General features: G+C 61.7%; 89 protein-coding genes (2 of these 89 cut by a window edge). 44 read left to right on the forward strand and 45 right to left on the reverse strand.

Annotated elements, in window-relative coordinates; genetic code table 11:
* From pruA to OXH56_10390, 3 genes are all read left to right on the forward strand, one after another.
* Positions 1-290: the 3' portion of an L-glutamate gamma-semialdehyde dehydrogenase gene (pruA, locus tag OXH56_10380; protein MCY3555715.1), read on the forward strand. Its footprint begins 1,342 nt before the window's first position; 290 of the gene's 1,632 nt are visible here — the last part of the coding sequence; the start codon falls outside the window, past its left edge; its stop codon occupies positions 288-290.
* A gap of 62 nt (positions 291-352) precedes the next feature.
* Positions 353-1,150: an NAD-dependent epimerase/dehydratase family protein gene (locus tag OXH56_10385; GenBank protein ID MCY3555716.1), complete on the forward strand. Its 798-nt coding sequence runs from the start codon at positions 353-355 to the stop codon at positions 1,148-1,150.
* A 111-nt stretch (positions 1,151-1,261) separates the two neighbouring features.
* Entirely contained in the window at positions 1,262-1,621 is a 360-nt protein-coding gene (locus OXH56_10390) for a 2Fe-2S iron-sulfur cluster-binding protein (protein ID MCY3555717.1), read from the forward strand.
* 61 nt (positions 1,622-1,682) lie between these two features.
* Here the strand turns inward: OXH56_10390 and OXH56_10395 are convergent, their stop codons facing one another.
* Positions 1,683-2,567 carry a carbohydrate ABC transporter permease gene (locus OXH56_10395; protein ID MCY3555718.1) on the reverse strand — a complete coding sequence of 295 codons (885 nt, stop codon included), beginning with the start codon at positions 2,565-2,567 and terminating at the stop codon, positions 1,683-1,685.
* On the reverse strand, positions 2,567-4,927 hold the full coding sequence (locus OXH56_10400; protein ID MCY3555719.1) for an extracellular solute-binding protein: 2,361 nt from the start codon (positions 4,925-4,927) through the stop codon (positions 2,567-2,569). Before OXH56_10400 ends, OXH56_10395 begins: the two co-directional genes overlap by 1 nt.
* Positions 4,928-5,255: 328 nt before the next feature.
* On the opposite strand from OXH56_10400, the gene OXH56_10405 reads away from it, so the two are divergent.
* Positions 5,256-6,395, forward strand: coding sequence for a PLP-dependent aminotransferase family protein (locus OXH56_10405; protein ID MCY3555720.1), 1,140 nt, complete (start codon positions 5,256-5,258; stop codon positions 6,393-6,395).
* A 3-nt stretch (positions 6,396-6,398) separates the two neighbouring features.
* On the opposite strand, the gene OXH56_10410 is transcribed toward OXH56_10405, so the two are convergent.
* From OXH56_10410 to leuC, 9 genes are all read right to left on the reverse strand, one after another.
* Positions 6,399-6,665, reverse strand: a complete 267-nt coding sequence (locus tag OXH56_10410; GenBank protein MCY3555721.1) for a hypothetical protein — start codon at positions 6,663-6,665, stop codon at positions 6,399-6,401.
* A 177-nt stretch (positions 6,666-6,842) separates the two neighbouring features.
* Positions 6,843-7,553 carry a hypothetical protein gene (locus OXH56_10415; GenBank protein ID MCY3555722.1) on the reverse strand — a complete coding sequence of 237 codons (711 nt, stop codon included), beginning with the start codon at positions 7,551-7,553 and terminating at the stop codon, positions 6,843-6,845.
* Positions 7,554-7,615: 62 nt separating this feature from the next.
* A complete protein-coding gene (locus OXH56_10420) occupies positions 7,616-8,374 on the reverse strand; it encodes a creatininase family protein (protein ID MCY3555723.1) in 759 nt (252 codons plus the stop codon).
* Between the two features lie 87 nt (positions 8,375-8,461).
* Positions 8,462-9,310 (reverse strand): phytanoyl-CoA dioxygenase family protein, encoded by an 849-nt coding sequence (locus tag OXH56_10425; protein ID MCY3555724.1) that lies wholly within the window; start codon positions 9,308-9,310, stop codon positions 8,462-8,464.
* Positions 9,311-9,542: 232 nt separating this feature from the next.
* Entirely contained in the window at positions 9,543-10,124 is a 582-nt protein-coding gene (locus tag OXH56_10430) for a GNAT family N-acetyltransferase (GenBank protein MCY3555725.1), read from the reverse strand.
* Positions 10,125-10,183: 59 nt separating this feature from the next.
* Positions 10,184-11,344: a SpoIIE family protein phosphatase gene (locus OXH56_10435; GenBank protein ID MCY3555726.1), complete on the reverse strand. Its 1,161-nt coding sequence runs from the start codon at positions 11,342-11,344 to the stop codon at positions 10,184-10,186.
* A gap of 95 nt (positions 11,345-11,439) precedes the next feature.
* The gene (locus OXH56_10440) at positions 11,440-14,217 is read right to left on the reverse strand and encodes a GAF domain-containing protein (GenBank protein ID MCY3555727.1); all 2,778 of its coding nucleotides are present in this window, start codon (positions 14,215-14,217) and stop codon (positions 11,440-11,442) included.
* Entirely contained in the window at positions 14,192-14,788 is a 597-nt protein-coding gene (leuD, locus tag OXH56_10445) for a 3-isopropylmalate dehydratase small subunit (protein MCY3555728.1), read from the reverse strand. The genes OXH56_10440 and leuD overlap by 26 nt, the downstream gene beginning before the upstream one ends.
* A 55-nt stretch (positions 14,789-14,843) precedes the next feature.
* Positions 14,844-16,244 carry a 3-isopropylmalate dehydratase large subunit gene (leuC, locus tag OXH56_10450; protein MCY3555729.1) on the reverse strand — a complete coding sequence of 467 codons (1,401 nt, stop codon included), beginning with the start codon at positions 16,242-16,244 and terminating at the stop codon, positions 14,844-14,846.
* A gap of 482 nt (positions 16,245-16,726) precedes the next feature.
* Between leuC and OXH56_10455 the strand changes: the two genes are divergently transcribed.
* From OXH56_10455 to OXH56_10470, 4 genes are read left to right on the forward strand one after another with little or no spacing between them, the layout of a single operon-like run.
* Positions 16,727-18,022, forward strand: a complete 1,296-nt coding sequence (locus tag OXH56_10455) for a DUF512 domain-containing protein (protein ID MCY3555730.1) — start codon at positions 16,727-16,729, stop codon at positions 18,020-18,022.
* Positions 18,023-18,028: 6 nt separating this feature from the next.
* The gene (der, locus tag OXH56_10460) at positions 18,029-19,354 is read left to right on the forward strand and encodes a ribosome biogenesis GTPase Der (GenBank protein MCY3555731.1); all 1,326 of its coding nucleotides are present in this window, start codon (positions 18,029-18,031) and stop codon (positions 19,352-19,354) included.
* Positions 19,351-19,908, forward strand: a complete 558-nt coding sequence (locus tag OXH56_10465) for a MerR family transcriptional regulator (protein MCY3555732.1) — start codon at positions 19,351-19,353, stop codon at positions 19,906-19,908. The genes der and OXH56_10465 overlap by 4 nt, the downstream gene beginning before the upstream one ends.
* Positions 19,909-19,938: 30 nt before the next feature.
* Complete coding sequence (locus OXH56_10470) at positions 19,939-22,665, forward strand: M1 family aminopeptidase (GenBank protein ID MCY3555733.1); 2,727 nt, start codon at positions 19,939-19,941, stop codon at positions 22,663-22,665.
* Between the two features lie 50 nt (positions 22,666-22,715).
* On the opposite strand, the gene OXH56_10475 is transcribed toward OXH56_10470, so the two are convergent.
* From OXH56_10475 to OXH56_10505, 7 genes are all read right to left on the reverse strand, one after another.
* Positions 22,716-22,919 carry a tetratricopeptide repeat protein gene (locus OXH56_10475; GenBank protein ID MCY3555734.1) on the reverse strand — a complete coding sequence of 68 codons (204 nt, stop codon included), beginning with the start codon at positions 22,917-22,919 and terminating at the stop codon, positions 22,716-22,718.
* A gap of 113 nt (positions 22,920-23,032) precedes the next feature.
* Complete coding sequence (locus OXH56_10480; GenBank protein MCY3555735.1) at positions 23,033-23,329, reverse strand: integration host factor subunit beta; 297 nt, start codon at positions 23,327-23,329, stop codon at positions 23,033-23,035.
* Between the two features lie 131 nt (positions 23,330-23,460).
* On the reverse strand, positions 23,461-24,210 hold the full coding sequence (locus tag OXH56_10485) for a phytanoyl-CoA dioxygenase family protein (GenBank protein MCY3555736.1): 750 nt from the start codon (positions 24,208-24,210) through the stop codon (positions 23,461-23,463).
* A gap of 293 nt (positions 24,211-24,503) precedes the next feature.
* Entirely contained in the window at positions 24,504-25,973 is a 1,470-nt protein-coding gene (locus OXH56_10490; GenBank protein MCY3555737.1) for a M81 family metallopeptidase, read from the reverse strand.
* Positions 25,974-26,025: 52 nt separating this feature from the next.
* Complete coding sequence (msrA, locus tag OXH56_10495; GenBank protein ID MCY3555738.1) at positions 26,026-26,565, reverse strand: peptide-methionine (S)-S-oxide reductase MsrA; 540 nt, start codon at positions 26,563-26,565, stop codon at positions 26,026-26,028.
* Positions 26,566-26,685: 120 nt separating this feature from the next.
* Entirely contained in the window at positions 26,686-26,889 is a 204-nt protein-coding gene (locus OXH56_10500; GenBank protein MCY3555739.1) for a hypothetical protein, read from the reverse strand.
* The gene (locus OXH56_10505; protein ID MCY3555740.1) at positions 26,886-28,193 is read right to left on the reverse strand and encodes an amidohydrolase family protein; all 1,308 of its coding nucleotides are present in this window, start codon (positions 28,191-28,193) and stop codon (positions 26,886-26,888) included. Before OXH56_10505 ends, OXH56_10500 begins: the two co-directional genes overlap by 4 nt.
* 157 nt (positions 28,194-28,350) lie before the next feature.
* Between OXH56_10505 and OXH56_10510 the strand changes: the two genes are divergently transcribed.
* From OXH56_10510 to OXH56_10530, 5 genes are all read left to right on the forward strand, one after another.
* The gene (locus OXH56_10510) at positions 28,351-28,614 is read left to right on the forward strand and encodes an OadG family protein (protein MCY3555741.1); all 264 of its coding nucleotides are present in this window, start codon (positions 28,351-28,353) and stop codon (positions 28,612-28,614) included.
* Positions 28,615-28,636: 22 nt separating this feature from the next.
* On the forward strand, positions 28,637-29,767 hold the full coding sequence (locus OXH56_10515) for a sodium ion-translocating decarboxylase subunit beta (protein ID MCY3555742.1): 1,131 nt from the start codon (positions 28,637-28,639) through the stop codon (positions 29,765-29,767).
* A 62-nt stretch (positions 29,768-29,829) separates the two neighbouring features.
* Entirely contained in the window at positions 29,830-31,620 is a 1,791-nt protein-coding gene (locus OXH56_10520; protein ID MCY3555743.1) for a biotin/lipoyl-binding protein, read from the forward strand.
* Between the two features lie 68 nt (positions 31,621-31,688).
* Positions 31,689-32,795 carry a DUF3187 family protein gene (locus tag OXH56_10525; GenBank protein ID MCY3555744.1) on the forward strand — a complete coding sequence of 369 codons (1,107 nt, stop codon included), beginning with the start codon at positions 31,689-31,691 and terminating at the stop codon, positions 32,793-32,795.
* A gap of 121 nt (positions 32,796-32,916) precedes the next feature.
* Positions 32,917-34,128 carry a serine/threonine protein kinase gene (locus tag OXH56_10530; protein ID MCY3555745.1) on the forward strand — a complete coding sequence of 404 codons (1,212 nt, stop codon included), beginning with the start codon at positions 32,917-32,919 and terminating at the stop codon, positions 34,126-34,128.
* Positions 34,129-34,171: 43 nt separating this feature from the next.
* Here OXH56_10530 and OXH56_10535 read toward each other — a convergent pair whose 3' ends face one another.
* Positions 34,172-35,095, reverse strand: coding sequence for a branched-chain amino acid transaminase (locus OXH56_10535; GenBank protein MCY3555746.1), 924 nt, complete (start codon positions 35,093-35,095; stop codon positions 34,172-34,174).
* 120 nt (positions 35,096-35,215) lie between these two features.
* On the opposite strand from OXH56_10535, the gene ribD reads away from it, so the two are divergent.
* The 10 genes from ribD to OXH56_10585 all read left to right on the forward strand — a co-directional run bounded on the left by ribD (position 35,216) and on the right by OXH56_10585 (position 46,673).
* Positions 35,216-36,310, forward strand: coding sequence for a bifunctional diaminohydroxyphosphoribosylaminopyrimidine deaminase/5-amino-6-(5-phosphoribosylamino)uracil reductase RibD (ribD, locus tag OXH56_10540; GenBank protein MCY3555747.1), 1,095 nt, complete (start codon positions 35,216-35,218; stop codon positions 36,308-36,310).
* 162 nt (positions 36,311-36,472) lie between these two features.
* Positions 36,473-37,261 (forward strand): riboflavin synthase, encoded by a 789-nt coding sequence (locus tag OXH56_10545; GenBank protein MCY3555748.1) that lies wholly within the window; start codon positions 36,473-36,475, stop codon positions 37,259-37,261.
* A gap of 80 nt (positions 37,262-37,341) precedes the next feature.
* Positions 37,342-38,592, forward strand: a complete 1,251-nt coding sequence (locus OXH56_10550; GenBank protein ID MCY3555749.1) for a bifunctional 3,4-dihydroxy-2-butanone-4-phosphate synthase/GTP cyclohydrolase II — start codon at positions 37,342-37,344, stop codon at positions 38,590-38,592.
* A gap of 43 nt (positions 38,593-38,635) precedes the next feature.
* Positions 38,636-39,151: a 6,7-dimethyl-8-ribityllumazine synthase gene (ribE, locus tag OXH56_10555; protein MCY3555750.1), complete on the forward strand. Its 516-nt coding sequence runs from the start codon at positions 38,636-38,638 to the stop codon at positions 39,149-39,151.
* A complete protein-coding gene (gene nusB / locus OXH56_10560) occupies positions 39,148-39,582 on the forward strand; it encodes a transcription antitermination factor NusB (GenBank protein MCY3555751.1) in 435 nt (144 codons plus the stop codon). The genes ribE and nusB overlap by 4 nt, the downstream gene beginning before the upstream one ends.
* A gap of 49 nt (positions 39,583-39,631) precedes the next feature.
* Complete coding sequence (locus tag OXH56_10565; GenBank protein MCY3555752.1) at positions 39,632-40,381, forward strand: metallophosphoesterase family protein; 750 nt, start codon at positions 39,632-39,634, stop codon at positions 40,379-40,381.
* A gap of 68 nt (positions 40,382-40,449) precedes the next feature.
* Complete coding sequence (locus tag OXH56_10570) at positions 40,450-43,167, forward strand: DUF2723 domain-containing protein (protein ID MCY3555753.1); 2,718 nt, start codon at positions 40,450-40,452, stop codon at positions 43,165-43,167.
* Between the two features lie 120 nt (positions 43,168-43,287).
* Entirely contained in the window at positions 43,288-44,457 is a 1,170-nt protein-coding gene (locus OXH56_10575) for a glycosyltransferase family 4 protein (GenBank protein ID MCY3555754.1), read from the forward strand.
* A 34-nt stretch (positions 44,458-44,491) separates the two neighbouring features.
* Complete coding sequence (locus OXH56_10580) at positions 44,492-45,415, forward strand: glycosyltransferase family 2 protein (protein ID MCY3555755.1); 924 nt, start codon at positions 44,492-44,494, stop codon at positions 45,413-45,415.
* Positions 45,416-45,419: 4 nt separating this feature from the next.
* Positions 45,420-46,673: a glycosyltransferase gene (locus tag OXH56_10585; GenBank protein ID MCY3555756.1), complete on the forward strand. Its 1,254-nt coding sequence runs from the start codon at positions 45,420-45,422 to the stop codon at positions 46,671-46,673.
* 15 nt (positions 46,674-46,688) lie between these two features.
* Here OXH56_10585 and rimI read toward each other — a convergent pair whose 3' ends face one another.
* Genes rimI through OXH56_10600 form a run of 3 tightly spaced genes read right to left on the reverse strand, consistent with a single transcriptional unit; the run spans position 46,689 to position 48,212 of the window.
* Positions 46,689-47,147 (reverse strand): ribosomal protein S18-alanine N-acetyltransferase, encoded by a 459-nt coding sequence (rimI, locus tag OXH56_10590; protein ID MCY3555757.1) that lies wholly within the window; start codon positions 47,145-47,147, stop codon positions 46,689-46,691.
* A 3-nt stretch (positions 47,148-47,150) separates the two neighbouring features.
* Positions 47,151-47,921, reverse strand: coding sequence for a tRNA (adenosine(37)-N6)-threonylcarbamoyltransferase complex dimerization subunit type 1 TsaB (gene tsaB / locus OXH56_10595; GenBank protein MCY3555758.1), 771 nt, complete (start codon positions 47,919-47,921; stop codon positions 47,151-47,153).
* 42 nt (positions 47,922-47,963) lie between these two features.
* Complete coding sequence (locus tag OXH56_10600; GenBank protein ID MCY3555759.1) at positions 47,964-48,212, reverse strand: YggT family protein; 249 nt, start codon at positions 48,210-48,212, stop codon at positions 47,964-47,966.
* 337 nt (positions 48,213-48,549) lie between these two features.
* Here OXH56_10600 and OXH56_10605 point away from each other — a divergent pair, with 337 nt between their 5' ends.
* Positions 48,550-49,593 carry an Ldh family oxidoreductase gene (locus OXH56_10605; protein ID MCY3555760.1) on the forward strand — a complete coding sequence of 348 codons (1,044 nt, stop codon included), beginning with the start codon at positions 48,550-48,552 and terminating at the stop codon, positions 49,591-49,593.
* Positions 49,594-49,650: 57 nt separating this feature from the next.
* Positions 49,651-51,384 (forward strand): carbohydrate-binding family 9-like protein, encoded by a 1,734-nt coding sequence (locus tag OXH56_10610; GenBank protein MCY3555761.1) that lies wholly within the window; start codon positions 49,651-49,653, stop codon positions 51,382-51,384.
* A gap of 98 nt (positions 51,385-51,482) precedes the next feature.
* Here OXH56_10610 and OXH56_10615 read toward each other — a convergent pair whose 3' ends face one another.
* From OXH56_10615 to OXH56_10635, 5 genes are read right to left on the reverse strand one after another with little or no spacing between them, the layout of a single operon-like run.
* Positions 51,483-53,105: a fumarate hydratase gene (locus tag OXH56_10615; protein MCY3555762.1), complete on the reverse strand. Its 1,623-nt coding sequence runs from the start codon at positions 53,103-53,105 to the stop codon at positions 51,483-51,485.
* Positions 53,106-53,118: 13 nt separating this feature from the next.
* On the reverse strand, positions 53,119-53,328 hold the full coding sequence (locus OXH56_10620) for a hypothetical protein (GenBank protein ID MCY3555763.1): 210 nt from the start codon (positions 53,326-53,328) through the stop codon (positions 53,119-53,121).
* A gap of 32 nt (positions 53,329-53,360) precedes the next feature.
* Positions 53,361-54,338 (reverse strand): xanthine dehydrogenase family protein subunit M, encoded by a 978-nt coding sequence (locus tag OXH56_10625; GenBank protein MCY3555764.1) that lies wholly within the window; start codon positions 54,336-54,338, stop codon positions 53,361-53,363.
* Positions 54,339-54,341: 3 nt separating this feature from the next.
* Positions 54,342-56,561 (reverse strand): xanthine dehydrogenase family protein molybdopterin-binding subunit, encoded by a 2,220-nt coding sequence (locus OXH56_10630; protein ID MCY3555765.1) that lies wholly within the window; start codon positions 56,559-56,561, stop codon positions 54,342-54,344.
* Positions 56,562-56,565: 4 nt separating this feature from the next.
* On the reverse strand, positions 56,566-57,228 hold the full coding sequence (locus OXH56_10635; protein MCY3555766.1) for a (2Fe-2S)-binding protein: 663 nt from the start codon (positions 57,226-57,228) through the stop codon (positions 56,566-56,568).
* Positions 57,229-57,605: 377 nt separating this feature from the next.
* Between OXH56_10635 and OXH56_10640 the strand changes: the two genes are divergently transcribed.
* From OXH56_10640 to OXH56_10655, 4 genes are read left to right on the forward strand one after another with little or no spacing between them, the layout of a single operon-like run.
* Positions 57,606-58,655 carry a GDSL-type esterase/lipase family protein gene (locus OXH56_10640; protein ID MCY3555767.1) on the forward strand — a complete coding sequence of 350 codons (1,050 nt, stop codon included), beginning with the start codon at positions 57,606-57,608 and terminating at the stop codon, positions 58,653-58,655.
* 10 nt (positions 58,656-58,665) lie between these two features.
* Entirely contained in the window at positions 58,666-59,184 is a 519-nt protein-coding gene (locus tag OXH56_10645) for a methylated-DNA--[protein]-cysteine S-methyltransferase (GenBank protein MCY3555768.1), read from the forward strand.
* A gap of 25 nt (positions 59,185-59,209) precedes the next feature.
* Positions 59,210-59,863 (forward strand): hypothetical protein, encoded by a 654-nt coding sequence (locus OXH56_10650; GenBank protein MCY3555769.1) that lies wholly within the window; start codon positions 59,210-59,212, stop codon positions 59,861-59,863.
* Positions 59,864-59,912: 49 nt separating this feature from the next.
* Positions 59,913-60,275: a VOC family protein gene (locus OXH56_10655; protein MCY3555770.1), complete on the forward strand. Its 363-nt coding sequence runs from the start codon at positions 59,913-59,915 to the stop codon at positions 60,273-60,275.
* A 120-nt stretch (positions 60,276-60,395) separates the two neighbouring features.
* Here OXH56_10655 and metH read toward each other — a convergent pair whose 3' ends face one another.
* Positions 60,396-64,151: a methionine synthase gene (gene metH, locus OXH56_10660; GenBank protein MCY3555771.1), complete on the reverse strand. Its 3,756-nt coding sequence runs from the start codon at positions 64,149-64,151 to the stop codon at positions 60,396-60,398.
* 235 nt (positions 64,152-64,386) lie between these two features.
* Between metH and OXH56_10665 the strand changes: the two genes are divergently transcribed.
* On the forward strand, positions 64,387-65,616 hold the full coding sequence (locus tag OXH56_10665; protein MCY3555772.1) for a histidinol-phosphate transaminase: 1,230 nt from the start codon (positions 64,387-64,389) through the stop codon (positions 65,614-65,616).
* 41 nt (positions 65,617-65,657) lie between these two features.
* On the opposite strand, the gene OXH56_10670 is transcribed toward OXH56_10665, so the two are convergent.
* Both OXH56_10670 and OXH56_10675 read right to left on the reverse strand, forming a co-directional pair.
* Complete coding sequence (locus tag OXH56_10670) at positions 65,658-68,981, reverse strand: hypothetical protein (GenBank protein MCY3555773.1); 3,324 nt, start codon at positions 68,979-68,981, stop codon at positions 65,658-65,660.
* On the reverse strand, positions 68,966-69,643 hold the full coding sequence (locus OXH56_10675; protein ID MCY3555774.1) for a hypothetical protein: 678 nt from the start codon (positions 69,641-69,643) through the stop codon (positions 68,966-68,968). The genes OXH56_10670 and OXH56_10675 overlap by 16 nt, the downstream gene beginning before the upstream one ends.
* Positions 69,644-70,558: 915 nt before the next feature.
* Between OXH56_10675 and OXH56_10680 the strand changes: the two genes are divergently transcribed.
* Positions 70,559-72,058, forward strand: a complete 1,500-nt coding sequence (locus tag OXH56_10680) for a DNA methyltransferase (GenBank protein ID MCY3555775.1) — start codon at positions 70,559-70,561, stop codon at positions 72,056-72,058.
* A gap of 236 nt (positions 72,059-72,294) precedes the next feature.
* Positions 72,295-73,155 carry an ATP-dependent Clp protease proteolytic subunit gene (locus OXH56_10685; protein ID MCY3555776.1) on the forward strand — a complete coding sequence of 287 codons (861 nt, stop codon included), beginning with the start codon at positions 72,295-72,297 and terminating at the stop codon, positions 73,153-73,155.
* Between the two features lie 311 nt (positions 73,156-73,466).
* Here the strand turns inward: OXH56_10685 and OXH56_10690 are convergent, their stop codons facing one another.
* From OXH56_10690 to OXH56_10705, 4 genes are all read right to left on the reverse strand, one after another.
* Positions 73,467-75,878, reverse strand: coding sequence for an ABC transporter permease (locus OXH56_10690; GenBank protein ID MCY3555777.1), 2,412 nt, complete (start codon positions 75,876-75,878; stop codon positions 73,467-73,469).
* A gap of 9 nt (positions 75,879-75,887) precedes the next feature.
* Positions 75,888-78,296, reverse strand: a complete 2,409-nt coding sequence (locus OXH56_10695; protein MCY3555778.1) for an ABC transporter permease — start codon at positions 78,294-78,296, stop codon at positions 75,888-75,890.
* 374 nt (positions 78,297-78,670) lie between these two features.
* Positions 78,671-80,377 carry a hypothetical protein gene (locus OXH56_10700; protein ID MCY3555779.1) on the reverse strand — a complete coding sequence of 569 codons (1,707 nt, stop codon included), beginning with the start codon at positions 80,375-80,377 and terminating at the stop codon, positions 78,671-78,673.
* Positions 80,378-80,500: 123 nt separating this feature from the next.
* Positions 80,501-81,556 carry an SMP-30/gluconolactonase/LRE family protein gene (locus OXH56_10705; GenBank protein ID MCY3555780.1) on the reverse strand — a complete coding sequence of 352 codons (1,056 nt, stop codon included), beginning with the start codon at positions 81,554-81,556 and terminating at the stop codon, positions 80,501-80,503.
* Between the two features lie 276 nt (positions 81,557-81,832).
* Here OXH56_10705 and OXH56_10710 point away from each other — a divergent pair, with 276 nt between their 5' ends.
* Positions 81,833-83,095: an aminotransferase class V-fold PLP-dependent enzyme gene (locus tag OXH56_10710; protein MCY3555781.1), complete on the forward strand. Its 1,263-nt coding sequence runs from the start codon at positions 81,833-81,835 to the stop codon at positions 83,093-83,095.
* Here the strand turns inward: OXH56_10710 and OXH56_10715 are convergent.
* Complete coding sequence (locus tag OXH56_10715; protein ID MCY3555782.1) at positions 83,092-84,456, reverse strand: hypothetical protein; 1,365 nt, start codon at positions 84,454-84,456, stop codon at positions 83,092-83,094. The two genes, OXH56_10710 and OXH56_10715, sit on opposite strands and share 4 nt — an antisense overlap.
* A 72-nt stretch (positions 84,457-84,528) precedes the next feature.
* Entirely contained in the window at positions 84,529-85,614 is a 1,086-nt protein-coding gene (locus OXH56_10720; protein MCY3555783.1) for a D-cysteine desulfhydrase family protein, read from the reverse strand.
* A 249-nt stretch (positions 85,615-85,863) separates the two neighbouring features.
* On the opposite strand from OXH56_10720, the gene OXH56_10725 reads away from it, so the two are divergent.
* Both OXH56_10725 and OXH56_10730 read left to right on the forward strand, forming a co-directional pair.
* Positions 85,864-86,760: a hypothetical protein gene (locus OXH56_10725; protein ID MCY3555784.1), complete on the forward strand. Its 897-nt coding sequence runs from the start codon at positions 85,864-85,866 to the stop codon at positions 86,758-86,760.
* A gap of 10 nt (positions 86,761-86,770) precedes the next feature.
* Positions 86,771-88,570, forward strand: a complete 1,800-nt coding sequence (locus OXH56_10730; protein ID MCY3555785.1) for a hypothetical protein — start codon at positions 86,771-86,773, stop codon at positions 88,568-88,570.
* Between the two features lie 52 nt (positions 88,571-88,622).
* Here the strand turns inward: OXH56_10730 and OXH56_10735 are convergent, their stop codons facing one another.
* Positions 88,623-89,924: a UDP-N-acetylglucosamine 1-carboxyvinyltransferase gene (locus tag OXH56_10735; GenBank protein ID MCY3555786.1), complete on the reverse strand. Its 1,302-nt coding sequence runs from the start codon at positions 89,922-89,924 to the stop codon at positions 88,623-88,625.
* A gap of 82 nt (positions 89,925-90,006) precedes the next feature.
* Complete coding sequence (locus OXH56_10740; GenBank protein MCY3555787.1) at positions 90,007-90,540, reverse strand: 2'-5' RNA ligase family protein; 534 nt, start codon at positions 90,538-90,540, stop codon at positions 90,007-90,009.
* Positions 90,541-90,775: 235 nt separating this feature from the next.
* Between OXH56_10740 and OXH56_10745 the strand changes: the two genes are divergently transcribed.
* Positions 90,776-91,915, forward strand: coding sequence for a mandelate racemase/muconate lactonizing enzyme family protein (locus OXH56_10745; GenBank protein MCY3555788.1), 1,140 nt, complete (start codon positions 90,776-90,778; stop codon positions 91,913-91,915).
* A 156-nt stretch (positions 91,916-92,071) separates the two neighbouring features.
* Entirely contained in the window at positions 92,072-94,075 is a 2,004-nt protein-coding gene (locus tag OXH56_10750; GenBank protein MCY3555789.1) for a pyrroloquinoline quinone-dependent dehydrogenase, read from the forward strand.
* 94 nt (positions 94,076-94,169) lie between these two features.
* Here the strand turns inward: OXH56_10750 and OXH56_10755 are convergent, their stop codons facing one another.
* The 5 genes from OXH56_10755 to serA form a co-directional block, all read right to left on the reverse strand.
* Entirely contained in the window at positions 94,170-95,102 is a 933-nt protein-coding gene (locus OXH56_10755) for an ornithine carbamoyltransferase (GenBank protein MCY3555790.1), read from the reverse strand.
* A gap of 51 nt (positions 95,103-95,153) precedes the next feature.
* Positions 95,154-97,292: a pitrilysin family protein gene (locus OXH56_10760; protein ID MCY3555791.1), complete on the reverse strand. Its 2,139-nt coding sequence runs from the start codon at positions 97,290-97,292 to the stop codon at positions 95,154-95,156.
* Positions 97,293-97,388: 96 nt separating this feature from the next.
* Positions 97,389-98,909, reverse strand: a complete 1,521-nt coding sequence (locus tag OXH56_10765; GenBank protein MCY3555792.1) for a pitrilysin family protein — start codon at positions 98,907-98,909, stop codon at positions 97,389-97,391.
* A 69-nt stretch (positions 98,910-98,978) separates the two neighbouring features.
* Positions 98,979-99,740, reverse strand: coding sequence for a pyridoxine 5'-phosphate synthase (locus OXH56_10770; GenBank protein ID MCY3555793.1), 762 nt, complete (start codon positions 99,738-99,740; stop codon positions 98,979-98,981).
* A gap of 197 nt (positions 99,741-99,937) precedes the next feature.
* Positions 99,938-101,566: a phosphoglycerate dehydrogenase gene (serA, locus tag OXH56_10775; GenBank protein ID MCY3555794.1), complete on the reverse strand. Its 1,629-nt coding sequence runs from the start codon at positions 101,564-101,566 to the stop codon at positions 99,938-99,940.
* A 265-nt stretch (positions 101,567-101,831) separates the two neighbouring features.
* Between serA and OXH56_10780 the strand changes: the two genes are divergently transcribed.
* The 7 genes from OXH56_10780 to OXH56_10810 all read left to right on the forward strand — a co-directional run bounded on the left by OXH56_10780 (position 101,832) and on the right by OXH56_10810 (position 112,680).
* The gene (locus tag OXH56_10780) at positions 101,832-105,398 is read left to right on the forward strand and encodes a DNA polymerase III subunit alpha (GenBank protein MCY3555795.1); all 3,567 of its coding nucleotides are present in this window, start codon (positions 101,832-101,834) and stop codon (positions 105,396-105,398) included.
* Positions 105,399-105,528: 130 nt separating this feature from the next.
* The gene (locus tag OXH56_10785; protein MCY3555796.1) at positions 105,529-107,373 is read left to right on the forward strand and encodes an Ig-like domain-containing protein; all 1,845 of its coding nucleotides are present in this window, start codon (positions 105,529-105,531) and stop codon (positions 107,371-107,373) included.
* 19 nt (positions 107,374-107,392) lie between these two features.
* Positions 107,393-108,220, forward strand: a complete 828-nt coding sequence (locus OXH56_10790; protein ID MCY3555797.1) for a hypothetical protein — start codon at positions 107,393-107,395, stop codon at positions 108,218-108,220.
* Positions 108,221-108,230: 10 nt separating this feature from the next.
* Positions 108,231-109,040, forward strand: coding sequence for a hypothetical protein (locus tag OXH56_10795; GenBank protein ID MCY3555798.1), 810 nt, complete (start codon positions 108,231-108,233; stop codon positions 109,038-109,040).
* Positions 109,041-109,090: 50 nt separating this feature from the next.
* Positions 109,091-109,540 (forward strand): DUF3830 family protein, encoded by a 450-nt coding sequence (locus OXH56_10800; protein ID MCY3555799.1) that lies wholly within the window; start codon positions 109,091-109,093, stop codon positions 109,538-109,540.
* 244 nt (positions 109,541-109,784) lie between these two features.
* Entirely contained in the window at positions 109,785-110,894 is a 1,110-nt protein-coding gene (locus OXH56_10805) for a c-type cytochrome (protein MCY3555800.1), read from the forward strand.
* Positions 110,895-110,958: 64 nt separating this feature from the next.
* Positions 110,959-112,680 (forward strand): hypothetical protein, encoded by a 1,722-nt coding sequence (locus OXH56_10810; protein MCY3555801.1) that lies wholly within the window; start codon positions 110,959-110,961, stop codon positions 112,678-112,680.
* Between the two features lie 41 nt (positions 112,681-112,721).
* On the opposite strand, the gene OXH56_10815 is transcribed toward OXH56_10810, so the two are convergent.
* Both OXH56_10815 and OXH56_10820 read right to left on the reverse strand, forming a co-directional pair.
* The gene (locus tag OXH56_10815; GenBank protein ID MCY3555802.1) at positions 112,722-113,675 is read right to left on the reverse strand and encodes a CehA/McbA family metallohydrolase; all 954 of its coding nucleotides are present in this window, start codon (positions 113,673-113,675) and stop codon (positions 112,722-112,724) included.
* A 92-nt stretch (positions 113,676-113,767) separates the two neighbouring features.
* A protein-coding gene (locus OXH56_10820) for a calcineurin-like phosphoesterase family protein (protein ID MCY3555803.1) crosses the window boundary here: on the reverse strand, positions 113,768-115,343 show its 3' portion. 23 nt of this gene lie beyond the right edge of the window; 1,576 of the gene's 1,599 nt are visible here — the last part of the coding sequence; its start codon lies off the right edge, out of view; its stop codon occupies positions 113,768-113,770.

Here is a 115,343-nt window from a genome sequence, read left to right on the forward strand (position 1 = left end):
GCGACACAACGTCGCCTTACGCCCTGACCGGATCCGTCTTCGCGCGGAACCGCGCTGCGATCGTGCGCATATCGGACGCGCTGCGCAACGCGGCCGGCAACTTCTACGTCAACGACAAGCCCACCGGGGCCGTCGTCGGCCAGCAGCCCTTCGGGGGCGCGCGGGCATCGGGCACGAACGACAAGGCGGGCAGCCCGATGAACCTGCTCCGCTGGATGAGCGCCCGGACGATCAAGGAAACCATGGTCCCGCCGACGGACTGGCGCTATCCATTCATGGACGAAGCCTGAAGCGGCCACCGATGGGATGTCCTGACCCAATCGATTCACGGAAAGTTCAACCGGAGGAACCAATGAGCGAGGGAAGACCATTGAAGGTGCACGTAACAGGTGCGTACGGACTGATCGGCAACCTGACCTACCGGCATCTGAGCGGAAAGGATGATTACGAAGTCTACGGCAGCGGCCGGCGGACGGCTTCTTCGGACCGGATCGACGACGAGGACCTCCTTCGCATACCGGACGACCGCTTCTCACTGGCCGACCTGACCGACCGGGATTCCGTGTCCCGGGCGCTGTCGGGCATGGACGCGGTGGTCCATCTCGGCGCGGTTCCCGACCCCGGCGCCTCCTTCGAGACCATCCTTGAAAGCAATATCCGGGGTACCTACAACGTACTGGAAGTCTGCCGGGAGGAGGGCATCCGGCGGCTGATCTACGCGAGTTCGGTCATGGCGAGCTGGGGGTACGGGCAGTTCTCCGAACCCTACAAGTCGCTCAACGAAGGCCGCCTCGAAGGGCTGCCCGACCCCATGCCCATCGTCAAGGTCACCGATCCGCCCCGTCCCACGGAACCCTATTCGGCCAGCAAGGTCTGGGGCGAAGGCATCTGCCGCACCTACCACGACGCCCATGGCTTCTCCGTCGTCTGCCTGCGCATCGGCTGGGTCAACAAGGACAACGAGGCCACCGAGCCCTTCCTGCGTTCGGTCTGGTGCAGCCAGGAAGACATTACGCAGATCATCGAACTGGCCCTCAAGGCCACGGAAAACCCGGTGTACGAGGTCTGCTACGCCGTGACCGACGGGCCGCACCGCTGGGTGGACCTGGAGCATACCCGGGACCGGCTCGGGCACGATATCACGGGCTGATCGGACCGGTTGCGCGCCGGCTACAGGCTGATCGCGCCGGCTGCCGGTGGAGGTTTTAACGACGTTTAATACATTGTCAACATTGACAACCCTTGAAAGGAGCGTGTCACCATGCCGAAACTCACGGTAAACGGCGTAGAGCACGAGGTGGAATCGGGACAGCGTCTCGTGCTGGCGATCGAGGGTACGGGTGTGAACATCGGCCATCGCTGCGGGGGCAACGCCAAGTGCACGACCTGCCGCGTGCATTTCGTCTCGGGCGAACCGGACACGATGACTGAGGCCGAACGCGACGTACTGACCGAGAAAGGCGCACTCGGCGAGATACGGCTGTCCTGCCAGATCCGCTGCGATCACGACATGTCGGTTGAGCCGGGCTTCCTGCTGGAGAACGAACCGGAATGGGACGACACCGGTCCCACGCCGGAAACGAGCATCACGCCCGAACCGGTCTGGATCGCGAAGCCGTAGTTTCGCGCGTCACCTCTCGGGCGCGTCACCTCTCGGGCGCCCCACCAGTAGTTACCAGGCGTCACCCCTTCAGCGCCCCTACCGTGATCCCCTTCGTCACCTGGCGCTGGAGCAGGGCGTAGACCGCCATGGTGGGCAGCATCATGAGCACCAGGCCGGCGAAAGCCATGCCCCAGTCGCTGCGGTACTGGCTCACGATGGTGATGTTGGCCAGGCCGAGGGGAAGGGTGCGCAGGCTTTCGGCGTTCTCGCCCGACAGGAACATGAAGGCCATGAAGAACTCGTTCCATGTGCCCAGGAAGGCGAAGATGCCGACGGTGACCAGGGCGGGCTTGGCCAGCGGCAGCATGATGTGCCAGAAGGCCCGCAGTTCGCCGGCGCCATCCATCAGGGCCGACTCGTGGAGTCCGGACGGCAGCGACTTGAAGAAACCCGCCAGGATGAAGATGGCGAAGGGCATGCCGAAGGCGATGTAGACGAGCAGCAATCCCAGCCGGGAATTGAGCAGCATCAGGTCTTTCATCTGGAAGAACAGCGGCACGATGGCCAGCTGAAGCGGCACCATCAGGCCGGCCAGGAAGAAGAAGAACAGGGGCCGCGCCCCGAAGAAGCGGAACCGCGACAGGGCATAGGCCGCCATGGCCGCGAAGAGCAGCGACAGGATCACCGTCAGGACCGTCAGCATCGCGCTGTTCAGGAAGTAGTCCCCGAACTGCCCCACCGTCCAAGCCCGCGAGAAATTGATCCACTGCAGGTCCGCCCAGTCCGGCAGCGTGAAGGGCGCCAGGAAGATCTCCCGGTCCGTCTTGAGCGACGTGTACAGCAGCCAGGCCATCGGGTAGACCACGATGACCAGGTAACCGAGCAGGACCGGATAGATCACGATATTCCAGGCCGACGTCCTGCTCTTCAAGTCCGACGGGCTCGTTTGGCTCGTCCGCGTCATCAGAACTCCACCGTTTCCCTTCGCATGAGCCGCAGCGTGGCGGCCGTGCCGAAGAAGACCATGATGAACAGCAGCACCGCGATGGCCGTGGCCTCGCCGATCTTGAACTCGGTGAACATATCCTGTACCATGAGCGTGCCGATGACGTGCACCTGCGTGGTGGGCGTCTGGTTGGTCAGGAGCCAGATGGTCTCGAAGGCCTTCATCCCGCCGATGACCATGAACACGATGGAGATGGACAGCACCTCCCAGATCAGCGGCAGGGTGATGGTCCAGAACTGCCGCCACGACGAGGCCCCGTCGATGTCCGCCGCTTCGTAGAGGCTCTGGGGAATGCTCTCCATGGCGGCCAGGAAGAGGATCATGTTGAAGCCGCAGGCGCCCCAGATGGACATGGGGATGAGCGCCCAGTACAGGTTGGACTGCGACAGCCAGGCGAATCCTTCCATGGCCTGCAGCCAGCTTCCCGCGCTCTCGAAGCCTAACGCGGACAGGATCAGGCCGAGTCCCACCAGCGCGGCGTTGATCGGTCCGCCCTGGGGGTTGTAGAGGTGCATCCAGAGGAGCGTCGCGGCCACGGCCCCGAGGATGTTCGGGAAGAAGAAGGCGATGCGGAAGAACTTCGACCCCCGGATCTGCCGGCTGATGCACACGGCCAGGAACAGGGAAAGGGGAATGACGAACAGCGGGATGACGAACATGATGAACAGGTTGTTGTTCAGCGCGATCCAGAACCCGTCGCTTTCGAAGAGCAGCCGGCCGAAGTTGAGCAGGCCCGTGAAGCGCATGTCGGTCAGCCCGTCCCATTCGTTCAGGCTCCAGAGGAACGATTTCGCGCTCGGGATGATTACGAACACCGCGTAGAGCAGCAGGGCGGGCGCGATGAAAATGATCCGGTCGGTGCGCCCGAGGAAGGGGAGGCCGGCGACGTGTGATTTCCCCGCGCGGCGCCGCTCCCGGTAGCGTTTGTAGGTCGTGGCCGACCAGTAGCCGATGGCCAGGGCCATGAGGCCGATCAGCAGGCTGGGTTTCCAGACGTGCCGGATGTTGATCTCGTCCGGCGCGATGGCCTGCCTGCGAACGACAGTGGCGGCGGCTTCCAGTTCCGCGGCGGCCTCGGCGGGCGTGGTCTGGCCGGTGATCACCCTGAACCGGGCGTCGATCCAGTACTGTGTCATGGCCGGATAGCCCTCGCCGGGCGGCGTGCCGTAGGTGACGGCCGCGTTCTTCAGCATGTCCGCCAGGTCCGCCATGTCCTCGGTCAGGTTCGCTTCGGATACGCCGGCCACGGACACGGGGATGTCGCGCATCCGGGCGAACAGGCCGGCCATGCGCCGCGAAGTCATGAAGCGCAGGAACTCGACCCCGGCCAGCGGGTTCTCGCTGTCCTTCAGGACGAAATAGTACCCGGACCCGCCGTAGACGGCCGTGGGATCCGCCCTGCCGGTCGGCGCCACCGGGATGTTGAAGGACCCCAGCCGGAAATCGTCCGGGATTTTCCCCAGCATCTCGCTTTTGAGCCACGAACCGCAGAAGATCATGGCCGTATGCCCCAGGAAGAACTCGAGCTGGGATTCGGTGTGGCTCATGCCCATGGCGCCCGGCTGGAAGTAGTTCAGCGCGATCCGCTGCGCGTTGGACAGGGCCTCGATGAACTCGGGGTTGTCGAAGCTGCCAGGCACCAGGTTTTTCTGGTCGTTGTAACGGTCAGGTCCGGCGAGGTGGTAGTAGCCGTGATCGATCACGACCTGTACGTAGCCCGGGTACCGGCCCTGGAAGGCGAGAGGCCACATCCCGGCGGCCTTGATCTCCTCGCACAGGGCGATGAACTCCTCCCAGGTCGTCGCCGGCTCCCAGCCGTTTTCCTCGAACATGTTCTTGTTGTACCAGACGGCGTATGCCGAGGCCATCAGGGGGATGCCGTAGGTCTTTCCCTTGTGGGTGTACTGGGCCAGGGTCCCGGGCAGGAACGATTCGCGCCAGGCGCGGTCGCCCTCCCAGTTGGGCTGGTCGAGGAACTCGTCCAGGGGCAGCAGGTCGCCGTTGCGGATGAGCGCCCAGTAGTTGAGGCGTGCGTTGGTGACCTCGGGGAAGGACCGTTCCAGGATGCGCACCCGCACCTTGTCGTGGATGCGCGGATCGCCGTAGAGGTCGATCACCACGCCTTCGTGCTCCTGTTCGTAGGTCCGGGCGCACGCGAGGAAGAACTCCAGTCCCTGGCCGCCCTCGAAGAGGGGGACCTCGACACGGATCGGGGGCTGCGCCTGCGGTGCCCGATCCTGCCGCTGGTCCTGCGCTTCGGCAACAGCCGCTAATGACGTGAGTGTACTGAACAGCAGGAGGAATCGGAACAGGATCATGGTTGAATAGCCGATGGATGCGACCTACAGGGTCAGGTAGGATCAATGTAGGATGCGCTGAATATCCTGTCAACGCCACCCACGTTGTCCCGTAGTTCGCGCTCCGGGTCCTCTCCGGTCCTTCCCTGATCCGCTCGCGGTCCGCCCCCATCCGCCCCCGGTCCGCCCTGGTGGCCGCCTCGCTAAGCTCCCGCTTACGCCCCAGACCCACGCAGAACCGGTTGACAGGCACGGGACGGCCGTTCTACATTCCGAGGTCGACATACCTGTGCATCGAGAATCTGAAATACCCACAACGGCGGAACCGCCACCTTACAGGAGCAGGTCCATGCGTGAGATTAATTTCGGCGCGGGGAGACCCGATCCGCTGTCCTTCCCTTCGGACGCGCTGGCGGAGGCCGCCGCGAAAGTCATCAGGGCCCGGGGCCCGGAACTGGTGAATTACCCGGACGGCCGCGGTTACGAACCCTTGCGGGCCATCGCGTCGGAGCGCTTCGAACGCGGCGGTGGCCGGGCGGTGCCCCTGGAAGAGATCGTGCTGACGTCCGGTTCCATGCAGGCGCTCCAGTTGATCACGGAGGCCTTCGCGTCGCAGGGAGATACGATCGTCGCGGAAGCCTTCACCTACGGCGGATCGCTGAGCGTGTTCCGGAGCCGGCAGGTGCGCATCGCGCCGGCGCCTGTCGACGATCAGGGGCTCGTGCCGGATGAACTGGAGACCGTGCTCAAAGGGCTTGTCGAGGCGGGCACGCCGCCGAAGTTCATCTACACCATCCCCACCCATCACAATCCCACCGGCTCCATCCTGTCCCTGGAGCGTCGCAAGCGCCTCCTCGAACTGGCGGGGGAGTTCGACACGCTGGTCGTCGAAGACCACTGTTACGCCGATCTCGTTTTCCAGTCCGATCCGGTGCCGCCGAACCTGTACCACCTCGATGAAGACGGCCGGGTCGTATACGTCGGCTCCTTTTCCAAGATCCTCGGACCGGGCGTCCGGCAGGGCTACTTCATGGCGCCGGAGGCACTGCAGCAGCGGATCATGGCGAACAAGATGGACGGCGGGACCAACGCGCTGGCGAGCATGATCGTGGCCGAATACCTGGGCGATCATCTCTGGGATCACATCCGCGAAGTGAACGAGGTCATGAAGGCGCGCAAGGACGCCCTGGTCGAATCACTGGCGACCCACTTCAGTGATCTGGGCGAGGAGGTGTGGTGGACGGATCCGCCCGGCGGCATGTTCGTATGGGTGCGCATCCCCTCGGCGACGGACACGCGGAAAGCGCTGCAACTGGCGGCAGGGCGCGGGGTTTACTACAGTCTCGGACAGTCCTTCAGCGCCGCGAACGAGGACATCCCTTACCTGCGCATTGCATTCGGGTTCCCCACGATCGAGGATATCCGCGAAGGCGTGCCCATCCTCGCCGAGTGCATCAAGGAAGCCCAGGGCAAGGGCCTGGCGGCGTAGGCGTCATTCGCTGTCGTTACCGGGTACACGCAGAAAACCCTCGACCCTTCCGAGTCGGGTGTTGATGTTGTCGAGACGATTGTTCATATCTCTCATCGCCGCACGGATTTCTGTGAGGTCGGTCCGAATCTCATTCCTGAATCCCTGGTCTTCCCGATCCAGATAAGTAAGCGTTGCGATGAACAAGATGCCCAGGGTCACAATGAACATTCCAACGGCAGTTACGATCTGTGCGCCGAAGGTCAAGTTATCACGGGATATCTCGGTCATCGTCTGACTCCTTGGACGTATAACGCCCTCAATACTGTCCTGCCTTCCCTACAAGCCAGCCTTCCCTTCGAATGGGTCCATACTTGAATCGTCGGAATCGAAACCCACGATCTCGTTATGGATTCAAAAAAAACTTAAAAAAACACAAAAAACCTGTAACTTCCCCCTACACCACCCCTACACCATCTTCCTTACCCCGTGCTCGTACCTGACTTCGTAGTCCCAATCTGGCACCGGCATGGCCCGCATGGCCAGTTCGCCGTCGGTCACCAGCGGATCGGTCTTCAGCAGCAGTTCGTCCAGTGTTTCCGCGGGTGATTTTTCGGTCGTATCCAGTGTGATCAGGTGTCCGTTGCGCGTAAGGAGCGACCGGTCGACCTCGTCCTCGAAGCGTTTCTTGAGATCGGGGATGTCCTTCTCGTCGATGATCTGGTACTCGTGGGGATCAGTGCGCATGCGCTCGCGGATCGCTTCGTCGTCGGCGGTGAGGTGGATCAGCACGACGTCGGGCAGCCGGGCTTCAAGGACCAGCACCTCGTAGTGCCGCTGGTTGTGTTGGACGTAGTTGGGGTAGTAGGGATTCCCCTCCACGCTGCCGTATACGTCGCAGTAGACCTTCTCCTCGATGTGCCAGCCGGCGATCAGGGTGTGGGGGTAGTTGCGGATGACCTCCACGTGGTAGTGCAGTTGCATCCGCTGCATGCGTTCTTTCACGTCGTCGGGATAGTGGACGTACTGGGCCCGGGAAACGGGACTCAGGGAAGCGTCCGGTATGGTAAAGTGATCGTCGAGGTGGGTCCGGCGCCGCCGTTTCTGGTAATAGGCGTCCAGGTGATCGATCAGGGTAGACTTGCCGGCGTACTCGATACCGACGAAAATGGACCGCATGTATTGCTCCTTTCCACAGTGAAACGCTTCAGTTAGACGCTTCGATTTGTATTCAGTAGTATTCAGTGCTGCAGTAATTCGACCCACGCATCGACGACTGCCTCGACCATGGCCTCCCCGTGCCCCGCATTGGCCGTCCAGCTGTTCCGGTCTTCGTCCTGCCGGCAGTACCACGGCGCGTTTTCGTCGAGGCGGCCCTGGTCCACCAGTTCAGGGCGCGTAGCCAGCAGGAAGGAAGTCTCGTTGTATCCGGCGTGGTCGCCGCCGGCGGGCGGGGATGCGGCGGGAAGGATCATGGGGTGGACCTGGACTCGGCCAAACCGGCGGGCCTCTCGGGACATCCCGGCGTCCGCCCACCATCCCCGGGGCTTGCCTTCGGCCAGGACCAATTCGAAGGACAGTTCCGCCGCGGCTTTCTTGAATGCCAGTGCCAGCGGGGCCTCCATGCCCTGGTGCATGATCATCACGTAGACCCGCCCGAAGCCCATCTCCAGGAAGTTGCGCAGGATCGACTTCACGTACGACCCGAAGGCATCGTAATCGGGGTCGATGGTGCCGTCCTCGGGACCGCCCAGCGCGTAACCGGTGGGACCGAAATCGAAGGGCGGCGAGATGACCGCGTCCAGGCGCTTCGCCACGCGCGCGCAGATCTCCTCCACGATGATGGTGTCGTGACCGATGGCCATGTGGGGGCCGTGGGTCTCGATGCAGCCGGCGGGGACCAGCAGCGGGTCGCCCCGCTTTACCGCCTCGTGCAGTTGATGGGGAAGCATGTGCTTCAGGTACATGGATTCCTGCCGGGCAACATTTGGGTCAGGCATTCGATGGGGCTTGCGATCGGTTTTCAACCGGGCTAGTGATCAGGCCACCGATCAGGCCACAGATCGGGCTTTTGATCGGGCTTCCGATCAGGCTTCTATAGTATGGGTGTGCTGCGCCACGTCGAGTCCGTGCCGCTCGGCCCATTCCCGGATGGGCCAGTCGATGCCGTCGGGCGCCTCGCGACCTTCGGAGTCCACGGTGGCGCCCAGCAACTGGCGTCCGATGTCGTCGGTATCAGCGAGCAGGCCGGCATCGGGCTGCGGCACGCCGTTGTGGAACCGCATGTAGTGGTCCGGCTTGATCCAGCGGTAGTGGTAACCGTAGATGACAACTTTGGCGATCTGTTTGGCGAAGTTCAGTCCGGCTGCGTGGTAGGTCCGGTTTTCGAAGAGGAAGGCGTCGCCTGCCCGAAGGACCGGCTGCACGTATTCGTCCGGATGGATCTGGCCCTTTCGTATCGGCAGCGCGGACTTCATGTTGTTGCTGCCGCGGACGAACATGGTCGCCCCCGTGTCCGGTTCGGGAAATTCCGTCAGGCAGTAGCCGATCTTCAGGCCGACGAAGGGAAGCACCACGTGGCCCACGTCCAGCGAAACGCCCACGTCGCGGTGCCAGTTGACCTGGCCGGTATCGCCGGGCGCCTCCGGGTGCTTGTAGATGAGCGCGGTATTCGTGATGTGGATGTTGAAACCGAGCAGCGCCACGATCAGCGGGACCGTGCGCTCGTTCGTTACGAGGTCCAGAAAGGGCTGTTCCTGCACGAGACCGGGACGGCGGTGGGCGTAGTAGTCGGGATACTCGAAGCCTTCCATGAGCCGGTCGCCCGTCTCTGTGAGCGCTTCGATCTGCGCAGGGTCCAGCGCGCCCGGGACGACGAGGTAGCCGTCCTCCTCGAAGCTACGGCGCTGGGATGGGGTCAGTGGCGTGGGACGCATGGCGTGCTCCGGCGTTTCTGTTGCGGTTGTCGTCTGTGATCGTTTCAGACTAACGTGCTAATTGTACAATTGTACAATTGATATGCCGGTAACCGATACGGGGAGCGACGCACCGCGTATCGTTACTGCAGAATGAAGCGCACAGGATGGTTCGTTGCCGCGAGACATCCCGGCCTGCCGGATATTCTTCATTATAAGCCGGCGAAACCCGGACGCAAGGCGGAAATGCCCGTCACAGCGGCATGCGCCAGATCAACTGAAGCTCGTCGGGGAACTCCTCGTAGACGTTGGAAATGATGGCGCCCAGGCGGCACCCCTGGCGGGCATAGAACCGGCACGCGGGCACGTTGGTATTCTGGGTTTCGATCTTGATCTCGACACAACCGTGGCGTCGTCCCCAATCCACCGTGGCTTCGAAAAGCTGCCGTCCCACGCCGGTCCCGCGATGGTCGGGGTGGACGCGCAGGTCCCACAGTACCAGGAGGTCGTCCCGCCCTTCCAGCATGTTCACGTTCGGCGTGCGACGGGCCAGCAACGCGCCGCCCACCCGCCGGGAACCGTCGTAGGCTGCGAGCAATCCCCACGCCGATGTGTCCCACCGGTCGAGCCACCGCGCGGGCCACCGGGCAGGCCCTTCTTCGGAGGTCTGATCGTAGTCCTTGACGTAAGGGGGATCCTCCGGTTCTTCCACCAGCGCGATACCCCCCAGGCCGCCGTCCGCCGGGTCGGCCCGGAAACGGGATCTCACCTCGTAGGCGATGGGTACACGGCCGTGTTCGGCCAGCATAGTCAAGGGTTCTTCGATGATCTTCAAAATGTAATACTCGGCGTAAGGTCCCGCGTGCACCCCGGCGGCAACGCGCTACGTAGATTTTAGAGCTTGGCCACCAGGAGCGTCACGTCGTCCACAAACGGCACGCCCTGGCTGAACGCCTCGACGGCATCGATGATCTGCTGCTTCAGGTCCGACGGCGGCCGGTGTCCGTGGGACTCCACGACCTCCCGCAGGCGGTCTTCGCCGAAGGTTTCTTCGGTGGCGTTCTCCGCTTCGACGATCCCGTCCGAAAACAGGACCAGGGCGTCGCCCGGGCTCCACGGCCGTTCCACGGCCTCGAAGGTCGTGTCGGCGTCGATCCCCAGCAGGGGGCCGGTGGACTCCAGGGGCTCGGCCGTGTGCGTGTCCGCACGGTAGTGAAGGGGAAAGTGATGGCCTGCGTTGGCGTAAGCGTACCGCTGTGCGTCCGGATCGATCACCAGGTAGCAGGCCGTCATGAACAGCCAGTCGGGACCGGTCGTCTGCACGATCCGGTTGAGGGCGTCCATGACCGGGGCGACGTCCGGGTCGATCCGGGTCTGGGTGGCCCGGCAACTGCGGGCCATGGCCATGATCAGGCTCGCGTTGAACCCGTGGCCGGTGACGTCGCCGATCAGCAGGCCGACCCGCTCGTCGGGCAATACGAAATAGTCGTAGTAGTCGCCCCCCACGTTCTCGGCCGGACGGCAGTAGCCGGTGAACTGCATGCCGGCGTGCTGAAGGTCCTCCTGGGGCAGCATGGAACGCTGGATCTCGTAGGCGCGCTGGATATCCTGCTTGAGGCGCTCGTCCGCCTTGATCTGCTCCTGTGCCGCCTCGAGCTGTTTCAGATGGCGCGTCTCCAGCGCCCGTTTGATGGCCGTGACCAGGAGACCGGTGGTGTCGTCGGCGCGGCCCGATTTCTCCACGTAGCTGAAAGCGCCCGCTTCCATGCAGTTGACGATATTGGGCTGGGTCCCGTACGCGGTCAGCACGACGCATTCCGGCGGAGACTCGAGGGCCCGGATGCGCCGGATCGCTTCGAGTCCGCCTTCCCGGTCCGTTTCGATCCACATGTCGATCACCGCCACGTCGACGGCGCCGCGTGCGTTGCCGATCCGGTCCACGCCTTCGTCCACGCCGCCGGCGCAGATCACGTCGAAATCCGGTTCCAGGTCGAGGGAAACGGCGTCGGTGATGGCGGGGTCGTCATCGAGGAGGAGTACGAGGGGTTTGGCCATAACACACTCAGACCGTCAAAGCGTTTTGCCCGTTCGGCAGTCGGCACCGACTTAACTCGTCAAAGAGTGTCGCCCGTTCGGCGGTCGGAACCGACTCAGTACGCCAGGGGCAGAGCGAAGGTGAAGGTGGCGCCGTGCGGACCGGTATCCTCGAGCCAGACTTCGCCCTGGTGCTCCTCGGCGATGGTCCGTATGGCATACAGCCCGAGACCGGATCCGCCGGTAGTCGACACGCCGGCACTGAAAAGCTCCTTGCGCACGGATTCCGGGATTCCGGGCCCCGTGTCGCGGATGTTGATCAGTACATACTGGCCGTTTCCCCGGCGGATCAGCCGGGGGTATTGCGAAGCGAGGCCGAGCCGCGTGGAAACGTGAATGCGTCCGCTGTACTCCATGACCTTCCAGGCATTGCCGGTCAGTTCGGTTATCACCTGATCGATCTCCTCCACGTTGACTTCGACAAAGGGCGGCGGATCCGCGAAATCGAATTCCGCCTGGCACGCCTCGCCGATCAGGCCGTCCATGACCGTGCGCCGCACGACGTCGTTGATGTCCACCCTTCGCTTCGGCGTGAGGGTCAGCTTGGTCAGGCGCTGCATATCTTCGGCGATCGCGGCGATACGGTCTATCTGGCCCCGGATCTTGCTCATGAGTTCCCCCGCCTGGCCGTTATCGGGCGTCTTGTCGCGTATCGTCTGGTTGAGGTGCCTCAGGAAGATCTGCGTGGCCATCGCCGGAGTTTTCAGCGCGTGCAGCGTCCGCTGGGCAAGTTCGCTGCGCGCCTCGGCACGGGTACGGTCGCGCAGGAGTTCCACGGTCTGGGAGTTTGCGATGACCTGCGCCGCCAGTGCGCCGATGACGGTCATGAATTCCAGGTGGTCCGGGGTGATATCGTGCCGGGTCCGCATATTGTCCGCGCCGATCAGACCGTAGAACTGTCCCGCGATGACCAGCGGCACGGCCAGCCAGGGCAGGTCGTCGTCCTTGCCCAGCGCCGCGGCGTCTGGAGAGCGGCCAAGAGACGCGGAATCGGCGGGGTCGAACCAGCATGCCGAGGGCCTGGTCCTGGATTGCCTGGCCACGGATTCCGTGTATGGATTGTCCTTGATGATGATCGTATAGCCTGTGAAATCGTCCGGGTCGTCCATGCCGACCGAATCGATGCCGACGAGTTTTTCCCCCGTTTCGTCGACTGCGAATATGCGCACCCGGTCGAAGCCGGCCATCTGCACGCCGTGGAGAATGAGGCGCAAGTTCTTCTCCCTGGACAACTCGGTCTGCATCAGGGTCAGGATCTCCTGGATGGATTCCAAAACCGTGCTGCGGTGCCGTTCGGTCTCCGACAGCGCGATGTTCGCGGCGGCCAGCCGCGCAAAGGGCTCCATTTCGGCCAGATGGCGCTCGCCGGGGGCGACCTGCCCGCTCTGGCTCCACAAGGTGAATACGCCCACGACTTTCTGATCGTAGAGCAGCGGCATGACGACGATGGGCACGTCGAATTTCAGTATGCGCAGGGCGCGGGGACTGATCTGGGGATCCGACTGCGGATCCATGCAGAGATAGCCTTTTCGTTCCCGGAACGCCCTGGTCGCCAGCGCCTGTTCGTCGAAACGGAAGCTCAGGCGGGAAAGGTCGCCGTCGAAACCCTCGCAACCGATATAGGACAGGCAGTGGAGCATCCGGTCCGTGTAGTCGACGATGTAGATGATGCCGTCCGTAAACCCATAGATCGACCGAACGCTGACGAGAATCCGGTTCAGGATCTCGTCGCGGGGCGGAGAGTGTTCGACCAGGCGCTGCACGATCCCCCTGAACTGGGCTTCCCGCCCGACGACCTGGTAGGCGATTGCCGCGTAATGGGCGAGCCAGTGCAGCATCTCAAGGTCGTGATCGTCAAAGGCGTCCACCTCGTAGGATTCCACGCTCAGGATGCCGATACGCCGGCCCTCGAACTGGAGCTTGACCGCGATCTGGCACTTCGTCCGGCCGTCCATGGCGCGATAGTCCGGGTCGGCCGACACGTCGGGGATGCGAATCTCGGTCAAGGATGGATCGTCCCAGAGACGGCGCACGATGCTGGGTGTGGGGACGGGACTGCCCTCCGGGAAAGTGGCCTCTCCCAGTTGGGCGGCGATGACCAGGTCGCCCAGCGTCTCGTTCCAGGAGATGAAGTCACCCCGGTCGCACCGAACCAGCGCCCGGCTGCGATAGAGGATCTCCTCGAGCATGGACGAGCGGTCGCGGGTCGTGTGGATGGCGTGCACCAGGTCGCGATTGACGGAGACCGTTCTCAGATGCTCCAGGACGATGACGATCTTGTTGGCCAGGATCCGGGCAATGTATTCGTCCGCTTCATCGAAGCCGTCTCTCGAGAGCGGACAGCCCGAACCGTTCGGGCCGTCCGGCGACTTTTTGTTCTCCACCTTGACGAGTCCCAGGACGACGTTCTTATGGTCCTTGAGGGGAATGGCGAGGAGGGACTGCAACTGCTTGCTCGCCAGGTACTCTCGGTCTTCCGCGGTATAGAAGGGACTCTCGGTGATCTGCGTCCCGCGCAGGCGTACCACGTCCCCCTGGTCGGCGATGTGGCCGGTCATGCCGCCCTTCGCGGCACTGTGGATCCGCAGGCGGACGGGCGGCGGATCGCCGTGGCCGGACAGATCGGAGTACTGCGCCGTCAGTTCCAGTTCGTGGGGCGCGTCGTCAGGCACCAGGAAGATGCCGCAGTACTCGGCGTCGAGCAGGTCGTAGACGCACCGGGTCACCGAGCGCAGGGTGGCGTTACGGTCCCGGTGAAACACGCTGCGCGACATTTCGTCGCTGGCCTTGGACAGCGCGAGCAGTTGGTCAACCGGTACACTGGGTACGTTCATACGCCGCTATGTCGTCCTCGAATTGCAGGGTCCAGCCGATTTCGTCCAGACCCTCCAGGATGAAGTGCTTGAGGAAGGGGTCGACCTCGAAGGGGTGGGACGCGCCGCCGGGCTCGGTGACGACCTGCCGTTCGAGGTCCACCGAGACGGAATAGGGGTGCTGTTCCGCCGCGTTCCGGAGCATGCGGCGCACGGTATCGCCGGGCAGCACGACGGGAAGCAGTCCGTTCTTGAAGCAGTTGTTGTAGAAGATGTCCGCGAAGGACGGCGCGATGATCACGCGAAAGCCGAAGTCCTGCAGGGCCCAGGGCGCGTGCTCGCGGGAACTCCCGCAGCCGAAGTTGTCCCCGGTTACCAGGATCGTGGCGTCCCGGAAGCGGTCTTCGTTGAGCACGAAACCGGAATCGGGCGAGCCGTCGCCCTTGAACCGCCAGTCGTAGAACAGGAACTGGCCGAAGCCCGTGCGCTCGATCCGTTTCAGGAACTGCTTGGGGATGATCTGGTCCGTGTCCACGTTGATCCGGTCGAGCGGGACGGCCAGGCCAGAGTGCGTGGTAAAGGGTTCCGCCATGCCATGCTCCGTTTCCGGTTGGCGTCGTTTTCGATTGGCGCCGTTTCGGTTTGCCTTACCAGTCTCTCACGTCGACGAAATGGCCGGCGACGGCGGCCGCCGCGGCCATGGCCGGACTGACCAGGTGCGTGCGTCCGTTGCGGCCCTGCCGGCCTTCGAAATTGCGGTTCGAGGTGCTGGCGCACCGCTCGCCGGGCTGCAGGATGTCCGGGTTCATGCCCAGGCACATGCTGCAACCGGCCTCGCGCCATTCGAAGCCGGCCTCCAGGAACACACGGTCCAGTCCCTCGGCCTCGGCCTGCTGCTTGACCGCGTGGGACCCGGGCACCACCAGGGCGGTCACCCGCGGCGATACGCGGCGGCCCTTGATGACGTCCGCGGCCGCCCGCAGGTCGCTCAACCGGGAATTGGTACAGCTGCCTATGAAGACGCGGTCGATCTCGATATCCGTGATCGACGTGTTGGGTTCGAGCGCCATGTAGGAGAGGGCCTTTTCGGCCGCGCGACGGTCGTTCTCGCTGTCCATCCCGCCGGGGTCGGGCACGACGCCGGTCACGTCCGTCACCATGCCGGGGTTGGTGCCCCACGACACCTGGGGCACGATCTCGTCCGCCTTCAGCGCAAGCCGTTCGTCGAATTCGGCCCCGTCGTCGGTGGCCAGCGTTCGCCACTCCGTCACGGCCCGGTCGAACATAGCGCCTTCCGGAGCGAACTCCCGCCCTGCCAGGTACTCGAAGGTCGTGTCGTCCGGCGCGATGAGGCCGGCCCGGGCGCCCAGTTCGATGGACATGTTGCAGATCGTCATCCGTTCGTCCATCGTAAGACCGCGGATCGTGCTGCCCGCGTACTCGATGACCGTGCCCGTGCCCCCGGCCGTACCGGTGCGGCGGATGATGTTCAGGATGATGTCCTTGGCCGTCACCCCTTCGCTCAACACGCCGTCCACGCGGATCTCGAAGGTCCGGGAGCGCTTCTGGAGAAGGCACTGCGTGGCCATGACGTGCTCGACCTCGCTCGTGCCGATTCCGAAGGCCAGCGCGCCGAAGGCGCCGTGGGTGGACGTGTGGCTGTCGCCGCAGACCATGGTCCTGCCCGGCTGCGTGATGCCCAGTTCCGGACCGATCACGTGGACGATCCCGTTACGGGGCGAGTCGAGATCGTACAGGGGCACGCCGAACGCCTCGCAATTCCGGGCCAGCATGTCCACCTGCAGGCGCGCGATCTCGTCGGTCATGGGCAGGGAGCGGTCGGTGGTGGGCACGTTGTGGTCCATCGTGGCGTAGGTCAGGTCGGGCCGCCTGAGCTTCCGGCCCGCGGCCCGCAGCCCTTCGAAAGCCTGCGGAGAGGTCACCTCGTGGATCAGGTGGGCGTCGATGTACAGGACGGTGAGCCCGTCGGGCATCTCCCTGACGACGTGTTGGTCCCAGACCTTCTCGTACATGGTTTTGGGAGGCATCGGTGTTTCCCCGGGATTCTCCGATTTAAAAACAGGCGCGGCGACGATAACTGGTGCGGCACCGGTCACAGGCGCGGCGCCGGAAGAAGGCGAAACGCTGATAACAGACGCAGTTCGCCGATTGTGCAGTACCGCGCAATGGCCTGTAAAGATTGTAAAATCATACGCTTACACCCGCAGTTCCGTCTTGCGGGTCAACTTATCCAATATAGTCCGACGGCGGCGCCGCGGGCAAGCGAAAAGTCCGCGTCCGGTCGGCTACGTTTTCCGGTTGTCGGCACCCTTCGCATGCAGGCATTCAGGCGCACCATCCACGGGTTCCCAGGCTCGCCATCCACGGGCTTCGGAACGCGCCAATCCTCTTGACAGCAAGGGTCCGATTCTCTATATTTCCAAGGGTCGCAATTCGTTAAATGGAGATACCTAAACGATTGCTTGTGATGACGCTTTGTTGTCACTGATATTTCAAAGTGTTAGGTGATATGCGGATAGAACAGGTGCGTCCGGACAGCATCGCGGATCATGTCGGCCTGGTCCCCGGAGACCGGTTGATCCGGATCAACCAGGCCCGGGTCAGGGATTCCCTCGACTACCGGTTCTGGTCCAGCGAAGACGTGTTGGAGCTCGACATTCTCCAGGCCAATGGAAACCGGGTGCTGATCGACGTGGAGAAGGATCCGGATGAAGACCTCGGCCTGTCTCTACACGAGCCGCCCTACCAGGCCTGCGCGAACAAATGCGTGTTCTGCTTCATCCACCAGAATCCGAAGGGCATGCGCAAGGCCGTATACTTCCAGGACGAGGACGTGCGCCTCACGTTTCTCTACGGCAACTACGTGACGCTGGCCTTCGCCTCCGACGCGTACCTCGACCGGATCATCGTGCAGCGCCTGAGTCCGATCTACGTGTCGGTCCACGCCACGGACCCGGAACTGCGCCGGATGCTGCTGGGCGCGCCCAAGGCGAAGGACGTCATGCCCATCCTCCGGCGGCTGGCGGACGGAGGCATCCTGATCGAGACGCAGATCGTCCTCTGTCCCGAACTCAACGACGGCCCAGCGCTGCGGCAGACCGTGGACGACCTGGCCGAACTGTATCCCGCGGTAGAGTCTATCTCCATTGTGCCCGTCGGCCTTACCTCGCACCGCCAGGGACTGTATCACCTCGAACCGGTCACCGTGGATTACGCCCGGCGCATGATCGATACGGTCGGCGCATGGCAGGAGGAACTCCGCGAACGGCTCGGGCATCCGCTGGTGTATCTGTCCGACGAATGGTACCTGATGTCTTCCACGCCCTTTCCTCCGCCGTCCTTCTACGAGGACTGCCCCGTCGTGGAGAACGGCGTCGGCATGGTCACGCAGTTCGAAACCGAAATGGGCGAACAGATGCGTTCGCTTCCCGATAAGGCGTCCGAACCGCTCCGGACGACGCTGGTCACGGCCGAACTGGCAAAGGACGTGGTCCGGATGTCGCTCGTGGATCCCCTGAACCGGGTGGAACACGTAGAAGCGAAGCTGGTTGTGGCGGAGAACACGTTCTTCGGCCCGGGGATTACGGTGTCGGGACTGCTGACCGGCCGGGACATCCTCCGCGCGCTGAAGGACGAGGAAACGGGCGACCGCGTGTACCTTCCGCCGAATGTGCTGAACGACGACGGCCTGCTGCTGGACGACATGAACCTGCCCGGCCTGAGCGAGCGGATCGGGGTGCCGGTGGAACTCTTTCCCGGCCACGTGCGGGAACTTCCGGGGCTGGGAGGAGCATACGAACGGTAAGGCAACATGTCCCCTGTCATCGCCATCATAGGACGCCCCAACGTGGGCAAGTCGGTGCTGTTCAACCGGATGATCGGCCGGCGAGACGCCATCGTGCACGACGCACCGGGCATCACGCGGGACCGGCACTACGCCGACGCGGACTGGTTCGGGAAGAAATTCACCGTGGTGGACACAGGCGGCCTGGTCCCGGAATCCGATGAGCCCATGGAGGCGGCCATCGAGCAGCAGGCCCGGCTGGCCGTCAGCGAAGCCGACGTGATCCTGCTGGTCACGGACGTCCGCACGGGCATCACGCCCCTGGACCAGAAGGCTGCCGAAGTCGTCCGCAAGGCCGGCAAGCAGGTCATCGTCGTCGCCAACAAGGTGGACAGCGGCGCCCAGGAGAACCACGCCTACGAGTTCGGCGCCCTGGGGCTGGGCGAGCCCATGATGATCTCCGCCCTGAAGGGACGCAACACGGGCGACCTGATGGACCTGCTGGCGGAGCGGATGCCCGAACCCGAGCCCGTCGAGGAGGAGGAAGACGGCGCGATCAAGGTGGCGATCGTGGGCCGACCCAACGTGGGTAAATCGTCCCTGGTCAACGCCATCGTGGGCAGGGACACGGTGATCGTCTCCGACGTCCCCGGCACTACGCGGGACTCGGTGGACACGAAAATCACCCGGCAGGGCGTGAAGTACAACCTGATCGATACGGCCGGCCTCCGGCGCCGGTCCCGCATTAGAAGCGACATCGAGTTCTACAGTTTGACGCGGACGATGCGGAGCATAGCGCGCTGCGACGTGGCGGTACTCCTGGTGGACGCCGTCGACGGCCTGGCCACGCAGGAGCAGCGGATCGTCTCGCAGGTGGACGAGGCCGGGAAGGGGCTGGTCATCGCCTTCAACAAGTGGGACCTGGTGGACCGGACCGAGCATCCGACCGAGGCCTACGCCCAGACGGCCAGGGAGTACCTCCGGTTCGCCGACTACGCGCCGATTCTGTTCGTTTCGGCCGAGACCCGCCGCGGGGTGACCCAGATCATGCAGAAGACGCGGCACGTCCACGAAATGTGTTCACTCCGGGTATCCACCGGCGAGCTGAACCGCGTCGTGGAAAGCATCACGTCCTACTATCCGCCCCCGGCCGCGCCGGACGGGCGGGCGACCAGCATCCTTTACTGCACGCAGGTGCAGAACGCGCCGCCCACCTTCGTGTTTTTCGTGAATCACCCGGACGCGATCCCGGATTCGTATAGGCGGTATCTGTCGAACCGGCTCCGGGAAGCCTTCGTATTCGAGGGTTCGCCCATTCGCGTGCTGATCCGCGGTCGGGAAGGGAAACGATGAGCAAGCTGTATTATTCCAGCAGCGAAGTCTCGACCATGCTCGAACTCGAGCCGTCCGTACTCCGGTTCTGGGAAGACCAGTTCGGCCAGCTTCGCATCAAGCGGAACCGCGCCGGCAAGCGGATGTACCGGGAGAAAGACATCGAGCTCATCCGCAGGATCAAGCAGCTCACCCGGGACGAAGGTTACACGATCGCCGGCGCCCGGAAGAAGCTTCAGGAAGCCGCGGCGAACCGGGGCGCGGAGAAGGCGGGCCGAACCGCGGAACGCGCCTCCGGCGCCGTGGAGAAGGCAGCGCCCGGCACTGTGAAAGCGGATCCCGGGGGACAGGCGACGACTAGCACGGAGCTGGCAGCCCCCGGCGAGCAAGCGGCCCCTGGCGAGCAAGCGGCCCCCGGCGTAACACAGGCCGCCGCCGACGAGCAGTCGGCCCCTGGCGCAGAGCAAGCGGCCGCTGGCGCGCGGAATGCCCGCACGGCCGATTCCTCCTCCCAATCCGAACTCATCCAGTGGTTGCGGTCCAGCCTGATAGAAATCCGGGATTCGATGGACTAGGGACATGCATTCCGCGTTCAGGAAACGGTCATGATCGCCATCCCGCCACGTCCGAAGTCCCCGTTGTTGCCCGCCCTCCTGTCGGGCCTGCTGTTCAATCTCTTTTCCCTCGCATCCGATACCACAAGCGCCCGCGCGGCGGCACCGCATCCCCAGGCTATCGATGGTCCGGCGGTCGTCGACCGCTCAGCCGATACCCCGCATCCAGCAGACGCCGAGATCGACGAACTTGCGAGCGAGGGTCCGTCGACCGTAGACCGTCCCAGCATCCCGGGCCCGTCCATCGAAGCGGCCCTGGCGGAGTTGTACCAGCAGCTGAATGGCCGGCGGATTGGCGAAAACCCCCTCGAAGAGGTCCTCGACGATGGCGGTCCCTCCCTGGCCGAACGGTACGGCGGTGCCAGGATCAGGCTGAGGAAGCGTCACGCGTTGGACAGCTACCTCGCCCGCCCTGAAGTACGGCTAAACGTTTTTTTCGAAGAGGATGAGCGGCTTTCGGCCGAACTGTGGGACGTCCATTTCGAGCGGCATGGGGACGGATGGATAGCCGAACGGTTCAAGCCTTTGCTGACGGCCCACCTCGGCTTCCGGTTCTCCCTGCGCGAGGACGAGGTCTACGCTTTCGACCACCTGACGATCGAGCGGCCCGCCGGGACATTCGAGATCGAAGACGGCCTGCTGATGCCCGGGTTCTCCGGAGACCGGATCGGGCGTGCGGTCCTCGTGGGCGCGGGGCGATTCACCTTTACGCCTCAGGACCACGTCGAGCGTCACCAGATGAACAAGTACGCCCGTACTGCCGGTGATATCTATACGACGCGGTTCGACCGGGTGGTGCTGGTCCTGGCGCCCGAGGGATATGAGCGCCTGGTGGAAGGCGTGGCGCTTTCGCGCGTCGGGGGCGGGCGGGCATTCGACCGGGCAAAAGCCCTGCTGAACCGCGTCGACCGGGATTACCTGCTGGACATGCGGCCCGCCCGGGAACGCTTCTCCCTCGCCCACACGCATCCGGACTTCCTGCAGGCAGAGATCGATCTCGCGGAATCGGACCGGTGGCTCGTCTATACGAACAGCCCCTATGAATCGGAATCGGTCAGCCTGGTCCAGAAGAGCGGTTTCCCCAGGAATCCGGACATCAGTCCCCCTGTGGTCTGGTGCCGTTTCTCGCCGGGGCCGGAGGGACCGTCCGGCCGCACCGTCCGGGCCGGCCGCGCCTCAGAAGAAGAGACGGTCCGGGGTCCGCTGCTGTCCCTCGACCACTACGATATCGTGGGATCCCTGGAGCGTGGCGGAAGGCGCATGCACATGAAGACGACCCTGGAAATCACGGCCCGTTCGGACCCCCTCACCGCGGCGACTTTCACGCTGAATCCGGATCTGGAAGTCTACCGCGTGGACGACGCCGGCGGAGACGGCGCGCTGTTCACCCGCCAGGGCGCCTGGCTCACGGTCCCGTTCCAGCGGTCGGTGCCGAGAGACAACACCACCACGCTGACGCTCTGGTACGAGGGCGACGTCTTCCGAAACGGCGGCGACTTATTCGGCCTGATGACCAACCAGCAGTGGCTTCCCGTTCATTCCAACGAGGATCTGTACACCTTCGACATGGAACTGCGCTATCCGGAAAAGCTGACCGTGGCGACGGTCGGCGCCCACGTGGCCAGCCAGGTGGAGGAAGATACGCGCGTCACACGCTGGCGGCGGACGCGGCCCGTGTCGTCGCTGGGTATGACGGTCTCCGAGAACCGTACCCTCACGGTCTCCGCGGGCGGCATCGACGTGATCCTCAGCGTGGACGAAGACTGGCGCCCGGCCGAATCGAACACGGCGCGGATCCTCACGCACATCGGCCCCGCGCTGGACTACTTCGGCGGCGTCTTCGGTCCCTACCCCTACGAAAAGCTCGATATCGTCCAGATGCCGGACGACTATGCATTCGGACGAGCCCTGCCGTCGATGCTGATGCTGTGGGGACTGTACTTCCAGGATGCCTTCCGACTGGAAGCGAACCTGCACGCCCACATGTACACGGAAGTGCAGCACCTCTTCCGCGGGTTCCTGGCCCACGAACTCGCCCACCAGTGGTGGGGCGGCGACGTGGTCCCGAAGACGTACCGCGACGCCTGGCTATCGGAGGCCATGGCGACGTACGCGGCCGACCTGTACATCGAAAGCGAGGCCGGTCCCGATGCGTTCCGCGAGATGCTGAAACGGCACACGGACCAGGCGCTGTTCGCTGACCGGCACGGTGCGATCGACCTGGGCATGCGGCTCGGTGAGCATTACCAGGCGGTCGTCTACGAGAAGGGCGCCCTGGTACTCCACATGTTGCGGCGTACTATTGGTGACGAGCACTTCATGAACGTGCTCTCGCGGTTCTGCCGGCAATACGCGGGCAAGCTGGTTACGACGGCGGACTTCGAGGCCGCGGTGGAAAGGGAAACGGGCCGGGAGATGGGCTGGTTCTTCGACCAGTGGATCCGGGACACGGGCTATCCGGTCTACCGGATGTATTTCACCAGCAGCGAAGGGGCCGGCAAGGGGTTCACGGTACGCGGGCAGCTGATGCAGGAACAGGAGGGCCGTGTGTTTCATGCCATCGTGCCCCTGGTCATCGAGCTGGAAAACGGCGACCGGATCGTCCGGGAGATCTGGAATACCCAGAAGCGTCAGACCTTCGAGTATGCATTGCCGGACAGGGCGAAGCGCATCGACATCGCGCCGGATTTCTCCGTATACTTCAAGGCGGCCCGGTAGCGCCGTACGCGACCCTTCTCGAGCAGGGACCTCTCCACCCGGGCCCGACGTTATTCGAGCAGGGGTCTCTCCACCCGGGCGCGGTTTGCCTCGGTTGAATCGGGATTCCGTTTGATCAGCCGCTGGTACGCGAAACCAGCCTCGACGGTGCGTCCCGCGGCTTCGAGGCATTTTCCTGCCCGCCCCAGCAGGAAGCGCGCTTCATCCTCCAGATCCGGTTCGAGATAGGCCGTCAGGAGCCGGTTGCGCGGCATGCAACGGACACAGGCACAACAGCCATCGAAACTGATACAGGCGGGCGTGTTTACTACAAGTCGTCAGGATGGAAGTCGACAGGATGGCGGGGGTGCTGCGGTCCGCCCTTTTTTCACTCATCCAAGGGGACCCGCAGCGCTTCTTTCAACAGTTTTCCGGGTTTGAAACGGGTCTTCTTTCCGGCCGGGACGTAAACGATATCGCTTGTGCGGGGATTGCGCGCGGATGTACGGGCTTTCGTGTCCTTGACTTCGAATACCCCGAATCCCCTGATTTCGATCCGGTCTCCCTCGATCAGGGAGTCCCGCATGGCCACGAACGTCTGGTCGACCACGGGAAACACCTGTTCCTTTTTGAGCCCCAGGCGCTTGCTGATCAGTTCCACCAGTTCTTTCTTGGTGGTGGTCATGAAGGCCTCCACCCGGCCATCGGGACACCGGTACGCAAAGGACGCTATCCCTTTGCATTAATTCAACTTAACAACGCCGCACGTATTCTAAGGGGCGGTATTCGCCGTGTCAACGGATTTTGTCGAGAAGCTCAATTCATACCCGCCGGCGCCGTCTCGTGAAAGGGGAAGGACCCCTTGAAGGGACGGGGACTGGAGACGTACCACACGCCTTCGTACATCGGACAGGTCTGGTAATGGCAGACTACGTTGCACCGTTCCATGTCGTCGTCTTCCTTGGCGCCCTGGTGGGGGATGTGGCTGAGGAAGACGACCGCGTCTCCGGCCATGGGGTGCAGCACGACGTGTTCCTGCGCGTAGCACCACTCTTCGAACGCGACGTGGTCGATCCGGGGATACAGGTGGGGCGGCTCGGAGAGGTGGCCGTTCTTGACGAAGCGGAGATTGCCCTGGCCGGGGACGTTGTCCTGGAAGTAGAAGGTCGTGTTCACGCTGCTGGGCTGCACGGCCAGCCGGCGTTTTTCCGTCTCCCGCTTCTCGTTCCAGTAGCCGTAGAAGTCCATGTGCCATTCCTGGGTGTAGGCGCCGGGGTTGATGTGCGCCCGGAAACTGCGGAGCTGGCACTGCTTGCCCATCATGGCGTAGAGCAATGGCGCCACGCTCGGATGGCCCACGAGCGGGGCGAAGACGTCGGGCTCCCGGTCCAGCAGGCTGTCGAACCACATGTTCCCGACCGCGTTGAGCCCTTCCTCCCATCCCTGCTCCTTCGCGTGGAATATGCGGGACCGCACCTGCTCGGTTTCTTCCGGAGACAGGGCGCCCTTGATGAGCACGAAACCGTCCCGCTCCAGTTGATCCAGATATTGGTCGAGAGTATTCACCGGGTCACTCCTTGTACGCCGCTGCCTAAGTACGCCGCTGCCTAAGTACGCCGCTGCCTAAGTACGCCGCGGTCAAAATGCGCCGCTGCCTGATCCAGGAATCGGTGGACCGGCTGGTCCTGCACCGGCTGTTTCAGGTTTACGCTCGGATTGCGACAAGACCATAAACAACGGGGCAATTACTGTCAAGTCATACGGGACACTTCGACGGCTGCCACCATGACTGCCGCAACGGCCTCGCGACGGCCCCTTCGACGGTCGCGCGAGTGCTGGTTCGGCGAGGCCCCGCAGGATCATTCTTCGAAGGGATAGAGCGGCCGCCGGCGGTACCGGAAGTCGAATCGCCGCATGTCCGCGGTCGTGGCGCCGGGCGTGTCCACCCGGATCAGCCGCTTGCTCACGGGGGCGTAGGCCGCAGTGGGCGCGTGCACCCCCTTGGCGATGAGCACGTGGAAGTCGGCGGGGTCCAGGCCGATGCTGGTCATCATGCCCAGGCTGACCGGCACCGTCCGCAGCGACGTCAGGCTCACGGTCAGTCCGCTGTCCGTGGTCACCACCGCGGTACGGCCCATGTAGAACTCGGTCTTGCCCCCGTGTCGAACAGCCGATTCGGTGAAATGTCCCTCGTGGATCCCCTGTACCCGCACTTCGGTTCGGATGGGCGGTCCGTGACGGTCGTCCGTCTTGCCGCCCATGTCCAGCGTGAGCCTCGCGCCCACGCCGGCGGCAACGGCCCGTTCGACGGACCCGGGGTCGTACAGGCAGAGGAAGGTCTTCACCTCCCCGCGCCTCAATACCTCGTGGGCAATGAGCGTGCCGTCCGCCGCCGAACCGCCGCCCACGTTGTCGCCCATGTCGAGCAGGCACACGGTCCCCTCGCCGTCCAGGGCAGCATCGACAGCCTCGGGGATGGAAATGAACTCGCCGACGAACTCGTCCCGGTGCGCCACCAGGTATTCCGCGAGATCATCCGCGATGCGCCGGGCCAGACCGGCGTCGCCGTCGGTCACGGCAATGAAGGCCGAACCCATCTCCGGCACGTCCGCGTAGGGGAACCCGAGGACGATACTGTTGGAAAGGACGCCGGCTGCCTCCAGCCACGCATCCGCCTTGTGGTAAAGGGGCCGGCAGGGCGGTGAGGAAGTGTCCTGGCGCTCGATGCCGATGGCCACCGGCGGAAAAGCCGCGGCCTGCACGGGTCGGACTTCTCCGCGCAGTGTCCGGGCCATGAGCGTAGCGGCCTCCAGGCCCCGCTGCTTCTGGTCCAGGTGCGGGTTGGTGCGGTAGGCGATGGTGGCGTCGCAGGCCTCGACCATGCGCCGGGAGAGATTGGCGTGGGGATCGATGGTGCATATGACCGGAAGGTCCGGGCCCAACTCACCGCGCAGCCGGGTCAGCCAGCACCCGTCCAGGTCGTGGTAGTCCGCCCCCTCGCCGGCATTGGCGCCGTGGGGAGCGACCAGCAGGCCGTCGAGCGGCCCCGCGCCCGCGAGCTGCGCGAACATCATCTCGATCAGCGCGTCGCAGGTGTCCCGCGTGATCCGGCCGGACGGCGGGGTGGATGCGTAGAACAGCGGCACGGCGTCGATGCCGGCGTCGTCCAGTCCCTCCAGGAAGCCGCTGATCTCGTGGAATCCACCCCTGAAATGATCGGCGACGGCCTCGCCCGTCAGGATCCCGTCCCGACGAAACAGGTCGAGGGTCGTCGGCGTGTGGCTGAACGTATTGGATTCGTGGATCAGCGAGAGAATGCCCACGCGCACGGGATAGCGCTCCTTCGGCTGCGGACTCTGCTGCGGTCCGCACGACACTGGATCAGGAAAGCATGTGCTGGAAGGACTTTCTGAACTTGTCCACCTTCGGGTCGATGACCATGAAACAGTAGGGTTGTCGTGGATTGTTGCGATAGTAGTCGTGATGGTATGCTTCGGCCTCATAAAAAACCTCGAGGGGTTCGATCTCCGTAACGATCGCCGCGCTCCACAGGTCCGACGCGTCGGCTTCCGTCCTCGAATACTCGGCCGCGCGCTTCTGTTCGTCATCGTGGTAGAGGATGATCGAACGGTACTGTGTGCCGACATCCCCGCCCTGGCGGTTGAGCGTAGTCGGGTCGTGTATGCGCCAGAAGATGTGCAGGAGGTCCGCGTAACCGATCACGGCCGGATCGAAGGTGATCCGCACGACCTCGGCATGACCCGTGGCGCCGGTGCATACGGACTTGTAATCCGGGTTGTCGACGCTGCCGCCGGCATAGCCCGACACCACGCTCGTCACACCCCTGATCTGCTGGTAGATCGCTTCCAGGCACCAGAAGCAACCACCGCCCAGCGTCGCCGCCCGCGTCTCTTGTGTCATGTAGCCGTCCTCCATGGAGTGGGGGGTCCGTTTTTTAAAATCCGTCCCGACCTGTGGCGCTCGTTCCGTCGCGTCCGGTCTTGTTCGTCCGGTGCCGCGTCCCGTCTCGTTCGCTCCTGCTCAGTTGCCCGGGTTTCTCGTAACGCGCATGTAGGCAATAACGAAAATGGGTATGGCGAGGGCCAGGAAAATCCAGATCAGCGCCCGGTCGTCCTCGATGATCCCGGTCATCGACAGCAGCGTGCTAACCCCGGCCGCGGGAATGGCCGCGGTGGCGGCAGAAACGATTAGACAGAAAAGAATGTTCTTGATCATGCGTTTCATGAGCCCGGCCGATTCACCAGTTTGCCGTCGACGTAGTCCAGCAGATCCCGGGTGACCGCGCCGTCTGGCTCCCGGTCGATGGTCGTCCTGAAGTCCCGCATCAGGGCGGACGGCTCGAACCGCCGTCCTTCGCGCACGGTGCATTGTACGTTTTCGATATCCTCGATCCGTTCAAGGGGGTTCCCCCGGACCGCCACCAGGTCGGCCCGCAGTCCCGGCCGGATCGAACCGGTCCGGCCGTCGATGCCGAGCACCCGGGCGTTGATCGAAGTGGCCGATCGCAGCGCGTCCACGGCCGGGATGCCGGCGTCCGTGTACATGACGAGTTCGTCATGCACGCTCATGCCGGGCACGAGGTGGGGGAAGGGCGTGTCCGTGCCCAGCGCAACGGTCACCCCCCGCTGATGGGCCCGGCGCAGGAACCGCTTCAGGTGCGACATTGCGCCCTGGTATCTCAACCGGTATTCCGGCGGACCGAAACGGCCGAGATACCGCTGCCATATATCCAGGTGGCGAGGGTGGACCCAGGCCCTTCGGGTGTCGTGGTGGAAGGGCCGGTCCAGGACGCGGCCGAGCCGGTCCCAGACCACCAGGGTCGGGTCGATGATCACGTCCCGTTCCAGGAGCAGGTCGATCACGAGATCGTCCTCCGCCTCGGACGCCGCGCGCCAGGCCACTCCGCACCCGGCCAGGTGCTCGAATTCATCCAGCCCGAGCCGCGCGGCCTCTTCCGCGGTGGTCGACTGCAGATGGGCTACCACGAATTTGCCCGATGCGTGGGCGGCATCAACGGCCGCCTTCAGCAGCGGGGGTTCCACGCCCGCGTACAGCTTGATCTGGTCCACCCCGGCTTCCACGTGCCGCCGGACCGAATCGGCGATCTCGCCGGGTGTGCCGTGGGCGCGTCCTAATTGGGGCCAGTAGACTATGGGCCCGTCGAGCAGGTGTCCGCAGCACAGGATGGCGGGACCGGCGGAAAGGTCTACCGCGTGGCGCTCGCGCTCCTCCAGGATCCAACCCAGGTCGTTGCCCACGTCGCGGATCGTGGTTACCCCGGCGGCCAGGAATGCCGGTCCCATGACGGAACTATAGTGCACGTGGGCGTCCATCAGCCCCGGCAGGAGCGTACATTCCGGCAGGGCCGCGGTCTCCATGCCGGCGGGGACTTCGGAGACGGGCAGGACCGCGTCGATGAGGCGGTCCTTCACCACGACGGCCACGCCGCTTCGCGTCTCGTCGGAAACGCCGTCCCAGATGCGGCCCGCGGCCAGTGCGTACGTGGCGTTCCGCTTGTCTGCACTCATGAAAGTATCCCGCGTTCAGGTCGCCGGCCTAAGCCCCGGACGGGTGCCTTTCCTGCCTCTTTCGATCCGGCATAAATCCCTTGCCCGCAGCGTGCCTCGTCCTTTACTTGAACCATCGGTAATATCTAACGTCACCGTGGATTCTGTCAAAGGGCTAATGTCCAATCCCCTGTACACCGGATGGCAACGAATCCTGGAAGGCCAGGGTCTCGAAGTCGCCTTTACGGGCATGTTCATCGTGTTCCTGGCCCTCGCCACGATCAGCTTCAGCATTGCCATGCTACCCAGGGTCGTGGCGGCGCTGGGGGGCACGCGCCCTGAACATCCGGACAACCCCACCGGTACGGATGCCCCGCAAGACGACGAAGCCGTGGCCGCAGCGGTCGGGTACGTGCTCGACAAGAAGAACAACCATCGATAACCAGGCCATGCGGACGGACTAAATGACGATACTGTACGACTTTCTGTCGGCTTCCGGTCTGGCCGCGGCGACGTGGGGACATGCCGTGATGATCCTGATCGGCATGGTCATGATCGTGTTGGCGATCGTCCGCCGTTACGAGCCGCTGCTCCTGGTGCCCATCGGTTTCGGCATCATGCTGGGCAACATCCCCATGATGGGAGGGGAAGGCCATGGGGTATACGATGAAGGAAGCGTCCTCTACTATATCTACTTCGGCGTCAGGGAAGGCGTCTTCCCGCCCCTGATCTTCCTGGGCATCGGGGCCATGACCGATTTCTCGGCCATGCTGTCCAACCCGCGGCTCGTCCTCCTGGGCGCCGCCGCGCAAATCGGTATCTTCCTGACCCTCCTCGGCGCCATGGCCATCGGTTTTACGCCCGCCGAGTCGGGCGCCATCGCCATCATCGGCGGTGCGGACGGTCCCACGGCCATTTTCCTGTCATCGAAACTTGCGCCTCACCTGCTTTCCATGATCGCCATCGCGTCCTATTCCTACATGGCCCTGGTGCCCATTATCCAGCCGCCCATCATGCGGCTCTTCACCACGCGGCAGGAACGGCTGATCCGCATGGCGCCGCCCCGGGCGGTCTCGCAGCGGGAGAAGATCCTCTTCCCCATCGTCGCCTTTATCATCGCCGCGATGATCGCGCCGGATTCGATCGTGCTCGTGGGCATGCTCTTCTTCGGCAACCTGCTCAAGGAATGCGGCGTCACCGAACGGCTGGCCAATACGGCGCGGACCTCGATGATCGACATCGTCACCATCCTCCTGGGATTCTCCGTCGGCGCCAGCACGCAGGCCTCGGCGTTCCTTACGCTGGAATCGCTCTTCATTTTCACCCTGGGCGTGGTCGCCTTCTGCATCGCGACGTCCGGCGGCGTGCTCTTCGCCAAGTTCATGAACCTCTTCGTCAAAGACAAGATCAACCCGCTGATCGGTGCGGCGGGCGTCTCCGCCGTGCCCATGGCGGCGCGGGTGGTCCAGGTGGAAGCCCATCGCGAAGACCCGCGGAATTTCCTGTTGTTTCACGCCATGGCGCCCAACGTGGCGGGTGTCCTCGGCTCCGCCATCGCCGCGGGCATACTCTGGTCTGTCCTGGTGGGCGGTTAAGTGCGTTGAATACATCGAACCCTTAGAACGAGGGAACCAAAGTGAAGAAAAAAGTCCATTTCATGTGCACCACGTTCCGCGACGGATTCCAGTCCGTTTACGGCGCGCGCGTCTTTACCCGCGACTTCATGCCCGCCGTGGAAGCGGCGCGGGATGCGGGGATCGACTATTTCGAGGCCGGAGGCGGGGCCCTGTTCCAGTCGCCTTATTTCTACTGCAACGAGGATGCCTTCGAGCGGATGGACGCCATCCGGGAGGCGGTGGGCCCGGACGCCAACCTGCAGACCCTGTCCCGGGGCGTGAACGTGGTCGGGCTGGATTCGCAACCCAGCGACATCATCCGGCTGCATGCCGAGTTGTTCAAGAAGCACGGCATGACGACCATCCGGAACTTCGACGCCCTGAACGACGTGGAGAACCTCGTGCACAGCGGCCGGTGCATCACGGAGGCCGGTCTCAGGCACCAGGTATGCGTCACCGTCATGGAACTGCCCCCGGGCTGTGCGGGCGCCCACGACGCGGCGTTCTACACGGACACGTTCAGGAAGATCCTCGACGCCGATATCCCCTTCGACTCGGTGTGTTTCAAGGACGCGTCGGGCACGGCCGTGCCCTCCAAGGTGTATGAATCCGTCAAGGCCGCCCGGAAGCTGCTGCCCGAGGGGACCTGGATCCATTACCACACTCACGACACGGCCGGCATCTCCGTCGCGGCGTACCAGGCGGCGCTCGAAGCCGGCGCAGACGCCATCGACCTGGCCTTCGCGCCGGTATCGGGCGGGACTTCCCAGCCCGACATCCTCGTCATGTGGCACGCGCTCCGGGGAACGGACTACGACCTGGACATCGACCCGGACGGCGTGCGGGAAGCGGCGGAGATCCTTAAGGAATGCATGGAGGACTATTTCCTGCCGCCCGAGGCCGTGGCCGTCGAACCCTTGCTCCCCTGGAGCCCCATGCCGGGCGGCGCCCTGACCGCCAACACGCAGATGCTCCGGGACAACGGGATCATGGACCGCTATCCGGCCATCATCAAGGCCATGAGCGAGGTCGTGGAGAAGGGCGGGTACGGCACGTCCGTCACGCCCGTTTCCCAGTTCTACTTCCAGCAGGCTTTCAACAACGTGATGATGGGGCCCTGGAAGAAGATCGCGGAAGACTACGGCAGGATGGTGCTGGGCTATTTCGGCCGGACGCCCGTGCCCCCGGACCCGGTGGTCGTGAACATCGCCTCGGAGCAACTCGGCCTGCCGCCCAACCGGCGGCCGGTGCTGGAACTCAACGACAACGATCCGAAGAAGGGTGTCGAGGCAGCGCGCAGCGTGCTGAAAGAAGCCGGGATAGAGGATACGGACGAGAACATCTTCATCGTCGCGGCATGCGGCGAGCGGGGGCTGGCCTTCCTCAAGGGCGAAGGGTTCATCGGCGTCCGCAAAAAGTCTCCGGCCGACCAGGAGGTGCTGGAGGAGGACGCGATGGCCACGACGAACGGGCCCCGCGGATACCAGGTGACCGTCAACGGCCGGAGTTATGCGCTGCGGATCGAAGGGAAGACGGCGATCGTGAACGGCAAGGCCTATGACGTCGACCTGCAACCCGACATGTCCGAGGCCGCGACAGAGGCGGCGGAACGCGCCGGGACCACGCCGGTCATCGCCCCGATCCCCGGAAAAGTGCTCAAGGTGGCGGTCACGCCCGGACAGGCCGTCGAGGAAGGAGACGTCATCGTGGTCCTGGAAGCCATGAAGATGGAAATGGAGGTCACCGCCGACGTCGCCGGAACCGTGACCCATGTCTCCATAAACCCCGGCGTCCAGGTAATCGCGGGCCAGACGCTGGCCTACCTGGGCTAAGTACCCCCGATACGGATCCCCCAGGGCTGGAGCGTCGCATGGCCGGGTTTCCTTTACACAGAAACCGTATGAAAAAGCGCATGCCGAACGCGGCCCGTATGCCGAACGCGGCCCGTATGATGCACCGGGCGGTTTTCTGCGGTCTGTTGATGCTTGCCTTCCCCGCGTATCCCGCCTTTCCCCAGTCCCCGGCCACCGGCCCCTTCATGCAGCGCGACCAGTTCCCCGTCAGAATGTTGTTCCTCGGACTGCGTCCCGAGACCGGGGACCTCCTGCCGCGGAGATCGGTCCAGTGGGCGGCGCAGTTCGACTACGCCAATACCTATGCGAGCACCCTTCCCGTGGGCGATACCCTGATCGCCGACGACTACTACCGGGCCGCGCCGGCAGACGAGTACCGGCTTTTCGTGGACACGGAGTCCCTGCGCCTGTCGGTGGATCTGGACTGGCGGATCGCGTCGAGGCTGCAGGTCGGCATGACGCTTCCTTTTCTGAAGCATGGCGGGGGTTTCCTGGACGGGGTGGTAGAGGGGTTCCACGGTGCGTTCAACCTGTCCAACGGGGGAAGGGAGTGGGCCCCCCAAAACGACTATGGCGTATTCGTCGTGCGGGACCGCCGTTTCTGGATCAGGAGCGTGGAGTCCGCCGGCTTTCGGCCCGGAGACCTCGTAGTGCGGATGAAGACGCCGTTGAACCGAGGTGGAGGGCGGGTCGTCATGGCTCTTGCCGGCGCCTTGAAGCTGCCCACGGGCAGCCTGGAAACGCTGACCGGAAGCGGGGGATGGGATTTCCAGGCGGCGTTATTCGCAACCTGGCGGCCGGACCGGCCGAAGCGGGATATGATCTTCCATGCCAACCTCGCCCACAGCCGGCTGGGGAGACCGACCCACGGCGAGGGATTCCCCCTGCGGTCCATCACGACGCTCGTGCTGGCCTTCGAATACCGGACCACGGGCCGGCTCGCGGCGTTGCTCCAGACGCAGGTCAACATCGGCCCCTTTCCCAGCAGCAGGCTGGGCCCCTTGAATCGCACGGCCATTGAGGCGACCGCCGGCGTGCGGTACGCCCTGTCGGAGTCGCTGTCGCTCGATGCCGGACTGACCGAAAACCTCAGCCAGTACCAGAACACCCCCGACGTGGGGCTTCATGTCGGGATCGTGTGGAGGGCGCCCTAGCAGATGTGGTGCCGACACCGCGGAGAACGGAAGCCCTGACGGTCGTCGCACCGGACGACGCACGGACCGCGGTGCAGCGGATGCACTGTCGGCCGCCACAGCGGGAATAGCGGGAATCAGCATGAGTAACACGCACCGGCGAATACTCTTCAACGCTCACGGACGACTGGGTGTGATCGATCTGGATGGTGCCGGGGCCACGGCGGGCACGGAAGTCCCCCGGTCTGTGGCCGACTCGGACATGCGAGTCTGGTATCCGAATCCGGACGCTCCGGGCATGGCAAGCTGGGGCTGGGGACCCGTCTTCGAAGACCGCCGAAGGATCATTCTGTCCGGCTACGAACCCGGAAAAGCCTGGGAAGGCAACGTGCGGGTCCATCTCTGGATTTACGACCTGGAGGAAGACCGCTTGCTGGAGGAGATCGCCCTGGAGAACCGGCCCGCGCCGTTCATGGGATGCACCCATATCCTGCCGGGAGAGGACCGTCTCGTGACGAACCCGATCATCGACGGGAAACAGCGCATCTGGACCATGGACCTGGACGGATCCGATCCGCGTGAGATCACGGGCGAGGAGGACGGGTTTGTATACTGCGTGCAGATCAGCCCGGACGGACGCAGGTTCGCCTATCATGCGACCATGCTGGATGGCCGGGACAGCTACTGCATATTCGTGTCGGACCTGGATGGAGGAAACCGGGTGGAAGTCGCTGGGGCCCAAGGGCACCTGTACTTCGGTCCCATGTGGTCGCCGGACGGACAGTGGCTGATCTACCAGGACTGCCACTATCCCGATGATCCTGGGCACGACTGGGCCGATGTGTGTCTGGGGAGTCCAGGCTCTCCGGTCGGCCCCGACGGCGCGATCCACAGGAAAGTCACGACCGGCCAGCGCCAGTGGTTCGCCACGTCCTATGGCAGCCCGGACTCGCGGGGCGGCGGTTCCAACATCGCCCAGTGGACGCCGGACGGGAAAAGGGTCACCTACACCCGCGCGGAGCCTGGTTCCCGGACGGCCTGGCCGTACCAGGCGCAACGGCCGGACACAGACCATTTCAACCGGGATTACTACCCGGAAGACGCCCGCGGCGGCACCGCCATCTGCCTGCTCGATCCGTTTTCGGGAGAGGAATCGGAGTTCATCCCCTATGAACCCCTGGTCTGGAACTTCCGGTCCGCCTGGTCGCTCGACGGTTCGCAGTTCGCCTTCTGCCGCGCCGAGGTGGGATCACCGAGTGCCATCTGGCTGGTCGATGCCGACGGCGGCAGTGCACGGATGCTGACTGACGGATACAAACACCTGGGGGCGGATCACCCGGTGTGGGTGGGGTAGGGTTACTCGCCCGCTGGAATGCAGCCGGCTGCCGCGCAGCAGGTCACACGTAGGTCAGCCAGCCGTGGGCATCTTCGCCTTCGCCTGTCGTGACCGCGAAGAAACGGTCCTGGATCTCCTTCGTGACCGGACCGCGTGACCCGCCGCCCACGGTGATGCGGTCGATGGACCGGACCGGCGTCACCTCCACGGCGCTGCCCACGAAGAAAACCTCGTCGGCGATGTAGAGCATCTCCCGGGGGATGTCCTGTTCGACGACCTCGAACCCGGCGTCCTGGGCGAGCGTCATGACGGAGTTGCGGGTGATGCCGCCGAGGACCGAGGCCGCCAGGCTGTTCGTGATGACCCGGCCTTCCTTCACGACGAAGATGTTCTCGCCGCTTCCCTCGCTGATCAGGCCGTCGGTGTTCAGCGCAATGCCTTCGCTGTACCCGTTCTCGATGGCCTCCATGCGGATCAACTGGGAATTGAGGTAGTTACCGCCGGCCTTTGAGAGGGCGGGGTGGGTATTCGGTGCGGGACGGGTCCAGGACGAAATGCAAACGTCCACGCCGTTCTCCATTACGTCGTCGCCGAGATAGGCGCCCCAGTCCCATGTCCCGATGGCGACTTCAACGGGGCATCCCAGCGGATCGACGCTCAGCAGGCCGTACCCGCGGTACACGACGGGTCGGACGTAACAGGAAGCGTGCTTGTTGGAACGGATGGTCTCCAGGACGGCCTCGCTGATTTCCGCGTTGGAGTAGGGAATTTCCACCCGGTAGATCTTGCAGGAGTCGAAGAGCCGGTCCACGTGCTCCTGGAGCCGGAACACCGCGGAGCCTTGATTCGTCTTGTAGCAGCGCATGCCTTCGAAGAAACTCGAACCGTAGTGCACCACGTGGGAAAGCACGTGGATCTTCGCGTCTCGCCAGGGTACCAGTTGCCCGTTGAACCAGATGTATTCGGCCTCCGGCAGGGTGGCCATCGAAATCTCCTTTCTGCGGTTCGATTCGCGCCGACAATCTGGCGCAAACTAGGGGCCGAACCCCCCGTTGTCAAGGGCAAAAGGCTTGACACCAACTTCACAAATCCTCTAGCTTACGCCATGACGAAATCGGATCATGACGTGGAATTCATGCGCCGGGCGCTGGACCTCGCGGCGCGGGGAATAGGGCGTACCAGTCCCAATCCCATGGTGGGTTCCGTGGTCGTACGCGACGGCGTCGTCCTGGGCGAGGGGTACTACCGGGAATACGGCGGGCGGCATGCCGAGCCGCAGGCGCTCGAGGAAGCGGGCAGCCGCGCACAGGGGGCCGCTTTGTACGTTACCCTGGAGCCCTGCTGCCACCAGGGCAACACGCCGCCGTGCACGGACGCGATCATCGCATCGGGCATCGCCCACGTCCACGTCGCCATGGCCGACCCGGACCGGCGCGTGTCGGGCAAAGGGATCGAGCGGTTGCGTGCGACCGGCATGACCGTGGAGACGGGCCTGCTGGAAGCGGACGCGCGGGAACTGAACGAGGCCTACGTACGCCACCGGGAAACCGGCCAGCCCTTCGTGCTGCTCAAGCTCGCCCAGACGCTGGACGGACGCATCGCCACGCGGAACGGCCATTCGAAGTGGATCACCGGGGAGGCCGCGCGGAATCGGGTCCACCTGATGCGCAGCCGGGCGGACGCCGTACTCGTGGGCATCGACACCGTGCTGGCGGACGACCCGCGGCTCACGGTCCGGCACGTGGACGGCCGCCAGCCTCGTCGCATCGTGCTCGACAGCCGGGCCCGCACTCCGCTGGACGCTCGGGTATTGAACGGCGAAGCACCGGCGACGGTGTGCGTTGCGGAGACCGCGCCCGCGGATCGGGTTAACAGACTGAAAGGGACGGGCGCCGAGGTGATGGTATTACCTGGCGGGGATGGATCCATTCCTATAGCCCCACTCAAATCGGCGCTTGGAAAGGCCGGGATCGTGACCCTGATGGTAGAAGGCGGCAGCCGAGTGGCTGCTTCCTTCCTGCGGGAACGTGCCGTCGACCGGATCGCCTGCTTCGTCGCGCCACGCATACTGGGCGCGGGGATCCCATCGATCGCCGACCTGGCACTGGACGACCTTTCAAAGGCGATCCAGTTGAACGATACGAAAGTGGAGCAACTGGACGGCGATCTACTTGTCACGGGCACGCCGGGCTATGCCTGAAAAGGTCGTGAGCAGTCGGCCATCGGCGCCTGCGAAGGTCCCAGGCAGTTGGAATCCGCGCCTGTGGAAATCATCGGTGCAGGTCGGCACGTAACATGAACCTGGCACGGGCACGCCATTCGCACTTGGCACGTAGCATGAAATTGGTACGGAGTATGATCCATGTTTACGGGTATTGTTGAAACCACGGGCATCGTCCGGTCGCTGGACCGGACTGCCGGCGAAAGCACGTCGGGCGATGACGCTGGCGAGAACACCTTGGGCGGCAACACGGTCGTGGACGCAGGCGAGGCCCCTGGTACGGGCGAGCAACCCGCCGGCGAAAAAGTTGGTCCTGGTGAGGACGCGAGCGGCCTCAGGCTGACCGTGGAAGCGCCGTCCATGGCGCCGGACTTCGAGCAGGGTGCCAGCGTCGCCGTCAACGGCGTCTGCCTGACCGTCGTGGACACCGGCGGCGAGGCGTTCTCCGTGGAACTCGTACCCGAAACGGTCTCCCGGACGACCTTCGGTAGTCTGAACGTCGGGCACCAGGTCAACCTGGAGCGGCCGCTGCGTCTTTCGGACCGTATTGACGGCCACTTGGTCCAGGGGCACGTGGACGGCGTGGGACGTATCGCGGCGCGGGAAGAACGGGGCAACAGTCTGTGGTACGAGGTGGAAATACCGGATGATCTGACGCCCTTCGTCATAGAGAAAGGGTCCATCGCACTGGATGGAATAAGCTTGACAATCGCCGGTCTGACGGGTAGTTTGGCCGCCGTATCGATCATCCCGCACACCGCGTCGATTACGACGTTCGGCGGCAGGCAGATCGGTGACGAGGTGAACATAGAAGTAGACATGATAGGCCGGTACGTCGCGTCCCTTTTGCATGCCGGCGGCGATACGAGCCACGGAACGCTACCAGGTTCGTCACCCATCACCGAATCCTGGTTGAGAGAACGCATGTAGCGTCGGCAAGACCCGGCGGCGGTTCGACTACAGACCAGGGCCCGCCGAGACCGGTCGACCGAACAAAACGGTTTTAAAGCATGTCGTCCCCCTATTGTACCATCCCGGAAGCAGTCGAGGAGATCAAGTCCGGGCGCATACTGATTGTCATCGACGACGAAGACCGCGAAAACGAAGGCGATTTCATCATGGCCGCCGAAAGAACTACTCCGGCGGCCATTAATTTCATGGCCCGGTACGGCCGTGGACTGATCTGCCTTCCGACCACGCGCGAACGCCTGGATGAGCTGAAAGTGCCCGCCATGGTCGGCGAAGAGGTCAACACGGCGTTGCACAGCACGCGCTTCACCGTATCCGTCGATGCCGTGAATGGTACGACGTCGGGCATCTCGGCGGCGGACCGCGCCGAGACGGTCCAGGTGTTCGTCCGCCAGGGAAGCAGGCCCGAGGACCTGGCGCGTCCGGGCCATATCTTTCCGCTGCAGGCCTTCGACGGCGGTGTGTTGCGCCGGGCCGGACACACCGAGGCCACGGTCGACCTGATGAAGCTGGCCGGCCTCTACCCCGCTGGCGTACTCTGCGAGATCATGGACGACGACGGGTCCATGGCCCGCCTGCCCCGGCTGGTCGAGATCGCGAACGAGCACGACCTGAAGATCATTACGATCAAGGACCTGATCGAGTATCGCCGGCGCAGTGAGAAACTCGTCAAGCGGGTGGTCACGACGACCATCCCCAGCAGGCACGGGGAATTCGAGTCCCACCTGTACGAGGACCAGCTGACCGGCGACCACCACGTCGCCCTGGTCAAGGGCAACGTGGACGGTGAGCCGAACGTGCTCGTACGCGTGCACTCCCAGTGCCTCACGGGGGACGTTTTCGGGTCCATGCGATGCGACTGCGGCGACCAGCTGCAGCAGGCGCTCAAGCGCATCAGCGACGAAGGCAGCGGCGTGCTCCTTTACATGCGCCAGGAGGGACGGGGCATCGGGCTGGCCAACAAGCTCAGGGCCTACGCCCTCCAGGACCAGGGTCATGACACGGTGGAAGCGAACCTGGCGCTGGGCCTGCCCGTGGACGCCCGCGATTACGGAATCGGTTCCCAGATCCTGGCGGACCTTGGACTGACCACGATCCGGATCATGACCAACAACCCGTCGAAACGGTTCGGGATCGAGGGGTACGGACTCGAGGTGACCGAACGCGTCCCGCTGCAGACTTTTCCGAACTGTTACAACGTGGGATATCTCAAGACCAAGCGTGGGAAGCTGGGCCACCTGCTCGACCTGGAAGAGCCACCGGACGACGTCGGATTCGACAGCCTGCTTTGATGTGCACGTGCCGCGCCGGACGCAATCTGCAAGGAGTACCTGCGTGACGAGAACAATTGAAGGCAGCCTGGAGAACGGTGGAGACGACCGGATCGGCATCGTGGCCGGCCGTTTCAACGGGTTCATCACCGAGTCCCTGCTGAAGGGCGCACTGGACGGGCTTCACCGCCACGGGGTGGAGGAAGACCGGATCGACGTAGTCTGGGTGCCGGGCGCTTTCGAGATCCCGCTGGTGGCCCGGAAGATGGCGGCAAGCGGCAATTATGACGCCGTGATTTGCCTGGGATGCGTCATCCGGGGCGCCACACCCCACTTCGACTACGTGGCCGGGGAAGCGGCCGGCGGGATTGCCGCCGCGGCCCGGGACACCGGGGTGCCGGTGATCTTCGGCGTGCTGACCACGGAGAACCTCGAACAGGCCATCGAACGCGCGGGCACGAAGTCGGGCAACCGGGGCTGGGACGCCGCGCTGGCGGCCCTGGAAATGGCGGACGTGATGCGCAGGTTATGCGGACCGGGCGGTCCAGGCGGTCCCGACGGTCCAGGGGATCCGGAGTGAACGTACGCGCGGGGGAACGTCGCCTGGGCCGTGAACTGGCGCTGCAATCGCTTTATCTCGCCGAACAGACCGGGGGTGATCCCGGCAAGGCCCTTCCCGGACTGCCCGGGTGGCCCCTGGCGTCCGAGCACGCCCAAAGTTTCGCCGAGGCATTGATCGATCGGCTGTTGGAGCACGAAGAGATCGTGAACGGTCACATCACCGCAGTGGTGCGGCATTGGGACCGGGACCGCGTGGCCCGCATCGACGACTGCATCCTCCGGCTGGGCGCCTGCGAACTCATCGCTTTTCTTGATATTCCAACTGCGGTATCCATCAACGAAGCGATCGAACTGGCCAAGAAGTACAGCACGGAACAGTCCGGTGGGTTCGTCAACGGCGTCCTGGACGCCGTGGCCGCGAGACATCTCACGGCGGCGGACCAGGCCTGATCCTGCCCGATCGGCTTGCCAGCGCATACACAGGGAATGAAACCTCGACGTGCGATACGGCATTCTTTCCGACATACACGGGAACCTGGAAGCGCTGGATGCCGTACTCGAAGCGATGGCCGGTGAGCGTATCGGCCATTACCTTTGCCTGGGCGACATTGTGGGATACGGCGCCAGTCCCAATGCGTGCCTCGACCGCGTTTCCGGACTGACGACGGACGTGATCGCGGGCAATCACGACCATGCCGCGATCGGGAAGCTGGATATCTCCTCGTTCAACCCTTATGCGGCGGAAGCGGCACTTTGGACGCGGCGGCAGCTTACGCCCGACGGCCGGCGCTACCTGGGAGGGATGCCCTATGTCTGGCGGAACGATGATCTTTTCATCGTCCACGCGAGCCCGGCCCGTCCGGAGGAATGGACCTACCTGACTTCGCCCTGGCAGGCGGACGAAGCCTTCGAGGCGATTCCCGCCGATTTGGCGCTTTGCACACTGGGCCATACGCACGTGCCGTTGATATTCGAGAAGCGGAACGCGGAGGACCGCAGCAGGCAGGTCCCGTCGTCCGCCCTTGAACTCGCCCTTGATCTGGCATCAGAGCGCAGTTACATCGTGAACGTGGGCAGCGTGGGCCAGCCACGGGACGGGGATCCCCGGGCGGCGTACTGCGTATACGATACGGAGATGAAGCAGATCGAGATCAAGCGGGTTGCCTACGACCTGGAAACCGCGCAGCGGAAGATTCGCAAGGCCGGCCTGCCGGACCTGCTCGCGGAGCGGCTTGAATTCGGCCGGTGACGCTTGGATCCGGCCGGTGACGCTTGAATTCGGCCGGTGACTAATGATTGACTGAGGATTTCGAGCTCATGGTTGCTTATCGCGTTGTTTCCCTGACCGGCATGGCGGTGGCGTTCCTCGTGTCGCTGGCCGTGTATACCAGGACCATCGCGCCCACGGTGCCCTTCTGGGACGGCGGCGAATTCATCGCGGCGTCCTATATCCTGGGCATCCCCCATCCACCGGGATCCCCGCTCTACATTCTGATCGGCCGGCTCTTCACCGTACTGCCCGACCTGGGCATGGGCATTGCCTGGCTGGTGAATTTCTCTTCGTGCCTCTTCAGCGCGCTCACGTTGACGGCCGTTTACCTGGTCATCGTGAAGGCGGTTACACTCAATCGGGACCGGGACAGACTGTCCCTCTACGAAAGCCTGGCCGTCTGTTGCAGCGCATTGACGGGCGGGCTTCTGCTGGCCTTCTCCGATACGTTCTGGTTCAACGCGGTGGAAGCCGAAACCTACGCGCTTTCCATGCTGTGCATGATGACCTGTACCTGGTTGATGCTGCACTGGATCGAACGGCACGAGCAGAACGGCAGCGAACGTTATCTCTTCCTGGTCGGCTACCTGGCCTTTCTCGGCATCGCCGTGCACATGTTCACCATGCTGATTCTGCCGGCCGCGTTCCTCTGCGTGGTCTTCACGGACCGGGTCATCCGTTCGAACCGGAAGCTGGTGCTGCTCTGCGCGGCCATGGGTCTGATCCTGTTCAGCGTCGTGGCTTCCATCGACGTGTTTTTCGTTGCGGTGCCTCTGGCCATCGCCGGACTGGTCCTCACCAGGGGGCGGTTGCCGTGGGGCTACCTGGTACTGCTGTGCATCGCCGCCGTCGCCGTGATGTTCTTCGGCATGGAAGGGGTGGGCGCATACAATGGACTTCCACTGATCGTGATCGGCGGATTCGAGGCCACGTTCGGCACGGTGATGTTCAGCCTGGCGCTGGTGAGCGCAGCCCTTGCCCTGGTCTCGGCCACGGCCGACGATCCCGGGCGCTACAAGTGGCCGTTCTGGACGGTGGTGCTCTTTCTCGCCGTACTGGGTTATTCCGTGAACTTCTACGTGCCGATCCGTGCGGCCCAGCAGCCCATCATCAACGAGAACGATCCGTCGACCTGGCAGAACTTCGAGGGGTTCCTGGAACGCAAGCAGTACGGCCAGGAAAGCATGTTCGAATCGATGTTCAACAGAAAGGGCAGCTGGTCCTCCCAGTTCGGAAACGGAGAAAACATGGGGTTCTGGCGCTTCTTTTCCCGTCAGTTCAGCGCCCCGTCCTTTCCCTTCTGGCTCTTTCCCGTCCTGCTGGTCGCCCTGGGTATCATTTCCCAGGTGGAACGGGACCGCCGAAGCACGGTATTCCTGGGCGCCATGCTGCTGATCTGCAGTGTCGGGCTCATCCTCTACATGAACTTTTCGGACGGTTCGCGCGGCATACAGCGGGAGGTCCGCATCCGGGACTACTTCTACACCCCCGCCTTCGTATTCGCCGCGGTGCTGATGGGGATCGGCGTCCGGTCACTGCTGCACCAGGTCGGCGTCTGGCTGGGCAGGCTGCGGCTGCCCGTGGAGAAAGGAACGGCCGGCATCGCCGTGCTGATGACCGCGCTGCCCCTGGTCCCCTTTGCCTATCACTACGAGTCCCACTCCCGGGAAGGCAATTACATACCCTACGACTACGCCTACAACATGCTGGAATCCTGCGACGAGAACGGTCTCATCTTCACGAACGGCGACAACGACACCTTCACGCTCTGGTTCCTCCAGGAAGTGGAAGGTCTCCGCAAGGACGTGCGGGTAATAAATCTCAGTCTCCTCAACACGAACTGGTACATCAAGCAACTGAAGCACATGGAGCCCAGGGTGCCCATCACACTGGCCGACGAGACCATCGACATGCTGAACATCCAGGGCTGGGAAGAACGGGAAGTGAGCCGCGCGGGCATTACGTGGACCGTGCCCCCGGCCGGCATGCTGGGCGAGGACATCGGGTATCTCAGGGTACAGGACCTGATGATCCTGCATATACTGGAGCAGAACAACTGGGAAAAACCCGTATACTTCGCCGTGACCGTCTCGCCGGAGAACGACGTGGGCCTGGTTGACTACATGCAGCTGGAAGGCATGGTCTGGCAGGTCCTTCCGGATCCCGACCCGGACCTGATGGACGTGGAGCGGACCCGGCACAACCTCTGGAACGTCTACCAGTACCGCGGCATAGCGGATCCGCAAGTCTACAAGGACCCGCAGGTCCGCACTCTCCTGCGGAATTACACCGTGTCCTTCCATCAACTGGCGTTGAACCAGTGGCGACGCGGCCGGCCGGACCAGGCCATCGAGACCATCGAGAAGTACCTGGAGTACGACATAACGAACGGCGCGCTTGAACGGCTGATGCTCATACAGTTCAACGCCGACCGGGGCGAATTTGCCGGCGTCGAGGACCTGGCGTCGGAGCTGGCGGGAGAATTCAGTACCTTCGACGGGTATACCATTCTGAGCCAGTCCCTGCGGAGACTGGGCCGCGAGGCTGAGGCCGCCGAGCTGCTGGAACGGGGCGTTTCCGCCCATCCCGAATACGCCACGGGATACGATCAACTGGTGAATCTCTATTTCCGGATGGATGATTCGGACCGCATGCTTGAAACGCTTGAGAGGTGGCAGCGGATCGCTCCAGGGGATACGGTCGTACAGGACATGATCGAGGATCTCAAGGAAGCCGGCGATGCGAGCGACGCGAGCGCTCCCTGAGGCCGGGCCGCGTCCGGGGTCGAAGACGGTTTCTTTAGGTCTGGCCGCGCCGGTGTCGGGGGCGGCTCGGGGTCGCACCGTGCTGATGCCTCGCGGCGCGCCGCCAGCCGGTTCAGTCCAATGCGCATTCTGGTCATAAACTGGAGGGATATCCACAACCCGGAAGCGGGCGGCGCCGAAGTACACCTGCACGAGACATTCTCTCGGATCGCCGCATGGGGGAACGAGGTCACCCTGCTCTGCAGCCGGTCTCCCGGCGCGGCGGAATCTGAGCAGATCGACGGGATCGACGTCATCCGGCACGGCGGGAAATGGACGTTCAACCTGACCGCGCCCTGGTACTATCGAAGACGCCTGGCTCAACGGTCCTTCGACGTCGTCATCGAAGACATCAACAAGATCCCGGCACTGCTGCCCTGGTTTATGGATGGTCCCCCGCTGATGGTCCTGCTGCACCATCTTTTCGGGAGCACGTTCTACCGGGAGATCAACCCGGTGCTCGCGACCTACCTGTACTTCATGGAACGGCTGATTCCCCGGGTGTACCGGCGCTGCCTCTTCGAAGCGGTCTCCGAAAGCACCCGGGACGAACTTGTCAGGATGGGGGTCGCGGCGGACCGGGTCAGCGTCGTGCACAACGGGTTGGACACCCGGTTTCTGGACGCCGGAACCGTCGGGGCGCCGGCCGAGGCGGAACAGAAGGATGCGCCGGCCGTTCCGGACCGGAAGGAAGCCGGCCTGGTCATTTACCTCGGCCGCCTCAAGAAGTACAAGAACGTGGACCACCTGATCCAGGCCATGGCGATCGTCCGCGAGGAGGTACCCGGTGCGCGTCTCGTGATCGTGGGCACGGGCGACCGGCGGCGCGCGCTCGAGGCATTGACGCGCTCCATGGGGCTGGACGACGCGGTGCGTTTCACGGGTTTCGTTTCCGAGGAAGAAAAACTGCGCCTGCTGACCCGCGCCGAGGTGGCGGCCTATCCTTCGAGCAAGGAAGGATGGGGCATCACCGTGATCGAGGCCAATGCCTGCGGCGTGCCGGTCGTGGCTGCGCGGGTGCCCGGACTCCGGGACGCCGTAGTCGACGGGGAAACGGGCGTGCTGGTCCCGCCCGGGGACCGGGAGGCCATGGCGCGTGCGTTGATCGATTTGCTTCGCGACCGGGAGAAGTGTGAACGGCTTGCTAAAAACGCCGTGGCGAGGAGCAGGCTCTACACCTGGGAGAACACGGCCCGGCAGACGCTGCAGGTGATCCGGCGTTCCATGGGGGAAAACACCGATGCCGCGTGACGAACCGGCGAAAGCGGATGACAGGGAGGAGTAGATGGACATTACCGTCGTGATTCCCCTGTTCAACGAGGCGGAGAGCCTTCGGGAGCTCCACGAGCGTATCGTGGCGGCCCTCGAGGCGTCGGGAAAGTCCTTCGAGGTGCTCTATATCGACGACGGAAGCCGGGATGGGTCCTTCGACGAATTGCGCCGGCTTCGTGAGGCCGACGACCGGGTGAGGGCCATCCGGTTCCGCCGCAACTACGGAAAGTCCGCGGCGCTGGCCGTCGGCTTCGAAGCGAGCCGCGGCGAGGTCGTTGTGACCATGGACGGAGACCTGCAGGACGATCCCGCGGAAGTGCCCGCCATGGTCGACCTGCTGGACGAGGGATTCGACCTGGTGTCCGGCTGGAAGAAAACGCGGAAGGACCCGCTGTCCAAGCGCATCCCTTCAAAGCTGTTCAACCGGGTCACGGGGATCGTCAGCGGCCTGAGGCTGCATGATTTCAACTGCGGACTGAAAGCCTATCGCCGTGCCGTCGTGGAGACTATTCCCGTCTACGGCGAACTCCACCGCTATCTGCCGGTACTGGCGCACTGGGCCGGTTTCCGCGTGACGGAAACGCCGGTGCTGCATCATCCCAGGAAACACGGCCACAGCAAGTTCGGCCTGGGACGGTTCACCCACGGTTTCTTCGACCTGCTGACCGTGTATTTCGTGTCGAACTACACCCGGCGGCCGCTCCACCTCTTCGGCTCCTTCGGCCTATTGTCCTTCGTCGTCGGCGTGGGCATCGCGCTCTACCTGACCTGGCTCTGGCTGACCGGCGTCGGGATCGGGACCCGTCCCCTGCTGCTGTTCTCCGTATTCCTCATGGTCCTCGGCATCCAGTTGGTCTCCATGGGGCTGATCGCCGAAATGATCGCCCACCAGGCCCGGCGCACGGAAGACTACGCTGTCCGGGAGCGGCTGGGATGAGGTCATGACCCCCACCCCGCGCGGCCGGATTTGTTTCTTCGGCACCTACGAACGCGACTATCCGCGTAACCGGACGCTCGCCGAAGGCCTGAAGCGGGCCGGCTGGCAGGTGCTGGAATGCCATGTGCCCCTCTGGGAGAAGGAAAGGGACAAGACCGGCCGGTACCTGGGTCCGTTCTCGCTTGTCCTGCGCGCGGTCGAGCTGAAGCTGGCCTGCCTCCGGCTGTTGCTCAAGTATGTCTTCACAGTCGGCCGTTACGAGGTCATGCTGGTCGGATACATCGGTCATTTCGATATGCCGCTGGCCTGGCTGCTCACCCGGTTTCCGCGCCGGCCCCTCGTCTTCAGCCCGTTGATCTCCCTTTACGATACCCTCGTCGATGACCGCCGGTCCATTGCGGAAGGCACGCTCATGAGCCGTTTTCTGCGCTGGCTGGATCGACAGACCTGTGGGAGGTCGGACCTCGTGCTGCTCGACACGGAAGCCCATATAGACTACTTCGTGCAGGCATTCAACCTGCCGCGGCAGCGGTTTGCCCGGGTATTCGTCGGCGCCGTGGACCCGGACGCGCTGGAGGGTGTGAACGGAGAGGGTGTGAGCGATCCGGATGCTTATGGTAGCCCGCCCGCTATAGGCACGCCTACGGAGGACACGCCTGACGAAGGCCCGCCCTCGGAGGACACGCCTTTCAGGGTCATGTTCGTCGGCAAGTTCATACCGCTGCACGGCTTGCCGTTCATGCTGGAAGCGGCGAACCGCCTGAAGGACGTTCCGGATATCGAATTTCACTTCGTCGGGTCGGGTCAACTGACGGATGAAATACACGAAACCGCGCGGAGACTGAACCTGGAGAACGTACGCTTCACGGACTGGATACCCTACGAGCAGTTGCACCGGTTCCTGCAGGGATGGGGCGTGTGTCTCGGAATTTTCGGTACGTCGGACAAAGCAGTCCGCGTGATTCCGGGCAAGGTGTTCGTGGCCCTCTCGGCGGGAAAGGCGGTCATCACGGCGGACTCACCGGCTGTCCGTGAACTTCTGGCCGACGGGGAAAGCGCCCTGCTGTGCAGGCGCGGAGACCCGGATGCGCTCGCCGAAGCCATCCGCCGGTTGCACGGGGACCGCGAACTGTTGCGCAGGATCGCCGAGGGCGGCAGCCGCGTCTACCGCGACCACGCTTCCACGGAACAGATCGGTCGATCCGCGTCTACGGTGCTGAAGAAGCTGGTGACGGGCGGCGTCAATGCCTTTCGATAGCGCCGAAGCCCAGTCTTATTCCTCCAGGTTTTTCACCATGACCACGGCGTCTTCGGCAGGACTCGAATAGTAGGACTTCCTCAGGGCCACCGCGTGGTATCCCAACCGGCCGTACATCGACCGGGCCGCCAGGTTCGACTCGCGCACTTCCAGGCTGGAGGAAGTGCACCCCCGTCGGACCGCCTCCTCGATAAGCCGCAGCATCATCACGGTTCCGACACCTCGGCGCCGATACCCGGCGGCTACGGCAATGTTGGCGACGTGCACCTGGTCGGCAGCGATCCACCCCACCAGGAAGCCCGCGACCGACTCCCCATCCATTGCGACCAGAGCGACGGATGACCCCGATGTCATTTCATGGTGAAAGGCGGATTCTGACCAGGGCGCTGGATAGCACGCCCGCTCGATTTCCAGGACCTGGGGGAGGTGTGAACGGTCCATTTCCCCTATGACGAAGGGTTTCGCCTCGGACATGGGTCATTCAGAGGAGGTTTTGGCCCGGCCACTCGGGCCAGGTGGGGCAGGGGAAGCATCAGCCGGTGGCGTCTGTTCGGTCTGTTCGAGCCGGGACGGCGGCTGCCGGGCGAAGTCGGTTTTTCGCAGGTACAGGGGTTCGAGCGCGTTCAGATCGAACTGCTCGCCCCGCTTGAGGCGGTCCAGGCCGAGGAACGCTGTCGAGGAGGCCATCAGCCGACCCGTGCCCGCGGGCGGGAAGCAGGCCCGTGCACCGAGAATGGCGACGATGTCCGGTTGGTACGCGTCGACACCGCTGCCGACGAGCAACACTTTGTTCTCGATGGATGCCAACACGTCTTCGAGCGGCCCCACCCTGAATTCGGACTGCCGCTCGGGCCGACCTCCAGACGTATCGTAGCGGGCTTCGTAGACCTGACCCCTGCGGGCGTCGGTCAGCACGTGGACGGGATACCTGCACCAGGGCGCCTGGAAGGCGATGGCGTCGAGCGTGGGCACGGCGGCGACCGGCCGCTTCGTCACGTAGGCAAGGCCCTTGACCAGGCTTAATCCTACCCGCAGTCCGGTATAGGATCCAGGACCGATCGAGATCGCGAATCCTTCCACTTCCGGCCACTGCACGTCCAGGTCGTCCATGATACGTTCCAGCATTCCGGGCAGCTTTTCAGCATGCACGCCGCCCAGTTCCTGCGACGCTTCGGCCATCACCTTGCGGTCCCGGATCACGGCGATCCCGGCGATCGTGGAAGATGTCTCGAGTCCCACGACGATCATGGGTGGTTTATCTCCGTCAGGGGTGGCTTGTTTCGGTCATGGTCAGTAACGCAGCTTGGTTAACAACCAGCCGCCGATCAACAGCACGAAGACCGGGGCCAGGTCGATCCGAACGTTCGTCTTTGGAACGGGAATGGGTGGAATGATCCGCCTGAAGGGCAACAGGACCGGTTCCGTCAGCCACGTCAGCAGACGTACGAGCGGCGAGGCCGGGTCCGGGTTGAACCAGGACATGATCGCGCGGACGATGATGAGGACCAGGTATATCCGTAATATCTGGATCAGGATCATGATAATGGCGTATCTGACGAATATCGCTGCGCTCCGAATGCATGGGAACTTTACCGACCATCGTGGGCTTTGTCAACGACGAAGATAGTGACCAGGACGCCCCGGTTGCCTGGGTCCCGATTCGATGCCGTGTGCGAATCCGATCGCCCGGATCTCCAGGGAGTAAGTAACCTCTGGCGCGGCGCGATCCACCCATCTATCTTACGCCAGTCTGATGATACCCAGGCGGTTGCGGCGACACGGTCTCGCGGTGCTTCATGACGCGGATGCAGATGTCCGGCACCGTGATCCGGGAGACCGCAAGGCGTTGCAGCGACACCGATCGGAAAGGAGTCTCATGGCGGACATCCGTGTGGATGGGGAGAAACTGCGGGCTTTCACGGCGGCGGTATTCGAGCAGGTCGGCCTGACGCCTTCAGACGCGGCCATCGAAGCCGAAGTGCTGGTATGGGCGAACCTGCGGGGGGTGGACTCCCATGGCGTCCAGCGGGTCAACGGATATGTCCACTCGGTGGAAGCCGGACACTACAATCCCCGGCCGAATATCCGGATCGAAAGGGAGACGCCCGCCACGATGCTCATCGAGGCTGATCGCGCCTTCGGACCGGTGGTCACGACCTACGCCATGAACCAGGCTGTCGAGAAGGCCCGCGAGGCGGGTATCGGATGGGTGCTGATCAGAAACACGACCCACCAGGGCGCCATGGCATATTACGCGCAGATGGCCGCCCGGGAGAACATGGCCGGTATCGCTTCCGTCTGCAATCCGCCGAACATGGCGCCTCCGGGCGCGCGGGCCCCGGGGGTGCACAACAGTCCGATCGCCATCGCCGTACCGGGCAGCGACGGTCGTGCCATATCCCTGGACATGGCCACGAGCGTGGCCGCCTTCGGCAAACTGGACGTGGCCGTGGACCGGGGCGAGTCCATTCCCGACACGTGGGCGCTGGACGGAAACGGACATCCGACGACGGATCCCCGCAAAGCCCGGTTCCTGCAGCCCGCGGCCGGCTACAAGGGGTATGGACTGGCCCTCATCTTCGAGTGCCTGTCGAGCCTGATGGTCGGCAATCCCCTGTTGACGGCCGCCATCACGGGACCCGGCGCCCGACCCGGCGTGCAGAACAGCTTCATCGGCGCCATCGATATCGCGGCGTTCACCGATCCGGACACCTACCGCACGCAGATCGATGAGCTCGTCTCGGCCATGAAGGGCCTGCCGCGCGTTGAAGGGGTCGACGAACTCTTCGTGCCGGGCGAACCGGAGGAACTCGTCCACCGGGAGCGCATCGAGCATGGGATTCCGTTGCCACCTGGGACCCGGGACAAACTCATCGAGGTCGCCGCGAAATTCGGGCTGGTAGTGCCGTGGGAGGCGTAGGCGGACGGATATGTCCGAGGAGTGTCAAGGGATTAGAACATTTTGGAGATCAAGCGCATGACCAGTGACTGGGGCTATTCGGAAGAAGGGTTGAAGCACTACAACGCGTGTCGCACCATCGGTCCCATCGTGGTGGACGGTCGGCTCGACGAGGCTTCGTGGCAACACGCCGTCCGTTCGCCGCGCTTCGAGGACCTGGAGGAGCCGGGCCGGCCGGGGCTGTTCGACACGCGGGCCGCGGTGCTCTGGGACGACGACTGCCTGTACGTGGGCTTCTGGGTGGAGGACCCAGACGTGCGGGCGACGTACACGGAGCGCGATTCCATGATCTGCGAGGAGAACGACGTGGAGGTCTTCATCGCCGGGAGAGACAGTTACTATGAATTCGAAATGAACCCCCTGGGCACGATCATGGAACGGTTCTACGTGTGGCAGAACGCCTACGTGGAGGCCGGATTCGGCGCGCATCCCGAATTCGACCTCCAGGGCACCGACCTGGTGGATACGCTCGGGGGAATCAAGACCGGCCACGCCCATCCGCGTGGCCGCCGATGGGCGTTCCGCCAGTGGGACCTGCCGGGCTTGAAGTGGGCGGTGCACGTGGACGGCACCATCAATGACTCGACCGACCGGGACCGGGGATGGACGGCCGAGATCGCCTTCCCCTGGCAGGGCCTGAAGCACCTGGCGGACGGGCGCTCGCTGCCGGCGAGGGAAGGAGATATCTGGCGCATGGATTTCTCGCGATTCCAGTGGATCGACGAAGGCGGTTACAGGACGTGTCCGGGATGGGCCTGGAACAGCCACGGGATCTACGATTCGCACATTCCCGATCGCTTCAGCGTAATCCATTTCTCCGAAAAAACGGTGGGTGAGAGCGAGGGGCGATCGACAAGTAGCGAACTTCAGGTGCCAGGCGGCGCACCACAGGCGACGAGCGATGAACCGGTTAATCGCGTGGTCCAGGAAGGCGTCATCGGTAACGCGCAGTCCGGGCGGCCCTTTCGATACCGGTGCCGGAAGACGCGAGGAGACCTGGTTGTGGACGGCGACCTGGGCAAGGAAACGTGGTCGCTAGCGGAGCGATCTCCTTTGTTCAGCGATCACTCGGGCACCCGTGCCCTGTTCGATACCACGGCGGCTATGGCCTGGGACGACGAGTGCCTCTACATCGGTTTCTGGCTGGAGGATCGCGATATTCAGGCCACCCAGGAGGACTCCGCTCACGAGGTACGGGAGGACAGCCACGTGGGTGTGCTGATCACCGGTCACGGCGCGTACTACGACCTTGCCGTGAATCCGCTGGGCGCCACCTCGGAGATGTGCTACATCTGGAAGGAGGCCCACCGGGATGACGACCGGTTCCACGTGCCTGAATTCGACCTGGCGGTCCACCAGCCCGAGGTACTGGGCGGGCACACGCGGACCGACATCCGCGCCATGCGCTGGGCCTTCTCGGACTGGCGCATGCCCGGGTTGCGGGCCGGGGTGAAAGTGGACGGCGAACCAGGCAGAAGGGACCGGGTCGACCGGGGCTGGACCGTGGAGTTGGCCCTGCCGTGGGCAGGCTTGAAATGGCTGGCCGATGGGCAGGCTTCCGGGCCGTCCTACGATCGGACCACTGGGCAAGTCGCACCCGCTCCGGGAGACGTATGGCGTATCAGCCTATTGCGCCGGCAGGTGATCGACCAGCGCGGCCAACGCTGGCAGGCCACGTGGACCTGGCAACCGCTGGTCCTGGCGGACGGCAGCATGCCCGAGACCCACCTTGAAATTGAACTCACAGAATAGATGTATTGAGATAAAGCCGAGGGAGGCCGTGGTGCGTGGCCGCACCGGAGCGCCGTCTGTACCGGAGCTTGCCGCGGCCTACAGTATGACGCGCCAGGTCAGTTCCGGCGCATGAACCCTGAAAAGAAGTCGTTGCCCTTGTCGTCCACCACGATGAAGGCGGGGAATTTCTCCACCTGGATGCGCCAGATGGCCTCCATGCCCAGTTCGGGGTACTCCACCATCGAGACCTCCCGGATGGAATCCTTGGCCAGCCGTGCGGCCGGCCCCCCGATGGACCCGAGATAAAACCCTCCGTGCTTCTTGCAGGCGTTGGTGACCTGGACGGACCGGTTGCCCTTGGCGAGCATGACCATGCTGCCGCCGGCCGCCTGGAACTGGTCCACGTAGGTGTCCATGCGGCCCGCCGTCGTCGGCCCGAAGGAGCCCGAGGCATATCCTTCCGGCGTCTTGGCCGGCCCCGCGTAGTAGACGCAAAGGTCCTTGAAGTACTGCGGCAGTTCCTCGCCGCCGTCGAGCCGCTCCTTGAGCCGGGCATGGGCGATGTCCCGGGCGACGATCATGGGACCCGTCAGGGACAGGCGCGTGGCGACCGGGTAGCTGCTGAGGGTGGCGCGGACCTCGGCCATGGGCCGGTTCAGGTCGATTTCCACCACATCGCCGCCCAGGGTCTCGTCCGCGATCTCCGGCAGGTATTTGGACGGCTCGGTCTCCAGCTGCTCCAGGAAGATCCCGTCCCGGGTGATCTTCGACAGGATCTGCCGGTCGGCGGCGCAGGAAACGGCAATGCCCACCGGACACGAAGCGCCGTGCCGGGGCATGCGGACTACCCGCACGTCGTGGCAGAAGTATTTCCCGCCGAACTGCGCGCCGATGCCGATTTCCTGGCTCATCTTCAGCACCCTCGCTTCCATGTCGAGGTCGCGGAAGGCCTGTCCGTACTCGTTTCCCTCGGTCGGCAGGGTGTCCAGGAAGCGCGCGCTCGCCAGCTTGGCCGTTTTCAGCGTGTATTCTGCGGAGGTGCCGCCCACCACGATGGCCAGGTGGTATGGCGGACAGGCCGCCGTGCCCAGCATGCGCAGCTTCTCGTCGACGAAATCAAGGAACCGGTCCTCGTTCAGCAGCGCCCGGGTCTCCTGGAATAGGAAGCTCTTGTTCGCCGACCCACCGCCCTTGGTCATGAACATCAACTTGTACTCGTCCCCCCGGTCCGCGTAGATCTCGATCTGGGCGGGCAGGTTGGTCCGCGTGTTCGTCTCCGTGAACATATCGAGCGGCGCCTGCTGGCTGTACCGCAGGTTGGTGCTGAGGAAGGCGTTCATGGTGCCCTGCGAAAGGGCGGACTCGTCGTCGCCTTCCGTCCAGACGCGGTTGCCCTTCTTGCCCGTTACGATGATCGTTCCCGTGTCCTGGCACATGGGCAGGATGCCGCCGGCGGAGATGTTGGCGTTCTTCAGCATCTCCATGGCGACGAAACGGTCGTTGTCGGACGCTTCCGGATCGTCGAGGATCTTGCGCAACTGGGCGAGGTGTTCGGGACGTAGCAGGTGGGAACTATCGCGGATGGCCTGGTCCGCGAGCAGGATCAGGCCGTCCGTGTCGACCTTGAGAATGTCCCTGCCTTCGAATGTGCCCGATGAGACGTGATCGCTGGTGAGCAGACGGTACGGGGTCGAGTCCTCCCCCAGGGGCAGGAGCTCGCGATGGACATAGTCGTTCAAGCCGGACGTCTCCTTACACGAACCGCACGTCGACGGTTTCGAAGCAGGTGCGGTTGGCGTCGCATTCCGTGGGTCCCACGACCTTGTCGTCGGGACCGATGCCCGACACGGAACGGACGCACCAGAACGAGCGGCCGGGTTTTTCCTCGGTAAGGGTCGTGTCGTTCTTCTCCGCCGTGTAGAACGATTTCGTCCTCAGGTACCGGCATACGGGTTGTGCCATGATAGACTCCTTGCTTGCGACGTTGGGGCTGCCTACGCCGCCAGGGCCAGAACGGCCTGTTTTACGAGATTCTTCGCGATCTCCACCTTGTAACCGTTGTGCGGCATGGGCGCGGCGTCTTCCACCGCGGCCTCCGCGGCGCTTTCCGCCCGGGCTTCCGTGATCCTGCGGCCCCGGAGGTAATCTTCCGCCTCGAGGGCGCGCCACGGAATAGGCGCCACGCCGCCCAGTACGAGGCTGGCCCGTTCGCAGGTCCCGTTCACCACGGTCATTTGCGCGGCCAGGCTAACCAGAGCGAAATCGATGGATTCCCGCTCCCGCACCTTGAGGAACATGCCCCGGCTGTTCGCCTCCGGCTTCGGGATCGTGATTTCCGTCACGATCTCGTTGGGCCGAAGGATGTTCTCCCGCCGGATGTTCATTTCGGGCATGGTGAAGAAATCGTCCATGGCGACTTCGTTCCCGCCGCGGGGGCCATGGATATTCACCGTGGCGCCCAGGGCCATGAGCGCGGGGGCCGCGTCGGAGGGATGGACGATGTAACTCGGTCCGGACCCGAAGATCGCGTGGTAGGTATTGACCCCGCCCACCGCGTAGCACCTCGCCCCGCCCTTCTTGAGACAGGGGAAATCCTCGCTGCGGTAGTACCAGCAACGCGGCCGCTGCAGGATATTCCCCGCAAGCGTGCCCATGTTGCGGATCTGCGGCGAGGCGATGACGGATACCGCCTGGTGAAGCACCGGCAGTTCCAGCGACACGGCGTCGTTTTCCATAACGTCCGTCAGCGTGGTCAGCGCGCCGACACGCAGTCCGGCGTCGTCCTGCCGGATGTAGTCCAGCCCCTCGATGGACTTGAGGTTGACCACCCGTTTCGGGACGGCGGCGTAGTCCTTCATCTCGCCGACCAGGTCCGTACCGCCTGCCATGACCACCGCGTCGTCCCAGCTACGGCCCAGAAGGGAAGGCACCTGCTCTATCGACGTCGCATTGACGTAGGAAAAGTTCTGCATGAGTCAGCCCTCCTTCACTGCGGCCAGTGCGCTGAGCACTTTGTCGGGGGTAAACGGCATGTCCCGAATGCGGGCGCCGCAGGCGTTGTAGATGGCGTTGGCGATCGCGCCGGGGGTCGGGATCGTCGCGGGTTCGCCGATGCCGATGACGCCCCGTTCCGGTTCGTCGTACCTGAGGATTTCGATTTCGGGGATGTCCGTGGAGCCCATGAGCTTGTAGTCTTCCAGGTTGGCGTTGACCATGAAGCCCGTCGCGGGATCCATGATGCGGTTCTCGTACATGCCGTATCCAATCCCCATCAGGACGCCGCCGTTTACCTGGCTCGCCCAGGTGAGCGGGTTCAGGATCATGCCGCTGTTGTGGACGGCCACGACCCGGTCGACCTTCACCAGGCCGGTCTCGGTGTCGACGCTGACCTCGACGAAGTGCACGCCGGGCACGCCGCTGTCCGAGTAGCCGGGCAGCCACTGGCCGTGGAAGAAGATGGGCTCGTCCCCGAGCTGGGCCGTGGCCTGTTGCCAGGTCATGCTCTTGGAAGGATCGCTCCCGACGAACACATTCCCGTCCGAGGCTACGAGTTCACCGGGTTCCACGCCGAAGTTAGGCGCGATCTTCTTGAACAGCTCGAGTTTCGCCAGCATCGTCGTACCCTTGATGGCGGGTGATACCGACGCGGCCGTGGTGCTTCCGCCGCTACCGCCTGAATAAGGGTAGTTCGTGTCGCCGATGCCGACGGAAATGTCCTCCATCTTCAACCCGAACTCTTCCGCCGCGACCATGTGCACCAGGGTGAGCGTCCCGGTCCCGATGTCCTGCGTGCCGCACTTCACCTGCACGCTCCCATCGGGATTGATGGTACACTCGGCCTGCGTCCTTCCACCGCCGCCGCCCCACCGGGCCGATCCCACGCCCATGCCGGTCTTGATCCGGCCGGTCTGCGAATTGGGCGTGGCGCTCCGGCGGGTCTTCCATCCGATGTGCTCCGCACCCATGGCCACCATGTTGCGCCGCGCTTCATTCGGATCGTTCATCTGGCGGATGTCGATGGGGTCCATGCCCAGCGCCTCGGCCATCTCGTCCATCATGGACTCCATGGCGAAGGCCGCCTGGGGATGTCCCGGCGCGCGCTGGGCGGCCATCGGCCCGGCGTTGGTGAACACGCTCGTCTGTTCGATGCGGTAATTGGGGATCTCGTACAGGTACGGCGCCCCGGGTATGTTGGCGCTGCCGGCGACGCCCGGCGTGCCGTAGTTGCTCCGTTCGTAGGCGACCAGCTTGCCATCGCTCGTCGCGCCCAGCTTCACGTGCTGCACGGCGGAGGGCCGGTTTCCGGTGGCCAGGTGCTCTTCCTTGCGCGTCAGCATCAGCTTAACGGGCGCCCCGGCCTTCCGGGCGAGTAGTGCGCAGATCACGCCCTCTTTACGAGCGCCGAACTTGGCGCCGAACCCGCCGCCCATGAATTCAGTGATCACGCGGACGTTCGTTTCGGGGATGCCGAAATGCCCGGCCAGTTCGCCGCGCACGCTGAATACGCCCTGGGTGGAGGCCCAGACCGTCAGCTTGTCGCCTTCCCACTGGCACACGTTGCCGTGGGTCTCCAGCGCGATGTGGGACTGCACCTGGCACCGGTAGGTGGCCTCGAGGGTCACGTCGGCCTGGGCGAATCCCGCGGCGATGTCGCCCTGCTCACCGACCCTGGGCTCGCCCACGTTTCCGCGGTCACTGTGCACCTGGGCCGCGTCCGGGTCCCGCGCCGCGTCTTCGTCCACGACGAAGGGCAGCACCTCGTAATCCACGTCGATAGCGTGGAGCGCGTCTTCGGCGACCTCCGGCGTCGTCGCCGCCACGGCCGCGATTTCCTGTCCGGCGAACCGGCACTCCCGCGAGAAGACCTCGGGGTCGTCGCTGGGAAGCACCACCACGCTCACGCCGGGCAGCGCCATCGCCCGGGTGGCGTCGATGCGGTTGATCCGGGCACGAGGGTGGGCCGACCGCAGGATGCGACCGTAGAGCAGGCCGGGCAACTTGATGTCGGCGGTGTACTTGGCGCGTCCGGTGACCTTGTCGACCGCGTCCACGCGGGTGTGGGGCTTGTTGATGTACTTGTTCTTCGAGAGGTCTCCCCAGCCGCCTTCGCCGGTATCGGGGACCTGAATCTCTATTTCTCTGGGTTCACCGTCTTCCTGGATGGTGATCGTGACCGTCTTCATCTTCTGCTGCATCGGCTCACCCTCCCTTCCGCATCTTTTCGGCGGCGCTCATCACGGCCTCGAACACGTGGGGATAGGTGCCGCAGCGACAGATGTTGCCGGACAGACCCTCCCGGACCTCTTCCGGCGTCGGGTTGTCGTTGGCGTCCAGCAATGACTTGGAGGACATCAGGAACCCCGGTGTGCAGAATCCGCACATCAGGGCGTCCTTCTCGACAAAGGCTTCCTGGATGGGATGCAGACTGTCGCCGTCCGCCATGCCTTCGACGGTCTCGATCTTCCGGCCCTGGGCGTCCATGGCCAGCGTCATGCAACTGAAGACGAGCTTTCCGTCCATCTCCACGGTGCAGGCCCCGCATTCGCCCTTGTCGCAGACCACCTTGGGACCGGTGATCTCCAGCCGGTCCCGCAGCGCGTCGGCCAGGGTCGTGCGTGCTTCCACTAAGGCGTTGTGCGACTCGCCGTTCACGTCGAGCGATATGGTCGCCGACATGACGCCCTCGGCTTCCTGGGCGGCCGCCGTCCCGGCTTCCGAAACCAGGATGGCCGGCGCTACGGCAGCCGTCACCGCACCTGCGCCCGCGCCCTTGAGAAAACCACGGCGCGTGAACCGGGTCCCCGATTTCGTTTCGGAATGGGACGATTCATCGGGCCTGGCTTCATCGTGTCGATCAGCCATGGGACCTCCTCTTCTACGTATTTATGCCATCAAATTAAAGCCAGCCGGAACGGACGAAGTGCTGACGACAGCATCCGGCTGGCGAGTAATCACGAGAACCGGAACCGGCAAGGCCGGTGTTCTGTGGTAATCTGGTAGGGAACCACCCTATGAATATGGAAGTCACTCCGGTCACCGTCAAGGTCTTTCACTAATGGTTATACAGGGAACGAAGGCGTTGTCGTCAAACAAAACCGGGTACGCGTTTTCACTTGCGATTTCGGCCTGTGTGCCCTTAGATTCAGGGGGAGTGCGACGGCAACGTGGATTGGGAAGATGTTTGCAGGACGACCGGTCCATTCGGCCGGAACAGGATGCCTGACAGCCGGAGAACGGGAATGAAGCGTTACGCATTTGCCGCCATGGCCGGCGCCGCGGTGAGCGCCCTCGTGGGTGCGGAGTTCTACCTTCGACGGCAGGATCACGCGTACAACAGGGACCGCTGGTTCCACGAAGAATACGACGGCGCCCATCCCTACATCGTGTTTCACAACCGGAGCGGCTGGGAACTGATGCCGGGGTACAGCGTGGCCGGCATCCGGATCAACGACTACGGGTTCCGGGGAACGGACTTTCCGAGGCGGAAGGATCCCGAAGCCGTCCGTATCATGTGTCTCGGCGACTCCTGCACCTTCGGCGCGCCCGGGGATGATTCACCCTATCCCTACCAGTTGGAACGGCAGCTGGCGCAGATGGACCTGGAGCGCGATCACCAGGTGATCAACGCCGGCGTGGACGACCACGCGTCCATCAACGCCCAGTTGCGCCTTCCCAGGCTCATGGCTTTCGATCCGGACATCCTGATCGTCTATATCGGCTGGAACGACATGTGGCTGGGGAACCCGAAGCACTATCCCGACATGCGCAGGAAGACCCAGTCCTACTGGCACTACGGCAACGGCGGCAACACGGGCCTGAGGCTGCTGGACGAGGCCAAGGAGATCCTGGAACTGAACACGCCGCCGCCCATCGGCTCCTTCGACCTCGAGGACTTCCTCCCGGAGAACTACGAATACAATATGCGCCGCCTCATCCAGACGGCGAAGAGCGACCGGACCCGTGTCGTCCTGACGACCCTGCCGACGCTCATATCCCGTAACGGCGCGGAGATGTCCATGCAATGCCTCGACAAGATGCGGTATCCGTCCTTCGTAGCCCGGGGAGATCTCGACCGCCTCAGGCAACTCTACGATATCTACGATGCCTCGATCCGCCGGCTGGCCATGGAAGAGGATACGGACCTCATCGATCTCAACGCCGCTTTTACCGAGATGGACGGTGAACGCGAACGGTACTTCGCCGATACCTGGCACCCCACCATCGAAGGCAGCGAGGTCATTGCGCGGGCGCTGGCCCAGGGCCTGCGGGACCGCGCCATTGTAGGATAGTCCAGACCCGTTGAAGCACGTATTGAAATACACGGTCTTCCCCACGCCGCTCGGCCCCATGTACGCAGCGGCCAGTGACGCGGGCGTATGCCGCGTTACCTCCGGTGTCACGGACGAGGCGTTCGCTACGGACATGCTGAACCGTTTCGACGCGGAACTCGCCTTCGTCCCGGACGACGGACTGCTTGCCTCGGTCGAAGACCAGATCACGCGGTATTTTAAAGGTAACTTGAAGGATTTCGACCTTCCGATTGATTTCCTGCGGGGCACGTCCTTTACCCGGCAGGTCTGGACCGCGCAACAGGCCATTCCATACGGGCAGTGGCGTTCCTACAAATGGGTGGCCGAGCAGGTTCGCAGGCCCAGGGCCGCCCGGGCGGTGGGCCAGGCCAACAGCAGTAACGACATCGGCCTCCTGGTTCCCTGCCACCGCGTGATCACCAGTGACGGACGCCTGGGAGGCTACGGCGGCCGGCCGGAGGTCAAGGCGTTTCTGCTCGACCTGGAAGGTACGGTATACAACCGCTGACCGCTTTCCGATCCGATTACTGCCCATGCCGCTGGACATTCCCAACCGAGTCTACTTCGCCTACGCCTTCCAGTGCAGATACCGCGAGCAGGCGCCCCGGATCAACGGCGTCCTGGACGACTGGGATACCGATTACCTGGTACCCGACCTGGGATTCCTGGAGAACCGGCCGAAAGCCGCGGACGTCTACATGGCCTGGAACGACGAGGGCCTGTACTTCGCCGTGGACGTGCGCAAGCGTAAACCGGTCCAGTCCCACTACGGAAGGCACTGGACCGGAGACAGCTTCCAGATCTGGCTGGACACGCGCGACGTGAAGACCGCCAGGCGGGCGGGAAGGTACTGCCACCAGTTCAATTGCCTCCCCACCGGGGGCGGCGACCGCGGGGACCGGCCCGTGGTCAAGCCCTCGCAGGTCGACCGCGCCCGCGAGAGTTGGAACATGCCGGAACCGGAAGCGCTTCCCATCGCGTCCCTGATCACGGACCGCGGTTACACCCTGGAGGTGTGCCTCCCGACCGAAACGCTCAGCGGATACGACCCGGAAGAGTTTCCTCGCCTGGGTTTTACCTATTTCCTCAACAATTCGGAGTACCCCGCCCAGTGGTGGAGCGCCGGGCGGGACCTGCGCGTGCACGTGGACCCCAGTACGTGGGGCACGGCGGTGTTAAGCAGATAGTCGGCGAGAAAAGAAGATGTCGGCCTGACCATCATCGAAAGGACGAAGCGTGCAAAGAGTTCAGGGATTCGGCGGGTTCTTCTTTCGGGCAAAGGACGCAGAAGGACTTGCGAAATGGTATCTGGATCATCTTGGCATCAATCCCGCTCCGACAGACATGGAGATGGCGCCATGGGTAACCGAGTCCGGTGTGACGGTTTTCTCACCCTTCGATGCTGACACGGACTATTTCGCGCCGGATAAGTCATTCATGCTGAATTTCCGCGTGGCTGATTTGGATGCGATGATCACGCAACTGAAGTCCACGGATATCGAGGTCAGCCACGAAATCGAAATGGAGGGCATCGGTCGCTTCGCCCGCATACATGACCCCGAAGGAAACGCGATCGAACTATGGGAACCCACGTCGTGAGATTCGTGGCCGGAAGCCTAACGGAGATCTTGCGGAAGACATCCGGTTGTCAACCCTAGGAAAATATGCCAGAGCGATTGGCAATTCGCTGCGGTCTACGGCGGGATAACAGGCTGCAGGTTAGTTAACACAGCAACAATGCTTCGATGAAATCTCCGTGGTGCCATCCACGGGTTCGTAATCCAGGTTGGGCGCAAGCCACCGTTCGATGGATTCGACGGTCATCCGCTTGCGGCGGGCGTAGTCCACCACCTGGTCGCGTCCGATCTTCCCCACGTTGAAATACCGGGTCTCGGGATGGCCGAAGTACAGACCGGCCACGGACGGCGGCGGGTCCATGGCGTAGCTTTCGGTCAACGAAACGCCGATCCTTTCCTCGGCCCGCAGCAGGTCGAAGAGCCGGCGTTTTTCGGTGTGATCGGGGCAGGCCGGATACCCTGGCGCCGGCCGGATCCCGCGGTAGTCCTCCCGGATCAGGTCTTCTCCCGAGAGGTCCTCGTTGCGCCCGTAACCCCAGGCGCGGCGCGCCCTTAGATGGGTTTGTTCCGCAAATGCTTCGGCCAGCCGGTCGGCGAGCGCCTTGACCATGATGGCGCGGTAGTCGTCGTGATCTGCCTCGTACCGCCTGACCAATTCGTCGAGACCGATGCCGGCGGTAACCGCGAAGGCGCCGATATAGTCCTCTGTGCCCTCGGGGCCCACGAAATCGGAGAGCGCGAGGCAGGGCCCGTCCACCGACCGGGGCCTTTGCTGGCGCAGCATGGGAAAGGTCGCGAGAGTCTCCGACCGCGCGGCGTCATCGAACAGCACGATGTCGTTTCCGGTGGAATGGGCGGGGAAGAATCCCCACGCGGACCGGGCCCGCAGCAATCCTTCATCCACGATCTCATCCAGCAGGTTTCTCGCGTCTTCAAAGAGCTTCCGCGCCTCCTCGCCGACCTTCTCGTCCTCCAGGAGGGCGGGATAACGTCCCCTTAATTCCCACGCACCGAAGAAGGGTGTCCAGTCGATAAAGGGTACGAGTTCCTCCAGCGGATGGTCGTCGTCGACGCGGACCCCGGAGAATTCGGGTACCGCGATGGTCGCTGCAGACCATTCGAGGACGGGCCGCCGCTCGCTCGCCTCGGCGAAGGGTACGAGGGGCGCGCGCGGCGTGCGGCATTCGTAAGTATCCCGGATCTTCCTGTAGTCCTCCCGGACCCGCCCGGCGTAGTCGGATCTCAACTCGTCGCTGAGGAGGCTGCCGACGACTTCCACGGCCCGCGACGCGTCCGTCACGTGCACGGTCGGTCCGTGATAGGCCGGCTCGATCTTGATCGCCGTGTGCCGGCGGCTCGTCGTGGCGCCGCCGATGAGCAGGGGCAGTTCGAAGCCATTGCGCTCGATCTCACGGGCCACGTGGATCATCTCGTGGAGGGAAGGGGTGATCAGCCCGCTCAGTCCGATGAGGTCGACGCCTTCTTCCACGGCCGTACCGATGATCTTCTCCGCCGGGACCATGACGCCCAGGTCGATGATGCGGTAGTTGTTGCACCCGAGCACCACGCCCACGATGTTCTTCCCGATGTCGTGCACGTCCCCCTTCACCGTGGCCAGGAGGATGGTCCCCTGGTACTGTCTCTCCCCGCCTTCACCGTGTTCGGCCTCCATGTGCGGTACCAGGTGGGCCACGGCCTTTTTCATGACCCGCGCGCTCTTGACCACCTGGGGCAGGAACATCTTCCCCTCCTGGAAGAGATCGCCGACGATGGACATCCCGGCCATCAGGGGTCCCTCGATGATGTGCAGCGGACGGTCGTAGCGTTGCAGGGCTTCGTCCATGTCCTCTTCCACGTAGTCGGCGATACCGCTGACCAGCGCGTGGGATATACGTTCTTCCAGGCTGTCGTTGCGCCAGTCCTCGTCCCTGCGCGCCCGTTCGGACACGTCTCCTTTACGCGATGCCGCGAATTCCAGCAGCCGTTCGGTGGCGTCGGGCCGGCGGTTCAGCAGGACGTCTTCCACCATGGCCAGCGTATCAGGTTCGATGTCCTCGTAGATCGCCAGCTGCCCCGCGTTGACGATGCCCATGTCCAGGCCCGCCTGGATGGCGTGGTACAGGAAGGCGGCGTGCATTGCCTCCCGGATAGGGTCGTTGCCGCGGAAGGAGAAGGAGATGTTGCTCACGCCGCCGCTCACCCGGGCCAGGGGGTGCAACTCTTTGAGCCGTCGGACGGCCTCGATGAAGTTGACGGCGTAGTCGTCGTGTTCCTCCATGCCCGTGGCCACGGTGAGGATGTTGGGGTCGAAGATGATATCGGTGGGGTCCATGCCGATCTCTTCGGTGAGGATCCGGTAGGAACGGCTCAGGATCTCCACCTTGCGGTCCGTATCAGTGGCCTGCCCGTCCTCGTCGAAGGCCATCACCACCACGGCGGCCCCGTACCGTTTCGCCACGCGGGCCTGGGTCTTGAAGACCTCCTCGCCCTCCTTCAGGCTGATGGAATTGGCGATGCTCTTGCCCTGAACGCATTTCAGCCCCGCTTCGATGACCGGCCAGCTCGAGCTGTCGATCATGACGGGCGTGGCGGCGATGTCCGGTTCGGACGCGATCAGGTTCAGAAAGGTGGTCATGGCCCGTTCGCTGTCGAGCAGGCCCTCGTCCATGTTCACGTCGATGATGTTCGCCCCGCCCTCGATCTGCTGCCGGGCCACCCCCAGGGCTTCCTCGTATTTCTCCTGACGGACCAGCCGGGCGAATTTGCGCGAACCCGTCACGTTCGTCCGCTCGCCGATCATGGTGAAATTGCTGTCGGGACGCACGGTGAAGGTCTCGAGTCCGCTGTACCGGGACAGGGGTTCGACGGGGTGGGGAACCCGCAGTTTCCCCCGCTGCCTGACGGTCTCTGAGATCGCGGCGATGTGCGCGGGCGTGGTGCCGCAGCATCCGCCGACCATGTTCATCCATCCTTCTTCGGCGAAGTCCCCCAGCACCTTGGCCATGTAGTCCGGGGTGTCGTCGTAGCCGCCCAGTTCGTTCGGAAGCCCCGCGTTCGGATAGCAGGTCACCGGAAGGTTCGCGATGCCCGACAGTTCCTCGATGTAGGGGCGCAGATCCGTCGCGCCCAGGGCGCAGTTGATCCCCACGCTATACAGGTCCCCGTGGCGTATGGACGTCCAGCACGCCTCCACGGTCTGGCCCGAGAGCGTTCGGCCGCTGGCGTCGACGATGCAGAACGACGCCATGACGGGCACGCGGCGTGTCCCTTCGTCGAAGAGGGTGTTGATGGCGTACAGCGCGGCCTTCATGTTGAGCGTGTCGATCTGGGTTTCGACCAGCAGCAGGTCCACGCCGCCGTCGAGGAGTCCACGGACCTGCTCGCCGTAGGCCGCGGCCAGCTCATCGAAGGTAACGGAACGAAATGCCGGGTCGCTCACGTCGGAGGCGACGGAAGCCGACCGTGTGGTAGGCCCCATAGTGCCGGCCACGAAACGCGGCCTGACCGGATCGACGGCCGTGGCGGCCGAGGCGGCCCGTTTCGCGACTTCTGCCGCCGCCACGTTGATGTCGTAAACCCGGTCCTGCAGGCCATAGTCGGCCTGTGAAATGGCCGTGGCATTAAAGGTGTTGGTCTCGATGATGTCGGCGCCGGCGTCCAGGTACTCCCTATGGATCTGTTCGATGAGCTCGGGCCGTGTGATCGACAGCAGGTCGAGGTCGCCGCGCAACGGAACGGGGTGGTCTTTAAACGTTTCGCCGCGGAAATCGGCCTCGTCGAGTGCATGGCCCTGGAGGACCGACCCCATGGCGCCGTCGATAATGAGGATGCGTTCGGAAAGCAACCGGTCCAGCAGGAGGTGGGTTTCAGTTGTTACGGGATGGAACTGGCTGAAGATGCGGTCTCCTTATCGAGGATGTACTACGCGAGTGGCGTGCCATCGCGGGCGGCCGTGCCATCGCGGGCGGCCGTGCCATAAATCTACGGGAGGTCCGGGGAATCGTCAAGGTCGACGCAATTGATCTTCCCATCCGTTTTGCGACGTTGTATCATGACGGTATATCTTGAAATCGACAGGTGAATACGGCGGATCGACAGTCCGATTACTCGACAATAGGAGAAGGGGTGTTCCAATGTCCGACAGAAAAGAAGCAAGTACCACGACCAGGCCAGGGCTTTCGCGGCCCAGTCCGGGGCTTTCGCGCCGGGGATTCCTGAAAGGCGCCCTTGCGGGTGCCGGTGCGATTTCCTTTGGCAGTTACGAGGCCGTGGCCCAGATGGTGGGCGGCCCTTCCGTACGTGGCTGGGGGGTGCCCCCGGGCCTGGTGCGCATCGACGCCAACGAGAACGCCCTGGGGCCGTCTCCCCGGGCGGTCGAGGCGGTTTTGTCTCTGGTGACCAGCATCAACCGGTATGGCCAGAACCCGGACCTGCTGGGCAAGCTCGCCCGCCGGCACGGCGTACCCGTGGTAGAGTGGACGGACAGTCCCTTTGCCCCGGTACCCGACGCGTGGGTCGCGGTGGGCGCCGGGTCGTCGGACCTGCTGTTCGCCATCGGCCACGCTTACGTTCGCGAGGGCACGGAGGTCGTGGAAAGCCTGCCGGGCTTCGGTTTCATCACCCGATTCGCCGGCGTGGCCAACGCGGAACCGGTCCGGGTTCCCTTGCTGGAAGGCATGAAACCCGATCTGGACGGTCTCAGCGCGGCCGTGACGGAACGGACCGCCATGGTCGTCGTGACTACCCCCGGCAATCCCACGGGCCAGTTGACCCCCATGTCGCAGTTAAGGCCCTTTGTGGAGTCGATCCCCGAGCGCGTGCTGGTCCTCGTCGATGAAGCCTATATCGAATTCGCGGAGAACGAGGCCGACCGCGAAGGCGCGGCATCGCTGATCCCGGATCATCCGAACGTCATCGTGACGCGCACGTTTTCCAAGGTCTTCGGCATGGCCGGCATGCGGGTGGGATACGCGGTCGCCCGGCCGGAGGTGATCGCGCGGATCGGCCGCCACCGGGCCAACACGCTCACCCTCCTGTCCACCCACGCCGCGTCGGCGGCCCTCGACGACACAGACCACCTGCGGCGTTCACAGGAACTGGTGAGTCGGGGGAAACGCTATTTCTACGAGCAGCTGGACGCCATGGGCATCGAATACGCACCGAGCGAGTCGAGCTTCGTGATGATGAACATGAAGACCGACGTGGACGAACTCGTCCGCCGGATGCGCGAGGAACACAACGTACTGGTGGGCAACGCGAGGGCGCGCTGGAATATCGAAGGCTGGATCCGCGTCACAGCCGGCCTGCCCGAGGAGAACGAGGCGTTTATTGCCGCGCTGAAGAAAGTGTTGGTGAGCAGTTAGGATTTGGTAGTTAGACGAATCTGCAGGGCATGTTGTAAAAATCAGTAAGAACCTAAGAATCTCAACGCAGCATCTCTAACGTCTCCATTCTCATCATCTTTTCGTTGAATTGCGAGACTCACTGCCAATGGTTTCTCCATGTTTGGATGAGACAGTATTTGGATTGCTATCTTTCTGTATTCAGGATCGTTATCATCAAGAAGACCACACAATTTAGTTAAATGTTCTTGTGAATATGGGATATCTGCATCCATAAGTTGCAGACATTGAAATGGGGAGAGTCTTTTTTCAGATATTTTTACCACCAATCTATCCCTGGCATCTTCAGATTCGTAAGAGCGCTTGATCAAATCTTGCATGGCGTTCTTTGATACATCGGACCTGGCATCTTTGGTTAATTCAATAAGTTCGTCAAATCCCCAAACACCATAGTGAATTAAAGTTTCGCAAAGTATATCTCGCGGACTTTCTGGTACCGTACCACCCTTTTTGGGATATGGTTGTTCATTTACGGACCAGTGGTTAAATGCTTTTCTAAGGAGTTCCAATAGCCAGCCATTGGAACTGGAATTACTGGTACAACACCATTTAGCAGTAGACTTGGCTATTTTCACTGAAGACGAGAAAAGTCCCGACATTACTATATCTTTATGGGAGTGCGCAACCGGAAACTTGACTTCGGCAAGTTTCTCATATAGGTACTGAGTGCCGAGTTTTTGGGGAGACTTGAGAGTTGTCACTATTAGGTTGTGCCCTATTCCGTTTGGAAGTTGACATGCCAATTCTGCTGCAATGTAAAGCGTTCTACCCTGCCCATTTTGAAATGTGCGTTTGCATACATTTAATTTATCAGTGTCCGGTAAACGCTCGTTAAGCAAATTCGCTGCAAGGATAGCCACCCACTGAGAGGGATGGCTTAGGAGTTCTTCAAGTGTTTTGTTGTTAAATTCTACTGTCTGAGCTCGATCCCAGTCGACTTCACAAGGATCGACTTTTGGCATAGCTACTATTACGCGTAAAGTTTCATCGAAGCCATCCACAGTGCGGTTGCTCCTGTTAAAGCCTCGTACCTCCTGCGCAAGGCGTTCTAACGAAAGACCGAAAACTTCCGCTGCTTTACGAAGCAATTCTTGTACTTGAGAATACTCACTAACGGCCTCCCAGACAAACGCATCATCTGCTGGTATTTTCATTATGTATGCTAACTGTAACAATGCACCAAGGTGCTTCATACCAGTGGTTGGTGGTGTTGACAAGTCCTCATTTAAAAATGCACCAGCCAGTACTTCATGGAACAGGACTTGGTTTCCCGCATAGTAACTGTTAAATCGCAAGTTACTGACATCGTAATCTTTAAAATGTCCCGCCAATAGATCAGACATTAAATCTGATCGACCAATCTTTGACAATAAGTCCTTAAGTCGAAATATGAAGTCGTGTGAAGCTAGATTTCTCAACCTTAAAACGGCGGATACTAGTTCATTTTGTTTCGCTTCAGGCAGGTTTTCGAGAGTGATTTCTATCGCATTACTCAAAAAGTGTTCAAAAACTCTTTTGTCTGGTGATTCCTTTAAAATCCAGTCTACGAATTCAGTGACGGCTGGGTTAAAAACCGGATCCATGAAGATGTTACTGTCTTTTTCGCGAGTTATGTAATAGGAGATGGTTTTTTCCAGTTCAACCCGATCCAATTCGTCTCGAAAGTGACAAACAAGAATCGACCAACCTATTAACTTAGACCATTCTGGTGTTCCGGTAAGGAGCTTTCTTGCATGTTCAGAGACTTCGTTCAGCTTGCTCAAATCGTGTTCGACTAAACACAATCCAACCGTGTAAGCCTTTCGGCGTTCTTCGGATTTTACAACTGCAAACACTTGGTCCCAAAAAAAGGTAAGTTTAACGGGGTCTATGCTGGTTGTGTTTAGGACTAAGGCCTGTAATACGGTGTTGATCAGATGGCGTTTCGGGTCACCGAATTTAAATTTCTCAATTGCTGTTTCGGCAACCAATGCTGCAACTGAAGTTTGAGTCGCAAAATAAAGGGTTTCTTCCAATTCTGCATTGTCAAGCTCGGACTCAATCAATTGTCGGGCATTGTCACTACCGATCGTTTCTAGAAACCGTGCGGCTGCAAATTCACCACATGATTTATGAGTGAATGCAATCAGTTCATGTTCACCATGGCGTAGCCTTTCGATGATCCCTGCTTTCTCCCAATAGAGAATTGATTCTTCTGTATCCGCCACAGATTCCAGATCTGATTTGCTGGTTACGAGTGCAATTTGCTCAGCACAAAGTGATTCAGTTTCCTGTGACGTCCTGAAAGGAGAAGTAGTAACCAACCAGCCCAAGTGGTTTAAAACTCTGTAGCGAATTGATCTTGGTACTTTGGCTGCATCGGATTTACGAGGATCCAAGTTTTCGTCGATCAGTTTAATAACCCGTTTGTAAAGATCTATTTTTGATTTTCCGATTTCGTATCCTTTAAGAATCAGTGCTGCTGCAAAGGCACAAAGAAGTGGATTCGTAAATACCGTTTTGATCCCTTCAACCATTTCTAAGTTAGAATCGATAACGGTTTGTAAATCGTTACTGTCATTTGAAACTTCAGCAGAAATACCTAAACAGATTTTACTTAAGTGATCCTTTGTGTTTTCTGACTTGAGTGGCCTAATGTGGTAATGGCGCCAGTGTCTTAATTCATTTGAGTAGTAACCAATTTGTCTCGTAGTTACGATAATCCTGTAAGAAGGTCTTGATCTGGATATCCTACTTAATCCCTCAGCAATAGTAGATTGATAGTGGCCACATTCGTCGAGACCATCACAAAGCAACACTATATTTGAAAGACATATTGAATGAAAGTTAGCAGGTGAAATCCCCGATCCGTCTAATCCTAGTGACAACAGACCTTCTTCTACTGCACATCCGGTGTATCGTATTTTGTTGGCTAAATCACGTAACTTTATCTGCAGACTTATCAAACCATCCTTACAAAATTCACGCGCGAGCACTTTAGTTAATAGCGATTTACCACTACCAGGTCCACCGGTTACAACACTCAAATTACGAAAGGTACCTATCGTATTAGCATCAATAACCTCGCTGCTTCCAAGACTAGATTCACTCTCTGGCCTATGATATACTTTCAATGCATCTTCAATTGGGGTATTTGGGTCGACAGAGTTATCCCCAACTGATGCTTGCAGCTTCAGCCATGCAGCGTCAGTAGACAGAGGGTCGGAAATACCTGGAACATTAAAATTGGCAGTTGATTGTTCTATCCATTCAAGCAGGGATTTACTCAGCGTGGCAGGCGTTAAATCCGGTTCCGCATTGTGCAGCAGGTTTAACGAGCTAAGCACAGATGCAAGTGAAGAACAGTTTCTTGAACTTTTATACTCGATGCCTTTAATGCTTCTTCGTAAAGAACATTCCATACCAAGGGTATATGAGAATCCTTGGTGCAGATATGACCAAGTTCGGCGTGAGCAGCAGCCACAGCATCACCGTGCTCGTCAGTAGCCGAAACGGTAAGAATCCGAAGACGTGAGCAAATGTCTGTTGGATCATATTTACTTTTGATCAGAAATCGAGTTATTTCCTCCTGTTGTTTTGATATCAGGTCAAGCCTACCATTGCCAATTCTCTTTATGGCTCTAGCGTAATCCCGACTTATCGTCCGACTCGAAAAGGGGCAGACAATTAACATCGCGAAATCACACCGATTAGAGTTAATTCCTTCACATAGAGAGTTTATGGCAGTCCAAAATGTCTTATCAGCCTTCAATCCCTTTTTGGCTTGTATCTCAACTGTTATCCCGTCTGCTAACTCTAGCGAAATATCATCACCAGGCCCGTTTGTTTCTGAATCTACTCTAATGGGCACTGAACCAGAGTAACCTTTGGTCCAAATAACAGGTGTCCCACGTAGCATATGGGCATATGCAATTGCGCTGACCGCAGCTTGGAAGTTATATCCCCCAACCGGTCCGGCACCGCCTGACTTGTTTATTGGTTTGTCCATACACATTTAAAATGTCCTGCTCATTTCTCCACTGATGAACTGTCAACCTGATGTTTACTCACTAAGTAAAAAGGCATCTCTTAACATTGTTTTGAATCCCGAACGTAAATTTGTCGGCCAATTGCGCCCATGGCCGCATCCATCTGGTCCATACGGGAATTGTGCTGAATATCTAGCACCCTGTCCACCTGTGGTAAATGCCAACCGAGACGCCGTGCCAACTCCGCTTTGCCGATATCCTGTTCCCGCATACCTCGATAAAGCAATATCTTAACTGTAGTGAGTGTAGGTAGAGTGGCATTCTCCGAGCCCTGCGACGGAAGCGGCACGTCCCGCCCGTCGTGTATTCGGGCTGCTATCGCCTCTTCCAACGCATCGACTGCACGGGTTAACGCCTCCTTCCTGTTCGTTCCGAACGTGTTGAGTTCCGGAAAATCAGGGGACATGACCTGGACGGTGTTATCGTCTCTTTCGAGAACCACAGGATACTTTAGCATATGTCCAATTCTAGGTTCACCCTGATATCAGAGACGAACTTATGATCCAATTCACTATTACTGCACAAACTACGGTCAACTGAGTCGAAAGTTCTCCAAATCAAGTTATGTGGCCACAGCTATTACTTATACATTTGAAGCGAACATCCTTGTTATCCAAGCCATTTCTCATTCAATTGCTTTCATAGCTAAACATACACAACAGAAGTGTTAATATCAACAGATATGTTGTGTGCGCAAATCCGATTTATTGATGTATCGATATGCGTTTCAAATTGAGATTTGTACTGAACTATTAGCGTTCAGAATATGATTGCGATATCATCCACAATCGGGTATTATTGCAATAACGAGCGCAAAATATAACTCGTTCGGACAGGGCGGTTCTGTCCGCCTCCATCTCGAAGGGAGTTCCCCGGTGTCTGTACCGAACTGGGTCAATCGTACGATATGGACGGGCGACAATCTCGACATCCTACGTGGGATGAATAGTGGGACTGTTGACCTAATTTACCTCGATCCCCCGTTCAATTCCAATAGGACTTATGCCGCACCGGTAGGTAGCGAAGCCGCAGGAGCTGCGTTTAAAGACACGTGGTACTTGTCCGACCTAGATATAGCTTGGATGGGGCTGATTGCCGAGAATGATCCAGCACTATATGCCGTAATTGAGACTGCGGGATTGGCCCATAGTAAGGGTATGCAGTCGTATTTGTGTATGATGGCTGTGCGGCTGATTGAGATGAAACGGGTACTTAAACCGACTGGATCTATTTATCTTCACTGCGACCCTACAGCGAACGCCTATCTCAGAGTGCTAATGGATACGATATTTGGTAAGGATCAGTTGCAAGCGGAGATAACTTGGAAAAGAACCCATGCCCACAACGACCGAATGTTCGGTAACGTATCTGATTCCATATTGTACTATTCTGCGGTCCCCAATCAAATACCAAAGCGGAACAAGTCGGCTGTCGAAGTCCCGTTAGATGAGGACTATGTAAACACATATTACAAACACGTAGATGACCGAGGGCGCTATCAACCGATCGTCCTCACCGGACCGAAAGTGTCGAGTGGTGAAAGCGGACATCCTTGGAAAGGATTTGATCCTGGCGATGTAGGACGGTGTTGGAGTGTTCCTAAAACCGGTGAGTATGCTGATTACATCGATAGGTATATATGTCCGGGCTATTTAGATGCAAAGGGTGTGATAGAAAGACTTAACATACTCAACGATGCCGATATGATACACTGGCCACCAAACGGTGGAATGCCAAGGTTGAAGAGGTATTACAGACCAGAAAAGGGTCAAGATCCGACCAACGTGTGGAATGATATTCCAAACCTAAAGAGTCGATCTAAAGAACGCACTGGATACCCCACGCAAAAACCGCTGGCACTACTCGAGAGAATCATAAAGGCTTCGACCAATATAGACGATGTAGTGTTAGATCCATTTTGTGGGTGCGCTACAGCCTGCGTTGCATCGGATAAGCTCAGCAGGCAATGGATAGGTATTGACCTTTCGTCAAAGGCGGTCGAACTAGTTAACCTACGTTTGCGCAAAGAAATAGGAACTCTATACCATTCCCTATTGGTTACAGAACGGGTCGATATTCCGCGACGAACTGACATTGACGTACCCGTCCCTTATCGTAAAAACAAGCATGTTCTTTATGGTCAACAGGAAGGACGTTGTAACGGATGTAAGACAGCATTCCAATTTAGAATGCTTGAAGTCGATCATATAGTCCCAAGAAGCAAGGGTGGTAGTGATCATATAGATAACCTGCAACTTCTGTGTCCATCTTGTAACCGAATCAAGGGCGACAGACCGCAGGAATATCTTGTGGCACGTCTCACCGAAAACGGCATACACGGTGGGGTGGTGTATTCCCAGGTTGCCGAGACGTAACAGAAGTTGACTTTGTCTCGGGATTGACAAGGCAAAGAACATCCAAACAGATGCGATAGGACTTTCCGAGCAGGTTGTCAGGATTATAACGCGCGAGATTGAAGTTACGCGGAACGTGCATCCACAAAGTGCAATATGTGGCAGGACTGGAGGATTAAGTCGTAATATGGAATTGCGGAAAAGCAACGTACTAACATAGCTAGACAATCCGCTAAAGCAATTTAGGGAAAACCCAAATGAATCTCGATAAATTTGATGATGATATCTCTAATGAGTTGAAGAAAAGACTACAAGAACTTGAAGTTCACTTTAATGGAGATGTTGTTTTCTATTACGGTGAAATCACCGAAGTAATGTTACGGTTATTTAGAGATTTTATTGAAAACACGTCTTCATCAGACCCTAAATATGAATCATTGTATTTCTTTCTAAAAACCCCTGGCGGCAGTGTTGAGACTGCGGAAAAAATGGTGGATATAATCAGACATCATTACAAAAAGGTGTTTTTTGTCGTTCCTGACGGAGTTTATTCAGCAGGTACGATTTTGTGTATGTCTGGTGATGGAATTTACATGGATTACTCTTCGTTCTTAGGTCCTATTGACCCCCAAGTTTGGAATGGAGAACAGTGGGTTCCGGCACTGGGGTATTTGGATAAAGTGGAAGAAATGCTATGGAAGGCTAAAAACAACGAGTTGACAGATGCTGAGTTCGTTATTCTTCAAAATCAAGACCTCGCTTTATTAAGTAGATACGAGCAAGCTAAAGATCTGACAGAGACTCTGTTAAAAAAATGGTTGGTGGAATTTAAGTTTAAAGATTGGAAAGTACATTCGTCGAATGGTAAGGATGTCACTCTTGAAGAGAAAGAAGAAAGAGCAAGTAACGTAGCTGAGTTGTTAGGCGATAACCAAATGTGGCATTCTCACGGTAGAATGATTTCAATCAGCACGTTACAAGATGTAATCAGATTGAAAATCGATGATTACTCATGTGATGAGAAACTCAGACCTAAGATCCGAGACTATAACGACATGTTAACCGGATACATAGGCAGAATTGGTTTTCAGTATTACCTTCACAGTAAAATAGTCTAAGAGGAAACTATGAGTATAGCCGATGAAATCAAAGACACTACAGAAGGGCACGTACCTAAAAACACCAATTTGGATGATGTGAAGAAGTTAGCGTCGGTCTACGACCGGTTGAAAGCGGCAGGTCTTGTGAAGCCTCAAACGTACAACTTACCCCATCCGGACTTAATAGGTATATCATTGTCAAGTCTGACATTTCAAAAAGATAAAACGCCTAACAAATAACTCGTGGACAATTCGAAAGTAGACTATCGCCAGTTGATCTATGCCCGAGAATCTTAGATTATCAGCCATACAGAAGGTCAGTTTCCCCCTCATTCCCCATGTACCGCGTCCGCCGGGTTGGCCGTGGCCGCCTTGAAGGCCTGGTATCCCACCGTCAGCCAGGAGATAATCAGCGCGGCCAGACCGGCCAGTACGAAAACCCCGATACCCAGTTCGACCCGGTACGGGAAGTCCTCGAGCCACGCGCCCATGGCGAAATACCCTACGGGAGCGCCGATCACGAAGGCCAGCAGGACGAGTTTCGTGAAGTCCCCGGACAATAGCACGATCACGTTCGATATGGTGGCGCCGAGGACTTTGCGGATCCCGATCTCCCGGGTCCGCTGTTCGGCCATGTAGGACGAAAGGCCCAGGAGCCCCAGGCAGGCGATCAGCATGGAGAGCGCTGCGCCGGCGATGAAGACGCTGCCCAGCCGCTGTTCGGCGGAGTACAGTTGCTCGAGGTTCGCGTCGAGAAACGAGATCTCCATGGCCGGGTGGTTCGGATAGGTCTGCCGCCATTGGTCCTGCAGGATCTCCATCCCCCGCCGCGGATCCTCCCCCCGCATCCGGATGACCATGTACGGCCCGGGCGCGTTGAACAGGATCATCAGGGGTTCGATGGGTTGGCGCAGCGAGTGCTGGTGGAAGTCCCTCATGACGCCGATCACCCGGTGCGACGGGGCGGTTTCCGGCGAACCCGCGAAGCGGAAGGTCTTGTCGATCGCATTCTCCCAACCCAGGGCGCGCACGGCGGTCTCGTTGATCAGGCAGGCCGATGAATCGGTGGCGAAGGCGGTGTCGAACGTACGTCCGGCGGCCAGCTCGAATGCCATGGTTTCCGCGAAGTCGAAGTCCCCCCAGATCGTCTGAAAGACAGGGCTCTGGTCGGGCGGCAACCCCTCCGGCGTCAACAGGTTCAGGCTGGTCTGCGCGCCGGGTACGCTGCTCGAAGTGCTCACCTTCAGGATCTCGGGATACTGCAGCACCGCGTTCTTGTAGGCCCCATATCCCCGGAGGGCCGCTTCATCCGGCATGCGGACGACCGCCAGGTGCTCGCTTTCGAATCCAAGCCGCTTGTTCTGCATGTACTCCAGCTGGCTTAAGACCACGGCCGTGCCCACCATCATGAGGATCGAGACGCTGAACTGGAAGGTGATCAGCACCTTCCTGAGTACCGAATGGGAGGCGCCGGACTTCAGCGCGCCGGTCAGCACGGCCACCGGCCTGAAGGAAGAGAGCAGGAAGGCGGGATATCCACCGGCGGCGAAACCGACGAAAAGCGTGATGGCCGCCAGGGCCGGCACCAGCCAGGCCGACCCGTAGTCCATGAACAGGTCCTTGCCGGACAGCAGGTTGAATTGCGGCAGCAGCACGTGCACCAGTGCGAGGGCGATGACCAGCGCGACCAGCGCGAGCAGTACCGATTCGCCGATGAACTGCCGGATCAACTGGATGCGCTGGGCGCCCAGGACCTTCCGGATTCCGACCTCCTGCGCCCTGCGGGCGGACCGGGCGGTGGACAGGTTCATGAAATTCACGCAGGCGATGACGAGTATGAAGACGGCCAGGGACGTGAAGATATAGACATAGCGGATGTCGCTGTTGGGCCGCAGCTCGGCTTCGATGTTGGAATGCAGGTAGATCTCCGTGAGCGGCTGCAGGTAGGGGTTGGCTTCAATGCCCGCGGATTGGAGCGTTTCGCCGAGGTACTTGTCCAGGAACGGGCGGAACCTGGATTCCATCTCCTCGCGCGTGGCGCCTTCCCGAAGCAGCAGATAGGTGTACAGGTCGTGGTTGAACCCGCCATTCTGAATGTCGTCCGGATCGCTGTAGTAGAGTTGGTTCGGCGCCAGCGTGGCGAAGGAAGCCAGGAAATCGAAATGGAAGTGGGACGTCCGCGGCATGTCCCGCATGATGCCCGTTACGGTGAACTCGTAGAGGTCGTCCCCCGTGATTATCTTCCCGATGGGGTTCTCGTCTCCGAAGTACTTGTCGGCCATGGACTCGGACAGCACCACGGTATGCGGTTCGACCAGGGCGGCCTGGGGGTTACCCTGCACAAGCGGGATGGTGAAGATGTCGAAGACCGACGAGTCCGCGAAAATAAAGTACCGCTCGTAGAACCGGTTCTCCTCATACCGGATGAGCCAGCGGGAGCCCGGCGGCTTGATCCGGGTGTACAGCTCGATTTCCGGATAGTCCCGCGCAAGGACCGGCGCCCAGGACGGGGGCGTGACGGCCGCTTCGATCGGCCGGTCCGTTATCACAGCGGACTCCGCGATGCGGTAGATGCGGTCTTTTTTCTCGTGATGCTGGTCGTAGGCGAGTTCGTCCTGCACGTAGAGCAGGATCAGCACGCAGCTCGCCATGCCGATGGCCAGTCCCAGGACGTTGATGGCCGAATAGCCCTTGTGCCTGCGCAGGTTTCGCAAGGCGACGGTCAGGTAGTTTCGGATCATGGTATCATCTCACTCCGCATGCACCGCTTCCGCCGGGTTGGCGGCCGCGGCCTTATACGATTGGAATCCCACCGTCAGCCAGGCGACCGCCAGTGCCGCGACACCCGCGAAAAGGAACACCCCAAGGCCCGGTTCGATACGGTATGGGAAGTCTTCCAGCCACGATTGCATGGCGTAGTAACCCGCCGGCGCTCCGAGCACGAAGGCCAGCAGGATCAGCCTGGTGAAGTCCCTCGACAACAGCAGGATCACGTTCGATATCGTTGCGCCGAGGACCTTCCGTACGCCGATTTCCCGGGTCCGTTGCTCCGCCATGAAGGACGACAGCCCCAGCAGTCCCAGGCAGGCGATCAGGATCGAAAGCACCGCGCCGGCGATGAACACGGAACCCAGTCGCCGTTCGGCCTGGTATAGTTGCCTGAGGTCGTCATCGAGAAACGAGTAATCCAGGGCTGGATGATTCGGATAGGTCTTCCGCCACTGTTCCTGGAGTGTTTCAAGCCCACGTGATACGTTTGTACCCTGTATCCTGACGACCATAAATGAATCGGGATCCGTATCCAGACGCACCATGAGCGGCGTTATGGGTTGGTGCAGCGACTGGACGTGGAAATCCGCCATGACGCCGATGACGCTCAGGGGCGGGTCATCATCCTCGCCGGTCAACCTGAAGGTCCTGCCGATCGGGTCGTCCCATCCCAGAGACCGGACGGCCGCCTCGTTGACCAGGCAGGCGGTGGAGTCCGAGCCGAATGCCCGGGAAAACGTGCGTCCCGACGCCATCTCGATGCCGAGTGTTTTTATGTAGCCGAAGTCCGCCTGGATCATCTGGTACACCGGGCTTTCATCCTCCTGCACCCCTTCCGGCGTAACCAGGTTGAGGCTCGTCTGACCTCCGGGTATGCTGTTCGCCGTACTCACGTTAAGGATTTCAGGATACTGCATCAAGGCGTCCCTGTAGGCCGGATAACCATTAAGGGCTTCCTCATCCGGCAGACGAACGACGACCAGGTTGTCTTCATCGAAACCCAGGGGCTTGTTCTGCATGTATTCCAGCTGATCGAGGACTACGAGCGTACCAATGATCATGAGGATGGAAATACCGAACTGGAACGTGATCAGAACTTTCCTGAGCAGCGAAAGGGCCGCGCCTGCCTTGAGTGCGCCGGTCAGTACGGCCACCGGCCTGAAGGAGGACAGGATAAAAGCGGGATATCCACCTGCGGCGATGCCCGTCACCAGGGCGATGCCCGCCAGGGTCGGCACCAGCCAGGTGGACTGGTATTCCATCGCCAGCGACTTGCCGGAGAACAGGTTGAACTGCGGCAGGAGCAGGTGAACCAGGCCCAGTGCGATGACGAGGGCGACGACGGCGACCAGGATCGACTCGCCAGTAAACTGTTTAATCAGTTGATTCCGAAGGGCGCCGAGTACTTTCCGCATGCCGACTTCCTGCGCTCTGCGGGCGGAACGGGCGGTGGAAAGGTTCACGAAATTCACGCAGGCGATCAGCAGGACAAAGACGGCCAGGGAGGAAAAGATGTACACGTACCGGATACTGCTGTTCGCCCTGATTTCGGCTTCCATGTTGGAATGGAGGTGGATATCCGTGATGGGCTGCAGGTAGGGTCGGGCCTCGATACCCACGGACTCGAGCAGTTCGCCGAGGTAATTGTCCAGGAACCCGGGGAGTTCTCGCTCCAGGTCTTCGGGTGCATATCCTTCTCGAAGCAGTAGATAGGTAAACAGGTCGTGGCTGAAGCCGTGGTTCTGCATCGTGGACGGTTCACTGTAGAGTCCGTGCGGCGCCAGGGAGCCATAGGAGGCCAGGAAGTCGAAGTGAAAGTGCGAGTTCTCCGGCATGTCCCGCATAACGCCGGTTACCGTGAACTCATAGAGGTCATCGCCCGTAATGACTTTGCCGACCGGGTTCTCATCCCCGAAGTACTTGCCGGCCATAGATTCCGACAGCACCACGGTATGGGGGTCGGCCAGCACCGTCTTCGCATCGCCCTGAACCAGGGGGAAGGTGAAGATGTCGAAGAACGATGAATCTACGAAGGCGAAATACCGCTCGTAAAACCGCTTTTCCTGGTACCGAATCAGCCACCGGGAGGCCGGCGGCTTGATCCGGGTATACGCCTCGATGACGGGATAGTCTTTTGCCAGCACGGGGGCCCAGGGCGGAGGCGTCACCGCGGCTTCGATGGACCGGCCCGCTACCGTCGCGGATTCCACCACGCGGTATATCCGGTCTTTCTTCTCGTGATACTGGTCGTAGCTGAGCTCGTCCTGCACGTAGAGCAGGATCAACACGCAGCAGGCAATACCGATGGCCAGTCCCAGGACGTTGATCGCCGAATAACCCTTGTGCCTGAGCAGGTTTCTTATCGCGATAGTCAGGTAGTTTTTGAACACGTGGCGGGTCCGTTACGGGGCGGGTCCGTTTCGAGGTAGTTCTGTCCCGGAAGCGTTAAAAAATGAACGCTGGATGAGCGCGGTCTAAACGGAATCCTCTTTAAACAGATTCCTCAAGGTCTGTTTCTATTCCGTATTCTGTGACTGATGATTTTATAGGTAAACCAAATGGGCAGTGCTACGGTTGCCAACAAAAACAACACAATGACCCCGAAGACTAACTCGAACATTCCAAAAGAGCTCATCATGTACTCCATGTATAAACGGCGGGATTATCCCGGTATGGGATTTCCGCTAGTGGATTGATGTTAAGACCCGCCAACTTTGCCGGATGTTTCAATAACGGGCAGGTTGATTACAGTATAGTCGGCCTCTTACCACAGCACCCCGAACAGCAAGCCCGACGCGATGGCCAGGTAACCCAGGGCCAGTACGCCGGGTCGGCGGAACAGCGTCAGTCCCCCGGGCGGCAGCTTGAAGGGATAGGCGCCGCGGATCGGCGTCTCCACCAGGGTCTTCTGCAGCCAGGTGCCTTCGAGGGCTTTCAGCCGGTGGGCCATGCGATTGCGCACCGAGGGGATGTCGTTTTCCCGCGCGTAGACGAGTCCTTCCAGGTCCTCGTCGGACATGGGGCCGCTTCGAAGCGTGATCAGCGCCGACGCGACCAGCATGCCGGCCGCGGGCAGGACGATGTTCCACAGATAGGTCCACCAGGTGTTGGTGTACCAGACCGGCAGGCCCCATTCGAAGCTTTCCCCAAGGATCGCCGTCACGCCGTAGGCCAGCCCGACGAGCAGGCCCACGATGCCGGTCGAGCGGTGGACGCGGGTGAAGACGCCCATGAGGATAACCGTCATGAGGGGCACGGCGATGGCGCCGGCCAGCCGGAGGTAGAAGGCCAGCATGCCCTCCTGGATGAAGGGCACGTAGGCAAATCCCAGGGCCATGATGAAAGGAGCCGTGATGCGGCCCACGCGGGTATAGTGGGCGTCCGATGCGCGCTTCACGATGAACCGGGCGTAGATGTCGCGGACGAAGAGGCTCGAAATGCCGATGCCGATGGAGTCGAAGGTGGAATAGCCGCCGGCGATGAGTCCCGCCACGACGATCCCGATCAGTCCGTGGGGCAGGTAGGCCTGGATCATCAGGGGATAGGCCTGGTCGATGGTTTCCAGGGCGGGGAAATCCGCCCGGGCCATGGGGCCCATGGTGATGTTGAACCAGAGACAAATGGCCGTGGCCGTGCTGGCCACCACGGCGGCCATCTTGAAATCCCACTCCGACCGTGCGCCCAGGAACCGGATCGCCTCGTACTGGTTGATGACGGCGTACATGGTCAGCACGACGATGAAGCTGAGGATGACCACGGCCGCGGGGACGCCGGGCGGTGCATAACCGCCCACGTGGAGCATCACGTCGGGCAGTCCGGGGTCCACGGCGGCCAGGCGCTCGTTCAGCCCCGACCACCCGCCGCCCCGGACCCAGACCACGATCCAAAGCACGAAAGACCCAATGATCATGGCCACGCCCTGGACGGCGTCGGTGAACACACCGGCCTGCAGACCCCCGCGGACCACGTAGAGGGTCGCGGACGCCGCCACCGCCACCACGACGAACCAGCTGGCGGTCGTGGAGAACCCGGCGAGGACGCTCAGCACCAGGTACATGGAGAAGAAGATGTTGGCGAGGACGTTGGTGCGGGACTGGATGTTGATGAGGACCGCCATGATGCGGACGGACGGACCGAAGCGGTACTCCAGCCACTCGGCGTTGGTGAAGACGCCCGACCGGTACATGGGCAGGATGACGAAAAAGGCAAGCACGAACCAACCGATGGCGATCCCGAGCCACCACTGCGACAGCTGGGAGAGTCCGAACTGGTACGAGCCTCCGGCAATGGCCACGTAGTCGCCGCTGTCCACGGCGGTGCCGAAGGCCGACAGGCCGATGGCCCACCAGGGCATGGACTTGGCCGCCAGGTACCAGTCGAAGCTTTCGCCTTTCTCGCGAAAGGCCAGCAGGCCGTATACGACGATACCGCCGTTGACGAGAAAGACGATGGTCCAGTCTAGAAAGGACATGGGTCAGAGCAGCGTGTGGCGAGGCGCCGGACCGGCCAGGTGACGGTTCGCATGGTCATCCAGCCGGTCCGACGAGGTCGTGGATCGTTGGGTAGCCGCTTCTATTCCCGATTACTCCCGAGTTTATCCCCGTGGCAGGTGGTAGCCGTCCTTCATCACGGGGATCCGGTAGAGCCCGGTACCCGCAGTGATGTACAGGATCTTGCTGTTCTCGCCCCGTCCGAAGCCCACGTTGGTGGGCAGCACGCCGGTGGGGATGAAGGCCTTTTCGGTCCCGTCCGGCGCGCGGATGGCGATGCCCGGCCGGGTCACGTCGCGCTCGGACACGTACAGGTTGCCTTCGACGTCGACGACCAGGCCGTCGGGCCCGTCCTCGGGCAGGTAGTCCACGAGTACGCTCCGGAAGGTGGCGGATCCGTCCTCGTGCAGGTCGTAGGCCAGCAGGGCCATGCGTCCCTTGTGCACGGGGATGTCCAGGGTGATCTTGCCGAGGTCGATGGAACCGTTGTCGTTGCTGACCACGTAGAGGGTCTGCTGGTCGGGAGAGACCACCACGCCGTTCGGCTTGCCCGCGTCGGTGATGATCCGGTGGATCGAGCCGTCCGTGTCGATGCGGTACACGGCCATCACGGGCTGTTCCACCGATTCGTTGCCGATGTACTTGGGATCGCTGAAATAGACCCGTCCCTGTTCGTCGATGGCCACGTCGTTCGGGGCGTTGAAGGGCCGTCCTTCGTACTCGTGTGCGATGATGTAGGCCTTGCCCGTCTCCATGTCCGTTCGCGTCACCCGCCGTCCGCCCTGGTCGGCGCCCTCCGCGGCGATGAGCCGGTCCTGGGCGTCGAACTTGAGCCCGTTGGACATCCCGCTCGGCGACCGGTAAATGGTGGTCTCGCCCGTTTTCGGGTCATAGCGCCAAATGTGCCCGGCCTGTATGCCATCCGCACCTGCCGACGTGGTGAAGGTGATGTCGCTGAAATAGATCATCCCGTCCGGGCCCTCGGCGGGACTCTCCGTCAGGGCCAGGCCCTCGTTGAACACCATCTCCAGGCGGGCGTCGGGCGAGATGTACTCCGGATCACCGAAAGGCGGATCGACTTCCTGGGCTTGGAGGGGTGCTGCGAGCAACGGTACGGCGAGCAACAGGCCAATTATTGGAATAGCGTGGCGAAAGGACATGCTTCGGTCTCCTATGACAGCATCCGTTTAAATCAGTCACCAGACAAGGGTTCCGACTTGAACCCTGTATGATCAGAACCGGCATTATAGTAGGAAGAATCGAGGTAATTGGAAACCCTGCCAGACTATGCCTCAAGGCGCGTACCGTCAAGGGATTTCGACCGGCGCCGGCCAGTGAACTTTCCTTGACGCCGGGTACCGGATTCTGTACCGTCCTCGTACGCCATTCCCAGCACAAACCATCAATCAACATGGAAATACAACAAGGAGCAACTCATGTCCGTATCGAGACGGGAGTTCATGGGCGTCGTGTCCACGGCCGCCCTCGCCGGCGCCGCGGGACTCGCATGCAGCGACGAATCGAACCAGGCCCCGGCGGATGTCAGCGCCGCGCCGCCCTCCGGCGACGATCCGCTGGGCGTGCGCGCGGATTTTCCGGTCGCCGGCGATAATCTTTACCTGAATACGCCTTACATCGGTCCCTCGCCACAGCCCGCGGTGGACAAGACCATCGAGTTCCTTGCGGCCAAGTCCCGCGATCCCGTCAGTTTGCGCGCCATGCTCGATGAAGAGGAAGCCGTGCGAGAGAAGTTCTCACGCCTTATCCGGGCACAGTTGGGCGAGATCGGACTGGTTTCGTCCACCAGCGAGGGGGAGAACATCGTGGTCAACTCCCTGGACCTGAAGGCTGGGGACAACGTAGTGATCGACGATCTCCACTACATGACTTCGCTCGTTATGTACAGTCAACTTGCCGAGACCCTGGGCATCGAAACGCGCATCGTCCGGAACGTGGACGGCGTGGCTTCGTCCGAAGCCTTCGCCGAGATGGTGGACGAGAACACGAAGCTGGTCTCCGTGGCCTGGATATCCAACCGGAATGGCTATCGCCACGATCTTAAGGCCCTGGCGGACGTGGCTCACGCCCAGGGCGCCTACCTGTACGCGGATGCCGTCCAGGGCGTGGGCATGGTCGATCTCGACGTCGGACCGACCGGGGTCGATTTCCTCACCACGGGATCCTACAAGTGGCTCCTCGGCGGTTTTGGCGTGGCGCCGTTCTACGTGCGGGAATCGGTAATGGACGTGGTGAAACCCGACCGCCTGGGATGGAGAATGGTAGACGAACGGCTTCCCGACTACCAGTACACGCTTTACACCGATGCCAGGAAGTTCGGATACGCCACCCCCGCCTTCGCGGCGATCTACCAGCTTTCCGCGTCATTGGATTACCTGCTGAACGTGGGCACCGACCGGATCGAACAGCACACGGTCGCCCTGGCGCACCGCCTGCACGCCGGATTGACCGAGCAGGGGTTCGAGGTCTTCACGCCGCCTGGCAACCAGTCCGCCATCGTGTCCTTCAACCACGGCGCCGACCACGAAGTGATTGAAAAGCAGCTCAACGACGCAAGCGTCTGGTTGTCCTTCCGGGAGAACAACGCCCAGATCCGCGTGGGTCCCGCCATGTTCAACAACGAGCAGGACATCGACGCCTTCCTGAACATCACGAAGGGCTGGAGGGAGACGGCCAGCTAGCCGCGCCTTCTGCCCATGCGCCACCGGACCACGATCGTTTCCGTGACAAACCCACTGTAGAGGGCGGCCACGCCGCGGATCGCCCCGTGCAGATCGAAGAGCGCGAGTACGTTCACGACGATGACGATCGCGCCGGCCCGTGCGGGGCCGCTCGGCGCGATGGCGCCCGTGCGGTGGTCCCGCAGCGCGATCCCGTGGAGGTAGGACCGGATCGTGACAGCGAGCGGAAAAAAGGAGAAGATGATCAGCGGCACGGTGCAGCGCACGGCGAAATCGTGATCCACGCCGATCAGGGTCTCCAGCAGGAAAAACCTCACCGGGGTCCAGAACATCAGGACCATCGTCCCAAAGGAAATCAGACCGCAGATGGCCGTGAACCGTCGGATGATCCGGCCTTCCGGGTCCTGCCGCTGAAAGGCGGGCGGCAGGTTCTTGAGTTCGTTCAGCCACCCGTAGGGCAGATGCGCGAGGGCGTACACGATGGTGAGCACGGCCAGGGATTCCGTGCCGTCCGCGCCCCGGGCGACGAACAGGTTGATGATGGGCCGGCTCAAAGCCTGGATGCCGATCGTTACGGCCAGGGGCCAATAGAACCTCAGTACGTAGCCCGCGGTCAGCGGGTGCTGTCTCCGGGAGACCGGTTCGACGGCCGCATCCTGACCCGCATCCTGCCCAGCTACCCGCTCCTTTTCGGTTTCCCCGCTTACGATTTCCCCACTCGACCGCTTCAGCGTCCGCCGGACGAATCGCCGGTAACCGTAGATGATCACGGCCAGTTCCGTCAGGACGCCGAAGTAGGTCGCGGCCACCGGCAGCAGGATGGGATCGGCTTGAACAGTCGGCGTCGGAAGGAACAGGAACACGGACACCACGCTCATGCTGATGCCCGCCATCATGGCATAACTGATGATGTCGGTCCTTCGCACCCGCAACAGCAGACCCGACAGGAACCTCGTGATGCCCACGATCAGCGGTATGGGCAGCAGGAGTCCGAGCGCGCTGCGCACCGTGCCGCCGAGGATCGGGTCCACAGCGTGAAGCTCGTCGATCACCCATAGTCCCACCGGTGTAAATGCCAGACACGCAAGGATGAGAAAGTGCAGGCCGCCGAAACCGGCGACGCATCGAAACACGGTGTGGAAGGTCGCCCGGTCCCGGACGAGGACCATGGACATCTGCCGGGTCTGGGAGACGGTGCCGGTCAGGAAAGACGTCAGCCCCCATGCGATTCCGTACGCGGCCAGGGTTTCGGTGGGCCGGGGCACACGGGCGATGCCGCCGTTGATGACCTGGATGCCCAGTTCGTAGATCAGTTCGGTGATGACGAGGGGGAGGAGGAACCAGAATAGGGTCCGGTACATGGTAGGAGAGTATAGCCGGGCAGGTTACTAGGGTCAAGGATGGGGAGATCGGGGGAATTCGACACGACCCGCTCAAGGTTCGAATCGCTTGAACTCCACCGGAGGAAACTGTCCGGCATAGGCGTGGACCGCCGGGGTGCCGCCCAGGTGCATGAGTAGAATCCGGCTGTCCGGTTCGAAACGACCTTCGCCCGCGAGCTTGAGCAGGCCGCGGATCGCTTTCCCCTCGTAGACGGGATCGGCCATGATCCCCTCGCTGCGCGCGAGCAGCTGGATCCCCTGGAACACCTCATCGTTCGCGACGCCATAGGGGTCGGCCGTGGCGCTGACGATCTCGATGTCATCGGGATGGACGCGCTGCGGCAGGTCCAGGGTCTCCAGCGTGGCATTGGCCAATCGGAGTACCCGCGACTTCTTGATCGCGACCTCGTTGTCGTCCGACACGCCGATCACGCGCGTACCAGCTTCCATCGCCGCGAAACCGGCGACCAGTCCCGACTGCGTGCTGCTGCTGCCCGTGCAGTGCACCACGTAGTCGAAATGAAGGCCCTGGTCACGTGACTGCCGCGTGATCTCGGCGGCGCAGGCGACATAGCCCATGCTGCCCAGCGTGTGATCGGAAGCGCCGCCCGGGATGAGATAGGGCCTGCGTCCCTGCCGGCGCAGGTGATCGACCAGATCTTCAAGCGGACTTTTGTCCTCGATGGATCGTTCGCGGTCGTCCAGGTAGAGTTCGGCGCCCAGGATACTGCTGAGCAGGATGTTGCCCACGTGCCGATATCCGGGTCCCGCGTCCCTGGTCCATGCGCAGTGCATTAGCGCGCACCGCAAACCGCACCGGGCCGCCGCGGCCGCCGTCTGACGGGTATGGTTCGACTGAATGGCCCCGACTGTGACCAGGGTATCGGCGCCCGTTCGCAGGGCGTCGCCCACCAGGAACTCCAGCTTGCGCGACTTGTTGCCGCCCCCCGCCAGCCCAGTCAGGTCGTCGCGCTTGATCCAGAGCTCCGGACCGCCCAGGCTCGCGCCGAGTTTCGCGAGTGGATGAATTGGCGTGGGCAGTTGGACCAGCGGCGTTCGAGGAAGGTCCGGTAGCTGATACAGCCAGTCGGCGAGTTCCCGGGTATTCGTCAAATCGACTTCCCTCTGTGCGGGCATCGGGTTATTCGGGTATTTCTGGAATCTGGAACCACTGCGCGTTGTCGCGCAACCCTAAACTTTCCGGCTACCGGGAATGGTGCTTGTTTACCCCAATTCCAGTGTTTATTTTGGGGCGGTGTTTCCGCGAGGTTAAAGTTAAAACCGTCCAGCTCACGCGGGACGACCCTCGTTGGGAAGTTGAATTGAAGATGTTGCACCGCAGCCGGTAATAACAACAATTTCAATCAGTTAGATTTGGAGTGTTCATTGGAAACAGTCCCCCGCGACCACTGGCTCATCGGTTCCAAGGGTGTATACCACGGCACCATCGGTGGATCCTGGACGCGCATCGGCGCCCAGGAGTACGGCATCTCGAGCCTGATCCGTGAACTGGGCCGCCTGGTGGCGGGCGCGAGCTGGGGCAGCGGACTCTGGGAGTGGCCGAACAACGCGGGCCCGGCGGGCGCTGCGGACCAGGCCGACCGCTGGAAGCAACTGCACGACGAGACGCTCACCGAGATCATGGCCATCGCGTCGATCGAAGGATCGCCGGGGGTGGTCGCCGGGTCCCCCTACGGCATCGCCACGGGTCGCTACGACGACCTCGGGGCAGTCCGCTGGACACACCACTCGGACGCGCTCCGCGTCAATGAGCGTTTCACCAACGCCATCCTCGTGCATCCCGACGAGCCCACGACGTGGTTGATCGGCACCGAAGGCGGCGTCCTGATCGCGGACGACGCGGGAGCGGCATGGCGGCGGACCAGTATCTCGGGCACCGCCGTACGCGTGCTGGCCTGCATGCACGGACAGTTCTGGGCGGGTACCGACGACCGGGGGATCTGGCGCAGCGCGGACGGTGAGCGCTGGGATTCGGCGGGCCATACGGCGGACGGCGGCGCGGTCTTCGAACTGATGCGGGCCGGCGACGATATCGTTGCCGCCACGGAACACGGCGTGGCCATCGGCGATGGGTCGGGCCACTGGGTACGAAGGGGACCCCGCCACCTGTGCGCGGCCGTACAATGCCATCCCGATTCGACGTCGACCTGGCTGGCCGGCGCCACGCCGGGCGGGTTGTGGTACACGGAAGACGGCGGTCATGGGTGGCAACAGATACCGGGGTTCGTAAACGTTCGCGCGATTATCGCGCCTGAAGCATAGAAAACAATACATGGACCAGGCAACTTACAACAAACAAGTCGACGAACGGGCTGATCGGGTAGTCCGGCAGTGGTCGAAGCGGGAAGGCGGCGGTCTCTGGGACTTGAACGCGCACCTGGCGACGGGCATGGACGACGCGAAGGTCGTCGACATCGTGCGGAACGCGCTTTCGGACCAGACGGACGGATGGGGAGGCCGCCCTGCCGGCGGTCCGTTCCACGTGTATCCCTGCGGCGCGCTCATCGCCCGGTGGCCCGACCGGCTGCCGAAGGAAGCCCTGGAGATCATCCGGGATTTCATGATGGACGGTGTCCTCGAGCGCGGCAACACGGAGAACCACTGGTTGATGTTCTACGTGGGCAACCTGCTGGCGGCGGAACGGTGGCCGGACGCGACATGCATGTGGAACGGCCTGTCCGCGGAGGCCAATCGGGCCGAGGCCATGCGCTGGATCCTGGGGATGATCGAGCGGACGGCCGTCAACGGACATCACGAATACGACTCCCCCCAGTACCACGTCGAGCACATGGTACCGATGATTACGCTCGCGGACCACGCGGCCGACCCCCACCTGCGCCGCCAGGTGGAACAGGTGCTGTCCCTGTACGTGGCGGATATGGCGCTGGAGTATTACTATGGCTCCTGGGCGGGCGGTCACAGCCGCGAAGGCTACCGGGAGAACACCTGGCGGAAATCCGGTGCGATCTCCGCGCTGCAGTACCTGTACTTCGGCGACGAGGAGTTCGAACCGAAGCATCACGTCCATGGCTTCTGCATCCCGCCGGCCACGGCCGCCTACCGGCCCCCGGCCCTCTTCGCGGAGATGGCGGTGGACCGGTCCACCGCCCACGTCGTCAAGAAGACCAAGGCCCCCAGAACGATCTACCGCCGCGTGGAGCACGAGGCGCGTCCGGTCCGAAAATACACGTATATGAGCCCGTCCTTCGCCCTCGGGTCGTCTCAACTGGGCTTGCCGGGCCCCGGGGCCGGCCCCATCGACCTGATTTCATGGGACCTGACGTGGCGGGGAGAAAACCAGCAGGCCAAGATCTGCTGCAATCACCCCTACCGGAGCCCGGAACGGTTCAGCGCCTTTCTCGTGGGCTACCCGCAGCAGATCAGACGGCAGATCGGGTCCGACAAGCCCTACCTCCAATGGCCCGACCGGCTCTTCGGCGCGTCGCCATACGAGCGAATGATGCAGCACGAAGGCACTGTCATCGTCCTGTACAAGATCCCGCCGGACGACGAGGCGCCCTTCATCAACATGTTCCTGCCCCGGTCGATCGGCTGGGTGGAGCGAGACGGCTGGATCATGGGAGATACCGGCGCCGGCGCCTATATCGCCCTCTATCCGATCGGTCCCTACGGGTGGTCGGAAATCCGGGAGGAAGGGTCCATGCGCCACCTGGCGGCGAATCCCGACCAGATCGACGGCTGGCTCCTCAGGATCCCGGATCTGCATGGCGGACTGGTGCTTGAAGCCCGGGAGGCGGATCACGAGGAGTCCTTCGAAGCGTTCTGCACGCGCCGTGCCGCCTTGCAACCCGACCTGTCCGGATGGCCGGGGAGCGACCTCGTCGCCGTCGAGACATTGGATGGTAACCAGATGGAGATGTACTTCGATGGCCAGCACAGGGTGGACGGCGAGGCCATCGACTACGACGCCTACCCGCTGTACGAAGCGCCCGGGGTGGACGCGCAAGCCGGAACGGGCAGGATGACGTTTCGCAAGGGGGACCAGGAAGTACGGCTGGACTTCGGGGTCGACGCCTCCAAACCCCTCATGCCCATTCGGGTTATCGGCTAGCCGGGCTCGACGTCCAGGCGAGCCACTCACACCGACTCACACAGCTTTCCCTTCAATCCTCTTCCAACCCGTCCCACGACACTTCCGCGCCCAGGGCGCGCAGGTTCTCCACGAAATTCGGATGGGCCCGGTTGATGGACTCCGCGCCGTTGATGACGCTGGTGCCCGGAATACTTGCGGCGGTCATGTACAGGGCCACGGCCGCCCGGATGATGTAGGGCGCCTCCACGGTGGCCGGCTGAAGGGGACGGTTACCGAAGACGATGATGCGGTGGGGGTCGTTGATGACCGCGTGGGCGCCGAACTTGACCAGTTCCGAGATCCAGAAGAAGGCGCCTTCGTAGACCTTGTTCCAGAACATGATCGAACCCTCGGCCCGGATGGCCAGGGGGATCATCAGGGGCAGGAGGTCGGCGGGCAGGTAGGGCCAGGGCGCGGCCTCGATCTTGGCCAGGATATTGGACGTGAAGGGGTTTTCGATCCGGTGTGGCTGGCCGTTCCGCACCAGCGCGGTATCGCCCTCGTATTCGACGGTTACGCCCAGTTTCCTGAAGCAGCGGTTGATCAGGTCGAAATGGTGGGGTATGGCCTGCTCGACCCGCACTTCGCCGCCCGTCATGGCGCCCACGGCCAGGAACGTCGTGATCTCGTGATGATCGGGCGTGATCTCCACCGTGCCGCCGCCGAGACGGTCCACGCCCTGGATGTGCAGGACGTTCGCCCCGATGCCCTCGATCCTTGCCCCGAGGGTGTTGAGGAAATGGCACAGGTCCTGCACGTTGGGTTCGCACGCCGCGTTGACCAGCGTCGATTTGCCCTCGCCCAGGACCGCGGCCATGATGAAATTCTCGGTCCCGGTCACCGAAACGTAATCCTGCCAGATCCGGTCGCCCCTGAACCGGCCGTTCAGCTCGAATTCTATGGGATCTTCCGATACGATGCGGCCTCCCAGCGCGCGTAGCAGTTCCACGTGCGGGTCGATCTCCCGCACGCCGAGGGCGCATCCCTTGACGTTCGCGAAACGGATGGACCGGGTCCGATGCAGCAGGCCGGGCAGGAGGAGCAGGGCCGAGCGCATGCCTTCCGGCAGGGCCACCTCGCCGGTGTCGTCATGGAATCCTGCGTTGTTGACCTGAAGCGAACCGGCTTCCCGGTCCCAGTCGATCCGGGAGCCCAGGGCCTCGAGGAACGTGACGATTTTCTGCACGTCGGTGATGTCCGGCACGTTCCGGATCGTCACCGTCTCGTCGGTCAGGAGGGTGGCGCAGAGAATGGGAAGCACGGCGTTCTTGTTGCCGGACGGAACGACCGTGCCGGAGAGCGGTTTACCGCCTTCGACGATCAGACTGGCCATGGGGATCCTTACAGATTTGATGTGCTAACGGGGTTTCCGGCAACCATGTTTTCGACAACCATTCTTGCGGTCCATACTAATACTAACCGAGTGCATAGGTAAACCGTTCCTTCACGGGACGAAATTCGACCAGACCGATCTCCTGGAACCGTCCGGAGATCGGTTGGAAGACCTCACGACAGTACGCTAAGGCCGCTGTTACTTCGTCCGCCGACAGGTCGATGGCGATCGTGCAGTGCGGCACCCAGTTGCCGCGCAGGTAGAAGCCCATGCCCGCGTCTTCGTGTTTCGAAAACACCTCGCGAAATTGCGCGTGGACTTCCAGCAACCGGCGAGTTACCACAGGCGCCAGGAATACCACCCCTTCCTGGCCGGCGAAAGTCCCCAGGCTGCTCAATGTAAAGTCGAATGGATCGATGGATCGCGCGAATTCGAGCAGCCGCTCCGGGAAATCGTTCGTGTCGAGATCGTCGCCGTAGACCGCGAGGGAAACGTGCGGCCGGGCGCCGAGTTCCGATAGTGAAGGTTGTCCCAGGGCCGTGCCCAGACCGTCCCAGATATCGCGAACGGCCCGTTCGCTCGCATCGTCATAAAACAGTTCGATCGCGTAACCCATCAAATCAAGATATGCATTGGGCAGGGCAAGTCAACCACACCGAAAAACAGCGTCTGCTGGTGCCCTGACTCACCTTCTACCGCTCGCTTCCGGCTCGTCTGCCCTTCCTTGACAGCCCGAATCCACCCGTCTATCTTGCTCAAGACTCACCTGGTCTTTTTCGACACTTGAATTTCATTAGAAGCATAGCGCGAATGCGAACGTCCGGCATCGCGGCCGTCCGGAGTACTTCACGATGAAAATCACCGCCATCAAAACATTTGCCGGTTACTTCAAAAACCGTTCGCGCGGACTGGTCAAGGTGGAGACGGACGAGGGGCTGTACGGCTGGGGGGAAGCCTACTCGATCGGTCCCGACAAGTCCGTGGAACCCATTGCCGACTATATCTTCGAAATGATCAAGGGGGAAGATCCCAGGCGCGTCGAATACATCATGCTGAAGCTGTTCCAGCAGTTTCGCTTTCCACCGGGCGGTACGGGTCTGGCGGTCATGTCCGCCGTCGATCACGCTCTTTGGGATATCAGTGGAAAAGCCGCCGGGCTTCCGGTCTACATGCTTCTTGGCGGCACCGTCAGGGACCGCGTTCGGGTGTATCACAGCGTCGGCGGAAACGCAGGCGAAGCATCTGACCAGGCGCACGAACTGCATGACCGATGGGGATTTACGGCCTTTAAGACGAGTCCCTACCAGGTAGACATCGAGGCCGTACGGTGGGGCCGGGTCTGCAGCGCTGCCGCGCGGTTTTTTGAGGATGTAAGGGACCGCACGCCTGACGAATGGGAATTCGCCTTCGATCCCCACGCCCGGATTTTCGAGCCGGTCAGGGCGCTGCAACTCGCCAACGCCCTGGCGCCATACGATCCGTATTTCTACGAAGAGCCCCTGCGTCCCGAACACATTCCCGCGTGGGCACGGTTGCGGTCGCAGATGCAGGTACCGCTTGCTACCGGTGAATCGCTCTACACACGGTTCGAGTTCCTGGACCTCATGGCAGCCCACGGCGCCGATATCATACAGCCGGACATCTGCGTATGCGGAGGATTGCTGGAGATGCGCAAGATCGCTGCTATCGCCGAAGCGCACTACGTATCCATCGCCCCACACAATCCCATGGGTCCCCTGGCCACGGCCGTCAACGTGCACTTCGCGGCGGCCACACCCAATTTCAAGATACTCGAATACGGCCTTCCCGTGGGTACGGAATGGGAACAGTGTATCGCCGATCCATATCTTCCCGAGGATGGCTACCTGTTGTTGCGCGATCGTCCCGGGCTGGGTATCGAAATCGACGAGGAGGCGCTGAAAGACAATAAGATCGTGCACTGGCAGCGGACATGTACCATTCGTCCTGACGGGTCGACGTCCTACATCTGATGGAACGTGGGCGCGATGTTACACATAGAGGTTATATGAGTTGTACAATTGTACAATACTGAACCACGCAAGGTATACGTGACGGTGATGAAACACTTGAAACATAATAGACATCGCAGGTATTCGACTTAATCCTGTTTTCCAGGAGATTTCAACATGCAAAGCTTGCGTTCATTGACCGCGTTGACGCTCTCGGTCCTGTGCCTCGCCGTAATGTCGTCCTGTACCGGTGACGCCGGTCAGACGGGTGACGCCGGTCAGACGGGTGACGCCTCCCAGAAGGAATGGCGCGCGTATGCCGGAGACCACGCGAGCACCAAGTACGCGCCCCTGGCCATGATCGACCGGCATAACGTGACGGACCTCGAGGTCGCGTGGCGCTGGGATTCCATCGACAACGCCATCCTGGAGGCGGATTCGACCTTACGGGTATTCGTGAACGAGGCGACGCCGCTCAAGGTCGGCGGCGTGCTGTACACGAGTACAGCCCTGAGCCAGGTGGCGGCCATCGACGCGGCTACGGGGGAGACGATCTGGTCATACGATCCCGGTACGTGGAAGGATGGGACGCCCGCAAACGTGGGTTTCGTCCATCGCGGCGTGGCCTACTGGGAGGAGGGCGAGGACCGGCGCATCCTCTATGCCACGGGTGACGCCTGGCTCATCGCGCTGGACGCGGGAACGGGCGAACCGATCCCGGGTTTCGGTGACAACGGCCGCGTGGACCTGACGAAGGGCCTGCGCCGCCCCGTCGACCGGAGCCTCTACGCTGTCTCCAGCCCGCCGGTGATCGTCCGCGGGGTGGTCGTGGTGGGGGCGACCGTGCTGGATTCCTTCGCCGTGTTCCGGATGCCCGACGCGGCCATGCCGCCGGGCGACGTGCGTGGGTTCGACGTGCGGACGGGCGAACAGAAGTGGGTGTTCCAGACCATACCACAGGAAGGCGAGTTCGGTAACGAGACCTGGCTGGAAGAGTCCTGGAAGACCACGGGCAGCACGAACGTGTGGACGTGGATGAGCGCGGATGAGGAATTGGGGTACGTCTACCTGCCGGTCAGCACGCCCACCAACGACTTCTACGGCGGCCACCGGCTCGGTGACAACCTCTTCGCCGAGAGCCTGGTCTGCGTCAATGCCGAAACCGGCGAAAGGGTCTGGCACTTCCAGACAGTGCATCACGGGATATGGGACTACGACCTGCCCGCCGCGCCGAACCTGGTGGATATCACGGTGGAGGGCCGCGAGATCAAGGCGCTGGCCCAAGTCACCAAGCAGGGTTTCACCTTCGTCTTCGACCGGGCAACCGGAGAGCCGGTCTGGCCGATCGAGGAACGGGAGACGCCGCCGTCCACGGTACCCGGAGAAACCGCCTCGCCCACGCAGCCCTTCCCCACGAAACCGGCGGCCTTCGAGCGCCAGGGGCTGACGGAAGACGATCTCATCGATTTCACGCCCGAACTGCGCCAGGCGGCCCTGGACGCGATCGCGGAATACGACCATGGGCCGCTTTTCACGCCGCCGACCACAAGAGGCTTAATCGCAGTGCCCGGACTGGTGGGCGGCGCGAGCTGGTCGGGGGCGGCCGTGAATCCGGAAACGGGCATGTTGTACGTGCCGTCCTACAGCCTGCCGACCATTATGACCGTAAACGCGTCGGAGGAGGAGGACGCGCCTTATTCGTACACCGGCCGGTTCGCCTACGGGCCCACGATCATGGACGGCCTGCCGGTGATCAAGCCGCCTTATGGCCGCATCACCGCCATCGATCTGAACACGGGCGAGCATGTGTGGATGAGTGCTGTGGGCAACGGACCCCGAAACCACCCGGCCCTGGAAGGCCTGGACCTGCCGCCCCTGGGGTGGGACCGACGCACCTTTCCGCTGCTGACACCGTCTTTGCTGTTCGCCGCCCAGATGGGGATCGTGCTGGACAGGAATGTGTCGGACCGCGGCAACGCCATGACCTACGATTCCGAGAGCAACGAGGCGTTCCTGCGGGCCTTTGATCCTGATAACGGCGATCTGATCGCGGAAATCCCCCTTCCCGGCAATGCGACGGGCAATCCCATGACCTATATGGTGGGTGAAAAACAGTATATCGCCGTACCGATAGGCGGGGCGTCCGAAAGGGCGGAACTGGTGGTGTTGGGCCTACCCTGACTGGAGCTGCCCGGCGCGTCCCGGGACGCGCGTAGGTTCCGGCAGCCGGCATGGAAAGCGCCGGCATGGAAGGCGCCGGTGGACATGACGCCCGTTACAACCGGTTCAGCAGTCGCAGCATGATGGCCTTCTGCGCGTCCAGGCGGTTCTCGGCCTGGTCGTAGATGATCGACTGCTCGTGCTCGATCATGTCCTCGGCGATTTCGTAGCCGGGATGGATGGGCATGTCGTGCATGATCTTCGCACGGCGGCCGGCGAGCAGGGACGCGTTGATCTGGTAGGGCATCATGATCCCGCTCCGCTTCTCCTTCTCGGCCGCGTAGGCGGGATCGTTGAAGAGTTCCATGTCGAGCCAGGTATCCGTGTAGACGTAGTCGGCCTCCGCGACCGCCTCCCCGGCGTCCAGCGTCTCGGTGAGCAATCCCCTGTCCAATAGCTTCTTCCGGCTTTCCTCGTCCACACTGGCCGGCTCCCGGATCGGACAGACCAGCGTCAGGTGCACGCCCAGCGGCGCGGCGATGGAAACCAGCGAATTGACCACGTTGTTGTACACGCCGATGTAGGTCAGCCGCGCGCCTTCCACGCCCTCCGGACGGTCTTCCGCGATGGTCAGCACGTCCGCCAGGGCCTGGCAGGGGTGGTAGAGGTTGCAGCACCCGTTGATGACGGGCACCGTGGAGGCCTTTTCCATCTCCAGCAGGTCCCGGTTGTCCTTCAGCCGCGCCATGATGATCGCCGCGTTGCGTCCCAGGTACCGCGTCTCGAAGCGGACCTTGCTCAGGGTGAAGTTCGTCGTCATCCAGTCCAGGTTGATGGCGTGACCGCCCATTTCGGTCATGCCTGCCTCAAAGGACACCCGCGTGCGCGTGGAAGTCTTCTGGAAGATCATGACCAGCGTATTGCCCTGCATGCGGCCCTGGTATTCCCAGCGGTAGTGCTTGACGCGCCGGGCCAGGTCGAGGATCTCCACGATCTCGCCGTCGTCCCAGTACTTCCAGTCGATCAGGTGCTTGATGTCTGCGGACATACTCGCTTCCTTTTATTCAGGCGCTGCAAAGGCGTCGGCCGGAAATTCTGCTTATTCAGGCGTCGCAAACGCGTCCGCCGGTAATTCCACGTTGATCTCGACCGTCTGCGTCACGGTCTTGTCGCCCGGGTTTCCGTTTTCCGTACTCGTTCTCATGAAAGGCACCATGATCCCGCTTACCTCGCGGTAATCGCTCATCATCCTTTCCGCTTCCACGGGCCCCTGCTGCGATACGGTCTGGCCGGACCACTTCACCGGGAACATGGTCTCCGCGTCGAGGTAGAGCCGGTAGGGATTCATACCCGGAGGCGTGATAAGCAGCGCTTCCACGGCCGTGCCTTCGACCTCCTCCTGCCCGATGTGCTGGACCGCGAGCCCCTCTGCGTCCAGCCGCTGGTACAGGAGAAGCGGGTTCCGCCACTGATCCTCGAGAATCGAATCCCGCTGTTGCGTCGGCAGAGGTTGCGTATTCCCCATGGGGTCGACAATCCAGCCCTGATCCCCGCTGAGTATGAAATCGATATTTCCCATGGGCGTCTGCATGACCGTCTTCCACTGGTCCGGCAGGGCAACCAGGGATTCTATGGTGATGTTCATTTCGCCCATCGGCCTGACCACGGTAACCTCCGCGGTCTCGCGGAAGGTCTTTACCGCGGCGATCGCATCGAGCCCGCCCAGGGCCTCGGCCGAGCGTACCAGCAGTTCCCTGCCCATGGCCACGTCGTCCTCGGTGGCTACCGGGGCTTCCACGGCGGGAAGCGCGATGGTCACGTCGATCTCGTTGACCTCGCCGAACGCCGACATCGCCTCGTCGAAATCCTGGTCGTTCCCGACCACGATGAGGCGCATATTGTCCGGCTGCAGGTATTCACGGGCTACGCGCTTGACGTCTTCCACGGTTACCTTTTCGATCCCGGTCTTGGTCTTCTCGAGAAAATCCTGGGGGTAGCCATAGTACTCGTAGGTCATCTGCCGGTCGATGATCTCCCGGCGGGAATCGAAATTGAAGACGAAAGAATTCAGGAAACTTTCCTTGGCCAGGTTCAGTTCCTCTTCCGTGATTTCATCGGTCGTCATCCGACCCACCTCGTGCCGGAGAGATCGGATCGCCTGCGCCGTGGTTTCCGAACTGGTCATGCAGGCCACGTAGAAAATCCCGGGGAAATTGTAGTTGGCGCTGTAGATGCCGAAGACGGCGTAGGCCAGGCCCTGCTCCGAACGAACGATGCGAAAGAGCCGGCCGGAAAACCCGCCGCTGAGGATATCGTTCATGACCCGCAGGGCGAAGTAGTCGGGGTTATCCCTGACGCCGCCGATGTGGCCGAGGACGACCGTGCTCTGGTTGATATCGTCCTTCCGGACCAGGTTCACCGAACTGTCGTAAGTATAGTCGACATCGGGCAGATCGGGCCGCACGAACCCGGCCTTCTCCCATCCCCCGAATACATCGGAGATCTTCTTTACCATCTCGTCCGTGTCGAAATCCCCCCACACGCCGAACATGGTGTTGTCCGGATGCATCCAGTCCCGGTGAAAGGCCACGAGGTCGTCCCGGGTAATGGCGTCGATCGTGGCGTATTCGGCGTGGCGCGCGTACACGCTCTCCGCCCCGTAGATCAGCTTGCGGTATTCCCGGAAGGCCATGTCGGTCGGGTCGTCGTTCCGACGGGCGATCGTGGACCGCGCGGTGACTTTTTCCAGTTCAATCTTGTCGTCGGGGAAGGCGGGATGCATGAGAATGTCCGCGAGAATGGGCAGCACGGTATCCACGTTGTCCTTGAGGGCGGACATGTAAGCGGAACCGGAAACCAGGCCGATCTGCGTCTCTACGGTGGCGCCCAGTCCCTCCAGGGTCTCGTCGATCTCGTCGCCCGACATGCTCGTGGACCCACCCGTGCGCATGACCGCGCCGGTGATCCCGGCCAGGCCGATCCTGTCCGCCGGTTCGTTGACGGAGCCCACGCCGAAGCGGGCGCTCAGGTTGATCATCGGCAGCCGGCGGTCTTCCACCAGATACAGGATGATCCCGTTATCCAGGACCACCCTGGTGGGCGTCGGGGTGACGATATCGTTGAGCGGCGGGTATTCCAGTTCTCTGTAGTCCTTCTGTGCCGCGGCCGGCATGGCCGAAAAGACCAGCCCTGCCAGCATCAGGCCAAGTGTGGCGGTTTTAAGACGGGTACTGCGCATGGGTTTCGACTCCTGTGTTCTGGGCAACGGATGTTCGCGTCGGTCCGTCATCATACGGTCCGTGTTCATTCGGTCTGTGTTCGCGTCGGTCCGTGATCATTCGGTTCCGTCATCATCCATGGTAACGATCGAAGCCACCGTCCGGTTCTTGGAAACCAGGTACTCGTTGGCTACGCGCTTGATATCTTCGGCGGTCACCTCATTGATCGCGTCGATACTGTGGAAGAGGTTGCGCCAGTCTCCGGTAAGTACATGGAAATAAGCCAGTTGAGTCGCGAGTCCCATGTTGGATTCGAGTCCTCGTATCAGGTTGACCCGGGCCCGCACTTTCGCCCTGGACAGTTCCTCTTCGGAGACTTCCTCGTTACGGATCCGTTCGATTTCCTCCTCAATGGCCTGCTCCGTATCCGCCGCGGTGTAGTCCTTACTCGGAAAGGCGAAAAACACGATCATGTTGGGGTACTTGCTGCCCGGGAAGTCCGTGAAGGAGGAAGCGTTCACCGCGATTTTCTGATCCTTGACGAGTTTTGTATACAACCGGCTGGTGCGGCCGCTTCCCAGGATATCGGACAGTACGTTGAACACCACGTCGTCTTCGTGGTTGATGTCGACCTTATGGTAACCCATCAGGATTACCGGCTGGGACCGGTCTTCCATGGTCACGCGACGCTCCGCTATTTGCGGGGGTTCGGTCGTCTCAACCGGTTCGACCGGAGGTCCGGCCGGAAGGCGGTCGAAATACTCGTGGGCCAGTTCCTTGACGTGCGCGGGGTCCGCGTCGCCCGAGATGATGATCGTCAGGTTGCCGGCGCCATAGTATCGCCTGAAGAAATCCATCGCCTCCGCACGGGTCATGGAATCAATGTCCGCCATGTGACCCACGGTCGGTTCGCCGTAGGGATGGGCCTTGTAGGCGGCGCTCAGCATTTCCTCCACCAGGCGTCCTACCGGACTGCTTTCGCCCATCCGGCGTTCTTCCTTGACCACGTCCCGTTCGATGAAGAACTCCCGGAGCACCGGTTCGAGGAAGCGGTTGGACTCCAGCGCGAAGAACAGTTCGAGCTTGTTCGAGGGAAGACTGTAGAAATACCGCGTGGCGTCCCGGCCGGTCGTGGCGTTCAACCCCGTGCCGCCGGCGCGATCAATGGCCTCGTCCATGGCATTGGACCGGCCGAGTTCCCGGGCGGCCGTCTTGGCGTCATCGAAGGCCTGCTCCAGGCTGGCCAGGCGCTCGGCGTCGGCCAGGTGGCCCTTGTGCCGCTCGCTGCGGAGATCGTCGAAAATCTCGTCCACCTTTTTCATGGCCGCGTACTCGGCTTCCAGGTCCATGGCGCCGATGGTCGTGGTACCCTTGAATGCCATGTGCTCGAAGAGGTGGGCCATGCCCGTGATGCCCTTGACCTCGTCCACGGAGCCGACGTCCGCGTAGGTAAGGACGCTCAGGACCGGGGCGTCATGGTTCTCCACCACGATGAAGGTGAGTCCGTTATCGAGCGTGAATTCCGTAACGTTCTGCTCGAAGGCGGCCAGGTCCTGGGCTATCGCCGGGCCGGACGGGCCGGACAAGACCAGGACCATGACGGCCAATGGGATAAGTTGCGTTAATCGGGTCTTCATGTAATCAACCTCCAGGGGGAATTTGTTGTATTGCGCAAAACCAATACGTTAAGGATAGATCCCATTTGATCAAGCACTGGTTGAAATCGTCTTTGCCTTTTCGAGTTCGCCCAGGTACGCGCCCACGGCGAGCTTCAGCCCCATCTCCAGCGCGTCGGCCACCAGCGCGTGGCCGATCGAGACCTCGAGCACGTTCGGTACGGTGCCGCAGAACACCGCCAGGTTGTCCAGGTTGAGATCGTGACCGGCATTGACGCCCAGGCCGAGCTCATGGGCGCGTTCCGCCGCACTGGCGAAGGCCGAAAGTACGGGTTGCATCTCTTCGGGACCCGCCGCAAAGGCCACCGCATAGGGTTCGGTGTACAACTCGATCCGGTCGGCCCCGATATCGGGCACCCGGTCGATCTGGTCGAGGTCCGCGTCCATGAACAGGCTGACCCGGCAGCCCAGGTCCTTCAGTTCCGCGATGACCGGTTTGAGTTTCTCGGCATTGACCTTCACGTCCCATCCGTGGTCCGAGGTGAAGGCGTCCGGGTCGTCGGGAACCAGCGTGGCCTGCGTGGGCCGGGTCTTGCGGACGATCTCCATGAACTGGTGGAAGGGATTGCCCTCGATGCTGTATTCGATATCGGGGTAGTCCTGCAGCATTTCGGCCAGGTCGTCCACGTCGCCGGGCGTGATATGCCGCTGGTCGGGCCGCGGGTGTACCGTGATGCCGTAGGCGCCGGCCTCGATCGCGATCCGGGACATGCCCGTCACGCTGGGTATGCCGTGCAGGCGCGTGTTCCGCAGCAGGGCCACCTTGTTTACGTTGACACTTAGTTTAGCCATGGATCCTCCGATTTCAGGCCACAGGTCGAATAGACTTTGTATTCCCCTAAACTACAGTTTTCCTTCAATCGTTCCGCGGGTTGCGGGGTCGGCCAGACCGCGCCGTCGGCCTTGTTGTGCCGTCGGTCGGGCACGCGTCATCGACCTTGCCGTACCGTCGGTCGGTCCGCGCCAGGGCCTCCGGCCGCGCGGCCGCATTACCCGGGCATCCAGGGAGGCAGGGCTCCGTGGGCGGGCAGCCGGATAAACCGTGCGCTGTTGATGGCCGGGTGACCCATGATCTCGTCGATGGACTCCTGGGGCGGGACGTCGTCCAGGTTCAGCACGCCCACGGCCTTGCCGCCGGGCTCGTTCCCCAGCCTGCCCACGGCCATCTGGGCGATGTTCACCTTGTACCTTCCGAAGGTGTCGCCGATGGCGCCGACGATGCCGGGCACGTCGCTGTGGTGGAAGACCAGGAGGTTGCCGTCCAGGTAGGCCTCCATGCGGTGTTCGCCCAGGCGGATCAACCTCGGCATGTTGTTCCCGAAAACCGTTCCGTCGGCCCGGTACGTCTCGTCGGCGCAGTCGATCTCCACGCTGATGGCCGAGGAGAAGAACCCGGCCGCGCTGCGGGTCTGTTCCGTCAGGTGGATGCCCCGTTCCCGGAGCAGCATCTCGCCGTTGACGATATTGACTTCCTCGTCGAGGGCGTCCTCGAGCAGGCCCGCGCAGAAGGCGGAGGTGAGCAGGCGCGTGTTCTCGTCGACCACCTTGCCGCGGTAGGTCAGCCGGCACGCGCGCGGCCCCCCGCTGTGCCACTGGGACAGCAGGATGCCCAGCCGGTAGGCCACGTCGAGATAGCCGCCCAGCGTCTGGTACGTATTCGAATCGATGGTTACGGCGTTCACGGCATGGCGGACTTCTCCGGTTACCAGGAAGTTGACCAGGAGGTCCACGGCTTCCACCGCCACGTCGGCCTGCGCCTCTTCCGTGCTCGCCCCGAGATGAGGAGTGCACAGCACGCCGGGCATGTGAAACAACGGACTGTCTACACAGGGTTCCTCTTCGTAGACGTCCAGCGCCACGCCGGCCAGCTTCCCGGATTCGAGGCCCCGGACCAGCGCTTCCTCGTCGTAGATGCCACCGCGGGCGCAGTTGACCAGCCGAGCGCCCGGTTTGAGCAGGTCGATCTCATCGTGGCTCACCAGGTGGCGGGTCTCCGGCGTCAGCGGCGTGTGCACAGTCAGGTAATCCACCTCGGGCAGCAGGTCGCGCACTTCGTCGACGTACTCCACGCCCAGCTTGGCGGCCTGTTCGGGCGAAAGGAAGGGGTCGAAGCCGATGACGCGCATGGCGAAAGCCTTCGCCCGTGCGGCGACCTCCCGGCCGATGCGTCCCATGCCGATGACGCCCAGGGTCTTGCCGGCCAGCTGGACCCCCGTGAACGCGCCGCGGTCCCACCGTCCTTCCATGAGACTCCGGTTTGCCGGCGCGATGTTGCGCGAAAGGGCTGCGATGAGGGTGAAGGTGTGCTCCGCCGTGCTCAGGGTATTGCCGGTCGGCGTGTTCATGACCACGATACCCTGCCGGGTCGCCGCGACGCGGTCTATGTTGTCCGTACCCACGCCCGCGCGCACGATACCGCGCAGGCGCGCGTTTCCTTTCAGCACGTCCGCCGTGATCTTCGTGTCGCTACGGCAGATGGCGCCGTCGTACTCCGTGAGGGCGCCGCACAGCGCCTCACCGTCGAGGCCGGTACGCACGTCGTGGGATACTTCGTCTGCCCCGGAGAGCCGTTCGAGCCCTTCCCGGGCCAGTTTATCGAGGACGATAACGCGATGCATAGCGATCTTTCGACTCCCGTATACCGGCTCGTTCCAAGGTAGAATTCACGTTCGAATCGAGGCACTTCCCGTCGTGGTACGAATCGTCTTCATACCCAACCGAAAAAAACGTAAAATACCTTGCGTCAACGGTTCTCATCAACCTATTTTTGCAATGTTGTTCCTGTAATTCACACCTGCTTCATATCGCGTCTGTTTCCACCGTGGCAGTTTCCTCCCCGGCCGCCGTTGGTAAACAGTGTCAACTGCCTTAAGGACGTACTCCGTGTCCTCGTTCGTACACCTGCACAACCATACCCATTACAGCCTCCTCGACGGCGCCAGCCGCATCGAAGATCTCGCCGAGACCGCCAAAGCCTTCGACATGCCCGCCATCGCCATGACCGACCATGGCAACATGTTCGGCGCCGTGGAGTTCTACAAGACGGTCACGGCCGCGGGCCTGAGGCCGATCATCGGTTGCGAGCTGTACCTGGCCCCGGGCAGCCGGAAGGAAAAGCGCCCGGTCCGGAGCGGTGACCGGCTCGATCGGTCGGCCCAGACGACGCACTTCGTCGTGCTCGCCAAGAACGCGACCGGCTACCGGAACCTGATGAAGCTCACCTCCGCCGGGTACCTCGAGGGGTTCTACTACAAGCCCCGGGTGGACATGGAGCTTCTGGAGAAGCACAGCGAAGGGCTGATCGCCACGTCCGCCTGCGCCAAGGGGCCGCTGGCCAACCTGGTGGTGGATGGCCAGATCGACCGGGCGCGGTCGAAATGCGGTCAGCTCAAGGAAATCTTCGGATCCGATTTCTACCTGGAGATCCAGGACCACGGACTGGAGTTCGACAAGACCATCAACAACGCGATGATCGATTTCTCCCGGGAGTTCGACCTCCCCATCGTCGCGACCAACGACGCCCACTATCTGAAGCGGGGCGATGCACCCGCCCAGGACGTTTTGGTCTGCATTCAGACCGGGAAGGAACTGAACGACCCCAAACGGCTCAGGTTCGCCACGGATTCGCTCTACTTCAAGAACACCGAGGAGATGAGCCAGCTGTTCGGCCATGTCTCCGGCGCCCTGGCAAACACGGTCTCCATCGCCGAGTCCATCGAATTCGAGCTGGAAATGGGCCAGTTCAAGTTTCCCCACTTCCCTTTGCCTGAAGGATATGACAGCGCGGACGCCTACCTGCACAAGTTGTCTTACGACGGGATGGAGAAGCGGTACGACACCGTCACCCCCGAATTGAAGGCCCGCCTCGAATACGAACTGGGCGTCATCAGCCAGATGGGCTATCCGAGCTACTTCCTCATCGTCGAGGATATCGCCCGGTTCGCCGCGGAGCAGGGCATCCCGCTCATGACGCGAGGGTCCGGCCTGGGATGCATGGTTGCCTACGTACTGGGCATTACGAACATCGACCCCATCGAGTACGGACTGCTTTTCGAACGCTTCCTGAATCCCGAGCGCGTCAGCATGCCCGACATCGACATCGACCTCGCGGACCGCGAACGCGACAAGGTCATCAACTACGTAGTGGAGAAATACGGCAAGAACAGCGTAGCCCAGATCATCACCTTCGGCACCATGGGGGCCAAGGCGGCGATCCGCGACGTGGGCCGCGTCCTCGGCATGTCCTACGGCGACGTGGACCGCGTGGCCAAGCTGGTGCCCGGCGAACTGAAGATCACCCTCGACCGGGCTATCGACCAGGTCCCGGAACTTAAGCAGATGGCCGACGGCGGCGGAACGGAAGGCCAGCTGATCCAATACGCCAGGACCCTGGAAGGCCTGGCCCGCCACGCGTCCGTCCACGCGGCGGGGGTGGTGATCACGCCGGGCGAACTGACCGACTACGTGCCGCTGTACAAGCCGAGTAACAAGGATACGATCGTCACCCAGTATCCCGGCGAGCTCATGGAGGACATCGGCCTGCCCAAGATGGACTTCCTGGGCCTGCAGAACCTGTCCGTCATCCAGGACGCCCTCGCGATCATCAAGGACACGACGGGCGACGAGATCGAGCTGGACGACATCCCCCTGGACGACGCGAAGACCCTGGACCTGTTCCGCAGGGGCGAGACCACGGGGATCTTCCAGTTTCACAGCGGGTGGCTCCACGAATTCCTGCGGCGGCTCCGGCCGGACGGCGTCGACGACCTGATCGCCATGAACGCGCTCTGCCGGCCCGGCCCCCTGAACGGCGGGGTCGTGGACGACTACATCGACCGCAAGCACGGGCGCAAGGAAGTCACCTATCACCACGCCGTGATGGAAACGGCCCTGAAGGAGACGTACGGCCTCATCGTCTATCAGGAGCAGGCGATGCAGATCGCCCGCGACATGGCGGGTTATACCCTGGGCCGCGCCGATTTCCTCCGGAAGGCCATGGCCAAGAAGCAACCCGAAGTCATGGCCGAAGAACGGCGGAATTTCGTCGACGGCGCGGTGGAGAACGGCATAGAGAGGGGCATCGCGGAAGAGGTCTTCGGCCTTATCGAGTACTTCGGCGGCTACGCCTTCAACAAGAGCCACTCGGCGGGTTATGCCGTACTCGCCTTCCAGGAGGCCTATCTGAAGGTGCACTACCCGGTGCCCTTCATGGCGGCGCTGCTGTCGAACACGATGTCCAATACCGAGGAAATCGTCGTACTGATCAACGAATGCCGGAAGATGGGCATCGAGGTGTTGCCGCCCGACGTCAACAGAAGCGACAAGACCTTCGTCGTGGAAGGCCGCTCGATCCGGTTCGGGCTGTGCGCCATAAAGAACGTGGGGCAGTCCGCGGTGGAATCCATTGTCGAGGCGAGGAAGGAACATGGCACCTTCGAGGATGTGTTCGGGCTCTGCGAGCACATCGACCTGCGGCTGGTCAACAAGCGGGTGCTCGAGTCGCTGATCCAGGCCGGCGCCTGCGACAGCCTGGAGGGGCACCGGGCGCAGCTCATGGACGTGCTCGATTCGGTCATCGAAGGGGCGCAGACCCGCCAGCAAGCCCGGGATAAGGGACAGACCTCCCTGTTCGACCTCGACGGCATGGGAGGCAGCGCCGGGCTGGAAGTTCACAAGCCCGTGCTGCCGATGATCCCCCGGTGGGCGGCAAGCGAGGAACTGGGCCTCGAGAAGGAACTGCTCGGATTCTACGTGACGGGACACCCGCTGAAGGAATACGAGGAAGACCTCCGGGCGTTCACGACGGCGGAGATGCGGCGCCTCGAACTCGCCAACGGCCGGCAGGACAGCGTCGTGGTCGGTGGTATCGTGACCGAGATCAAGCCCATCGTGGACCGAAACGGCAAGACCATGGCCTTCGTCACGCTCGAGGATTTCTCCGGGGCCGGCGAAGTGCTTGTCTTTTCTGAACCATACGCCCTGTACCGCGATCTTGTTTCGATCGACGCGCTGATCCTCGTGAACGGTCACCTTTCGAAAAAAGAAGAGGACAACAAGGTCATCGCTTCCGAGATCATCGCGTTGACGGATGCCCGGGACCGGCTGGCAAGGTCCGTCGTGGTGTCCATGGAGTACGAACAGGTCGGGGATGAAAACCTCGCGTCGCTCAAGGACGTGCTGGAGACCTATCCGGGCAAATGCGACGTGGTGCTCGAAGTGTCGACGGCCGATCACGGAGAGATCGGCGTAAGGGCGGGGAATCACATACAGGTCAGACCCACGGACGAGTTGCTCAAGACGCTGCGGGAATCGACCGGCGCGAAACGAGTCCGGCTGGCCGGCGCGCCCGCGCACAGCGGTGAAAGCGGATGGAAACCGGTGGAGATGAACGGCAGGAAACGGAACGGCCGCGGCCGCTGGAACGGGGACGGACGCGGTACCGGGAAATAGGGCTACGCGGAATGGAAACAGGTCTACGCGTAGCCGGCTACAACTACTGGCAATAAAGCCTTACGACTTGACGAGAGCTTACGATTCGACGAAAGCTTACGATACGGTAGGAGGTTGTATGTCATTCAGCATGATAACGACTCGTTTTGCCATACTGGTGATCGCAGGCGGCCTCTGGGCCGCGGGTTGCGGCGGCGGCGATTCACCGACAAGTCCGACACCTACCTCACCATCCCCTCCACCTCCACCGCCACCTCCGCCACCTGCACCGACGGTCTCCGTAGTCGAAGTCAGCCCGAACATGGCGACGCTGGAGGTGGGCAGGACCCAACGGTTTGTCGCGACCGCCAAAGCTTCCGACGGCACCGTGATCAGCGGGGTCGATTTTGCCTGGTCGAGCAGCAATACCGCCATAGCTACCATCAATAACAACGGGGTTGCCACGGCCGTGGCCGCAGGAACGGCCACCATCCGGGCGACGGGCAACGGCGTCTCGAGCGCGGCGGTAACGATTACGGTCACTGTGGCTGCCGTATCCCGTATCACGATCGCTCCTTCATCGACCCAGGTGTTGATGATAGGGGAAATGGTCACCTTCACGGCAACAGCCCGGACGGCGGGAGGCGTTGTGCGCGATGACGTAAGTGTCTCATGGGAGAGCAGCGACCTCACCGTAGTGACCATAACTTCCGCCGGTGTGGCCACGGCCATCGGCGCCGGTATGGCGACGGTCCGCGCTACGGCGGACGGAATCTGGAGTGCCCCGGTAACGATCAACGTGGCCGAACCGCCGCCGCCAGAACCGGTAGTGGCGACGGTGACGGTGAGTCCGGCTGAAGCGATGGTCGAGGTAGATGCGACACAGCAGTTCGAGGCGAAGGCACTGACGTCAGACGGTATGGAAGTCCCGGACGTGGAGTTCACCTGGTCGAGCTCGGATGATATGGTGGCGACGGTCGATTCGGACGGTCTGGCGACGGGTGTCGGATCTGGCGAAGCGATGATCACGGCCACCGCGGACAGTATATCGGGCATGGCAACGTTGACGGTGACTGAACCGCCGCCGCCCGAGCCCGTAGTAGCCAGCGTCGAGATTGTTGATGCCATGCCGGTGATGCTCGAGATCGGTGATACGCATCAGCTTATGGCCGTAGCCCGAACTTCAGACGGGACCATGGTCAGTGAGGTGGTTTTTGCGTGGTCGAGCGACGACAACGAGGTAGCGACCGTTGATTCGACCGGGCTGGTTACCGCGGTCGGAGCAGGCATGGCAACAATTACCGCCATGACAGAAGAAATCACTTCCGAACCGGTGACTGTCACGGTTGCCGAACCTCCTCCTGTAGTAGACAGGGTAGTCGTGGAACCATCAACTGCGTCAATTGAGGAAGGTGAGACGCGGCGATTTACAGCCAAAGCCTATACTTCGGACAATGATGCCATATCCGGCAAGACCTTTACATGGACGAGTAGCCGGCCTTCAGTGGCGACCATAAGTTCATCCGGTTTGGCGAGGGGTGTGAATGCCGGCACCACAACTATTGAAGCATCCGTTGACGGCAAGTCCGACACGGCAACGCTGAGGGTGACGGCGCCGCCTCCACCGCCACCTCCACCTCCACCGCCGCCACCGCCGATGTTGAGAAGCCGTACCGCGACGATTTCGGGCGCTTATTCGGCTGCTGGAAGAGTAACACTAAGTGAAGTTGCCGGCGGGCAACTCAAGCTGACAATAAACGGTCTAAATAGCACCGCGCCTGATACGTGGTTGGCACTTTCAGAGAATGCAAGCATTAGCTGGAGTAGGAGTCAAAATCTACCCAGTACAGCGCGTAGTTTCGGTGCGGTTTCAAATGGGAATTTTACGAGAACGTTTACACCTCCATCGGGCAAGGATATCGACTCATACGACTATGTCATTCTCTATTGTAGGGCGTTCAACCTGCTAATCTCCTCGAATTCCTTTAGTAACTAGTCAGTAAAGGATCAACAATATGAAAAGGTTTGTATTCTTCGTTTTATTTGTTGCCGTGATTATAGGCCATACCTCCACTACCCACGCTGGTGGATGGACTCAACCAAAGGGTAAGGGATATTTTAAATTGAGCCAGCAGGTCGTACGGGCGGACGCAATTACACGGCCGAACGGCGAACGCCATGAAATCCCCACTACTGTCAGTGGATATACGACGAGCTTGTACGGCGAATTCGGTTTGCTCGACCGCTTGACGCTGGTAGGATATTTGCCCGCTTATACGAATTTCAGCACAGATTTGGATGGGATACCGTCATCGTCAGGAATTGGTGATTGGGACATAGGATTGAGGGTCGGAATCCTTACCGAAGGACAAACAGTGGTCAGTCTGCAGGCCATGGCCGGGTTGCCGCTTGGTGAGTCAGGGGACGACATCCTCCTGTGGACCGGTGACGGCGAATTCAATCAACACGTCTCCTTACAAATAGGCCATTCGCTCTATCCCGTACCAGCCTATTTAAAAGGTGAGATCGGATACAACAACCGTCAAAGCAGCGATAACCGCGACGAAAATTACGCCGACGAGTTCCGGTATACCCTGCAGGCCGGATATACAATCGCTGACAGAGTGGGTATCTCGGTCTCGGTTCGCGGTGTCGAAGCCCTCGACCGAGCGGACGACGAATTTCACGAGCGTAACGATGTCGAGTACCTGTCCTATGGGCCTCAGGTCGATTTCTACGTTACGCCCAACGCGGGTATTACCGCCAGCATGTCGAGATTCACCAGAAGTCATAACATGCTGGACGCCCCAACGTGGGAATTCGGCGTTTTTCTGAAACTGTAGGTAATAGCCGATGTCGAGAATCGTCATACTCGCCGCGTTGCTCGCTGGATTCATCATTCAGGCAAGCACGGTCTTCGCCGGGGGATGGACGCACGCTCCGGGGAAAGGCTACTTCAAGCTCAATGAGCAGTTGGTTAAGAGCGATTCGTACTTTCAACCGTCCGGACGAAAGACCGATATAACGGAGTTAAGCCGTTATACTACCAGCCTGTACGGCGAATACGGCCTGGCAGACCGGTTGACGCTTGTAGGATATATCCCCTTTTACCAGCATATAAGCGAAGACCGGCCCGGGTCCGAAGCCAAGACGGGTACGGGCGACTGGGAGCTTGGTGCTCGGATCGGATTGCTCACCAACCGGCCCACGGTCGTGAGCATTCAGATCATGGCCGGCCTGCCGCTGGGAGATTCTTTCTCCGATCAACAGGAAGTTGGCCTGTTCACAGGGGACGGAGAATTCAACCAGTTGTTTATGCTCCAGGTCGGTCATTCCCTGTGGCCGACACCGGGCTATCTCAAAGCGGAAATAGGATACAATAACCGCGAGAGCGATTTTTCGGACGAGATACGATACGCCGTGGAAGCGGGATTCATGGTCGGTGAGCGTTTTGGCGTCTCCGGCTGGGTCCGCGGCGCGAAAGCGGTCGGTACAGATGGAGAATGGACCGTGTACGACCAGCAGTACGTGTCTTTCGGTCCGGAGGTGAGTGTTAATTTTACGCCCAACGCGGGAATCACCGCCGGCGTGACGAAGTACACGGGCGCTCACAATGTGCTGGACGCGCCCGCCTGGGACATCGGACTTTTCATGAAGTTGTAGTTCCGACCCTTTAGCTAATCTCAGTCATATTAAGGATTTCTGGACAACTCATGCCGCGCAGGATTCGATTGTCCTTTGTCAACGAAGACGTTTCCGTCGAAGCCGAAATGCTCGAGGACGAGGCCCCGAGGACCTGCCAGGCCGTATGGGACGCCCTGCCCCTGGTGGAGGAGGGCATTCACGCCGTGTACTCCGGCAGCGAAATCGCCTACTTCCTGTCCGAGGACATGGTCATCCCACCCGAGAACCTGACGAGCTGCACATTGCCCGGCGATATCTGCTACTACCGCCTGGAATCGGGCCTGATGCACGGATTGCTGGACGGCATCACTGAACTGTGCTGGTTCGACGGAAGGGACGGCCGCCCCAACATGCCGGACGGCCCGGTCTCGGTGAACCTTTTCGCCCGGATGGTCGGAGACGCCAGTGAATTCTTCGAGGTGTGCTACCGCATTCGGCGGGAAGGGATGAAACGCGTTCGGATCGAACAGGTCGTTTGAATTCGGATCGCAGGAATACGCTCTCAAATCGGTCTAATCTAACACACAGTCTCACATCATATCGTCAACGAAACGGCAGATGACCTCGGTGTCCGATCGGTTCGTTGTGTACTAGGCTGGACCGGACAGTCCGGACAGTCCGGACCGTGCAGCCAGCCTGGCCAATTCTTCCAGTCTAGCTAATTCGACAGCCACCTTCGCAGAAACTTGTACGGATATGCATCTACATTACAGGAATTTTGCGGTGCCGCTCTGTTTTCTAGTTCTCTTTCTGGCGCGTCCTGCCTTCGCCGACCAGGTAGACGGGGCCAACCCCGTTGCCGGGACCAGACCATTAGACGGAGCCAAGCTCTATGAACAAGCCTGCTCGGCCTGTCACGGTTCGGACGGCAGGGGCCGGACAATCGAAGAACTTGGTTTCGAGCTTGAGCTTCCGGACTTTACGGACTGCGAATTTGCGTCCCGCGAACCCGATCCCGACTGGCACGCCGTGATCCATGAAGGCGGGCCGGTGCGGGCCTTCGACCGCATGATGCCTGCCTTCGGGGATGCCCTGACGGACGAGGAAATCTACGCCATCCTCGGGCACGTCCGCACTTTCTGCACCAACGATAACTGGCCCCGCGGCGAATTCAACGTTCCGAAGCCCCTGTTTACCGAAAAGGCCTTTCCCGAAGACGAGACTGTTTTCAACCTGACGCTGGACACGGACGACAGCAAGGCCGTGATGATAGAGCCGTTATACGAAAAGCGATTCGGCCCTCGCGGCATGATCGAGGTGAAAGTTCCCTTCGGCCGACGCAATGCCGAGCGGGACGACGGTACCAACCTGGGCTTCGGAGACGTTTCCCTTGGATATAAGTATGCCCTGTACCACGCGCTGGAGCGCGGCAATGCGTTGAGTGCAGGCGGTGAAGTCATCCTGCCTACCGGCAACGAAGATGAAGGTTTCGGTTCGGGCTCCACCAAACTGGAGCCCTATCTGGCCTTCGTCCAGCTGATGCCCTGCGATGCCTTTTTCCAGGCCCAGGCGCTGGGGGAGTTTGCCGTGAGCGGTACCGCCGAGGATGAGGTAGCCGTCCGGGCGCTGATCGGCAGGACCTTCACGGAGGGTGAGTTCGGCCGGGCCTGGAGTCCCATGGTCGAGGTGCTGGCCTGGCGCGCACTGGATGCCGGTTCCGATGTCACGCTGGACCTTGTGCCACAACTGCAGGTGGCGCTCAATACGCGCCAGCACATACTTTTCAACGTAGGGGTGCGGTTACCGGTCGCCAACAGGCAGGACCGCAAGGCACAGATCGTCATGTACCTGCTCTGGGACTGGTTCGACGGAGGATTTCGCGATGGCTGGTAACCGGACTACGAACCGATGGTCGTCATGTACCTGTCGTGGGACGGGTTTGACGGGAGGTACTGCTTTGGCTGGCAGCTCCGCGAGCAGGCTTCAGAACAGGCCGTGGGCGTACAGCACGCAGGCGCGGCTCGGTCTCGTCTGGCTAACGTTCGCATGGCTGGCATTCGCCTGGATGGCGTTCGTCGGGTTCGCGTGTGCGTCCGTTGACGCGCAATCAGTCGACGAGCAATCAGTCGACGCGCAAACGGTGGACCACAGCACCTTCGCCACTTCGGATCAATGCATCGCCTGCCACAGCAATATCGTCGACGCGGACGGGCAGATCGTGTCCATCAGCCATGTCTGGCGCGGATCCATGATGGCGCATTCCGCCCGGGACCCCTACTGGCAGGCATCCGTGCGGCGTGAGGTCACCGACCATCCGGGCGCGCGGGCCGAGATCGAGGATACCTGCTCGACCTGCCATATGCCCATGGCCCGTGTGGTAGCTCGGGAGAACGGTGGACTCGGGGAGGTGTTTGCGCACCTCGAAGCGGCCCGGCGGGGCGAGGAAAGTGCGCTGCTCGCCATGGACGGAGTGTCCTGCACCACCTGCCACCAGATACAGCCCGATAATTTCGGCGATGAATCAAGCTTCGACGGAAACTTCGTGGTTCGGACGGAATCCGGCGTCGACCCGCGGATTTTCGGACCGTTTGAGGTGGACGACGGGTTGACCCGGGTCATGCAGTCGGCCACGGGTTTCCTCCCGGACAGTTCCGTCCACGTCCAGCAGTCCGAGCTCTGCGCCACGTGCCACACCCTGTTCACGACGAGTCTGGACGCCGAGGGCCGGGAAGTGGCCCGTTTCCCGGAACAGACGCCCTACCTGGAGTGGAGGCACAGCGCCTTCGCGGAATCGGAAAGCTGCCAGTCCTGCCATATGCCGGAGATCGCATCGGCGCCCATCTCCTCGGTGCTCGGAGAATACCGGGAGGGTGTCTCGCAGCATGTGTTCCGCGGCGGCAACGAGTTCATGCTGCGTATTCTGGACAAATACCGCGATGAACTGCTCGTGACTGCACCGTCCAGCGATCTTCAGCGCGCCGCCGAAGCGACCCTGGAAAACCTGGAGACCGCCACCGCCCGGCTGGAGGTGCTGGCCGTGTCCCGCGATGAGGACCACGTTTCTATCGATATCGAGGTGACGAACCTGGCGGGTCACAAGCTGCCGACGGCCTACCCGTCTAGAAGGGCCTGGATCCACCTCGAGGTGCACGATGACGGCGGGAACCAGGTGTTTGAATCCGGCGCCATGCATCCCGACGGAAGCATCGAGGGCAACGACAACGACGCGGACGGGTCCCGTTACGAGCCGCACTACCTGGTGATCGAAGATCCGGGCCAGGTACAGATCTATGAACCGATTATAGCGGACGGGACGGGAAACGTAACCACCGGCCTGCTAACGGCCGTCACCTACGCCAAGGACAACCGGCTGCTTCCCGATGGTTTTGACCGGGAGACGGCCGAGGCCGCCATCATGGTGCACGGCCAGGCGGGGGAAGACGCGGATTTCCAGGCCGGAAGCGACAGGATCACGTACCGGGTCGAGGTCCCGGCCGGCGTGCAGCGCGTCGATGTCCGGGTGCGGCTCATGTTCCAGACGATCGGCTTCCGGTGGGCGCAGAACCTCGCCCCCTACGATGCCCATGAAACGCAGCGCTTCGTCTCCTACTACAACGAAAACGCCTCGACCTCGGCCGTCGTGCTCGCCGAGGCCAACCACCGCCAGGACCTGCCGTAGGTTCCGTCGAGGCCATCCACCGCCTGGCCCCGCCCTGGCTTCTACCGCCCGACGCTCTCCAGGTCCATCGGGTTCGACCACGCCTTCGTGCCGTCCGGCGCGATGATCTCGAATCGGACCCAGCGCGCGTTAGGCCGTAGGGTAAACGTGGCCTCTTCGAAGGTACTGCCGTCCTTTGGCCGGTGCTCCGTTCCGTAGGAATCGAACACGGCAATGATGCGCTGTGCCTCGGAGCACCGTATACTCGCCTCCACGATAGGGTTCCCGTCTCCCCGATCATCGATCCGGTGAAGCTGGATATCCCGGATCTCTGGTCCCGAGCTCACGTAGGCGCAGCCCCGTTCCAGCGCGTCGATGATCGCTTCTGCCGAGCGTTCCCTGACCTTCACCATGTTCCAGCCCCCGTAGGTGTCCTTATTGTCCGTTTCGAGGGCGTGGGAATCGTCGTTGGACAGGGCCGGTATCGTGCGGCCCAGGAGGTCCATCCAGTCGTCCCAGTGCACGGAAGACTCCCCCCGTCCGGCGCAGCGGCAGGTGGTATTGAAAACCTCGATACCGGCCAGGCCGTCCAGGGGAAGAGTATCCCGGAGGATGTTGACCGAACTCCAGTGGGGATGGGCAAGCCAGATCGAGCCGCCCTGCCGCCTGACTTCATCGATCACGTGCTGCGGCGGCATGCGCTTCGAGTCCATGTCCTCGTCGATGTTGTACGCAAGGAAATGGTGGGTCTGGCCTCCGAAGGGGTTTTCCGGATGGATCTCCGCGCCCTGTACCAGCACGAAATCGTCCGGCGCGCTTACCGTATCGATCCGGGTGATCGTGTAGTGATCGGAGATACAGAGGAAGTCGTATCCCTGGTTGACGTAACCGTCCAGCCGCTCCTGGGGGGACGGCTTTCCGTCGGAATTGGTGGTATGGGAATGGAGGTTGCCCTTGAGCCAGAAGTACCCGTCGTCATCGATGTCGAAGGGGCTGATCAGCCCGTCGCTCGCCATGGTGCTCTCCCCGTGGTCTGGCGGTGAAATGGTGTTGTACCGTCGTGAATGGATACGCTGCTTATAGCCTGGCCACGCGCGTCAGCCCGGCTTTAGCCCAGTTCTTCAGTGTACGTCCTGCCGAAGCGGTCCGTGGCCTCGACCACCACCTTCCCGGCGTCCGGTGACACGGGCGCGTAGAACAGGTGATTCGTGGGGACCGGATCCACCCAGGGACGGCGTTCGGGCAGGTCGGCCCCCCGGTGGATGGACTCCGAAAGCGGATCGGTGCCCGGCCGGCGAGCCATGGCGCCTCTCCGCATGCCGTCTTCGTACCAGACAACTTGCCAATCGGGCTCCCAGTCCCAGACGTTCGCCACGATCTCGTTCGGCGCCCCCGGATCGGCGCCGCGGAGATAGACCCGCATCTGGTGGTCTTCACCCAGCCCCGTGGACTTGTAGCGCCATCGGATATCCGAACCGTCGACCTCGTAGACGCCGTACCCGCTGGGCGTCCCGTCCCAGCAGATGGGGCCGCTCCACCAGGCGCCGCAGACCGTGCCCTGGACGATCTCGTGCAACCCGCCTTCGAAGATGTGCTCGTGTTCGTGCACGTGGCCGGAAAAAACGTGGGCCCGGTAGGGCTCGAGCAGTTGGTACATGCGCTCGCGGTTCACGGTCGTGGACGAAATGGACGGACTGCCGTCACCGGTTCGGATGTGTCGCGTGGTGTACTGGGGGATGTGGTTGAACACCGCCACGGTCCTTCCGGCTTCCACCAGCGCAAGGTCCTGGGCGAGCCAGTTGAGCTGATCGTCGGTCACGTAACCGATGTAGCCCTGACCGTGCCAGAACACGTTGTCCAGCACGATGTAGTGGACTTCTCCCCGGTCGAAGGAATAGTAGTTGGGGCCGAAATGGCGGCAGAACGTGCGAATGGATCCGTCGTCGGTCGGACCGAAGTCCAGGTCGTGGTTGCCTACGACCTGGAAGAAAGGCATGCCCATTTGACCCACGCCCCGTTCGTATTCGGGGTACAGGGTCAGGTCGTCGAACATGATATCCCCGCAGCCCACGCCGAACAGCCGGCGGCCGGACAGCGCGGTGGCGGTCTCCTGCACGTCGGGGACCGTCTCCGCGTGGAAGAGGCCCATTTCGTAGGCATCCTGGGTCTGGGGGTCGGACAGGACCAGGAATCCGTGATGTTCATCCGATCCGTCCAGGGCCGCGAGTTCGAAGCGCGCGGCCATCTCCCCCGACTCGTCCGCCGTGATTGGCCGGTAGAAGGAGGCCGTGCCGCTTGGGTTCTGCGCTATGGCGTATCCATCGGGCGTGGAGATCGAAACGAAAGATTGAAGCGTATTTGAAACGAGTTCGAACCGTCCGTCCGCGTCTGTTGCCGTGACCGTCAACCCGTCCGTGACCGCGACTCCGGCCAGACTCGCGCGGCCGGCGGTGACACGTCCGGAGACACGGACCGGGCGGACCGGGCGGACCGGCTGCGCGCCGGCCGGCGCGTTACTCCCGGTCTGCGGCGCGTACGGGTCCGCAAGTATGGGAAAGGGCGCCGCCATCGCCGCGGCCGCGAAGGCCGCCTGCTTGAGAAAGGCGCGTCGGGTCAGGGCTTCCCGGTCTTTGGAACGGCTCGATGATTGGTCTGCTTCATCTAGAATCGCTTTAAGGCCGGGG

Source organism: Gemmatimonadota bacterium (genome assembly GCA_026702745.1).
Taxonomy (GTDB): domain Bacteria; phylum JAAXHH01; class JAAXHH01; order JAAXHH01; family JAAXHH01; genus JAAXHH01.

Excerpts from the sequence above, each read along its gene's own strand:
- OXH56_10385 (MCY3555716.1), top strand. The coding sequence starts at position 353 with ATGAGCGAGGGAAGACCATTGAAGGTGCACGTAACAGGTGCGTACGGA.
- OXH56_10390 (MCY3555717.1), top strand. The coding sequence starts at position 1,262 with ATGCCGAAACTCACGGTAAACGGCGTAGAGCACGAGGTGGAATCGGGA.
- OXH56_10395 (MCY3555718.1), bottom strand. The coding sequence starts at position 2,567 with ATGACGCGGACGAGCCAAACGAGCCCGTCGGACTTGAAGAGCAGGACG.
- OXH56_10400 (MCY3555719.1), bottom strand. The coding sequence starts at position 4,927 with ATGATCCTGTTCCGATTCCTCCTGCTGTTCAGTACACTCACGTCATTA.
- OXH56_10405 (MCY3555720.1), top strand. The coding sequence starts at position 5,256 with ATGCGTGAGATTAATTTCGGCGCGGGGAGACCCGATCCGCTGTCCTTC.
- OXH56_10410 (MCY3555721.1), bottom strand. The coding sequence starts at position 6,665 with ATGACCGAGATATCCCGTGATAACTTGACCTTCGGCGCACAGATCGTA.
- OXH56_10415 (MCY3555722.1), bottom strand. The coding sequence starts at position 7,553 with ATGCGGTCCATTTTCGTCGGTATCGAGTACGCCGGCAAGTCTACCCTG.
- OXH56_10420 (MCY3555723.1), bottom strand. The coding sequence starts at position 8,374 with ATGCCTGACCCAAATGTTGCCCGGCAGGAATCCATGTACCTGAAGCAC.
- OXH56_10425 (MCY3555724.1), bottom strand. The coding sequence starts at position 9,310 with ATGCGTCCCACGCCACTGACCCCATCCCAGCGCCGTAGCTTCGAGGAG.
- OXH56_10435 (MCY3555726.1), bottom strand. The coding sequence starts at position 11,344 with ATGGCCAAACCCCTCGTACTCCTCCTCGATGACGACCCCGCCATCACC.
- OXH56_10440 (MCY3555727.1), bottom strand. The coding sequence starts at position 14,217 with ATGAACGTACCCAGTGTACCGGTTGACCAACTGCTCGCGCTGTCCAAG.
- leuD (MCY3555728.1), bottom strand. The coding sequence starts at position 14,788 with ATGGCGGAACCCTTTACCACGCACTCTGGCCTGGCCGTCCCGCTCGAC.
- leuC (MCY3555729.1), bottom strand. The coding sequence starts at position 16,244 with ATGCCTCCCAAAACCATGTACGAGAAGGTCTGGGACCAACACGTCGTC.
- OXH56_10455 (MCY3555730.1), top strand. The coding sequence starts at position 16,727 with ATGCGGATAGAACAGGTGCGTCCGGACAGCATCGCGGATCATGTCGGC.
- der (MCY3555731.1), top strand. The coding sequence starts at position 18,029 with ATGTCCCCTGTCATCGCCATCATAGGACGCCCCAACGTGGGCAAGTCG.
- OXH56_10465 (MCY3555732.1), top strand. The coding sequence starts at position 19,351 with ATGAGCAAGCTGTATTATTCCAGCAGCGAAGTCTCGACCATGCTCGAA.
- OXH56_10470 (MCY3555733.1), top strand. The coding sequence starts at position 19,939 with ATGATCGCCATCCCGCCACGTCCGAAGTCCCCGTTGTTGCCCGCCCTC.
- OXH56_10475 (MCY3555734.1), bottom strand. The coding sequence starts at position 22,919 with ATGCCGCGCAACCGGCTCCTGACGGCCTATCTCGAACCGGATCTGGAG.
- OXH56_10480 (MCY3555735.1), bottom strand. The coding sequence starts at position 23,329 with ATGACCACCACCAAGAAAGAACTGGTGGAACTGATCAGCAAGCGCCTG.
- msrA (MCY3555738.1), bottom strand. The coding sequence starts at position 26,565 with ATGACACAAGAGACGCGGGCGGCGACGCTGGGCGGTGGTTGCTTCTGG.
- OXH56_10500 (MCY3555739.1), bottom strand. The coding sequence starts at position 26,889 with ATGAAACGCATGATCAAGAACATTCTTTTCTGTCTAATCGTTTCTGCC.
- OXH56_10505 (MCY3555740.1), bottom strand. The coding sequence starts at position 28,193 with ATGAGTGCAGACAAGCGGAACGCCACGTACGCACTGGCCGCGGGCCGC.
- OXH56_10510 (MCY3555741.1), top strand. The coding sequence starts at position 28,351 with ATGTCCAATCCCCTGTACACCGGATGGCAACGAATCCTGGAAGGCCAG.
- OXH56_10515 (MCY3555742.1), top strand. The coding sequence starts at position 28,637 with ATGACGATACTGTACGACTTTCTGTCGGCTTCCGGTCTGGCCGCGGCG.
- OXH56_10520 (MCY3555743.1), top strand. The coding sequence starts at position 29,830 with ATGTGCACCACGTTCCGCGACGGATTCCAGTCCGTTTACGGCGCGCGC.
- OXH56_10525 (MCY3555744.1), top strand. The coding sequence starts at position 31,689 with ATGAAAAAGCGCATGCCGAACGCGGCCCGTATGCCGAACGCGGCCCGT.
- OXH56_10530 (MCY3555745.1), top strand. The coding sequence starts at position 32,917 with ATGAGTAACACGCACCGGCGAATACTCTTCAACGCTCACGGACGACTG.
- OXH56_10535 (MCY3555746.1), bottom strand. The coding sequence starts at position 35,095 with ATGGCCACCCTGCCGGAGGCCGAATACATCTGGTTCAACGGGCAACTG.
- ribD (MCY3555747.1), top strand. The coding sequence starts at position 35,216 with ATGACGAAATCGGATCATGACGTGGAATTCATGCGCCGGGCGCTGGAC.
- OXH56_10545 (MCY3555748.1), top strand. The coding sequence starts at position 36,473 with ATGTTTACGGGTATTGTTGAAACCACGGGCATCGTCCGGTCGCTGGAC.
- OXH56_10550 (MCY3555749.1), top strand. The coding sequence starts at position 37,342 with ATGTCGTCCCCCTATTGTACCATCCCGGAAGCAGTCGAGGAGATCAAG.
- OXH56_10570 (MCY3555753.1), top strand. The coding sequence starts at position 40,450 with ATGGTTGCTTATCGCGTTGTTTCCCTGACCGGCATGGCGGTGGCGTTC.
- OXH56_10575 (MCY3555754.1), top strand. The coding sequence starts at position 43,288 with ATGCGCATTCTGGTCATAAACTGGAGGGATATCCACAACCCGGAAGCG.
- OXH56_10580 (MCY3555755.1), top strand. The coding sequence starts at position 44,492 with ATGGACATTACCGTCGTGATTCCCCTGTTCAACGAGGCGGAGAGCCTT.
- OXH56_10585 (MCY3555756.1), top strand. The coding sequence starts at position 45,420 with ATGACCCCCACCCCGCGCGGCCGGATTTGTTTCTTCGGCACCTACGAA.
- rimI (MCY3555757.1), bottom strand. The coding sequence starts at position 47,147 with ATGTCCGAGGCGAAACCCTTCGTCATAGGGGAAATGGACCGTTCACAC.
- tsaB (MCY3555758.1), bottom strand. The coding sequence starts at position 47,921 with ATGATCGTCGTGGGACTCGAGACATCTTCCACGATCGCCGGGATCGCC.
- OXH56_10600 (MCY3555759.1), bottom strand. The coding sequence starts at position 48,212 with ATGATCCTGATCCAGATATTACGGATATACCTGGTCCTCATCATCGTC.
- OXH56_10605 (MCY3555760.1), top strand. The coding sequence starts at position 48,550 with ATGGCGGACATCCGTGTGGATGGGGAGAAACTGCGGGCTTTCACGGCG.
- OXH56_10610 (MCY3555761.1), top strand. The coding sequence starts at position 49,651 with ATGACCAGTGACTGGGGCTATTCGGAAGAAGGGTTGAAGCACTACAAC.
- OXH56_10620 (MCY3555763.1), bottom strand. The coding sequence starts at position 53,328 with ATGGCACAACCCGTATGCCGGTACCTGAGGACGAAATCGTTCTACACG.
- OXH56_10625 (MCY3555764.1), bottom strand. The coding sequence starts at position 54,338 with ATGCAGAACTTTTCCTACGTCAATGCGACGTCGATAGAGCAGGTGCCT.
- OXH56_10630 (MCY3555765.1), bottom strand. The coding sequence starts at position 56,561 with ATGCAGCAGAAGATGAAGACGGTCACGATCACCATCCAGGAAGACGGT.
- OXH56_10635 (MCY3555766.1), bottom strand. The coding sequence starts at position 57,228 with ATGGCTGATCGACACGATGAAGCCAGGCCCGATGAATCGTCCCATTCC.
- OXH56_10640 (MCY3555767.1), top strand. The coding sequence starts at position 57,606 with ATGAAGCGTTACGCATTTGCCGCCATGGCCGGCGCCGCGGTGAGCGCC.
- OXH56_10650 (MCY3555769.1), top strand. The coding sequence starts at position 59,210 with ATGCCGCTGGACATTCCCAACCGAGTCTACTTCGCCTACGCCTTCCAG.
- OXH56_10665 (MCY3555772.1), top strand. The coding sequence starts at position 64,387 with ATGTCCGACAGAAAAGAAGCAAGTACCACGACCAGGCCAGGGCTTTCG.
- OXH56_10675 (MCY3555774.1), bottom strand. The coding sequence starts at position 69,643 with ATGGACAAACCAATAAACAAGTCAGGCGGTGCCGGACCGGTTGGGGGA.
- OXH56_10685 (MCY3555776.1), top strand. The coding sequence starts at position 72,295 with ATGAATCTCGATAAATTTGATGATGATATCTCTAATGAGTTGAAGAAA.
- OXH56_10690 (MCY3555777.1), bottom strand. The coding sequence starts at position 75,878 with ATGATCCGAAACTACCTGACCGTCGCCTTGCGAAACCTGCGCAGGCAC.
- OXH56_10700 (MCY3555779.1), bottom strand. The coding sequence starts at position 80,377 with ATGTCCTTTCTAGACTGGACCATCGTCTTTCTCGTCAACGGCGGTATC.
- OXH56_10705 (MCY3555780.1), bottom strand. The coding sequence starts at position 81,556 with ATGTCCTTTCGCCACGCTATTCCAATAATTGGCCTGTTGCTCGCCGTA.
- OXH56_10710 (MCY3555781.1), top strand. The coding sequence starts at position 81,833 with ATGTCCGTATCGAGACGGGAGTTCATGGGCGTCGTGTCCACGGCCGCC.
- OXH56_10715 (MCY3555782.1), bottom strand. The coding sequence starts at position 84,456 with ATGTACCGGACCCTATTCTGGTTCCTCCTCCCCCTCGTCATCACCGAA.
- OXH56_10720 (MCY3555783.1), bottom strand. The coding sequence starts at position 85,614 with ATGCCCGCACAGAGGGAAGTCGATTTGACGAATACCCGGGAACTCGCC.
- OXH56_10730 (MCY3555785.1), top strand. The coding sequence starts at position 86,771 with ATGGACCAGGCAACTTACAACAAACAAGTCGACGAACGGGCTGATCGG.
- OXH56_10735 (MCY3555786.1), bottom strand. The coding sequence starts at position 89,924 with ATGGCCAGTCTGATCGTCGAAGGCGGTAAACCGCTCTCCGGCACGGTC.
- OXH56_10740 (MCY3555787.1), bottom strand. The coding sequence starts at position 90,540 with ATGGGTTACGCGATCGAACTGTTTTATGACGATGCGAGCGAACGGGCC.
- OXH56_10745 (MCY3555788.1), top strand. The coding sequence starts at position 90,776 with ATGAAAATCACCGCCATCAAAACATTTGCCGGTTACTTCAAAAACCGT.
- OXH56_10750 (MCY3555789.1), top strand. The coding sequence starts at position 92,072 with ATGCAAAGCTTGCGTTCATTGACCGCGTTGACGCTCTCGGTCCTGTGC.
- OXH56_10755 (MCY3555790.1), bottom strand. The coding sequence starts at position 95,102 with ATGTCCGCAGACATCAAGCACCTGATCGACTGGAAGTACTGGGACGAC.
- OXH56_10760 (MCY3555791.1), bottom strand. The coding sequence starts at position 97,292 with ATGCGCAGTACCCGTCTTAAAACCGCCACACTTGGCCTGATGCTGGCA.
- OXH56_10765 (MCY3555792.1), bottom strand. The coding sequence starts at position 98,909 with ATGAAGACCCGATTAACGCAACTTATCCCATTGGCCGTCATGGTCCTG.
- OXH56_10770 (MCY3555793.1), bottom strand. The coding sequence starts at position 99,740 with ATGGCTAAACTAAGTGTCAACGTAAACAAGGTGGCCCTGCTGCGGAAC.
- serA (MCY3555794.1), bottom strand. The coding sequence starts at position 101,566 with ATGCATCGCGTTATCGTCCTCGATAAACTGGCCCGGGAAGGGCTCGAA.
- OXH56_10785 (MCY3555796.1), top strand. The coding sequence starts at position 105,529 with ATGATAACGACTCGTTTTGCCATACTGGTGATCGCAGGCGGCCTCTGG.
- OXH56_10790 (MCY3555797.1), top strand. The coding sequence starts at position 107,393 with ATGAAAAGGTTTGTATTCTTCGTTTTATTTGTTGCCGTGATTATAGGC.
- OXH56_10795 (MCY3555798.1), top strand. The coding sequence starts at position 108,231 with ATGTCGAGAATCGTCATACTCGCCGCGTTGCTCGCTGGATTCATCATT.
- OXH56_10800 (MCY3555799.1), top strand. The coding sequence starts at position 109,091 with ATGCCGCGCAGGATTCGATTGTCCTTTGTCAACGAAGACGTTTCCGTC.
- OXH56_10815 (MCY3555802.1), bottom strand. The coding sequence starts at position 113,675 with ATGGCGAGCGACGGGCTGATCAGCCCCTTCGACATCGATGACGACGGG.